Annotated in this window: 71 protein-coding genes, 3 tRNA genes and 1 riboswitch; of the genes, 39 read left to right on the forward strand and 35 right to left on the reverse strand. The window is 45.5% G+C overall.

Annotated features, from left to right (window positions below):
* Nucleotides 1–362: 362 nt before the first annotated feature.
* The 9 genes from ACTHQF_RS15045 (at nucleotide 363) to ACTHQF_RS15085 (ending at nucleotide 17,492) form a co-directional block, all read left to right on the forward strand.
* On the forward strand, nucleotides 363–2,651 hold the full coding sequence (locus ACTHQF_RS15045) for an NADP-dependent malic enzyme (protein ID WP_440431409.1): 2,289 nt from the start codon (nucleotides 363–365) through the stop codon (nucleotides 2,649–2,651).
* A gap of 23 nt (nucleotides 2,652–2,674) precedes the next feature.
* Nucleotides 2,675–3,259: a Holliday junction branch migration protein RuvA gene (ruvA, locus tag ACTHQF_RS15050; RefSeq protein ID WP_440431411.1), complete on the forward strand. Its 585-nt coding sequence runs from the start codon at nucleotides 2,675–2,677 to the stop codon at nucleotides 3,257–3,259.
* 49 nt (nucleotides 3,260–3,308) lie between these two features.
* Nucleotides 3,309–10,412 carry a T9SS outer membrane translocon Sov/SprA gene (gene sprA / locus ACTHQF_RS15055; RefSeq protein ID WP_440431412.1) on the forward strand — a complete coding sequence of 2,368 codons (7,104 nt, stop codon included), beginning with the start codon at nucleotides 3,309–3,311 and terminating at the stop codon, nucleotides 10,410–10,412.
* A 70-nt stretch (nucleotides 10,413–10,482) separates the two neighbouring features.
* Nucleotides 10,483–10,863 carry a glycine cleavage system protein GcvH gene (gene gcvH / locus ACTHQF_RS15060; protein WP_440431413.1) on the forward strand — a complete coding sequence of 127 codons (381 nt, stop codon included), beginning with the start codon at nucleotides 10,483–10,485 and terminating at the stop codon, nucleotides 10,861–10,863.
* 3 nt (nucleotides 10,864–10,866) lie between these two features.
* Nucleotides 10,867–11,262 carry a VanZ family protein gene (locus ACTHQF_RS15065; RefSeq protein ID WP_440431415.1) on the forward strand — a complete coding sequence of 132 codons (396 nt, stop codon included), beginning with the start codon at nucleotides 10,867–10,869 and terminating at the stop codon, nucleotides 11,260–11,262.
* Nucleotides 11,263–11,552: 290 nt separating this feature from the next.
* Nucleotides 11,553–14,363: an outer membrane beta-barrel family protein gene (locus tag ACTHQF_RS15070; protein ID WP_440431417.1), complete on the forward strand. Its 2,811-nt coding sequence runs from the start codon at nucleotides 11,553–11,555 to the stop codon at nucleotides 14,361–14,363.
* Between the two features lie 150 nt (nucleotides 14,364–14,513).
* A complete protein-coding gene (locus ACTHQF_RS15075) occupies nucleotides 14,514–14,729 on the forward strand; it encodes a FeoA family protein (protein ID WP_151154154.1) in 216 nt (71 codons plus the stop codon).
* 4 nt (nucleotides 14,730–14,733) lie between these two features.
* Complete coding sequence (feoB, locus tag ACTHQF_RS15080; protein ID WP_440431419.1) at nucleotides 14,734–16,845, forward strand: ferrous iron transport protein B; 2,112 nt, start codon at nucleotides 14,734–14,736, stop codon at nucleotides 16,843–16,845.
* Nucleotides 16,846–16,874: 29 nt separating this feature from the next.
* Nucleotides 16,875–17,492 carry a SprT-like domain-containing protein gene (locus tag ACTHQF_RS15085; protein WP_440431420.1) on the forward strand — a complete coding sequence of 206 codons (618 nt, stop codon included), beginning with the start codon at nucleotides 16,875–16,877 and terminating at the stop codon, nucleotides 17,490–17,492.
* Here the strand turns inward: ACTHQF_RS15085 and ACTHQF_RS15090 are convergent.
* The 12 genes from ACTHQF_RS15090 to pdxA form a co-directional block, all read right to left on the reverse strand.
* On the reverse strand, nucleotides 17,441–18,253 hold the full coding sequence (locus ACTHQF_RS15090; RefSeq protein ID WP_440431421.1) for a hypothetical protein: 813 nt from the start codon (nucleotides 18,251–18,253) through the stop codon (nucleotides 17,441–17,443). The genes ACTHQF_RS15085 and ACTHQF_RS15090 overlap by 52 nt on opposite strands.
* A 150-nt stretch (nucleotides 18,254–18,403) precedes the next feature.
* Nucleotides 18,404–19,789 (reverse strand): LutB/LldF family L-lactate oxidation iron-sulfur protein, encoded by a 1,386-nt coding sequence (locus tag ACTHQF_RS15095; RefSeq protein ID WP_440431423.1) that lies wholly within the window; start codon nucleotides 19,787–19,789, stop codon nucleotides 18,404–18,406.
* A 108-nt stretch (nucleotides 19,790–19,897) separates the two neighbouring features.
* A complete protein-coding gene (locus ACTHQF_RS15100; RefSeq protein WP_440431424.1) occupies nucleotides 19,898–21,520 on the reverse strand; it encodes a M28 family peptidase in 1,623 nt (540 codons plus the stop codon).
* Between the two features lie 76 nt (nucleotides 21,521–21,596).
* The gene (gene rpiB / locus ACTHQF_RS15105) at nucleotides 21,597–22,037 is read right to left on the reverse strand and encodes a ribose 5-phosphate isomerase B (RefSeq protein WP_440431426.1); all 441 of its coding nucleotides are present in this window, start codon (nucleotides 22,035–22,037) and stop codon (nucleotides 21,597–21,599) included.
* Nucleotides 22,038–22,082: 45 nt separating this feature from the next.
* Nucleotides 22,083–22,973 carry a twin-arginine translocase subunit TatC gene (gene tatC, locus ACTHQF_RS15110; RefSeq protein ID WP_440431428.1) on the reverse strand — a complete coding sequence of 297 codons (891 nt, stop codon included), beginning with the start codon at nucleotides 22,971–22,973 and terminating at the stop codon, nucleotides 22,083–22,085.
* Between the two features lie 81 nt (nucleotides 22,974–23,054).
* A complete protein-coding gene (accC, locus tag ACTHQF_RS15115; RefSeq protein ID WP_151154161.1) occupies nucleotides 23,055–24,395 on the reverse strand; it encodes an acetyl-CoA carboxylase biotin carboxylase subunit in 1,341 nt (446 codons plus the stop codon).
* Between the two features lie 37 nt (nucleotides 24,396–24,432).
* Nucleotides 24,433–24,912 (reverse strand): acetyl-CoA carboxylase biotin carboxyl carrier protein, encoded by a 480-nt coding sequence (gene accB, locus ACTHQF_RS15120; RefSeq protein ID WP_440431430.1) that lies wholly within the window; start codon nucleotides 24,910–24,912, stop codon nucleotides 24,433–24,435.
* A gap of 72 nt (nucleotides 24,913–24,984) precedes the next feature.
* Nucleotides 24,985–25,974 carry a beta-ketoacyl-ACP synthase III gene (locus ACTHQF_RS15125; RefSeq protein ID WP_440431432.1) on the reverse strand — a complete coding sequence of 330 codons (990 nt, stop codon included), beginning with the start codon at nucleotides 25,972–25,974 and terminating at the stop codon, nucleotides 24,985–24,987.
* Between the two features lie 10 nt (nucleotides 25,975–25,984).
* Nucleotides 25,985–26,923: a phosphate acyltransferase PlsX gene (plsX, locus tag ACTHQF_RS15130; RefSeq protein ID WP_440431434.1), complete on the reverse strand. Its 939-nt coding sequence runs from the start codon at nucleotides 26,921–26,923 to the stop codon at nucleotides 25,985–25,987.
* A 99-nt stretch (nucleotides 26,924–27,022) separates the two neighbouring features.
* Entirely contained in the window at nucleotides 27,023–27,214 is a 192-nt protein-coding gene (gene rpmF / locus ACTHQF_RS15135; RefSeq protein WP_073238280.1) for a 50S ribosomal protein L32, read from the reverse strand.
* 19 nt (nucleotides 27,215–27,233) lie between these two features.
* Complete coding sequence (locus tag ACTHQF_RS15140; RefSeq protein WP_440431436.1) at nucleotides 27,234–27,767, reverse strand: YceD family protein; 534 nt, start codon at nucleotides 27,765–27,767, stop codon at nucleotides 27,234–27,236.
* Nucleotides 27,768–27,862: 95 nt separating this feature from the next.
* Nucleotides 27,863–28,942 (reverse strand): 4-hydroxythreonine-4-phosphate dehydrogenase PdxA, encoded by a 1,080-nt coding sequence (pdxA, locus tag ACTHQF_RS15145; RefSeq protein ID WP_440431438.1) that lies wholly within the window; start codon nucleotides 28,940–28,942, stop codon nucleotides 27,863–27,865.
* Between the two features lie 97 nt (nucleotides 28,943–29,039).
* On the opposite strand from pdxA, the gene rsmA reads away from it, so the two are divergent.
* Entirely contained in the window at nucleotides 29,040–29,822 is a 783-nt protein-coding gene (rsmA, locus tag ACTHQF_RS15150) for a 16S rRNA (adenine(1518)-N(6)/adenine(1519)-N(6))-dimethyltransferase RsmA (protein WP_440431440.1), read from the forward strand.
* Between the two features lie 3 nt (nucleotides 29,823–29,825).
* Nucleotides 29,826–30,758: a 2-hydroxyacid dehydrogenase gene (locus ACTHQF_RS15155; protein ID WP_440431442.1), complete on the forward strand. Its 933-nt coding sequence runs from the start codon at nucleotides 29,826–29,828 to the stop codon at nucleotides 30,756–30,758.
* A 2-nt stretch (nucleotides 30,759–30,760) separates the two neighbouring features.
* Here the strand turns inward: ACTHQF_RS15155 and ACTHQF_RS15160 are convergent, their stop codons facing one another.
* Complete coding sequence (locus ACTHQF_RS15160; RefSeq protein WP_440431444.1) at nucleotides 30,761–32,638, reverse strand: M1 family metallopeptidase; 1,878 nt, start codon at nucleotides 32,636–32,638, stop codon at nucleotides 30,761–30,763.
* A gap of 249 nt (nucleotides 32,639–32,887) precedes the next feature.
* On the opposite strand from ACTHQF_RS15160, the gene ACTHQF_RS15165 reads away from it, so the two are divergent.
* From ACTHQF_RS15165 to ACTHQF_RS15175, 3 genes are all read left to right on the forward strand, one after another.
* Nucleotides 32,888–33,349: a hypothetical protein gene (locus ACTHQF_RS15165; protein ID WP_440431446.1), complete on the forward strand. Its 462-nt coding sequence runs from the start codon at nucleotides 32,888–32,890 to the stop codon at nucleotides 33,347–33,349.
* 170 nt (nucleotides 33,350–33,519) lie between these two features.
* Nucleotides 33,520–33,993, forward strand: coding sequence for a transcription elongation factor GreA (greA, locus tag ACTHQF_RS15170; protein ID WP_151154170.1), 474 nt, complete (start codon nucleotides 33,520–33,522; stop codon nucleotides 33,991–33,993).
* 10 nt (nucleotides 33,994–34,003) lie between these two features.
* The gene (locus tag ACTHQF_RS15175) at nucleotides 34,004–34,402 is read left to right on the forward strand and encodes an HIT family protein (RefSeq protein WP_151154171.1); all 399 of its coding nucleotides are present in this window, start codon (nucleotides 34,004–34,006) and stop codon (nucleotides 34,400–34,402) included.
* A 103-nt stretch (nucleotides 34,403–34,505) separates the two neighbouring features.
* Here the strand turns inward: ACTHQF_RS15175 and ACTHQF_RS15180 are convergent, their stop codons facing one another.
* The 3 genes from ACTHQF_RS15180 to rsgA are packed head-to-tail and all read right to left on the reverse strand — an operon-like array spanning nucleotide 34,506 to nucleotide 36,209.
* Nucleotides 34,506–34,832 (reverse strand): nucleotide pyrophosphohydrolase, encoded by a 327-nt coding sequence (locus tag ACTHQF_RS15180; RefSeq protein WP_440431448.1) that lies wholly within the window; start codon nucleotides 34,830–34,832, stop codon nucleotides 34,506–34,508.
* Nucleotide 34,833: 1 nt separating this feature from the next.
* Nucleotides 34,834–35,286, reverse strand: coding sequence for a D-aminoacyl-tRNA deacylase (dtd, locus tag ACTHQF_RS15185; protein ID WP_440431450.1), 453 nt, complete (start codon nucleotides 35,284–35,286; stop codon nucleotides 34,834–34,836).
* Nucleotides 35,287–35,288: 2 nt separating this feature from the next.
* Entirely contained in the window at nucleotides 35,289–36,209 is a 921-nt protein-coding gene (gene rsgA / locus ACTHQF_RS15190) for a ribosome small subunit-dependent GTPase A (protein ID WP_440431452.1), read from the reverse strand.
* Between the two features lie 302 nt (nucleotides 36,210–36,511).
* Between rsgA and thrA the strand changes: the two genes are divergently transcribed.
* The 3 genes from thrA to thrC are packed head-to-tail and all read left to right on the forward strand — an operon-like array spanning nucleotide 36,512 to nucleotide 41,220.
* Nucleotides 36,512–38,959, forward strand: coding sequence for a bifunctional aspartate kinase/homoserine dehydrogenase I (thrA, locus tag ACTHQF_RS15195; protein WP_440431454.1), 2,448 nt, complete (start codon nucleotides 36,512–36,514; stop codon nucleotides 38,957–38,959).
* Nucleotides 38,956–39,891: a homoserine kinase gene (locus ACTHQF_RS15200; RefSeq protein ID WP_440431456.1), complete on the forward strand. Its 936-nt coding sequence runs from the start codon at nucleotides 38,956–38,958 to the stop codon at nucleotides 39,889–39,891. The genes thrA and ACTHQF_RS15200 overlap by 4 nt, the downstream gene beginning before the upstream one ends.
* Before the next feature lie 12 nt (nucleotides 39,892–39,903).
* Nucleotides 39,904–41,220: a threonine synthase gene (thrC, locus tag ACTHQF_RS15205; RefSeq protein ID WP_440431458.1), complete on the forward strand. Its 1,317-nt coding sequence runs from the start codon at nucleotides 39,904–39,906 to the stop codon at nucleotides 41,218–41,220.
* On the opposite strand, the gene metF is transcribed toward thrC, so the two are convergent.
* Nucleotides 41,217–42,170: a methylenetetrahydrofolate reductase [NAD(P)H] gene (gene metF / locus ACTHQF_RS15210; protein WP_440431460.1), complete on the reverse strand. Its 954-nt coding sequence runs from the start codon at nucleotides 42,168–42,170 to the stop codon at nucleotides 41,217–41,219. The genes thrC and metF overlap by 4 nt on opposite strands.
* 19 nt (nucleotides 42,171–42,189) lie before the next feature.
* The gene (gene metH, locus ACTHQF_RS15215; RefSeq protein ID WP_440431462.1) at nucleotides 42,190–45,849 is read right to left on the reverse strand and encodes a methionine synthase; all 3,660 of its coding nucleotides are present in this window, start codon (nucleotides 45,847–45,849) and stop codon (nucleotides 42,190–42,192) included.
* A gap of 91 nt (nucleotides 45,850–45,940) precedes the next feature.
* Nucleotides 45,941–46,051: riboswitch (SAM riboswitch) on the reverse strand.
* A gap of 163 nt (nucleotides 46,052–46,214) precedes the next feature.
* Here metH and ACTHQF_RS15220 point away from each other — a divergent pair.
* Entirely contained in the window at nucleotides 46,215–46,667 is a 453-nt protein-coding gene (locus tag ACTHQF_RS15220) for a rhodanese-like domain-containing protein (protein WP_440431464.1), read from the forward strand.
* Here ACTHQF_RS15220 and ACTHQF_RS15225 read toward each other — a convergent pair whose 3' ends face one another.
* From ACTHQF_RS15225 to ACTHQF_RS15250, 6 genes are all read right to left on the reverse strand, one after another.
* Complete coding sequence (locus ACTHQF_RS15225; protein WP_440431466.1) at nucleotides 46,668–49,181, reverse strand: zinc-dependent metalloprotease; 2,514 nt, start codon at nucleotides 49,179–49,181, stop codon at nucleotides 46,668–46,670. It lies immediately after the preceding gene.
* A 181-nt stretch (nucleotides 49,182–49,362) separates the two neighbouring features.
* Complete coding sequence (locus ACTHQF_RS15230) at nucleotides 49,363–49,659, reverse strand: hypothetical protein (RefSeq protein WP_440431468.1); 297 nt, start codon at nucleotides 49,657–49,659, stop codon at nucleotides 49,363–49,365.
* Nucleotides 49,660–49,799: 140 nt separating this feature from the next.
* Nucleotides 49,800–50,387, reverse strand: coding sequence for a hypothetical protein (locus ACTHQF_RS15235; protein ID WP_440431470.1), 588 nt, complete (start codon nucleotides 50,385–50,387; stop codon nucleotides 49,800–49,802).
* Complete coding sequence (locus ACTHQF_RS15240; RefSeq protein ID WP_440431472.1) at nucleotides 50,377–50,892, reverse strand: RNA polymerase sigma factor; 516 nt, start codon at nucleotides 50,890–50,892, stop codon at nucleotides 50,377–50,379. Before ACTHQF_RS15240 ends, ACTHQF_RS15235 begins: the two co-directional genes overlap by 11 nt.
* Nucleotides 50,893–50,992: 100 nt before the next feature.
* The gene (locus tag ACTHQF_RS15245; RefSeq protein ID WP_440431474.1) at nucleotides 50,993–52,195 is read right to left on the reverse strand and encodes a GAF domain-containing sensor histidine kinase; all 1,203 of its coding nucleotides are present in this window, start codon (nucleotides 52,193–52,195) and stop codon (nucleotides 50,993–50,995) included.
* A gap of 57 nt (nucleotides 52,196–52,252) precedes the next feature.
* Nucleotides 52,253–52,615, reverse strand: a complete 363-nt coding sequence (locus tag ACTHQF_RS15250) for a response regulator transcription factor (RefSeq protein WP_440431476.1) — start codon at nucleotides 52,613–52,615, stop codon at nucleotides 52,253–52,255.
* Nucleotides 52,616–52,783: 168 nt separating this feature from the next.
* Between ACTHQF_RS15250 and bla the strand changes: the two genes are divergently transcribed.
* From bla to ACTHQF_RS15265, 3 genes are all read left to right on the forward strand, one after another.
* Nucleotides 52,784–53,530 (forward strand): subclass B1 metallo-beta-lactamase, encoded by a 747-nt coding sequence (gene bla, locus ACTHQF_RS15255; protein WP_440431478.1) that lies wholly within the window; start codon nucleotides 52,784–52,786, stop codon nucleotides 53,528–53,530.
* A gap of 201 nt (nucleotides 53,531–53,731) precedes the next feature.
* On the forward strand, nucleotides 53,732–54,025 hold the full coding sequence (locus tag ACTHQF_RS15260; RefSeq protein ID WP_440431479.1) for a DUF3861 domain-containing protein: 294 nt from the start codon (nucleotides 53,732–53,734) through the stop codon (nucleotides 54,023–54,025).
* A 79-nt stretch (nucleotides 54,026–54,104) separates the two neighbouring features.
* Nucleotides 54,105–54,794, forward strand: coding sequence for a DUF421 domain-containing protein (locus tag ACTHQF_RS15265; protein ID WP_440431480.1), 690 nt, complete (start codon nucleotides 54,105–54,107; stop codon nucleotides 54,792–54,794).
* Between the two features lie 3 nt (nucleotides 54,795–54,797).
* Here the strand turns inward: ACTHQF_RS15265 and ACTHQF_RS15270 are convergent, their stop codons facing one another.
* On the reverse strand, nucleotides 54,798–55,364 hold the full coding sequence (locus ACTHQF_RS15270; RefSeq protein WP_440431482.1) for an RNA polymerase sigma-70 factor: 567 nt from the start codon (nucleotides 55,362–55,364) through the stop codon (nucleotides 54,798–54,800).
* A 102-nt stretch (nucleotides 55,365–55,466) separates the two neighbouring features.
* Here ACTHQF_RS15270 and ACTHQF_RS15275 point away from each other — a divergent pair, with 102 nt between their 5' ends.
* From ACTHQF_RS15275 to ACTHQF_RS15290, 4 genes are all read left to right on the forward strand, one after another.
* Nucleotides 55,467–56,606 carry a FecR family protein gene (locus ACTHQF_RS15275; RefSeq protein ID WP_440431484.1) on the forward strand — a complete coding sequence of 380 codons (1,140 nt, stop codon included), beginning with the start codon at nucleotides 55,467–55,469 and terminating at the stop codon, nucleotides 56,604–56,606.
* A 66-nt stretch (nucleotides 56,607–56,672) separates the two neighbouring features.
* Nucleotides 56,673–60,002 (forward strand): TonB-dependent receptor, encoded by a 3,330-nt coding sequence (locus tag ACTHQF_RS15280; RefSeq protein WP_440431486.1) that lies wholly within the window; start codon nucleotides 56,673–56,675, stop codon nucleotides 60,000–60,002.
* Nucleotides 60,003–60,025: 23 nt separating this feature from the next.
* Nucleotides 60,026–61,543, forward strand: a complete 1,518-nt coding sequence (locus ACTHQF_RS15285) for a RagB/SusD family nutrient uptake outer membrane protein (protein WP_440431488.1) — start codon at nucleotides 60,026–60,028, stop codon at nucleotides 61,541–61,543.
* Between the two features lie 95 nt (nucleotides 61,544–61,638).
* Entirely contained in the window at nucleotides 61,639–62,502 is an 864-nt protein-coding gene (locus tag ACTHQF_RS15290; protein ID WP_440431490.1) for a PfkB family carbohydrate kinase, read from the forward strand.
* A 26-nt stretch (nucleotides 62,503–62,528) separates the two neighbouring features.
* Here the strand turns inward: ACTHQF_RS15290 and ACTHQF_RS15295 are convergent, their stop codons facing one another.
* Nucleotides 62,529–63,281, reverse strand: coding sequence for a LytR/AlgR family response regulator transcription factor (locus tag ACTHQF_RS15295; protein WP_440431492.1), 753 nt, complete (start codon nucleotides 63,279–63,281; stop codon nucleotides 62,529–62,531).
* A 52-nt stretch (nucleotides 63,282–63,333) separates the two neighbouring features.
* Entirely contained in the window at nucleotides 63,334–64,398 is a 1,065-nt protein-coding gene (locus ACTHQF_RS15300; RefSeq protein WP_440431494.1) for a sensor histidine kinase, read from the reverse strand.
* Between the two features lie 146 nt (nucleotides 64,399–64,544).
* On the opposite strand from ACTHQF_RS15300, the gene ACTHQF_RS15305 reads away from it, so the two are divergent.
* On the forward strand, nucleotides 64,545–67,124 hold the full coding sequence (locus ACTHQF_RS15305; RefSeq protein WP_440431496.1) for a TonB-dependent receptor domain-containing protein: 2,580 nt from the start codon (nucleotides 64,545–64,547) through the stop codon (nucleotides 67,122–67,124).
* Between the two features lie 19 nt (nucleotides 67,125–67,143).
* Here the strand turns inward: ACTHQF_RS15305 and ACTHQF_RS15310 are convergent, their stop codons facing one another.
* The 3 genes from ACTHQF_RS15310 to ACTHQF_RS15320 form a co-directional block, all read right to left on the reverse strand.
* Nucleotides 67,144–69,513, reverse strand: a complete 2,370-nt coding sequence (locus ACTHQF_RS15310) for an ABC transporter permease (protein WP_440431498.1) — start codon at nucleotides 69,511–69,513, stop codon at nucleotides 67,144–67,146.
* A 171-nt stretch (nucleotides 69,514–69,684) separates the two neighbouring features.
* Nucleotides 69,685–71,046, reverse strand: a complete 1,362-nt coding sequence (locus ACTHQF_RS15315) for a sensor histidine kinase (RefSeq protein WP_440431500.1) — start codon at nucleotides 71,044–71,046, stop codon at nucleotides 69,685–69,687.
* A complete protein-coding gene (locus ACTHQF_RS15320) occupies nucleotides 71,043–72,419 on the reverse strand; it encodes a sigma-54-dependent transcriptional regulator (RefSeq protein ID WP_440431502.1) in 1,377 nt (458 codons plus the stop codon). The genes ACTHQF_RS15315 and ACTHQF_RS15320 overlap by 4 nt, the downstream gene beginning before the upstream one ends.
* A 214-nt stretch (nucleotides 72,420–72,633) precedes the next feature.
* On the opposite strand from ACTHQF_RS15320, the gene ACTHQF_RS15325 reads away from it, so the two are divergent.
* The 9 genes from ACTHQF_RS15325 (at nucleotide 72,634) to ACTHQF_RS15365 (ending at nucleotide 87,944) form a co-directional block, all read left to right on the forward strand.
* The gene (locus tag ACTHQF_RS15325; RefSeq protein ID WP_440431504.1) at nucleotides 72,634–73,005 is read left to right on the forward strand and encodes a hypothetical protein; all 372 of its coding nucleotides are present in this window, start codon (nucleotides 72,634–72,636) and stop codon (nucleotides 73,003–73,005) included.
* A gap of 151 nt (nucleotides 73,006–73,156) precedes the next feature.
* Entirely contained in the window at nucleotides 73,157–74,401 is a 1,245-nt protein-coding gene (locus tag ACTHQF_RS15330; protein WP_440431506.1) for an efflux RND transporter periplasmic adaptor subunit, read from the forward strand.
* Nucleotides 74,402–74,497: 96 nt separating this feature from the next.
* Nucleotides 74,498–75,196, forward strand: a complete 699-nt coding sequence (locus ACTHQF_RS15335) for an ABC transporter ATP-binding protein (protein ID WP_440431508.1) — start codon at nucleotides 74,498–74,500, stop codon at nucleotides 75,194–75,196.
* A 1-nt stretch (nucleotide 75,197) separates the two neighbouring features.
* Nucleotides 75,198–77,567, forward strand: a complete 2,370-nt coding sequence (locus ACTHQF_RS15340; protein ID WP_440431510.1) for an ABC transporter permease — start codon at nucleotides 75,198–75,200, stop codon at nucleotides 77,565–77,567.
* A gap of 42 nt (nucleotides 77,568–77,609) precedes the next feature.
* On the forward strand, nucleotides 77,610–79,982 hold the full coding sequence (locus tag ACTHQF_RS15345) for an ABC transporter permease (RefSeq protein ID WP_440431512.1): 2,373 nt from the start codon (nucleotides 77,610–77,612) through the stop codon (nucleotides 79,980–79,982).
* A 32-nt stretch (nucleotides 79,983–80,014) separates the two neighbouring features.
* Nucleotides 80,015–82,402: an ABC transporter permease gene (locus ACTHQF_RS15350; protein ID WP_440431514.1), complete on the forward strand. Its 2,388-nt coding sequence runs from the start codon at nucleotides 80,015–80,017 to the stop codon at nucleotides 82,400–82,402.
* A 13-nt stretch (nucleotides 82,403–82,415) separates the two neighbouring features.
* Nucleotides 82,416–84,782 carry an FtsX-like permease family protein gene (locus ACTHQF_RS15355; protein ID WP_440431515.1) on the forward strand — a complete coding sequence of 789 codons (2,367 nt, stop codon included), beginning with the start codon at nucleotides 82,416–82,418 and terminating at the stop codon, nucleotides 84,780–84,782.
* A gap of 23 nt (nucleotides 84,783–84,805) precedes the next feature.
* Nucleotides 84,806–87,199: an ABC transporter permease gene (locus ACTHQF_RS15360; protein WP_440431517.1), complete on the forward strand. Its 2,394-nt coding sequence runs from the start codon at nucleotides 84,806–84,808 to the stop codon at nucleotides 87,197–87,199.
* A 61-nt stretch (nucleotides 87,200–87,260) separates the two neighbouring features.
* Nucleotides 87,261–87,944: an ABC transporter ATP-binding protein gene (locus ACTHQF_RS15365; RefSeq protein ID WP_440431519.1), complete on the forward strand. Its 684-nt coding sequence runs from the start codon at nucleotides 87,261–87,263 to the stop codon at nucleotides 87,942–87,944.
* Between the two features lie 57 nt (nucleotides 87,945–88,001).
* Here ACTHQF_RS15365 and ACTHQF_RS15370 read toward each other — a convergent pair whose 3' ends face one another.
* From ACTHQF_RS15370 to murQ, 3 genes are read right to left on the reverse strand one after another with little or no spacing between them, the layout of a single operon-like run.
* Complete coding sequence (locus ACTHQF_RS15370) at nucleotides 88,002–88,766, reverse strand: Bax inhibitor-1/YccA family protein (RefSeq protein WP_440431521.1); 765 nt, start codon at nucleotides 88,764–88,766, stop codon at nucleotides 88,002–88,004.
* 51 nt (nucleotides 88,767–88,817) lie between these two features.
* A complete protein-coding gene (locus ACTHQF_RS15375; RefSeq protein WP_440431523.1) occupies nucleotides 88,818–89,387 on the reverse strand; it encodes a hypothetical protein in 570 nt (189 codons plus the stop codon).
* A 14-nt stretch (nucleotides 89,388–89,401) separates the two neighbouring features.
* Nucleotides 89,402–90,208, reverse strand: a complete 807-nt coding sequence (gene murQ, locus ACTHQF_RS15380) for an N-acetylmuramic acid 6-phosphate etherase (RefSeq protein WP_440431524.1) — start codon at nucleotides 90,206–90,208, stop codon at nucleotides 89,402–89,404.
* Nucleotides 90,209–90,440: 232 nt separating this feature from the next.
* Between murQ and ACTHQF_RS15385 the strand changes: the two genes are divergently transcribed.
* Nucleotides 90,441–92,048 (forward strand): S41 family peptidase, encoded by a 1,608-nt coding sequence (locus ACTHQF_RS15385; protein WP_440431526.1) that lies wholly within the window; start codon nucleotides 90,441–90,443, stop codon nucleotides 92,046–92,048.
* Between the two features lie 40 nt (nucleotides 92,049–92,088).
* Here ACTHQF_RS15385 and der read toward each other — a convergent pair whose 3' ends face one another.
* Together der and era are read right to left on the reverse strand one after the other, a co-directional pair.
* Entirely contained in the window at nucleotides 92,089–93,390 is a 1,302-nt protein-coding gene (gene der, locus ACTHQF_RS15390) for a ribosome biogenesis GTPase Der (RefSeq protein WP_440431528.1), read from the reverse strand.
* Nucleotides 93,391–93,436: 46 nt separating this feature from the next.
* Nucleotides 93,437–94,315, reverse strand: coding sequence for a GTPase Era (gene era, locus ACTHQF_RS15395; RefSeq protein WP_440431530.1), 879 nt, complete (start codon nucleotides 94,313–94,315; stop codon nucleotides 93,437–93,439).
* A gap of 110 nt (nucleotides 94,316–94,425) precedes the next feature.
* Here era and ACTHQF_RS15400 point away from each other — a divergent pair.
* The 3 genes from ACTHQF_RS15400 (at nucleotide 94,426) to ACTHQF_RS15410 (ending at nucleotide 94,727) form a co-directional block, all read left to right on the forward strand.
* Nucleotides 94,426–94,501, forward strand: a tRNA-Met gene (locus tag ACTHQF_RS15400).
* A 39-nt stretch (nucleotides 94,502–94,540) separates the two neighbouring features.
* Nucleotides 94,541–94,612, forward strand: a tRNA-Glu gene (locus ACTHQF_RS15405).
* A gap of 42 nt (nucleotides 94,613–94,654) precedes the next feature.
* Nucleotides 94,655–94,727, forward strand: a tRNA-Met gene (locus tag ACTHQF_RS15410).
* The last annotated feature ends 2 nt before the right edge of the window (nucleotides 94,728–94,729 follow it).

A 94,729-nucleotide genomic window follows, 5' to 3' on the forward strand; every position in this document is an offset into this window, starting at 1 on the left:
TAACACGTGGGAGAGTAGGTCGGTGCCAAATCTTAAAGAAAGCCTGTAAGTTAAACCTTGCAGGCTTTTCTTGTTTACAGGCTTTTTAGATTTTGTTAGTCTAATTAATGAGCCGTGGATGCCTCTTATAAGTTCCATTGTTGAGTTTACAGGCAACTTTGAAGTCTTCATTGGCAACAAAATCTCTAAATTATAAGTAACGCATTTAGCCCCTCGGCGATGCTGCAGGTAAATATTATATTGTGTGCCAGCACTTCCGCATTTTAATACCTTGAATTTTATTGTGGTTGCCGGATAAAAGAATTGTAACTTTGTCCGTTCACGAAGCAAATGATTAGCATTAGTAAAAGAAGGAAAGTATAATGAGTAAAACGAATAAGAAGCAAGATGCATTAGATTATCACGCGCAGGGTAGACCGGGTAAAATCCAGGTCATCCCGACTAAACCCACCGCCTCACAAAGAGATTTGACATTAGCCTACTCTCCTGGCGTTGCTGAGCCGTGTCTGCGTATTGCTGATCACACTGAAGATGTTTACAAATATACCGCAAAGGGAAACCTTGTTGCTGTAATCAGTAATGGTACAGCGGTGCTTGGACTGGGTGATATTGGCCCCGAAGCAAGTAAACCCGTTATGGAAGGTAAAGGCCTTCTTTTTAAAATTTTTGCAGATATTGATGTGTTCGACCTGGAGTTGAACACGAAAAACATAGATGAATTTGTAAGTATTGTTAAAGCATTGGAGCCAACCTTCGGAGGTGTAAACCTGGAAGACATCAAGGCGCCGGAGTGCTTTGAAATAGAACGCCGCCTGAAAGAAGTGATGAACATCCCGGTGATGCATGACGACCAGCATGGTACGGCAATTATTTCTGCAGCGGCATTATTGAACGCCTGTGAGCTGCAAGGTAAAAACCTTGAAGAGGTAAAGATCGTGGTAAATGGTGCAGGTGCTGCAGCAATTTCCTGTACCCGCCTTTATGTTTCCTTAGGCGCGAAAAAAGAAAACGTTGTCATGCTCGACCGTTCAGGTGTGATCCGCGCTACACGCGACAACCTGGATGCTATCAAAGCTGAATTTGCTACCGCCCGTGAAATTGACACGCTGGAGCAGGCGATGGTAGATGCAGATGTGTTTATCGGTCTATCTTCTGCAGACTGTGTGTCTGTGGATATGTTGAAATCCATGGCGAAGAACCCGATCGTTTTCGCAATGGCGAATCCGAATCCGGAGATTGCTTACGACCTTGCCATCAGCTCCCGCGAGGATCTGATTATGGCTACGGGCCGTTCAGATTATCCTAACCAGGTGAACAACGTACTAGGTTTTCCATATATCTTCCGCGGTGCACTTGACGTAAGAGCAACAAGCATCAATGAGGCCATGAAGATTGCTGCAGTTCATGCAATTGCTGACCTTGCCAAGAAATCAGTACCAGAAGCCGTTAACATGGCTTACAACGCTAAGAACCTGAAGTTCGGAAGTGATTACATCATTCCTAAGCCAATGGACCTTCGTTTAATGACGAATGTTTCCTCTGCTGTTGCAAAGGCGGCGATCGAGTCTGGTGTTGCAAGGAAAGTAATTACGGACTGGGATGCCTATAAAGAAGAATTAAAAGGCCGTTTAGGTGGTGAAGACGCCATTATGCGTGCCGTAACCAGCCGTGCGAAATCTGCCGCTAAACGTGTGGTATTCGCAGAGGCCGATAACTATAAAATCCTTAAAGCTGCCCAAATTGTAAAGGAAGAACATATTGCGATTCCGATTCTTTTAGGCAATGTAGAAAGGATCAACCAGATCATCGAAGAACATGCGCTGGAACTGGAAGGTGTTCAGATCATTGATCCAATGCAGGAACCGGAACGCAGCAAGAAGTTCGCAGATGCGCTGTTCAAGAAAAGACAACGTAAAGGTTTAACGCAGCTGGATGCAGGTAAACTGATGCGCGATCGTAACTACTTTGGTGCATCTATGGTGGAGTTCGGTGAAGCTGACGCAATGATCTCTGGTTTAACCAAGAATTATGCGAGCACGATCAAACCTGCGCTGCATGTAATAGGTATTGAAGAAGGTGTAAACCGCGTTGCTGGTATGTATATGATGATGACCAAAAAAGGTCCTGTATTTTTCGGTGACACCACCGTGAATGTGGATCCTACGGTTGACGAGCTTGTGGACCTTACGCTGTTAATGAACAGTGCTGTACGCAAGTTTAACATTCAGCCAAGAATTGCATTGTTATCCTATTCTAACTTTGGTTCGAACAAGGGAACTGTTCCTGATAAAGTTAAAAAGGCCGTGAAGATCCTTCATGAAAAACACCCGGAGATTTTGGTTGACGGTGAGATGCAGGGTAACTTTGCGATCAACAATGAATTGTTAAAAGACAATTTCCCATTCAGCAGACTGGTAGATGGCCCGGCGAATACTTTGGTGTTCCCGAACCTGGAGTCTGGTAACATCGCTTACAAGCTTTTACAGGAGCTTGGTGGTGCAGAAGCGGTAGGTCCGATTTTATTGGGTACACGCAAGCCAGTACATATTGTTCAGTTAGGTAGCTCCGTGAGAGAGATCGTGAACATGGTGACCATCGCTGTAGTAGATGTACAGGTAAAGGAAGAAGAAGCAGCAGCAAAAAACAGTTAATAGAAATAAATACAACGCTTACGATGTTCGATTATATTGATGGGAAACTAACCTTTAAATGTCCGGCTTATATTGTTGTTGAAGCCGGCGGAATCGGTTACCACATTAACATATCGCTGAACACCTATAGCTTGCTGGCAGATCAGGAACGCTGTAAGGTGTATACCTGGCTGCATATCAAAGAAGATGCACATACATTATACGGTTTTGCAGATGAGGGAGAGCGCAGGCTATTCCTTCATCTGATCTCCGTGTCTGGAATTGGGCCGAATACCGGCCGGATGATGTTATCATCCATTACGCCGAATGAAATTCAGGCGGCCATTGTCAATGGCGACCTGCCCCTGATCCAACGCATAAAAGGTATAGGTGCTAAATCGGCACAACGCCTGGTGTTGGAGCTACAAGATAAACTTAAAAAAGAAGGTACGGGATCACTGATCGCCGCACCATTGAATACCACCGTCAGAGAAGAATCGCTTTCTGCATTGATGATGCTTGGCTTTGCCAAACAACCTGCAGAGAAGGCGCTCGATCAGGTGGTGAAAAATAACGGTACCGATCTTACCGTGGAACAAATGATCAAGATTGCCCTAAAAAACCTATAATTATTTAGCCTTATTGCTATTGAGAAAAACAGCTACCTTAATTTTATTTTTGGTTATTTCTTTTGGCATACAACAGGTTTCCGCTCAGGTAAGACCTGGACTGACCAAACCTGTTGATACAACGAATGCTCTCGGAATTTGGGAACGCGTGCGCCTTGGGGTAAGAGACAGTTTGCGCTTGTATACGCCGCTGCCCAGTAACTATAAACGGGAAGTAGAATACGACCCTGTTAGTAAAAGATATATCATCCGCAACCTGGTAGGTGGTCGCCTGCTGAGCAACCCACAGTATGTTACTATAGAAGAGTATCAGCGACTTATTGAGGCCGAGATCAAGGAGCAGCATTGGCGTAGCTTTTCAGATACGGAAGTCAAAGACTATAGAAGAACCGGTATTCTGGCGCCGATCACCATTAACAGTAAGGCTTTTGAGCGGGTATTTGGCGGGAATACGATTGATATACAAGCGCGGGGTGAAGCTGAACTCACCGTGCTCGGACGGATCAATAAAAACGAGAATCCACTCTTTAACGAACGTCAGCGGGTACAGTCAAACTTCGATTTCAATCAGCGCATTCAGATGAATGTCATGGGTAACATCGGTACCAACGTGAAGCTGAATATGAATTACAATACGGAATCGCAATTCGACTTTGAGAATCAGATTAAGCTTGATTTTACCGGAGGTGAGGATGACATCATCAAGAAGATAGAAGCGGGGAATGTTAGCTTGCCCTTAAATACCGCACTGATCACCGGAACACAAGCACTGTTCGGTATCAAAACACAGCTACAGTTTGGTAAACTTACCGCAACCAGCGTTTTTTCACAACAGAAATCGCAATCCCGGGAAATTCGCATTGCGAATGGTGCGCAGCAGAACGAGTTCAGAATTAGCGGCGACAATTACGAAGCAAACAAACATTACTTCTTAGCACAATATTTCAGGAACAACTATAACAAAACACTGGCGAACCCGCCGACCATCAATTCGGTGATCAACATCACCAAGTTAGAGGTTTGGATTACCAACAAGACCGGCACCACCACCGACTCCAGGGACGTGTTGGCGTTTATGGATCTGGGAGAGAACAGTCCATATAACACCGCCTTAATTCAAGGAGGCCCTGGCTTCTCGACGGTGCCATCGGGTTTCATTGCACCTAATTTTCCACGGGCTTCAAACAATTTGTTGGAAAGATTACCTGCTGGTGCCCGTTCTACAAATTCGAATGATGTGATTTCATTTTTCCAGGCCAATGGAGCTACCGACAACTTCGCCAAACTGACCTATGCCAGGAAGCTTACCGACCGGGAATATACTTTCCATCCGCAACTGGGTTATATTTCATTAAACAATGCCTTAAATGCAGACGAAGTCCTGGCTGTGGCCTACCGGTACACGTTCAATGGTGTGGAGTATCAGGTGGGTGAGTTCTCAACAGACCTCGCCTTCAATCAGGGTACGCCAAATGTCCTTTATGCCAAGTTGCTGAAGAACGAAACCACGAAGACGAACCTGCCAACCTGGGACCTGATGATGAAAAACATTTATTCCATTGGCGGCTATCAGATATCACGGCAAAATTTCAAACTGGACATTTTCAGGATTGATGAAAACTCCGGGATTGAACGCCCAGCGATTACGGAAGGCCAGCGAACACAAAACAGGCTTTGGATCGACATTACCGGACTAGACCGGCTAAACCAGCAGGAGGAGAAAAAACCGGACGGTTTCTTTGACTTTCAAGCTGAGGAAATGCCTTTTGGCAGCAACAGCGCAACAACATCTAATGCATCACTAACGGATTTCGCATCAAACAGTCGTAAAGGGTACATTACCATAGATCCTTTAAACGGGCGCATCATCTTCCCGGTGATTGAGCCTTTTGGAACTGATCTTGCAGCGCAGTTTAGTCCTGCGGAAGCCCAGCTTGCAACACAGTACACCTTCCCAGCACTATACGATTCCACACAAGTTGTTGCACGGCAACTGTTCACCCGACAGAATAGATACATTATCAAAGGCGCTTATCAGAGTGAAGTCTCCTCTGATTTCAATCTGAATTCTATCAATGTACCTGAAGGCTCGGTAAAAGTATTTGCGGGAAATATCCCCCTGCAGGAAGGTAACGACTACACGGTAGACTATATGGCCGGTCGGGTTAAGATCTTGAACACGGCGATCTTGAATTCGGGGCAGCCGATACGGATCACCACCGAGAACAGTGAGCTTTTTGGCTTGCAGCAGCGTTCACTTTTTGGAACAAGGTTAGATTACCGTGCAAACAACAAGCTTAATCTCGGGGCAACGATCATGAACCTTTCCGAGAAGCCACTAACGGCAAAGGTGAACTTCGGCGAGGAGCCGATCAACAATACCATCTGGGGTATGGACTTCAACTACAGCAGTCCTTCGCGGTTCCTGACACGTATGGTCGATAAACTCCCCTTCATCTCCACGAAGGCACCCTCTGCGGTAACGTTTTTTGGCGAGTTTGCACAGTTGATTCCCGGACATCCGAAAGCCTTGAATGCGGATGGTAGTAAGGGAGGCACCAGCTACCTGGATGATTTTGAAGCTGCGCGCTCGGTCATTGACTTGAAAGGTGCGATTTCCTGGCAGCTATCCGGAACACCGCAGATGTTCCCGGAATCCCAACTTATAGACAATCTGACCTATGGTTATAACCGCGCTAAGATTGCATTTTATAACATCGACCCGAGCTTCTATAATCGTACTGCATCCACCTTGCCATCATACCTGAGGGCGGATCGTAACGAACTGTCAAATCATTATGTACGCGAGATCATTGAGCAGGAAGTTTTTCCCTTCAAAGAGACGGCCACAGGCCTTTCCGTAAACCTGCCGACGCTGGATGTTGCCTTCTATCCAACTTTGCGTGGGCCATATAATTATACACCGACTGGTTTTGGCGCTGATGGCAAACTAAACAATCCACGTTCGCGCTGGGGCGGTTTATTCCGGAAAATTGAAAATAATGACTTTGAATCCCTGAACATTGAATACCTGGAGTTGTGGGTGATGGATCCCAACATCTACAAGCCAAATAATCCGAATGCCGGCGACCTGTACTTTAACCTGGGCAATATCTCGGAGGATATTCTGAAGGATGGTCGGAAATCATTGGAAAATGGCCTTCCTGCAGATAATGATCCATCGAAGTTCGACGAAACGAACTGGGGCAGGGTGCCGAAGTTACAGCCCGTAGTTCAGGCTTTTGACAATAACCCTGATGTTCGACGCGCGCAGGATGTAGGTCTTGACGGTTTATCGGATCTTCAGGAGCAGCAGAAGTTTAATGCGGCATTGAACCAGATCAAGGCACAGCTAAATCCCGATGCATCTGCGGCTTTGACGGCAGATCCATCTTCGGATAACTTTTCTTTTTACCGTGGGCCAGCATTAGACCAGGCACGTGCAGGGATATTGAAACGTTACGAGAACTATAATGGTCCGGAGGGGAACTCTAAAACTGCCCAGCAATCGATGGCTGATCTGGGACTGGAGAATTCGGCTTCCACTTCCTTGCCTGATGGCGAAGACGTGAACCGGGATAATAACATGACGCAGTCTGACGAGTATTTTCAGTACAAGGTTTCCATGCGGCCCGGTGATCTTGAAGTGGGCAGGAACTATGTGACCGATAAAGTGGTTTCGCAGGTTAAACTTGCGAATGGGCAGACGCAACCCGTAACCTGGTACCAGCTTCGTATTCCGCTGGCGAACTACGATCAGAAGTACGGAAATATTCAGGACTTCAAGTCCATCCGCTTTATACGGATGTTCCTGACCGATTTTGCAGATACCACCGTATTGAGATTTGCGAAGATCCAGCTGGTGCGGGGCGACTGGCGCCAGTATAATGCGAACAACACCGGCATGGAGCTGATCGTAGATCCTGCACTTATCCCAGCGGCGCCGGATAATTCCACTGTAGAGCTGGCAACGGTGAACATTGAGGAGAATGGTAAACGGACGCCTATTCCGTACGTGGTACCCCCAGGCATTGAGCGTGAACGTGACTATAACAACTATCGCGGTGATACCCGTCAAAACGAGCAGTCGCTGTCGCTAAACGTCCGAAATCTGCGTGACGGTTATGGACGGGCAGCTTTCAAGACCGGAACCAATGATTTCAGATCTTACAAGCGGTTGGAAATGTATGTGCATTTGGAAGCGCTTGGTAGCAGGGTGCTGAATGATCAGGACGTAAGCGCCTTTATACGAATTGGTACGGACAATCAGGACAACTATTACGAATATTCGCAGCCGCTATACGTAACCCAACCAAATACCAGTGACCCCAACGCGATCTGGCCCGAGCGGAACAAGCTGGATATTGAACTGGAACTATTCCAAAAAGCTAAGATTGCGAGAAACAATGCTAAGCTACCAAATGGGCAGGTATGGCCAGTGAACGTGCCGTTCGACTACACGGATGGCAACAGCACCATCACGGTAAAGGGGCAACCAGACATGAGTAAGGTGCGGCTCTATATGCTTGGCCTAAAGAATCCACTTCGCAATGTGGATCTGCGCCCCGGTGATGATGGGTTGGAAAAAGATGCACAGGTATGGTTCAATGAGCTGCGTTTAACGGAGTTCGACGAACGTGGCGGATGGGCGGCTACAGCGGGTATGTCGGCTAAACTGGCTGACTTTGGAGATATAAACATTTCCGCGAGTAAGTCGACCGTGGGTTTTGGTTCTATAGAGAAGCGGGTTTCGGAACGTAACCGCGCAGATAACACGTTTTTTGATGTGTCCTCGAACCTGGAACTCGGTAAGTTCTTTCCGAAGAAGAGCGGACTGGTAATTCCGATGTTTGTAAGCTCCTCTGCGCAGATCAGCACGCCGCAGTATGACCCAAGAACACCGGATATCGAGTTAAAGAATGCGCTGGATGTTGCATCTAAGGCGGAGAAAAAAGCAATACTGAATTACGCACAAGATTATACGACCCGCAACAGTATTAACTTCAGCAATGTTCATAAGGAGCGTACCGACCCGGATAAAAAGGTTCGGTTATGGGATATTGAAAACCTGAACCTCAGCTATGCCTACACGAAATATTTCCACCGGGATTTTATCAATGAAAATAATATTCAGCAAAGCTACCGTGCTTCACTGGAATACCGCTACGCGGCACAGGCAAAGTCCTATCAGCCCTTTGAAAAGCTGATTAAGTCGAACACACTGGCGCTGCTTAGGGACATTAACTTTAGCTTGCTGCCAAGCGCCATTAATTTCCGGATTGACTTCGATCGCTATTACTCTGAAAACAGCTTGCGGAACAATGATCCGGCGAACTCTATTCCGGTGAATACGACTTATAACAAGAACTTTTTGGTGACGCGGGTGTACGGTATTTCCTGGAATCTTACCCGGTCGCTGACGTTGGATTTCGATGCAACCAATTACTCCATTATCGATGAGCCGGAAGGCCGCATCAACGGGCTGAAGACAGACACCCTTTGGCAGAACCTGAAGCGCCTGGGTAGAACAACGGATTACAATCACGATGTGAACATCACCTACAACCTGCCGATCAACAAGATCCCTGGATTGAACTGGGTCAATGTGGCAACGAGGTATGGTACGAACTTCAACTGGCAGACTGAACCTTTGTCGACCTTAAGAGACCCAAATATCAGCCTTGGTAACACCATTCAGAATTCGAGGAACATACAGGTAAATCCGACATTAAACCTGAACACCTTATACAACAAGTTCGGCTTTATCAAACGGGCCGTTGCGGCGAAAGAAAACACGGGAACAAAGTTTTTTGTAGGACTGCTGACCAGTATCAAGACGGTGAATGCGGCGTTTACACAGACAAAGGGAACCTTCTTGCCGGGCTATTTACCGGAGGCAGATTACCTGGGTATCGACGATGTGACTGGTGCGCCGGGGCTTGGCTTCGTACTGGGAAGCCAGCGGGACCTGCGGGCAAGTGCATTGGCTAAAGGTTGGTTGACTAGGGATACGCTGCAGTCGCAATTGTATGTAAACACCTTACGGGAAGATCTGAGCCTCACTAGTACGGTAGAGCCTTTCCGGGATCTGCGGATCACCTTAACGGCGAACCGCAACCGTACCATGAACTACTCCAGTAATTTCCGTTACAGCAATGAACTTGGAGGCTTCGAAAACCTAAGCCCTTATACTACGGGTGACTTCAACATCTCTTTCATTTCCCTGAGAACCGCCTTCTCCGATAAGAACGGCAGCACAGCTTCCGGACTGTACCAAAAGTTTATGGCGAACCGGGCGGTGGTATCGCAACGTCTGGGTGCTGAAAATGTAAACTCGGCGGGACGGAATGGGGCTTTTGCCGATGGCTATAATGAGCATGCACAGGACGTGATCGTGGCATCCTTCCTGGCGGCATATACCGGAAAAGATGCATCGGGGGTGCGGCTGCATGGCTTTCCAAAGATTCCATTGCCGAACTGGCGGATCAACTACGGTGGGCTGTCAAGGCTGGCCTTCATGCAGGAGACCTTCAAATCCATCGATATCAGGCATTCTTACCGTTCCACCTATGCGGTAAACAGCTTTAACTCTTTGCAGCAATACCAGGAAAGTAATGGCTCGGTAAGCAGCAGGGATCTGAATGATAACTTCCTTCCGCAGTATCAGTACAGTCAGGTGACGATCACGGAACAGTTCGCTCCGCTGATCGGGGTAGATACACGTCTGAAGAATAACCTCACGGCAAACTTCGAGATCGGCAAAAACCGCTTGCTGGGGCTAAGTCTCGCGAACAATCAGTTGGCGCAGCTGTCGGAGAACAACATGGTATTTGGTCTGGGCTATCGTACCAATAAGTTCCGCTTCCCGTTCGGGCTGTTTCAGCAGATCCGCATGGACAACAATATGGACATTAAACTGGATGTTGCGGTTCGTGATAATAAAACGGTGATCTACCGCGCAGATGTGGATGAGGCGGAAGTATCCGCTGGAGCGAAAAACATCGCCCTGCGTCCAAGCGTGGATTACATGTTGAACCAGCGTTTTAATGTGCGCCTGTTCTATGATTCTAACATTACTAAACCCTATACTTCGCTGAGCTATAATACGGCATACAGCAACTTTGGATTTAGCCTTCGGGTGACCTTAAACTAGCATTTGCAGAATGAATTAACATTTGCAGAAAGGACCAGATTAATTACCTTTGACAAAAACAAAACACGATATGAATTTTCCAGCAGAGTTGAAATACACAAAAGACCATGAATGGGTTAAGGTTGATGGCGAACAGGCTATTATTGGAATTACGGATTTTGCACAACGTGAGCTTGGCGACATCGTCTATGTTGACATCAACACCGTTGGTGATGAAGTAACTAAGGATGATGTTTTCGGTACTGTAGAGGCTGTAAAAACTGTTTCTGACCTTTTCATGCCGGTTACCGGAACGATTTTGGAAACCAATCCTGCGTTAAACGACAATCCTGAGCTGGTAAACACTGACGCTTATGGCGAAGGCTGGATGGTAAAGGTTTCAATTTCAAACCCTTCAGAACTTGATGGTTTATTAGATGCTGAAGCATATCAGGCTTTAGTTGGCGCTTAATAAATGCAGCTGATAAAAGAATTAAAGTACCAGGCATGGGCAATTGCCTGGACTGTTCTTATTTTGATCTTCTGCTGTATGCGAACTGACGGTGCATCAAGCAGTGGCCTGTTCTTTGAAGGCTTCGATAAACTTGTACACCTCGGCTTTTTCTATGTGCTTACCGTGTTGATGTTTTATGGAAAAATAAACTATCAGCATAATTACCGCTTTCGCTCTTTAACCATCTTCAAGATCATCCTGATCACAGCAGGTATAGGTGCCGGAATCGAGTTCTTACAGGCCACATTCTTTACTTATCGCTCTGCGGAATGGTGGGATTTTGGTTGTGATATGATTGGCGTGATGATGGGCGTATTCAGTTATGTCCTTTTGCATAAAATGGATTATGAAAAATAGTATCAAAATTTTCCTGGCCTGCTGCTTATTAAGCAGTTTAACGGCCTGCAGGATTTTTAAATCCGGCTGCGATTGTCCTAAGGTGAGCAGCAGCAAAACCAAGGCACATAGCGCCCATAGCTAAACATCTTCTGTGGCAGCTATTTACTGCTGTGCTGTGAAATTCGCTTCACAGTGTTTGCGCAGCTAAGTACATTGTATTTTAAATGTTACTTATTAATTTAATCGTCTATAGTAAACCTTAAAGGGTTTGTGCAGTCCTAATGGGGTACTTTTACATTAGGTCATACATGAAAACTTTTACGAAACCCTTTACATTATTTCTCTTATTACTTATTGGCTTTTGTGCCCGTGCCCAGGACCGCAATGGTTCTGTGACCGGAAAGGTTAACAACGCTAAAGACAAGTCTGCGGTAGAATATGCGACCGTTGCGGTCAAAAGTCTCCAGGATTCCAGTGTGGTTGGAACCACGACCACCAATGCACAAGGTGTATTTACCATCAAAGGATTGGCGCCAGGGGCATACCGGTTATATGTAGCCTTCCTTGGGCTGCAAAATGTAAATAAAGATTTCAGCATCACCGCAACTTCAGCTAACGTGAATCTGGGCGAGCTATCCATGGGAGATGATGGTTTAAACCTCAATACTGTTGAAATTAAAGGGGATGCGCCGCCGGTGATTGTTAAAAAGGATACCCTGGAGTTTAATGCGGGTTCATTTAAAGTTCGTGAGAATGCCGTTGTAGAAGACGTACTGAAGAAGGTACCTGGAATGGAGGTGGATAAGGATGGCTCTGTGAAGGCGCAAGGTGAAAGGGTGACCCGGGTAAAGGTAGACGGCAAGGAGTTCTTCGGAAATGATCCGCTATTGGCCACCAAGAACCTTCCGGCAGACATGATTGATAAGATCCAGGTCATTGATCAGCTATCTGACCAGGCACAGTTTACGGGTATCGATGATGGTAACCGGGAGAAGATCATCAACATCACCACCAGAAAAGATAAAAAGAAAGGTTATTTCGGGAATTCCAGTGTGGGCTATGGCACGGATGAACGTTATGACGCAAACATCAATGTGAACAAGTTTGATGGTGATCAGCAGATGTCTGTTGTAGCCCAGTTTAACAACGTCAACAAGCAAAGCTTCGGTGGTGGTGGCGGCGGTTTCGGTGGCGGCGGTGGTCGCGGCGGCATGATGGGCGGCGGCGGCGGTACACAGCAAGGTATCACCACGACCAATGCAGCGGGTTTTAACTTTGCGGATGTTTACAACGAGGGTAAAACCCAGTTTAATGGTAGTTACTTCTTTAATAATACTTCCCTTTTTAATGAGCAAAACAGCTTCCGTCAGAACTTACTTGGAAACACGGTAACCACTTTTGATGAAGATCTTACCAGTACGACGGAGCGTCTAAATCACCGTTTGAATTTTCTTTTTGATACAAAACTTGATTCTTTAACTTCCATAAGGATTCAACCGAATTTAAGCTACACCAACACAGACCTGGTTCGTAGTAATGCTTACATCAACAACTATAATGAGTACACCACGGTAGGTACACAGAACTTTGAGAACAAGGGAACAACGCCGTCACTTTCCAACAACCTACTATTGAGAAGAAAGTTCATGCGCCCTGGAAGAACACTCTCTCTGAATGTAAATACCAGTGTAAATAACAGTGACTCTGAAAACTACAACAGCATAGAGAACAATACCACCAATGCGACCGGTACCTCCCAGGAATTTACCAACCAGTTCAATGATCAGAATGGTAAGTCTTTCGGAAATACCTCCAGATTGGTGTATACAGAGCCCTTATCTAAAACGATGAGCCTGGAGGTAAACTATGAGAACCGTTACAACTACGACAACTCGGAACGGTTTACCTACAACTTCAACGAGGTAACCTCCAGGTATGACCTGCTTGATCCAACTTATACCAACGCCTATGAAAATACAACCTTCACCAATGCGCTGGGCTTTAGCTTCAACCAGACAGCCAAGAAGTATACCTGGAACGCGGGGTTAGCGGTACAAAACACCGACAGGAAGAATGAGAACCTGAGCACTGGAAACATCATCAATCAGAACTTCTATAATCTTACGCCAAGTGCACAGTTCCGTTATACTTTCAGCAACAGCAAACGCTTAAGAATTAACTATCGCGGTAGGACTCAACAGCCTTCAATATCACAGATTCAGCCAGTGTTGGATAACTCTAATACGCAGACCATTGCTATTGGTAACCCCGAACTGAAGCCTTCTTTTACCAATAACCTCAGTATATTCTATAATAACTTTGACTTTAAGAACTATCGTTCATTGTTCATCTTTGCGAACATCAATCAGACGGTAAATGCCTTTGGTAACAACAGCTCCATCATTACCGATGAAAATGATGAGAACTTTGGTAAGATTGCCGTTCGTCCGGTTAACGTTGATGGTGTTTATCAAGGTAACTTGTTCGGTAGCTTAGGCCTCCCAATTATTCCTGGAAACAAGTTAAACCTGAACATCAATCTTGGTGGTGCTTATGCAAGAGGGGTAAACATTACCCGCGGGCTGGAGAACATCACCAATGATGTTAGTCTAACCAATGGTTATAAGTTTGTAGCAACGTTCGACAAGTTCGACTTTACTGCCGGAATCAATGGTTCCCTAAATCGTGCAACATACTCTGCACAACCTGAACAAAACACAACTTACTACACGTTGAATCCAACCTTAGATATCAGCTATGTGTTTCCAGGTAACATCCGCCTTGCGGCAGATGTGGACTACTTCCAGAATACTGGTCGAGGAGAAGCGTTTGATACGAAGTTCACCTTGCTGAACGGTTACATAAGTAAGCAGTTCTTCAAGAACAGAGGAACGTTCAAACTTGCGGTTAATGATGCCTTGAACCAGAATAAAGGGATACTGAGAACGAGCAGCGACAACACGATCACTGATTTGAATTTTAACGTACTTAAAAGATACTACATGCTTTCATTTACTTACTCGCTAAACAGAATGGGGGGTAAAGACATGCCGCCAATGGATGGTCCGGGCAGACGAGGTCCAGGTGGCCCAGGCGGCGGCGGCAGGATGCGCATGTAATCTGCCAGCGTAATATCTTGTTTAAAAAGCCACTTCATGTGGCTTTTTGCATTTATACCACTATTGTAATATTCATGGTAGATGGCTGATTACACTGGCTTTATTTGGAATTATTATAGATAAAGGCTAAATTGCCCACTAATTCACGATATGAAACTATCACAGCTAAACCCAGGACAAAGCGGTACAATAGTAGAATTTACAGACCTAGAAATGTCGGTAAAATTGATTGAAATGGGCTGCCTTCCGGGAGAAGTTGTAGAAGTTGAGCGCATCGCACCTCTTGGAGATCCTATCGCCATTCGCGTTGCAGGATATCAACTTTGTTTACGCAAAACTGAAGCTTCAGTTATAATAATCGAATAGAATCTTGACGTCCACTATTAAAATTGCCTTAGTTGGTAATCCTAATACGGGAAAATCAACGTTATTCAACATACTTACAGGTTTAAACCAGAAGATTGGAAACTTTCCTGGTATAACTGTAGATAAAAAACTAGGATATTGTAAGTTACCTGGTGGCCAACAGGCGGAAATTATTGATCTTCCAGGAACCTATAGCCTGTATCCAAAGAGCCGCGATGAGCGTATTGCTTTTCAGGTACTCGCAGACAGCCGTAATCCGAGTTATCCGGATATGGTTGTGGTCATTGCAGACGCAACCAACTTAAGACGTAATTTACTGCTGTATACCCAGGTTGCTGACCTTGGTTTACCTGTGCTGCTTGCCTTGAACATGACCGACATGGCCAAGAAAGAGGGCATAGACATCAATGTAGACAAGCTATCGGAACGTTTGGGGGTTCAGGTGGTACCCATTTCCGCAAGAAGCAATCAAGGTATTGACAAGCTGAAAGCCGCCATGGCTAACACCAGCATGGCAACCCAACTACCTGGTGCTGACATGGACCATTTGGCACCTGAAGCACTGCAACATACCCGGGAATTACTAAGTACGGATAATACCTACCTGTGCCTGCAGGTGCTGCACCAGCATGAACATTTGTCCATGTACACGGAGATTGAGCACGAGGCTTTGGAGGAAATTAAACGTACCAACGACTTTGATGCGAGTAAATTACAAGCTGCTGAAACCATTGCACGCTACCGCTACTTAAGTGGTGTACTCAGCGGGGTAGTGGTAGATACCGGTGCAACAAGGAAATTCGCTTTTAGCGATAAGATTGATGCGGTATTAACCAACAGATTCTGGGGTTTTATTATCTTTTTCCTGATCCTATTTTTCATATTCAATGCCATATTCTCCTGGTCAACTTTCCCGATGGACCTCATTGAAGGTGGATTTGGCTGGTTAACCGAGTACGGACATGAACACCTGCCGGAAGGCCTTCTAACAGATCTATTCCTTGATGGTATTCTGGCTGGATTGGGTGGTATTGTGATCTTTATTCCACAGATCGCCATTCTTTTTGCCTTTATCTCCATTTTGGAGGATACGGGATATATGGCCCGGGTGACCTTCATGATGGACAAGATCATGCGGAAGTTCGGTTTAAGTGGTAAATCCGTGGTGCCAATGATCGGTAGTTTGGCCTGTGCGGTACCATCGATCATGAGTGCCAGGAATATTGAGAATTGGAAGGACAGGATCATTACCATCATGGTTTCTCCATTGGTGAGCTGTTCTGCGCGTTTGCCCGTTTACACCTTGCTGATCTCGTTGATCATCCCGGAGAAGATGCTGTTCGGATTCATCAATCTACAGGGGCTTACCCTGATGGGGATGTACCTGATTAGTATTGTTGCTGCTATTTTAGTTGCCTGGGTGATGAAGATTATCATCAAAGCTAAAGAGAAGTCCTACTTCATCATGGAGCTCCCGGTTTACCGGATGCCGAGGTGGAAGAATGTGATCTTTACCATGTACGAGAAATCGAGGACCTTCGTGTTTGAAGCAGGTAAAGTGATTATTGCGATTTCCATCGTACTTTGGGTGCTTGCCACCTATGGTCCACCTGCACGTTTTGCGGAAATTGACCGTAAGTACGAGCAGATAGAAGCACAGAAGATAGAAACTGAAATCGCCACACTGGAACGTGACCGCTCCGCGGAAAAGCTGGAAAACTCCTATGCGGGTATTCTGGGGCATGTGCTGGAGCCGGTGATCAAACCACTGGGCTTCGACTGGAAGATCGGTATTGCGCTGGTAACCTCCTTTGCGGCGCGGGAAGCCTTTGTCGGTACGATGGCCACCATCTACAGTGTAGAAGGCGGCGAGGAGGGCTCAACCATTCGTAGTAAGATGCTTGCTGCCCGCAACCCGGATACCGGCTTACCAGTATTTACCTTTGCCACAGGCTTCTCCCTGATGTTGTTCTATGCTTTTGCCATGCAATGTATGAGCACCGTGGCGGTGGTATTCAGGGAGACGAAAACCTGGCGCTGGCCGATCATTCAGATCGTGTACATGACGGCATTAGCCTACGTAGCCAGCCTAATAGCCTACCAACTGCTGAAATAAAACCTGGAGGAACATTCAAGGTAAATCAAATGACAGACAAAGTTGAGGTATTAGCGCGTTACATGCCACCTTCGGCTGCGCCGATTATTGCGAGATGGATCGATTACTTTCAGTGCGAGTTCAAGATCTCTAAAACACGAACAACCAAACTCGGTGACTACCGGCATCCGTTCAAAGAAGCCGGACATAAGATCTCGGTGAACAATAACCTGAATGCTTATGCCTTTCTGGTTACCACGGTACATGAATTTGCGCATCTGGTTACCTGGAATGATCATAAGAACAAAGTGAAACCACACGGGTTGGAATGGAAAAGGAATTATCAAAAGATGATGAGTCCTTTTCTGGAGTCGAAGCTTTTTCCACAGGATATTGAACATGCGATAACAAACTACCTTCAGAACCCTGCAGCGTCCAGCTGTACAGACCTGAATCTTTCCAGGGCACTACGTGCCTATGATAAACCGCACAAGTATGTACGCTTGGAAGAAATCCCACAGGATACCGTATTTAGTATCAAAGACGGCAGGAAGTTTAAGAAAGGACCGCGATTAAGAAAGCGCTTCCGCTGTGTGCTGCTCAGCAATGGGCATGTTTACCTGTTCAATCCGCTGGCAGAAGTTGAAGTGCTTCCAGAAGGCACATAGATGGCCTGCATATCTTCAACTTTCCAGTTGAAGTTGATCCTGTTATTTCGAAAATGTCCAGGGTCACGTATCAGGCTGTCTACAAAGGCATCTGCATCTTGCAGCTCAACTTGCGCGGTGTAGCCATTTGGATTTACACTCTTTAAAGATATAAAACTTGCATCCGGAAAGCGGGTGATCTTGTCGAACACCAACTCAAATTCGTGCTTCTGTTGTAGTGCATCAAATAAGCGTTCAACAGAGGCTTTATAATCTTCCATCGGGCCGGTGCCCACAGGCTCAAAAGAAGCCGTGTTTAATTCAGCAGCACTATTTGCTACCTTACTTTCTCTTTTGAAGACCGTGTAGTTACGTAGATAGGTACGACTTTCTTCATAGGACTTCTCGTTACCTTCTATGTGCTCTGCACTTGTCGTAACCAGTATCAGACTATCGTTTTTGAAGTAATACCTTTTACTCGACTCCGCCATTGAGGGTAAGGCTTGTTCGTGTGCGATCAGCACCTGATCACCATGATCATTGAAGTACTGCTCTACGAAGAAGTTCTCCTGTCCGCGTTTATACACCAGGCTGGACAACTTCTTCAGGTTATTTTTACCATGTTCAATGTCTTCAGCAAATGCAATTACACCTTGTTCATCCAACGCGGTAGCAGAAGATTGGTTAATCAATCCCGCTTGCGGGTGCTTTGGCTTCTGCTGGCAGCTGCTCAGTAGCAGCATTAAGCAAATTAAGCTGTAAAGATTTGTTTTGAAGTTCATCGATAATATTTTTTATCTATATTTTAAGCATGTAGGGGTATTTTCAATACTAATGCAAGTATGCAACTTTCGCGGTAATGGAAGTGTACAATTCGGTGTGCAGGGCAACTACATCACTGAGGTTGAAATACCTTTAACCACTTGCAGATTCTACTCCTTACCCTTGTTCTGCTCGTCCCAAAGTTTTGCAAAAGACTTCGGTGCAACCTCTGGTCTGGCGCGGTGTTTACCCCATATATTACGGAACAAGTTTTTCAGAAAGAAGTTCTTGATTTTTCCGCCAACCATATCCATGCGACTTCTTTTAGACATACCTGTCTTCCAGGCTTTCCAACCCAGGTCTTCCGATTTGCTATTATCATGTTCTGCAGTAGCGTCCCTGCGGTTTAACAGTAACATCTTGTGAATGTCGATCTTTACCGGGCAAACTTCCGAACATTTACCGCAGAGGGTAGAGGCATAACTCAGGTGTTTAAACTCCTTCATGCCCTGCATATGCGGGGTAATCAAAGAACCGATCGGGCCGCTGTAGGTCGTCTCGTAGGTATGGCCACCCACGTTCTTGTACACGGGGCAGGCGTTCAAACACGCACCACAACGGATGCAGTACAAGCCCTGACGCTGGTCTTTTTGCGCCAGCAGGTTGGTCCTGCCGTTATCCAGCAGAATTACATACATCTCCTCGGGGCCATCAGTTTCATCTGCCTGGCGAGGGCCACTGATCAGACTGTTGTACACCGTCAGGTTTTGGCCAGTACCATGACTGGCAAGCAATGGCCAGAAAAGGTCCAGATCTGCCATAGAAGGAATGATCTTCTCTATCCCCGCTATAGCGATGTGAATTTTAGGAAAGGTCGTACAAAGCCTCGCATTACCTTCATTTTCTGTTAATGCTATACTTCCGGTATCCGCAACCAGAAAATTGGCTCCCGAGATACCAACGTCTGCTTTAACGTATTTTTCGCGTAGCAACTCACGGGCTTTTTGAGTGAGTTGTGCCGGTGTGGCATCAATGGGAGTGCCGAATTTGTCGTGGAAGAGTTTTGCAATTTCTTCCTTGCTTAAGTGCATGGCAGGGGTAACGATGTGATATGGTGGTTGCCCAAGCAATTGTACGATGTACTCCCCCAAATCACTTTCCAGTGACTCAATATCATTCTTCTCCAGAAAGTCGTTCAGGTGCAGCTCTTCCGTGGTCATGGATTTTGATTTGATCACCGTTTTACCGCCAGCCTTTTTGATGATGTTCAGGATCTCTCGCTGGGCTTCCGCTGCATCATTGGCCCAGATCACCTTACCACCACGCTTTTGGAAGTTTGTTTCAAATTCCGGCAGGAACTTATCCAAATTCTCCATCACACGCCACTTAATGACATGTGCTTTCTTCTTAGACTGCTCCAGGTTTTCAAACTTTGATAAACCTCTTTCTACGGCAACATTGTACTTGCCAATATTATGATTGATGGTTTTTCTGTGGTCTAAGTCAAACACCTTTTCGTCCGACTTCTCCAAAAACGCTTCAGCACTTTTCGTCATGTTCAAATATAAATATATATAAAGAGATTTGGCATTAATTAACCTGCCTGCTCTATAACAAAAAAACCTGCCTTTAGGGGCAGGTTTCTATAACGTTTTAGAATGCAATTATCGTGCAGGTGTAGTATCAGTTTTGTCTACCACGGGTCTTGTTGCTCTGTTTGCAAGTTCCCATGCAGTGTAGTAAGCCAACTGCGCACGTTTCGCCAATAACGGGAAGTTAATTTTACTTACCTCATCACTTGCCTTGTGGTAGTCCTCATGTACACCATTAAAGTAGAAAATGATTGGAATACCATGTTTAGCGAAGTTATAGTGATCAGAACGGTAGTAGATACGCTCTGTATCATTCGGATCGTCAAATTTGTAATCTAAGTGCAGCTTGGTGTATGTCTTATTAGCAGCCTCACTGATCTGACGTAGTTCGGTACTTAATTTATCAGAACCAATCACATAGATGTAGTTTGTAGAATCTGGTCTGGTTTGATATTCTGTACCTGTACGACCAATCATATCGATGTTTAAATCCGCAATGGTGTTCTTCAATGGGAAAATAGGATTTTCAGAATACCAGTCTGAACCCAAAAGACCTTTCTCTTCACCAACAACAGCTAAGAATAAGATACTTCTTTTCGGACCTTTACCCGCCTTTTTAGCTTTAGCAAACGCCTCTGCCATCATGATTACGCCGGTGGTTCCAGAACCATCATCATCCGCACCATTGAAAACTTTATCGTCGCCAGAAGTGGTCAGACCTTCGTGGTCATAATGTGCAGAAATCACAAGTACCTCAGACTTCAGTTTAGGATCAGAACCCTCAAGGAAACCAAGTACGTTATCTGCACGCAGTTTTTCCTCTTTTTTCATTGCACTAGCAGAAACATCAGCTTTGACTACTTTAGTCGCTGGTTTTCCTGCAGCGGTGATTTGCTTTTGCAAAGCATCTACCGTTAAGCCTGAAGCCTTAAGAATCTGGTTTGCAGTAGCAGTATTTACACTAACTACATTAGGCAGTTTCTGGTTCTGCATGCGTTCCACGTTTGCAGCTTTCAATAACACCATCTGACCAGCACCTTCATATCTTGCTTTCATCTCAGGGCTGATATTATCCAAAGCTGGATCGATCAGAATGATGCCTGCAGCATTGTTATCCATTAAATAGCTCAACTTAGCCTGACGCTCTGCCATTGCTTTACGCATTGCAGCACGGTCTGCCGGAGCAGCAGCATCTTTTTGGGTCGGATCGCCAGAAGCGAAGATCATCACCACTTTGCCACTTACATTTTGTCCTGCATAGTCATTGTATTCACCCTTGTTCAGGCCGTAACCTGCAAAAAGTACCTCAGCAGCATTGAATGTAAAACCTTTAAGCCCTACATAGTTTGGCTGGATAACGAAATCCTTCATAGATTCCATCGGCGTACCGTTAATGGTAAACACAGTCTGCGAAAGGCTGTATGTTGCCAATCCAACAGGCTGGAAATAGCTGCCATTTACTGGCGCGGTTAATCCTAAGCTCTTAAACTGCGTGCGGATATAATCGGCTGCCATCCAGGCACCCTTTTTACCTGTCTCCCGGCCTTCATACTCGTCTGAAGCCAATACGGATAGATGCTTATATGCATTATCCTTTGAAATGCTTTGGCTGAATTTTATTGCGTTTCTGTCCTGAGCACAAGCCCCGAAACCAAGCAATAAAGCCAAGCTGGTGTAAACAATCTGTTTTTTCATTTATCTGTTTTTGTAGTTCTTTTGATGAAGCTCTCCCGGTTTTTGAAAGTCCGGGATCAGCTGCGGGTATTTTAGTTTAACAAGCAATTTTATCAACGCGGTTCCCATGTCTGCCACCTTCAAAGGCGGTGTTTAAAAAGGTCCTCACCATGTCTTTTGCCAATTCCGGCGAAACAAACCTTGCTGGTACACAAATCACGTTTGCATTGTTGTGTTGCCTGGCCAATGCGGCAATTTCATTCTCCCAACAAATGGCTGCACGGATCTGCTGGTGTTTATTTGCGGTAATTGCAACACCATTTGCGCTACCACAAACCAGGATGCCGAAATCAGCAGCAAGGCTTTCTACGGCTTCTGCCACTGGATGTGCAAAGTCGGGATAGTCTACTGAAGCTGCGGAATGGGTGCCATAATCCTTAACCTCGTAGGCCAAGCTGGCAAGCATTTCCTTAAGCATTTCCTTGTACTCAAATCCGGCGTGATCCGCACCAATGGCAATCTTTGTTGTCGAAGACATTTTCAAATCTAATTAGAATATAACAGTTGGGTCGTAAAATATTTGTTAGACATTCGGAGTTGTCGTTCCGAAGATTTCTTTGTTCTTTTTCTTCTCAATCGCTGCGGAGATATAAATACTTAGCTCATAAAGCAGGAACAATGGCGCTGCAACAATAAGCATGGTATATGGATCTGCGGTTGGTGTTACCACTGCGGCAACGATCAGGATCAATACCGTTGCATACCTTCTGCTTGCACGCATGAAAGCAGGTGTCATCACACCCAGTTTAGAGAGGATGTAAATGATCACAGGTAACTGGAAAATCACACCTGCACCTAAGGTCAGGGTCATGACCGAAGACAAATACGAATCTATGGTGAATGTGTTTTCAATATCCGGACTCACGGTGAAGTTGGTCAGGAAGTTGATTGATAGGGGGCAGATCAGGTAGTACCCGAACATAATGCCCAGGAAGAACAAGCTGGATGCGAAGATCACAAAACCACTTGCCGACCTACGTTCATGCTCATGCAAAGCAGGTTTTACAAACAGCCAGATTTCAAACAACAGGTAGGGAATACCCAGAATAATACCGACCATCACACAGGAGTTCAGTTGTAAGGTAAACTGACCCGCCATTTGGGTGTTGATGATCTTGGCGTCTATCTTCGTAATACAAAATTCAGGGCCAAAAATGGAAGGGTAATTCTCCACCAGTTTACACATCATGCGGTAGGTCCAGAAATCTGGATTCTTCGGGCCCATGATGATCTCATTGAATATAAAGTCTGTAAAATAGAACGCACCAATTGTAAGTACTAAAACCACTGCCACAACGCGTAACAGGTGTTTTCTCAAAACATCAATGTGGTCAAAAAAAGACATTTCTGCTTCCAGCGTTTTGCCTTTCTCCTTTATAGAATCTATTAGTTTTTGCGTCTTATTTTCACTCATGTAGGTAACTTGAAAAACAAAAATACCATTCTAATCGAGATTTAGAATGGTATTTACGTTTAATTATAGTCAATAGTTTGTCTATTCAGAAAATTGAAAAGTTTCCATGAACTTGGTGGTAAAATTACCTGCACGGAAGTTCGGATCTTTCATCAATTTCAGGTGGAAAGGGATCGTTGTTTTAACCCCTTCAATCACAAATTCACTTAATGCACGCTCCATGGTGCTGATGGCTTCTTCCCTGGTCTGTGCAACACAGATCAGTTTAGCGATCATGGAATCGTAGTTCGGTGGAATCTGGTAACCTGCATATACATGTGTATCTACACGTACCCCATGCCCACCCGGAGAGTGGAAGTTGGTGATCTTACCTGGTGAAGGTCTGAAATTATTGAATGGATCTTCCGCATTAATCCTGCACTCAATAGCGTGCATATCCGGATGATAGTTTTTACCACTGATGGGAACACCAGCAGCAACCTTGATTTGCTCTTTGATTAAATCGTAGTTGATAACCTCTTCCGTAACCGGATGCTCTACCTGGATCCTGGTGTTCATCTCCATAAAATAGAAGTTACGGTGTTTGTCAACCAGAAACTCGATGGTACCTGCGCCTTCGTAACCTACCGCTACAGCACCTTTGATGGCCGCTTCACCCATTCTTTCGCGCAGCTCTGGCGTCATGAAAGGAGATGGTGCCTCTTCAACAAGCTTTTGATGGCGACGTTGAATAGAGCAGTCACGCTCAGAAAGGTGACAAGCTTTTCCATATTGATCGCCAATCACCTGGATCTCAATGTGACGTGGATCTTCGATGTATTTCTCCAGATAAAGGCCGTCATTACCGAAGGCTGCACCAGACTCTTGTCTTGCGCTATCCCAGGCATTCTCAAACTCTTCATCTTTCCATACTACACGCATTCCACGGCCACCACCACCGGCAGTTGCTTTAAGAATAACCGGGTAGCCCATTTCATTAGCAATAGCGATGCCTTCTTTAACACTTTCCAAAAGTCCTTCAGAACCTGGAATGGTTGGTACACCAGCTTTTTTCATGGTTTCTTTGGCAGAAGATTTATCTCCCATGGAGTTGATCTGCTCAGGTGTTGCACCTATAAATTTAATCCCGTAATCACGGCAAACAGAAGAGAACTTCGCATTTTCCGACAAGAAGCCATAACCAGGGTGGATTGCATCCGCATTGGTTAGTTCAGCTGCAGAAATAATATTAGGAATACTTAAGTACGAATCTTTACTTGGAGGTGGACCGATGCACACCGCTTCATCTGCGAACCTGACATGTAAGCTTTCCCTGTCCGCAGTTGAATAAACAGCAACGGTTTTAATGCCCATTTCTTTACAGGTACGGATGATACGCAAAGCGATTTCGCCCCTGTTGGCAATTAGTATTTTTTTAAACATAGAATGGTTAAGATGATAAGATTGCTGTTAAGCAAAATTACATGGGTTCAACTAAAAATAACGGTTGGTCATATTCTACTGGCGATGCATTCTCTACCAATACTTTAACAATTCTACCAGACACTTCACTTTCAATCTCGTTGAATAACTTCATTGCTTCAATAATGCAGATGATTTTTCCGCTGCTCACTTCATCACCAACATTAACGAAAGATGGTTTATCCGGGCTTGAAGAACGGTAGAACGTACCAATCATCGGAGACTTAATGGTAATGTATTTAGATGCATCTGCTGCTTCTTTAGACTCTGCTGGAGTTGTAACCGGCTGTGGTGCTGGCGCAGGTGCTGCTGGCAATACTGCCGCTGCAGGCGCTGGAGCTGGAACAGTCGTGTTGATCACCGTCGGCGTCTGATTGGTTTTAATCGTAATTTTGAAGTTTTCCTGCTCAATAGCAACTTCATTCACGCCAGAACGAGAAACAAATTTAATGAGTTCCTGAATTTGTTTGATATCCATTTTCTAGATGTTATTTTTTTGAAAAAATTATGTCTTAGAACAAACTAAGTTAAGATTTATTATGGTATTAAATTAATATGCCCACTTTAAGTAAACGGATCCCCAGGTAAAACCACCACCAAATGCAGCAAGGATCAGGGTATCACCTTTGTTAAGCTGGCTTTCCCATTCCCATAGGCACAAAGGTATCGTACCATTGGTGGTGTTGCCATACCGGTCAATGTTTACCATTACTTTTTCACTGCCTACGCCCATGCGGGAGGAGGTGGCATCGATGATTCTTTTATTTGCCTGATGCGGTACCAGCCAGGTTACATCATCAGCGGTCAGGCCATTTCTGTCCATGATCTCTGCAGCAACGTTAGCCATATTGGTCACCGCGAATTTGAATACCGCCTGACCTTCCTGGTACACCACGTGCTCATTGGCATCTACCGTTTCATGCGATGCAGGTCTTGCCGAACCACCTGCTTTTTGGTGCAGGTAAGGCATACCATTGCCATCACTTCTCAGGATGGAGTCCATCACGCCGTTACCTTCTTCGTTCGGTTCCAACAACACGGCACCACAGCCATCACCAAAGATGATGCAGGTGGTCCGGTCCTTGTAGTTTACGATAGAAGACATCTTATCACCACCAACAACCAATACTTTCTGATGTTTTCCGGCTTCGATAAATTGTGCAGCTGTAGAAAGTCCGTAGATGAATCCGGAGCAAGCGGCATTAAGGTCGTAACCCCAGGCGTTCTTCGCGCCTATCTTTGCGCCTAATATATTTGCGGATGCAGGGAAGGGCAGATCTGGTGTGGTGGTGCAGAAGATGATCAGGTCGATCTCCTCTGCAGAAATGCCTCTTTTTTCCAATAAGCCATTAACGGCATGCACCGCCATGTCGGAAACACCAAGCCCTTCACCTTTTAATATTCTTCGCTCTTTAATACCCGTTCTAGATACGATCCACTCGTCAGTTGTTTCAACGATGGATTCGAGTTCCTTATTTGTTAAAATATAATCAGGAACATAACCATGTACTGCGGTAATGGCAGCGTGAATTTTACTCATTTTAATGTTTTTATTTGAACGCGGCTTGTATTTTTTCTACCAAGCCGGTAGCAATCATATCTCTGGATTGCATGATCATGTTTTTTACAGCAAGAGGGCTGGAAATTCCATGGCCGATGATTACAGGCGCATTAACACCCAAAACAGGGCTGCCACCGTAGTTTTCATAATTAAAGCGGTCAAAAAACTCGTCCTTTATGCCTTTTTTCAAGGTAACGATATAGAAAGACTCAGCAAGCTTTAATAGTACATTCCCCGTAAATCCATCGCAAACAATAACATCTGCTTTATCATTGAATAGATCGCGTCCTTCAACATTTCCAACGAATTGGAACAGACAGGTATCTTTCATTAACGGGAAAGTCGCCAGGCTTAACATATTTCCTTTTTCATCTTCCTCGCCGATATTCATCAAAGCGACTTTAGGAATGTTGATCTGCATCACGTGTTCGGCATACAGACTTCCTAAAGCACCAAATTGAAGCAAGGTGTCTGGTTTGCAGTCCGCATTAGCACCTACGTCGAGCATTACGCCCACGCCACCACTAAGTTTTGGAACATGCGTACACAAACATGGCCGAATGATGCCAGGAACCGTTTTTACACTAAAAACAGCACCGACAAGCATAGCGCCAGAGTTACCTGCACTTGCAAATGAATCGAGTTTACCTTCTTTTAAGAGATTATAGCCGACAGCTATACTAGAATTAGGCTTTTGAAATATAGCCTTAGTGGGGTGTTCGCCCATACCAATCACTTCGTCGGTATGAACATATTCGAACTTATCCGGATCGAAGCCGGCTTCAACGATTAGGGGCTTGAACTGCGCTGTGTCACCAATCAAAACAAGTTGTTCATCCGGGGACAGTAATTCATGGGCAGCTATTGCTCCCAAAACATTTGCTTTGGGAGCATAGTCTCCACCCATTATATCGAGACCTATTTTCATAGTAAAAATCAGTATGTGTTAAGCAGCTTTATTGCGCCAATTAAAAGGGTCTAAGTTAAACTTAAAGCCTGTTAAAACACAAACTATTTTTTAAGAAAATTACCCTATAGAGGTGTTTTCAATAACCAATTTACCGTTGTAGTATAAGTTACCATCAACGTTGTATGCATGGTGAGGTACATGTATCGCACCAGTAGTTTGACAAGTAGCTAAAGAAGGCGCTACTGCTTTATAGTGGGTTCTTCTTTTGTCTCTTCTACTTTTAGAGATCTTGCGTTTTGGATGTGCCATTGCTTATTTTATTTAATTATTATTTTAATTTTTTTAAGGCTTCCCACCGTGGGTCGTCAACTGTTTTCTCTTCTTCTGCTTGATTACTTATCGAAAGCTTGTTTAACCGTTCAATCATTTCCTGGTCGCACTGCACTCCCGTACCGTTCTCTTCACAAATCTTTATATATGGAACCGAAACTGTGATGAATTCATATATCATTGTTGAAACATCAATTTCGCTTTCACTTCTATTCAGCATAATGATCTCCAGATCATCACTCTCTAATTCGTCCTCCGCAAACTTTACAATCTGGCGCTCCTTAACGTCTATTGGGGCAGCAAATTCCGATAAACACTTGTCACAATCCAATTCAATCGTTCCAAAAATATGAAACTGAAGAATCAGCATGGTCTCCTGCTTATCCATTTCAAGCGCAACCTTTAAGTTCCCTTTCTTTACTAAAGAGTACTCAAAAGCGTCAAAAAAGCTGTTATCAATTTCAAATTCAAACTGATGTTTGCCAATTTTTAAGCCTGTGAAGGGGATTGAAAATTGTTTTAGCGGTTTCAATTTTACTTAAATTTTAGCCCGCAAATGTATGAATAAGTTTGTTATTTAACAAACATGTTTGTTAATAATTAACATGATCACACTTTTTTAAAATCCTAGTTCCCATCATCTTTAATGTCCGCAGCGGTCTCAATCAGTCGGCCTCCCGGACGTAATCTGTTATCGAACAAGGCCTGTTGCTCCCGTCTGCTTTTTACAATGTGAACCGCAGCGAACAGCGCTTCTGTAAAGGATGATGGATCGGCTACATTTTTCCCGGCAATGTCGTACCCGGTGCCATGATCTGGCGAGGTGCGCACAAACTTCAGTCCTGCGGTAAAGTTTACCCCGGTTCCAAAGGCAATGGTTTTAAATGGTATTAAACCCTGATCGTGGTACATGCCCAGCACGGCGTCAAACTGCTTGTAAGTGCCATTGCCGAAGAAACCATCAGCAGGGTAGGGCCCGAAGCAGATCACGCCTTTATCAAAGGCCGCCTGAATGGCTGGTGCAATAATCTCCTGATCTTCTTTGCCCAATAAGCCATTATCGCCGGCATGTGGGTTCAAGCCCAATACAGCGATCTTTGGTTTCTCAATCCAGAAATCCTTCTTTAAGCTGTCGTTCATCATGGTCAGCTTGCGGATAATCTTTTCCGCAGTCACCTGCGAAGGTACTGCGCTTACCGGAATGTGTCCCGTAACCACACCTACACGTAGATTCTCACTTACCATAAACATAAGTACTTCCGAGCTGCCACTTTTTTGCTGCAGGTACTCCGTATGGCCTGGAAAGTTAAAGGTTTCCGATTGGATATTATGTTTGTTGATCGGTGCGGTAACCAAAGCGTCGATTTCACCATTGGTCAGGTCTTCCGTGGCTTTTTCAAGGGATAGTAAAGCATATTTTCCACCTGTTGGTGTCGACTGTCCAAGCTCAATTTTTACATCTTCTTCCCAGCAGTTGATCAGGTTCACGCGCTTCGGATTTGCCGCCGCAGCGTTTGGAATCACGTTGAAAGTCAAGTCGCCCAAACGTAAAGCCTTGCGGTGGAAGGAGGTTACCTTGGTGTGTCCATATACAATTGGAGTGCAGTAGTTCAGAATTCCAGGCTCTATAAGTGTCTTCAAAATCACTTCCAACCCAATACCATTAATATCACCTATGCTTATTCCTATTTTTACTTTCTCACTCATTGTAATGCTTTAGAATTTAGCGCAAATTACAGAATTTGGCTTAATCTTACGATGATACTGGCAAAACTTTAGTTATTTTGCGGTTTAATCAGGAGATATGAGTTTGGTAAAGGCGAAGAAACATTTAGGGCAACATTTTTTAACCGATAAAAAGATTGCCGCTAAGATTGTTGATGGCTTAATTCATACAGATCAATATCAAAAGGTCCTTGAAGTTGGTCCCGGAATGGGGATCCTATCCGATATTCTGCTGGAGAAAGAGAACTTCGAAACCTACCTGATCGACATCGACCGCGAGTCCTACCAGTTCCTGGAGGAAAAATATCCGCAGCTTGGCGAACGTCTTATCCTGGGCGATTTCCTCGCACTCGACCTTCGCACCATCTTCCCGGAAAAGTTCGCCATCATCGGGAACTTTCCTTATAACATCTCTTCACAGATTCTTTTCAAAGTGCTGGAGCACCGCGATAATGTCGTGGAGATGGTCGGCATGTTCCAAAAGGAAGTGGCAGAACGTTGTGCTTCCAAAAGCGGCACCAAAGAGTATGGCATTTTGAGTGTGCTGATCCAGGCATATTATAATATAGATTACTTGTTCACGGTGAAGCCGGGGACCTTTAATCCGCCACCCAAAGTAAACTCCGGCGTGATCCGCTTGAGCCGCAATGATGTCGCGGAACTACCATGTGACGAAAAGCTCTTCTGGAGGGTTGTAAAAGCAGGATTCAACCAACGCCGTAAAACCTTGCGCAATGCGCTTTCTGGCACCATCCCTAAAGAGAAAATGGATGATCATGCCTTCTTTGATAAAAGGGCAGAGCAACTCAGTGTTGCCGACTTCATCAGCCTCACCCAACATTTAACCATGCTAAACCAATAAATAATGAAAGGAAAGATTCTAATTGTCGACGATCTGCATCCAGTGTTCAAAGAACGCGCAACTGCTCTGGGTTTCGAAGTAGATGATCTTCCCAACATTACCCGCCAGGAAACCCTGGATGCCATAGGAAACTATACCGGCATTGCCCTGCGTACAAAGTTCAGCATCGATGCGGAGCTTTTTGATGCAGCACCAAATCTGAAGTTCGTGGCAAGAGCAGGAGCGGGTCTGGATAACATCGATGAGGCCTATGCCGCTGCACGCAACATCAGTCTGATCAATGCGCCCGAAGGTAACTGCGATGCGGTAGGGGAGCATGCCATCGGTATGCTCTTGAGCCTGGCCAATAACTTCAGGCAAGCAGATATGCAGGTGCGTACCGGTATCTGGGACCGTGAAGGCAATCGTGGCTGGGAGCTAAAAGGTAAAACCGTCGGCATCATTGGCTACGGCTTTATGGGCAGCAGCTTCGCCAGAAAGCTCTCAGGCTTCGGCGTAAAGGTGATTGCCTATGATAAATATAAAACCGGTTTCTCCGATGCGTATGCTACTGAGGTGAGCATGGAAGAGATCGTTAAACACAGCGATGTTTTAAGTTTACACATTCCTCTAACTGCAGAAACACGGCAGATGGTGGATGATGAGTACTTCTTCCACTTCAAAAAACCTATTTTCTTCATCAGCACCGCAAGGGGAGAAGTGACCAATACCAAGGCGGTATTGAACGCCATTCAAAGCGGGAAGATCATGGGGGCAGGACTGGATGTATTGGAGGTGGAGAAATTCCCTAAATTGGCCGAACAGGCCTGGTATCAGGAACTGGTGAATTCCGGTAAAGTATTGTTGACGCCACATGTGGCGGGCTGGACCTTCGAATCTTATCGGAAGATATCGGAAGTGCTGGCGGATAAGCTTGCAGCACTCCCGATACATTAATCTTATTTTTCCCAGGTATTATCTGCCGGGGTAGCATCCATAAACAAGCCGCCTTCAATGCTGATGGATTTCAGGTTTGCTGCGCCGTTTACGCTAAAGCTTGCCGCTTTCATATTTTCCTTCCAGATGGCCGGTGTTTTATGAACCACGGTTTGTTTGCCATCTTCAAAGCGTAAGATCACATCAAAGGGCACAGCAAAGCCACCAACATTCTTCAGGTTGATGTTATAACTGTTGCCTTTGATGGAGACCTTATCAATGGCAAGGTCTATATAGTTGTTGCTGAAAAACCAGTTGTTCCAATACCAGTTCAGATCCTGCCTTAAAGCATCATTGAAGCTGTTGAAGAAATCCCATGGCAATGGGTGTTTACCATTCCATCGTGCCATATACTCATGTAGCGCTTTCATGAACTGCGCTTCACCAAGCAGGTCCCTTAATCCAAGGTAGGCCAGGGAGGGTTTTACATAAGCATTATTGCCGTAACCTGAACCGGAAACTTGTGTACCCAGTGAGATGATCGGCTGATCCTGTTCTGCCGAAGGATCCAGGATCCAGCGTTTTACCCGAAACGCTTTATACAGGCTGTCCGCCGCAGCTTTGCCAAACTGGTGGGTATTGATGAAATATTCCATCGTGGTTACCCAGCCTTCATCCATAAACGGATAATTGGTCTCGTTGGTGCCCATGTAAAAAGGGAAGTAGGTATGCGCTACCTCATGGTTCAATACAAACTGGGAGAATTGCAGATCCGGCGTGGAAGTGTCGTTCACCATCATCGGGAACTCCATATCTGCATAGCCCTGAAAGGCGGTCATCTTCGAATAGGGATAAGGTACTGCTGGCATCTGGTTGGAGAAGAAATCCAGTGCCTGTTGTGTCCACTTCGCCGCATGTGGGAAATCTTTCGCTTTAGCATCATAGGCTGCCTGTACACTGGCTCTTCTTGCAGTCTTTTTATCTACAATTACACTCCCGGCATCCCAAACATAATGATTACTCAAGCCGAAAGTCACATCGGTAATGTTGTTTACCGCAAACTTCCAGGTGTTCCATTCCTGCTGTTTGGTAACCTGACCCTTTTTCATTTCCTCCGCAGATGCAATGTTCGTGATCTCATTAGAGGCATAAGAACGGGTGAGCTTGGCCGCGTACGCGGGTTGCAGCACTTCATTGGGGTTCAGCAGATCGCCGGTGCCCCATACCACATAGTTCTTCGGTACTTTCACTGCGAATTTATAGTCGTTGAAGACGTTGTAGAACTCGTTTCGGCCAAGGTGCGGTAACCAATCCCAGCCATCGGCATCATCGTAAACGGAAATACGTGGGTAGGCATAAGCCACGAAGAAGGTGGTGCTATCGATCTGACCTTCGCGACCGCTTTCCTTCGATAAAGGATAGCTCCAGCCAATGGCGAAAGTGGCAGATTGGCCAGGGAGTAATGGCTTTTTCAAGGGCACGCTGGCAACGGTACCCCAGTTTTTACCATCAACCTTGATTGTCTCTCCATCTACCGCAAAGTTGTTGATCACCAATCCGGAGGTCAGGAAGTCATTGCTGGCATAACTTGCCCGCGGTGCCTCTGTTTTATGAACGTTATTTACGAAGCGGATCATCACCCGTTTCAGCGTGTCTTTACTGTTGTTGCTGTATACAACTGTTTCTTGACCATCAACCATGCGTGTCTGCGGGGTCACTTTGATGGTCATGTCGTATTTACCACGATTTTGCCAATAGCCTTTAGCCGGACGGCCATCCAATGCTCTGGTGCCGGCCTGGTAAGCATTTTTAATGTTTCTTGGCATATAAAGCTCCTGTGCCTTCAGTTCTGTAAGTCCCAGTAAACACAAAGCTATAAGAGAGATACTTTTTAATTGCATCGAAATTCTGGTTGGTGTATAAAAATGTAAGAAGCTAACTTACATAAAATATTAAAATATCAGAATAGCAGCGCTTTCAGCCTGGCTTCGGATCAAAGGCACATGAAAGGCAGATCAAACCCAGATGAACCGCACATGAACCGCATTGCGAAAGTGTGTTTGATCTGGATCTGATGTGTTTTGCAACTGTTATTTATCCTTGTTTGTAGACAACCGGTTTTATGTAGATTTACAATTTACTTTGGTGCAATGAAAAAACTTCTAACGCTCTTCCTTTTTAGCACGATGCTGATTATAAAATTTGACAGGTTACAGGCTCAAGCCAGAAGTGGGCTGGGCCTTGGCGTCGGATTTAATACCTCGAACGAAGGGCAGGGTTATGGGGGCATTTTCTATGGCGAAATAAAGGTGGCCTCCTCCGTTTCAATTGTGCCGGCGATTGGACTCGAAATTCCGCACGGCGCTTATTTCTCGCTAAATGGTCGATACTATCCCAAACACGAAGTCTATGTAAATGCAGGCCCATTAATCCACTTGGGGAGTCTGGAAACTGGCGATAGTGGTGTAGGTGGCTCAATAGGTTTGGGTTTATCCCCTCAACTTTCTAAACATACTGCCATGGATTTTAACTTACATCTGGAATTAATACATATGAGTAATGTTTTAAGACCGGTTGTTGGATTGCGCATTGCTTTTCAGGGTATATTTTAGGGCATGTTCACCTGGACTTGCACTTCCCTTGTTTGCCGGCGCTTCACTAAAAAGATTTGCATTTGTAAATACAGGCTGTTATCTTCGTTTTCATTGAAGCAAGACTATGTAGGCGAAGAGCCGATGTAGTCTTGTTTGTTTTTTATAGGAATCATAAAATAAATTGAGCTATGACAGAGGTTACTTATTATACCCAAGATGGTTTAGATAAACTAAAGCAGGAATTACAGTATATGAAGACGAAGGGGAGGCAGATGATATCTAAGCAAATAGCTGAAGCACGAGATAAAGGTGACCTTTCCGAGAATGCGGAATACGATGCAGCCAAAGAAGCGCAAGGCTTGCATGAAGCAAAAATTGCAAAGCTGGAGGGCACGCTTGCCAATGCACGTCTGATTGATGAGTCCAAACTGGACACTTCAAAGGTGCTTGCATTATCTATCGTAAAGATTAAGAATGTAAAAAACGGCGCAACCATGACCTATCAGTTGGTAGCGGAAACCGAAGCGGATCTAAAGACCGGAAAGATCTCCGTGAAATCACCTATCGCACAGGGGCTGCTTGGTAAATCTGTAGGCGATAAGGCAGAAATTCAGGTTCCTGCAGGTAAAATGGAGTTTGAAATATTAGAAATCAGCAGGTAAACAAAGACATATGGCAACCATCTTTTCAAAAATTGTAGACGGCGAAATTCCCGCACATGTTGTTGCAGAAACGACAGAATTCTTGGCCTTCCTGGACATCAACCCTTTAACGATGGGGCATGTGCTGGTGATTCCGAAGAAAGAAATAGATTACATTTTTGATATGGACGAGGAAAGCTATTTCGGCTTAACCTTGTTTGCAAAGATTGTAGCTGGCGGTATCAAAAAGGCATTTCCTTGTATCAAGGTTGGTATGGCGGTAATTGGCCTGGAAGTGCCACATACGCATATTCACCTGATCCCAATGAATTATGTAAGTGATATGAACTTTAGCAAGCCGAAGCTTAATCCTACACAGGAGGAGCTGGAGGAAGCTGCACAAAAGATCAAAGCAGCGTTGACTTTGTAAAAGTTAGCTGTAGAAATATAAAGGAAAGCGCCTGATCATCCATTAATCAGGCGCTTTTTTATGATAGGTAACCAACAAGCTAATCAGGAATTTCTGAATAGCTTTATTTGAGCTTCGGATTGTTATGGTGCCTGTCGGCATCACGGATGCTTTTCTTTTGCATGTTCTGCTCCAGCGCTTCCGTAAGATCGATACCTGTCTGATTGGCCAGGCAAATCAGCACAAACAGTACGTCCGCCATTTCTCCACCCAGGTCTACCGCTTCATCGCTTTTCTTAAAAGACTGCTCACCATACTTCCTGGACATGATCCTGGCCACTTCACCAACTTCTTCCATTAAAATGGCGGTGTTGGTCAGCTCGTTGAAATAACGTACACCGGTTTTGTTGATCCACTGGTCAACGGCTTCTTGCGCTTCTTTAATGGTCATGTTATTCTTTGTTTTTGGTATCTATCGTGATGGTTACCGGGCCATCGTTCAGCAGCCTGATCTTCATGTCAGCACCAAACACGCCGGTTTGTACTTCTTTGTTAATCAAGGAAGACAGTTTCCTGATCATGCTTTCATACATGGGAATGGCTTTATCCGGCCGGGCAGCGCGTGTAAAACCAGGACGGTTTCCCTTCTTGGTCGCAGCAAACAGTGTAAACTGGCTAATCAGTAAAATATTGCCATCTACATCTGCCAGTGATTTGTTCATCAGTCCATTCTCATCACTAAAAATCCGCATGCCGGCAATTTTCTGTGCCAGCCATTCCAGATCTTCCTGCTCATCGGCATCTTCAACACCCAGCAGTACCAGAAAGCCTTGTGCTATGGCGCCTGTAACTTGTCCTTCTACGGTGCAGCTCGCCTCCGTAACCCTTTGTATAATTGCCCGCATGGTTAAGCTCTGGTTTCGTTTCCGTGATAAATGCTCAGGTAACTCTCGTACCTGCTTAGTTCAATTTCGCCCTCTTCTACCGCTTTGATCACCGCACAGCCGGGTTCATTTACATGCCGGCAATTGTGGAACTTGCACTGGTTCAGCAGTGCGCGCATCTCCACGAAGTAGTGGCCCAATTCTTCTGGCCGGATATCGAATATGCCCAACTCCCGGATACCTGGGGTATCGATCAGATAGCCTCCGAAAGGCAGTTCATGCATCTCCGCGAAAGTAGTGGTGTGTTGACCTTTATCGCTTGCTTCAGAGACCTCCCCGGTTTTAATGTCCAGATCCGGCATCAGTGCATTGATCAGGCTCGACTTCCCTACACCGGAATGGCCGGAAAATAGGGTTGTCTTATCTTTCAGCAAATCTTCAATGATATGGATGTTTGTGCCCTCCAGTGCAGAAACGGTATAACATGGATAGCCAATGTTCTCATAGATGGCTTTATAGTCTTCCAGTATTTCCAAACCTGCATCATTAAACAGATCGAGCTTATTAAAGATTAGCACGGCAGGGATACCGTAAGCTTCGGCTGTTGCCAGAAAGCGGTCGATAAAGCCTAGTGAAGTTCGGGGGGATGCGAGTGTAACCACCAGAAAAGCCTGATCCATATTGGCAGCGATGATCTGCGCCTGTTTGGACAAGTTGATGGATTTTCTAATGATGTAATTCTTGCGGTCATGAAGTTTATCAATAACGCCATTACCCGAGTTCGGCTCGAGTTCGAAGTTCACCTGATCGCCTACAGCTATAGGATTGGTGGTTTGTATGCCCTTGATCCGGAACTTGCCTTTGATCCGGCAATCGTAAATCTCGCCGTCCTCTGCATGTACCTGGTACCAGCTTCCTGTTGATTTGATAACTAATCCTTGCATATATAAAGTAAAGGTAAGAAAAGCATGCCTTTTTGCTCAGATTTAAACGCTGCTGCGCTAATTCAGTTTATAATTAATTGAATTTCATTTGCTAATGTAAAAAATATCACTTTACTTTATGTCAGACGACATCGTGTACAAAATACAATGAACAACTTAAGAACCATTACCAGCATTATTATTACAACCACCGGGACTAACCGGAGGGTGGTAATCTAATGTGTTCATTAAATTGATAAACAACATAGAAAGCGCCTTCCTCTAAAACGGGAAGGCGCTTTTTTTTAACCTAAAAAACGAACATGAAGATTTTAAAATTTGGAGGTACATCAGTAGGTACAGTAGACAGCATTCGGGCACTACTGCACATTCTCGAACAGGAAAAGGATCCGGAGCGGCCCGTTGTGGTACTCTCCGCATTCAGTGGAGTAACCAACCAGCTCATTGACATTGCGGAGAAAGCCAGGCAGGAACAGGATTATACGGCCGACCTGAAAAGCATTGAGAACCGCCATTTTGATATGGTTCGAGCGCTACTGCCAGTGACTGCACAGAATCCGGTGTTTAGTAAGCTGACCATTTACTTCAACCAACTGGAGGATATTCTGCAATCGGTAGCGGTGCTGAAAGAGCTGAGTCCCCAAACCCGTGATCTTATCCTCAGCTTTGGGGAACGCTGCTCCACTTTTACGATCTCGCATATTGCCAAGCAGTACTTCAGAGATGTGCTGGCAGTAGATGGTTCGGAATACATAAAAACAGATGCAGCGTTTGGGAACGCCAGGGTGAATACCGGGCTTACGGAACTGCTGATCCAGGATTTCTACCGCAGTCATAAAGCTTGTTTATTGTTCGTGACTGGTTTCATATCCAGCACTGAAGACGGCCGTATAACCACCCTAGGCCGTGGCGGAAGTGACTATACAGCTTCCATCTGGGGTTCATCGCTTGCTGCGGAAGAGATCCAGATCTGGACCGATGTAAATGGCATGCTTACTGCCGATCCGCGGATCGTAGAAAAAGCTTTCTCGCTGAAGGAGTTGAGTTACACGGAAGCCATGGAGCTTTCGTATTTCGGTGCCAAAGTGGTTTACCCGCCAACCATGACGCCGGCATTCCTGAAAAAGATCCCCATTGTCATCAAAAACACTTTCAACCCCGAATTTGAGGGTACCTATATACGGCCTATTACACAACCTTCGGATCTGCCGATCAAAGGGATTTCATCCATCAACGATGTGACTATACTAAACTTATCAGGCAGCGGTATGGTGGGCAAATCAGGTTTTAGCGGCAGGCTGTTTTCATTGCTTTCGCGCGAGCAGATCAACGTGATCCTGATCACCCAATCTTCCTCTGAGCACAGCATTACTTTTGCGGTGAAACCAGAGGATGCTTTGAAGGCACTCAAGATGATCAACAAGGAATTTGAGCTGGAGCTGCAAACCAATAAGCTGGAGTACCCGAGTCTGGAGAGTAACCTTTCGGTGATTGCTATTGTAGGCGAAAACATGCGCCACACGCCTGGCATGAGTGCAAGGTTATTCAATGCGCTAGGCCGCAACGGGGTAAATGTGCGCGCCATTGCACAGGGCTCTTCGGAGTACAACATCTCCGTGATCCTGGCAAAGGATGATCTTTCAAAAGCGGTAAATGCGGTGCATGATGCTTTCTTTTCACAGCTTAAAAAGACCTTGCACGTGTTCTGCCTGGGTACCGGAAATATTGGTAAAACATTGTTCAGCCAGCTTTACAGCCAGATGCCTTATCTGGCACAACATAATGACCTGGAGGTAAAGGTGATGGGCATCAGCAACAGCCGCAAGATGCACCTGAGCATGGAAGGGCTGGACCTTTCCGCATGGGAGTCTACACTGGAAGAATATTCCGAGAAGGCTGATCTGCCACTTTTTGTCAAGCGCATGCGCGCGATGAACCTGCCGAACTGCGTGTTCGTGGACAACACGGCCAGTGAAGAACCCGTAGCCTTTTATGAGCAGGTGCTGAAATCTAGTATCTCTGTGGTGACCTGCAATAAGATCGGAAATTCCGGTGATTACAGCCAGTACCTGGCTTTTAAAAAGGCTGCAAGGACCTTTGGGGTGGATTTCTACTATGAGACCAATGTCGGTGCCGGACTGCCGATCATCAGAACCCTGCGGGACCTGATGCTTAGCGGGGATGAGATCAGCAGGATCGAGGCTATACTTTCTGGTACGATCTCTTATATTTTTAACAACTTCAAGGGCGACCGAAAGTTCCATGACGTGGTACGGGAAGCACAGGAAAAGGGTTTTACAGAGCCCGATCCACGTGATGACTTGAATGGAAAGGACTTTATGCGTAAGATGCTGATCCTGGCACGTGATGCCGGCTACCAGATGGAAGCAGCTGATGTGAGCATTGAAAACATGCTTCCGGCTTCTTGTATGGCAGCTACGTCAGTCGCAGAATTCTATACCGAACTTGAAAGCAATGCCAGCTATTTTGAGCAGTTAAAAAATCAGGCGGAAGCGGAAGGGAAAGTGCTGCGTTATATCGGCAAGCTGGAAAACGGCAAAGTGGAAATTACCCTGCAGACTGTTGATGAAAGTCATCCTTTCTACATGATGTCGGGCAGTGATAACATCATCTCTTTCACTACCAACCGTTATGCCCAACGCCCGATGGTGGTTAAAGGCCCTGGTGCGGGTGCAGAGGTCACTGCTGCGGGTGTATTTGCGGACATTATAAACATTGGCAAAAGATGAGTGCGTCTGTAAAAGTTTTTGCGCCCGCGACCGTGGCAAATGTGGTCTGCGGTTTTGATGTCCTGGGTTTCGCGATCAACGCGCCAGGTGATGAGGTAATCATGAGGAAGGTTGCCGCGCCAGGCATACGAATCACGAAGATATCTGGTGATGAAGGGCGACTGCCTCTGGATCCCCAAAAGAATACCGTGAGTGCCAGCGTACAGCACTACCTGAATCACATAGGACAGCCCGACCTGGGGCTTGAAATTGAACTCCACAAGAAGATGCCTATTGGTAGTGGTCTGGGCTCAAGCTCTGCCAGTACGGTGGCTGGCTTATTCGCCATCAATACCTTGATGGATGGCTTGTTGAGCAATCACGACCTGATCCCTTTTGCGATGAAAGGGGAGGAACTGGCTTGTGGATACGGCCATGCGGATAATGTGGCGCCAGCCCTGCTTGGTGGCTTTGTACTGATCAGAAGTTATGAACCGCTGGATATCCTGCGGCTCCCTTTTCCGGAAGAACTTTATGCCGCGGTGGTTTACCCGGAGGTGGACGTGCCAACCAAGGACGCGCGGGAAATGATACGCAGCAAAGTGCTGCTGAAAGATGCGGTAACGCAGATGGGGAATGTCGCCGGACTGGTTTCCGGGTTATTCCTGAAAGATTACGACCTAATTGGCAGGAGTATGCAGGATGTGCTGATCGAGCCGATCCGTTCGATATTAATCCCTGACTTCTACCGCATGCGCGAACTGGCCCTGGCAAATGGGGCAATAAGCTTTGGCATCTCTGGCTCCGGCCCCTCTGTTTTTGCGCTGTGTAAAAGTCTGGAAACTGCGGAAAGTGTTACCGCGGTCTTACAATCGCAATTAAAATCCAGCGGTATAAAAAGTCTGTCCTTCGTTTCCAAAGTGAACGACGCGGGACCGCAAGTCATCTCCTAATCCACCTCAAACATGAAACTATATAGTACCAATAATCAGGACCAGCTGGTCGACTTTAAAACTGCTGTCTTCAACAGTATGCCCCTGGACAAGGGCTTGTACATGCCTGTTGACATTCCCCGTTTGGATGCAGCATTCCTTAACCGTATTGATCAGTATAGCTTGCAGGATATCGCCTTTGAAGTTGCTTCCGCCCTCATTGGTGATTCCATGCCTGCTACTGCACTGAAGTCCATCATAACAGATGCCCTATCTTTTGAAGCGCCACTGCAGCGGCTGGACAGCCACACACAGGTGCTGGAGTTATTTCATGGGCCCTCCCTTGCTTTCAAGGATTTCGGCGCACGCTTCATGAGCCGGGTGATGTCGTACTTCCTGGAGGAAGGGGAGCAGATGCTCGATGTACTTGTAGCCACTTCCGGGGATACCGGCGGTGCGGTGGCGCTGGGCTTTCTGGGCGTGCCAAACACACGGGTAACCATTCTTTTCCCCAAGGGTAAGGTGAGTGAGATCCAGGAGCTCCAGCTTTGTACCAACGGACAAAACATTCATGTGCTGGAGATTGATGGCACCTTTGATGATTGTCAGCGGCTGGTGAAGGAAGCTTTCGCGGATGCAGAATTAAATGCGCGTTTGCGCCTGACTTCTGCGAATTCAATCAACATCGCCAGGCTCATTCCACAGACGTTCTATTACTTTAACGCCTATGCTCAGCTGCGCAGGCAAGGCGTGGAGAAGATGGTGGTTGCGGTGCCTAGCGGTAATTTCGGAAACATCGCCGCGGGTTTGCTGGCGCAGCGCATGGGCCTTCCCATAACGCAGTTTATCGCCGCAACGAACATCAATGATACCGTGCCGCGCTTCTTGGAAACTGGCGTGTACGAAACACGACCTTCTGTGCAGACCTACGCCAACGCCATGGATGTCGGGGCGCCAAGCAACTGGGTGCGCATTATGGAGTTGTTTAAAGGTGATTTGAATGCGCTGAAAGCTGTTCTTAACGGGTATCGCTTTACAGATGAAGAAACGATTTCCGCGATTAAAACGCTTTGGGAGCAGCATGGCTATATCGCTTGCCCGCATACGGCGATTGCATGGCTGGCAACGCAGGCCTACCAGGCTGCACATCCTGGATCTGAGGCGGTATGTGTCTTCTTATCTACAGCACATCCCTGCAAGTTCCCGGATGCATTACCGCAGGAAGTTGCTTCCAAGATCGTAGTGCCAGAAGCGGTGAAAGGTTTAAAAAACAAACAGCGGCAAGCTACGGCCATGACCGTCGACTTCCCGCTGTTTAAGGAATATCTGCTTAATATGCCTAAAGCTTAAAATATGGCTTGTGCAATCTTTCTGGTGGGCTCCGGATTACTCATGGTGTAGAAATGCAGCACGGGTACGCCGAGCGCCATCAGTTCTTTGCATTGTGCGATCATCCACTCCACGCCAAGTTCTTTTACCGCCGCTTCATTCTTGCAATCTGATATGGCTTCGCTTAGATCTTCCGGCAGGTCGATATGGAAGATCTTCGGTAAACTGATCAGCTGCTTCGATGAGGTAATTGGCTTCAGCCCGGGGATAATGGGTACGTTAATGCCGTTTTCGCGACAACACTTTACAAACTCTACATACTTCTTGTTGTCGAAGAACATCTGTGTAACGATGAATTCTGCACCCATATCTACTTTTTGCTTTAGGTATTTGAAGTCAGTCTTCATATTTGGCGCTTCGAAGTGTTTCTCCGGATAGCCGGCAACACCTACACAGAACTCCGTCTTAAAAGCCGAGTGATCTTCGTAGAGATACTTCCCATGGTTCATCTCGATCACCTGATTCAATAGCTCTGAAGCATAAGCGTGTCCTCCCGGGGTGGGCACAAAGTGTGCATCTGCGTGGCGCGCATCGCCTCGTAGTACGAGCACATTGTCAATGCCAAGAAACTGAAGATCGATCAAAGCATTTTCAGTTTCCTCTTTGGTGAAACCACCGCAGATCAGGTGGGGTACAGCGTCAACTTTATAGCGGTTCATAATGGCCGCACAGATCGCCACCGTTCCCGGACGCTTGCGGTAGGTTAGCTTCTCCAGCAGTCCGCTGTCGTGCTGCTTGTAGATATAATCCTCCCGATGATACGTTACATCGATGAAGGGCGGGTTAAACTCCATCAAAGGGTCAATTGCATTGTAGATATCATTGATACTTTTCCCTTTGATGGGTGGAAGTAGTTCGAAAGAAAATAAAGTCTTGCCTGCGGCTTTGCTTATATGTTCGGTGATTTTCATGTACGTTTAGATGGTATGGTTAGTAGGCTAAGTTTGGTCCGAGCCAGCGTTCTGCTTCTTCCAGCGACATGCCCTTGCGGACGGCATAGTCGGCTACCTGATCTTTGTCTATTTTCCCCAGGCCGAAGTACCTGGATTGCGGATGTGAGAAATAGAAGCCGCTCACGGCTGCGGTCGGGTACATCGCATAGCTTTCGGTGATCTTCAGGCCAATCTGTTGCTCGGCATCAAGTAATTCGAACAGCGTACCCTTTTCTGTATGATCCGGACAGGCCGGATAACCTGGCGCAGGGCGGATACCCACATATTTCTCTTTGATCAGTTCTTCATTGCTGAAAGCTTCCTCGGGAGCATAACCCCAGTATTCGGTACGTACCAACTCATGCATCTTCTCTGCAAAGGCTTCGGCAAGTCTGTCTGCAAGCGCTTTCACCAGGATGCTGTTGTAATCATCATGGTTACGCTCGTATTCAGCAACCATTTCATCACAGCCGATACCTGCCGTCAAAGCAAAACCGCCGAAGTAATCTTCCACACCGGATTCCTGCGGTGCAATGAAGTCAGCTAGTGCATAGTATGGATCTCCAGCTACTTTCTCCCCTTGCTGACGTAGAGTATGGATGGTAACCGGCTGCCCGTTTACATCCAGTTGGATATCATCACCGATGGTGTTTGCCGGCCAGAAGCCGATCACCGCTTTCGCTTTCAGGCGCTTTTCAGCTACAATCTGCTCCAGCATGAGCTGCGCATCCGCGTAAAGCTTTTTTGCAACATCACCTACGTAAGAATCATCAAAGATCTTCGGAAAGCTGCCCCTTAACTCCCAGGTATGGAAGAAAGGTGTCCAGTCGATATAAGGCACCAGTTCTTCCAATGGAAAGTCGTGAATGATCTTCGTGCCCAGGAACTTTGGTTTAGGTGCGACCTTTGAAAGGTCGATCTGGTATTTATTTGCACGTGCCTCTTCAATGCTTTTGAAGCGCTTGTCGGAACGTTTATTTAAGTGTGCTATCCTTGCTTTTTCATATTCCGCACGGATGCCACTGACGTATTCGTCTTTCGATTGTGGGTTGAGCAAGGAGCTGCAAACCGTCACACTTCTGGATGCATCCAACACATGGATGGCAGGTCCGGAGTAGTGCGGTGCCACCTTTACGGCCACGTGGATCCTTGAGGTCGTTGCACCACCAATGATCAACGGAATGGTAAACCCTTCACGCTCCATCTCTTTCGCGAAATGCACCATTTCATCCAGAGAAGGAGTGATTAGTCCGCTGAGGCCAATGATGTCCGCATTGATCTCTCTGGCTTTCTTGATGATGTCCTGTGCAGGCACCATCACACCCATATCCACCACCTCGAAGTTGTTGCAGGCAAGTACTACGCCCACAATGTTTTTCCCGATATCATGAACATCCCCTTTTACGGTAGCCATAAGCACCCTGCCCGCAGAAGAACTTTGGTTCTCATCAGGGTTGTCCAGCTTCTCCTGCTCTATAAAGGGCAGTAGATAGGCAACGGCTTTCTTCATTACGCGGGCAGACTTCACCACCTGCGGCAGGAACATCTTTCCGGCGCCAAACAGGTCGCCCACGATGTTCATACCGTCCATCAAAGGTCCTTCGATAACCTGAATGGGTTTAGCATATTGCTGACGAGCTTCTTCAACATCGTCATCCAGGTATTCTATAATGCCTTTTACCAGGGCGTGAGATAGTCTTTCTTCAACCGTACCTTTGCGCCAGGCTTCATTACGCACCACTTCCTTGCCTTTACTTTTAATCGTATCTGCATATTCTACCAGGCGCTCTGTGGCATCATCGCGACGGTTGAAAAGTACATCTTCTACCAGTTCCAGTAGTACTGGAGGAATTTCTTCATACACCTCCAACATGCCCGCATTCACGATACCCATCGTCAGGCCAGCCTTGATGGCGTGGTACAAAAATGCGGAGTGCATCGCTTCACGCACGGTGTTGTTGCCGCGGAAAGAGAAAGAGATGTTGGAAACACCACCACTCACATGTGCATGCGGCAGGTTCTCCTTGATCCAACGGGTAGCGTTAATGAAGTCTACCGCATAGTTGTTGTGCTCTTCCAGGCCAGTACCCACGGTCAGAATGTTCGGGTCAAAGATGATGTCGGCGGGGTAGAAGCCCACTTCGTTCACCAGGATGTCGTAGGAACGCTGACAGATCTCAATCCTGCGTTCCAGGTTGTCTGCCTGTCCTTGTTCATCGAAGGCCATCACCACCACAGCTGCACCATACTGCATGATCTTCCTTGCACTTTCCTTAAACTTCTCTTCACCTTCCTTCAGGGAGATGGAGTTCACAATACCTTTTCCCTGGATACACTTCAAACCTGCTTCAATAACCGTCCATTTGGAGGAGTCGATCATGATGGGCAGTTTTGAAATGTCCGGTTCAGAGGCGATCAGATTAAGGAACTTGGTCATGGCAGCCTCTGAATCGATCATACCCTCATCCATGTTCACATCGATGATCTGGGCACCACCTTCCACCTGCTGGCGGGCTACGCTGAGTGCTCCCTCATAATCACCTCCAAGGATCAACTTGGAGAATTTAGGTGAACCGGTAATGTTGGTCCGTTCGCCGATGTTTACGAAGATACTCTCTGGGGTTATGGTAACAGGTTCCAGTCCGCTGAGACGCAGGTGCATGTCAATGGACGGAATCTTCCTGGGTTGTACGTTTTTCGCTTTCCCGGCAATGCACTTGATGTGATCAGGCGTGGTGCCGCAGCAACCACCCACGATATTCACAAAGCCATGCTCAATGAAATCTTCCACGAAGTGTGCGGTTTCATGTGGCTGCTCGTCGTAGGCGCCGAACTCATTTGGTAAACCTGCATTCGGATAAGCAGAAATGTAGCAGCCTGCTTTTGCGGAAAGCTCTTCAATGTGCGGCCGCATTTCTTTCGCACCCAGGGCACAGTTAAAACCAATGCTTAACGGTTTGGCATGCGCAACTGAGTTTAAGAATGCTTCTGCCGTTTGGCCAGATAGGGTCCGGCCGGAAGCATCCGTAATCGTGCCGGAGATCATGATCTCCAGTTTACGGCCTATTTCATGTTCATACTTTTTGATGGCCACAATAGCAGCCTTTGCATTCAGCGTATCAAAGATGGTTTCAATCAGAAGTACATCAGCACCGCCGTCAACCAGTCCACGTACCTGCTCGGTATAGGCGGCTTCCAGCTCGTCGAAGTAAATGGCGCGGAAGCCAGGGTCATTCACATCGGGCGACATGGAAAGCGTGCGGTTTGTCGGGCCAATGGCCCCAGCTACAAAACTCCTGCGCTCCGGGTGTTCAGCCATAAACTCCCTTACGGTTTCCTTGGCGATTCTTGCACCTTCATAGCTCAGTTCGTAAGACAGATCTTCCATCTGGTAATCGGCCATGGAGATCCGTTGTGTGCTGAAGGTATTGGTTTCTATGATATCGGCACCTGCTTTCAGGTACTCCAGATGGATCGCCTTGATGACATCAGGGCGTGTAAGGTTTAATAAATCGTTATTCCCTTTCAGGTCGCAAGGATGATCCTTGAACCTTTCTCCTCTGAAATCAGCTTCTGTAAGCTGGTAACGTTGGATCATGGTGCCCATAGCACCATCGATAATCAGTATGCGTTTTTCGAGTTCTTCTCTAATGCTCATTTCCTAGGTAATTAAGCATACCTGCTTCGCAGATCATTGCAAAGGCGTGTATACTAAAGGCTTAATCAAGATTCCGGGGTAGGATTCGAATCACTTATCTTTCTGTAGCCGCGATGAAATGGCTCCAGTAGAATGTAGCACCTTGTAAGCACAGGTTGCTAAGACTTCGCAGGGTCTGTCCCTCCATCTTTCTCTATAAGCAGCTACAAAAATGCAACAAAGAATAGTATAAAACAAGAAAAATGGATTTTAGGCCAATTAAATTGTAAACGGCGTCCAACCAGTTGCTCTGCTCCAAATATTATTCTGAACCTGGTTGCTTCCCTTTGCATAGGAGCTTCTATCTTTACCTAAAATTACCAGCTATGAAAAACCTTAAATTTCTTTGTATAAATGTCCTTGCCTGTATGCTGTTTGTGGTAACAGCTAATGCGCAGGGCCTCAGCCTGAAAAAGCAGGTCTGGCCGGATAAACATCTGATGCAAACCAAGACTTTGGTCGACATCCTTCAGAATCCAAGGGCGGCAAAGCCGAACATTTACAACATCGGATTCGTGGGAAACATCCAGGGTGCAAAGAAACTTGCTGCGGCAAGTAAAGAAGAAGGGCTGGCACAGCTTAAATCCGAACTAAAGGATAAACCGAAGACCAGCCCGATTGTCATTTATTGTGGCTGTTGCCCCTTTGAGCATTGCCCGAATGTAAAGCCCGCTTTTACTATGCTGCAAAAGCTAGGCTATACCAATGCCAAGATCCTGAACCTTCCAACCAGCATCAAAGCCGATTGGACGGATAAAGGTTATCCTATGGCAAAATAGTTACAGGTTGTTGTAACTGCATTGAGTTAAGAAGTCCATGCCAGGCATGCCGATTGGTGCGCCTGGAGGCATTTCGGTAGCTTCAGGAGTTACAAACTTGTTGGGCTCCCGTTTAAATTCATCTATTTGCGACAGCGCGAACAGGTAGGTCGACTTATCCCTTGCATCAGCATTGGGCAGTTTGTTATTCATCCAGGTTTTAAGTTCTTCAAGTTCATACAAGGCCTGGCCGCGTACAACTTCAGAAGCTCTGGTATTCGCTGCAAGCATGATCAGGTACTTCAGTACCTGGTTATTCACCACGGTCTGTAGTTCTCCTTTATAGCCCTTTTCTTTTCCAGTCTTCCAGGTTTTTTCAACTAGCCGGTCAGCAACTTCTATAAAGCTTGGGTTCTTTTTGTCTCTGGCATTATACTCGATCAAGCGGCTCGCCCGTTCAGCATCCAGCAGGTAAGACAGCGTAGTACTGGCGGCTGATTCTGCTGCAGCGATCGGGTCGAAGGTTGGTCCGGTATGTCCTTTAAACGTTTCTATGGAAGCCGGATAACCGGAAGGACGCGGTGGAATCTTTTGGATCAGCTGCTCAGGCAGCGCCAATGCATCGGGTGTAATGGTCGACATCAAGGACTCGAATGCCTGCCATTGCACTTTCGGGTCTACCATCCGTGTGGTTACTTGTCCGTCGTTCTTAACGGCGTGGGTGAAATACAAGCCACCTATGGACTTCGCTACCGCTTCAATCTGAAAGCGGTGCAGCAAATATGCCGGCACCAGAACTTCTTCCAGGGTTGACATGGGTTCACCATCACGGATTGCTTTTTCAGAAAAACGTTCCAGTACAGCCGCTCTGACGGTCATGATGTTGGTCATCTGGTCGATCGGATTTTCCCCATCATCCCACTGGTGCGAAGTCGGATGTGCATTGCCGCCAATATCCGGGATGTAAACGAAGCCCTGCGCAAGCGTTTCTTTCATGATCTGATCAAGGCCTTTCTCCTCTGCTGCGGCATCGTTGAATTGCGCATAACCCCACATGATGGCACGCTTATCCCAGCTGCCAATACCAGAAGCATAAGCGTTGGAAAGATCGACTGTACCATCTGGCCTCAGCGAGAACCTTGGATATGGGTAGTCCATTACAGAACCACGGTCTTTCGGACTGGCGGCGAAGTTGTGGTTTAAGCCTAAGGTATGCCCAATCTCGTGTGCTGACAGCTGCCTGATCCTGGCCAATGCAATTTCTTCCATTAAGCTAGGCACAGGTTTTCCAGTTTCATAAGGTTGCAGCAGTGCTTCTGCGATCAGGTAATCCTGGCGGTGGCGGTCGGAACCAAGCGTTACCACCCCTTTGATGATCTCGCCGGTACGTGGGTCGGTGTAAGAGGAACCATAAGAAAATGCCCGCGTTGGGCTGCCAGATCTTGTAATCCAGTTCACCATGTTATACCGCATGTCCATCGGATCGGCACCTACAGGCAGCTCCTCGATCTGAAAGGCGTTTAGATATCCTGCAGCTTCGAAAGCCTGATTCCACCAGGCACCTCCATCGAGTAATGCCTTTTTGATCGGCGCAGGGATACCACGGTCCACATAATAGCGGATGGGGTTAACCGCCTCGCTTTTCGCCGCTGAAGGATCTTTCTTCTGCAGGCGGTGCCGGCGGATAAATCGCTTTACAATGGGCTCCGACATTGGTGCGGAGAAATCCATATAAGAAAACTGCTGAAAAGAAGAACGGCTGTCGAACTTTCGCGGTTTATAGCCGTCATCAGGCAAGGCCACAAAAGATTGATGCATATTCACCGTTACGGCGGTGGCGTCAGGTGCAAGGCTGCTTCGTCCGCCAGCAGTGCCGCCCGTGAAGGTTAACATGGCTTCAAACTCCGTATTCTTCGGGAAGTTCTTCGTATTATCCATAAACACCACCGAGCGGTTTTCATCAAGCTTATACGAACTGCCATTTGAAACCGAGCGGCTACCGAAGGTGCCCGTTACACCCAGTCTTGCGGCAATACCTTGATTATCGCGGATGATAAAAGGAGTAAGGTCTACCAGGAATCTCCCGCCGCTGCTGGAAACAGGTGTAAAAGCGTAGGTTACGGATTTCGCGAAATTCTGTTCAACCGCTTTCACCTCATCCTTATTGTCACTAATTGCCCGGTAATTATAAACGGGCTCTACCATCAGGATCTTTGGCCCTGCTTTAATGAACTTCGCGATGGTTGAAGCAGCCTGTCCACGTTCCGGTCCGCCGTTACCTACACCAGAAGCCAGCGATCTGAAGTACAAAAACTCCTGATCCAGCTTGTCTATCTCCAGGTAAATTTTGCCTGACTTCTCCTCATGGTAAAAATTAAAGTAACCTTCGTACTTCTTAAGTTTAGATAAATCAGGCGAAACATTGCTTGAAGTTGATTTGGCGCCCGGAGCACCAGCTTTCGTGGGCGGATCTTGTGCATAGATCAGATTGCTTAGTGTAATTAGGCCGGCAAGGATTGTAAACTTTTTGGTCATAAGCGGATTTTGAAGGTTGACGGAATGAAATTTAACCTAAAATATGTTTTTTATCGACTTGTTTAATAATAGATTAGATTTTTACCGTAACGATGCCGTGATATTATTGATCAGGCATAAAAAAACCGGAACAATTAAAGTGTTCCGGTTGTAATCAACAAAAATGCACTTCAAATGGTGCTTAAATATTCAGGTTCTTTATCGTTTGCTCCTCTTTTAAAGCATCAACATTGTTTTTAGCTCCAAAATTGTCTTTCTTTTCATCAAAGTATTCCAAAATGGAACCAATGGTGTCCAAATTATCCGCAACACGCTGATGCATATCAGGAAGGTCTTGTTCAAGACGCTTATCGCCCAATTCGATATTGTCTACTTCTATTTTGCCTAGCTTTTGAATTAACGCTTGTTGTGAATTTTGCAAATCAATCAATTCATTCGCAATCTTCTGCATCAAATCAAACTTTTTAATCGTATCCATATCCTTTGGTTTAAGTGTAGAATATGAACTGTCCAATTACCAAGCCAAGAACTGCCTCATTACTAAATAATTAATATGCATAACGGTTTGCTGCAGCGAAATGCTTTGTATTGACCGCCTTTGGTGAGCCAGATGAATGTCTATAAATAGGTTTGTTCAAGCTCCTTGCTCATTTCATCCAGCCTTGCCAAACGTGCTTTCTGCTTCCTGCCATCGCGAAAGGAAACGATAAGCAGAAACAGGGTAATTACGCCCATGGCGGAGTATCTAAACACTGCAGTGCCCGGGCTTGTAATTTCCCAGATGTACATCATCACCGCTAGCCAGAGCAGTACCATATAGATCCAGATGTACTGACTGATGACCTTACGCTGCCAATTAATTTTCTTCAATTGGTACGCTACAAAGTCATTGCTGCTAATTTCCAGATTATCTTTCTTAAAATCATAGCTCCTCCAGGCGATGGCTGCAAAAACGGTCATCAACAGGCAGGTAGAAACAAGGCTTAGCTTAAAGGCCAGCCCAAATTCCGCCTCAAACTTGATATACACCGTTACAATGGCGATCGTTGCGGCAAGGAACCCGAGGGACATGCAGAGGTTGGTACGATAAAGGCTGCTCTGGTACTTGTTCCACTTGGAGCCCAGGTTTCTTTTCAATTCATTCAGCTCCATTCCGGAGTTTAAAGGCTGGGTTTGCCAGCTACTTTTTAGTTCTTCAAAGTTCATAATGCTGCGGTGTTGACATCAGTTTTAATAATCTACCTTTAATTCTGTTGATCTTGACTCCGACCAGATTTGCATTGTTCCCGGTGATTTCTGCAATATCTTTATAGCTTTTGTCTTCAAGTACCAGCGAAATAATCAGCCTGTCTGCCGGCTCAAGTTGATTAATGCAATACCTCAGGTGATCAAGCCTGACTTCAGATTCCTTTTTGTCTTCCATGGTATCCTCGTATGCTACAGGAAAAAAATCAGGGATTGGTTCATGCTGGTGGCGCTTGTTTTTCAGGTTAAAACTGATCGCGGTATTTACTGCAATCCGGTAAACCCAAGTGCTCACTTTTGCATGTCCTTTGAAATTCTTGATGCTTTTCCAGATCTGAAACAGGATCTCCTGATACAGATCATCGGCTAACGAGGCGTCATAAATGTATGCACGGCAAATGCGATAGATACTTGCGCGGTTCGATACGACTAATTTGGTAAAGGTTTCTTCGTCGGGCTTCTCCATATACGGTATTAGTAGGAGCAATCACTGCAATATTACAGGCCCTTAAGATAAATTTTTTAAATAGCATCAATGCTGCGGCGGAGGGCAGCAGCATTGATGCTTATAAACTTTGTGGAAGGACAACTTCGAATGCCGTGCCTTTGCCGGGAGCAGAGTTTACGCTGATCAGGCCATTCAAAGATTCCACCAGGTGGGATACCAGGCTCAGGCCAAAGCCATAACCTCTTTCACCTCCGGTGCCTATGGTCGTTTGTGCCTTTCCAGCGAGGACCTGCTGAATGACCGCTGTATCCAGACCCACGCCGGTGTCAGTTACCGTAATGGTTAATAATTTCTCCGTTGTACTCAGGCTTAAACCCAGATGAACGGAGACTTTTCCGCCTGCTGCGGTAAACTTGATGGCATTGGAAATTAGATTTCCTGCAATCTGCAACAGCTTGTTCTTTGAAAATGGGACGGACTCATGACCTGCATTCAGGCTGATTTCAAGATCAACGTTTTTGAATTTCGCCTGCGGCTGATAGAGTTTCAGGAGCTTATCTTTAAATAAAGGTAAGTTGAACTCGTTTTCTGCCAGTGTTTGTGCCTTTTCTTCGGATAGGATTTCATCTGCCAGGTCGAGCAGTGAACGTCCGCTCTTATTAATCATGTTTATATATTCCATGAATTCCGATACGTCGAACGTGGCGCCCTGTTCTGCGATCAAGTCCGACAGTCCGATAATGCCCCCAAGTGGACCTCTGATATCATGCGCCGCCTTCTTTTTGGATGCATTGGATTCGTTGAGCTTTGCACGCAAAAGTTCAAGTGCCTGAATGGACTTCAGCCGCTTTACAACCGTCTGTGCGATGATTTCCAGCAACTCAATCTTTTCCGCACTTAAGGCTTTCACCTCTTTGTCCAAAACGCAAAGTGCGCCCACATTCAGGCCCGGCGACAGTTTTAGCGGCATACCAAAGTAGTACCGTAGCCCCTCGGGACCTTTCACGTAGAACTTTGTACTAAAGCGCTCATCAAGCGTCAAATCCTGAACTTCAAAGGAAGTGTCTGACATGATCGTGTATTGGCAAACAGATTCCTCCCTGGGCATTTGCTCCAGTTCGATACCCTGGTTCGCAATGGTCCACTGCGTAAAGGAGTCGATGATGTTGATCAGGGAAATCTCCGTTCCGGTGACCTTGGTGGCTAACAGGGTAAGATCTTTGAAATTTTCTTCTAAATTGGTAAAGTCTAAATCAATATTGGAAAGAGCAATAATTCTTTCCAGTTCATTATCTGGTATAGGAAATGATTTATTTGCCATGCATAGGGATTGAACTTACCATAACGACCTTCTTGTCCTGGATATTATGTACCTGGCTTAGCTAAGATGTTCCCTGATGGTACCCAGCAGTACGTGCAGGTCAAAAGGCTTATTTAAAAAAGCATTTGCGCAAGACTCCTTACTCATGAGTTCTGCTGGTGCATGGGCCGACATTAGGATCACAGGAATTTGGCCCGTTCGGGTGTCGTTTTTGATATAAGTACATACATTAATGCCATTGCCGTCGGGCAGCATCACATCAATTAAAAACAGATCAGGGCAGCTTTTCTCAAAAGCCATATTAAAATCCGCAACGGTTGGAAACAGGGAAACATTGTAACCTTCGTCTTGCAAAAAGTAGGTTAGAACGTATCCAATATCCTCGTTGTCTTCAATGATATAAATATCACTTTTATTCATAATGAGGTAGGTTAGGGCGATTTATAGGGTACTGCAAAATATCAACTTTCAGGGAATTATTAAAGAAAATTTTAATGAAATGTTCAATGCCGATAATAAATAAGTACATATACCGTTCGCGGAAATTCCTGGATAACATGTTTATTTTTGGGTGTAAAATTTAAGCGAATGAGATTGCCTTTTAAACTGCTTGTAGCCTTTCTGCTTTTCATTGGATCTGGCAGGCCAATTCATGCACAAAGTTATAAGTCAGATATTCTGGAGATTATCCAGCTGTCGGATCATGTCTTTCAACATATTTCTTACCTGAACACGAAGGATTTTGGGAAGGTGTCCTGCAACGGCATGATCGTGGTTGATGATCATGAGGCACTGGTTTTTGATACACCAGCGGAAGATCAGGCTACGCTGGAGCTGATCAACTGGATCAAAACGAACCTGAGCAGCGAAGTAAAAGCAGTAGTTGCCACGCATTTTCACGCAGACTGCCTGGGCGGCCTTGATACTTTTCATGCTGCTGGCATTCCTTCTTATGCACAGGTGCAAACACTTGAATTTGCAAAACAAAAGCACTTTCCGGTTCCAAAACATGGATTTAAGAGCTCGCAGGTACTTAGCGTGGGTGGCACATCCGTCCAGGTCGGGTATTTTGGTGCCGGGCACACCCGGGATAATGTGGTCGCCTATGTGCCTTCAGAGAAGATCATGTTTGGCGGCTGCCTGATCAAGGAGATCGGCGCCAGCAAAGGTAACCTGGAAGATGCGGACGAAAGCGCCTGGCCCTCAACGGTACAGAAAGTCAAGGCCAGATATCCGGCAGCAAAGCTGATCATTCCGGGACATGGGAAAGTTGGTGGTGCGGAATTACTGGATTATACCAGCAGCCTGTTTGAAAAGAAAGCAACAGCTAAATAATTGACAGCAGACGGCGCATTGCTTCAGCTTTCAGCCGGGGTTGACAGGCCCTTGATCCGGCTCGGGGCGAGTCAACCCCGGTTCGAGGGCGTATCAAGGCCGGGTTGAGGGCGAGTCAACCTACAGCCTATCTTGTCCTTGTCTTCTGTTCTACACCCTCATAAATGCACAATATGCTTTTCTTGTCTTAAAATAAATGCCATGGAAAAAAGAAACAATAAATATCACCTTACACTGGAGTTGAAACATTATGCAAATGGGGAGACTGAACCAGCTAAATCAATGGAAATTGATTTCAGCAATCACGATGAAGTGTTTGCGATTATCGAAAGAATACGGGAAAAAGATCCTTTTAAAGATCAGGAGCAGGCCACTGAATTTGCACTGGGTTTGAAGCTGTTCTCTGAAGTGATGATCAAGAACCGGAATAATCCACTTTTCGAGGAGCTTAAAGAGGCTTTCCCGCTGTTTATGAAACGCCTGAAAAGTTTATAGTCAGGCCTGCTGGATATCGGAATTCCTGTTCAAAACAAATTAGCAGGTATTTACCTTATGGTAGATACAAAGCAATAGTATGGACTTCGACTGGCATCGGATTTTCTTTAGCGATCAGGAATACACCTTCTTCTGGGAGATACTTTTCCGGACTCCAATCATGTTTCTGGCGGTTGTAATCGTGCTCCGGTTTACTGGCAAACGTGGTGTACAGCAGCTGTCGATCTTTGAGATGGTAATGATCATCACCCTGGGCTCTGCTGCGGGAGATTCCATGTTCTATGATGATGTAGGGATGTTGCATGCCCTGGCGGTCTTCGCGCTGGTATTGGCCGTTTACCGGCTTATCATCTGGCTCATCACTAAATTTGAATGGTTTGAATTCCTGATGGAAGGTAAGCCCATTTACATCATCCGCGAAGGCAAGATGTGCCTGGATGAGCTGAACTCCAAAGAGCTTGGATCGGATGAATTTCTAGGTGCACTTCGTGGGCAACATGTCGATCAGATGGGGCAGGTAAAATATGCGGTGCTGGAAGATACCGGCAGCTTGAGTGTGTTTTATTTTCCCGATGAGGAGGTGCTTCCAGGTTTGCCGATCCTGCCGGATGAATTTGAAAGCAAGAGCACAAAGATCTCAAAATCTGGTTTATATGCCTGTTCCAAATGTGCCCGGACCTATCATCTGGAGCCCGCGGTAGACGTGCCTTGTGAAACTTGTAAAAATATGGAATGGGTGGAAGCGGTTTACCGGAAAAGGGTAAGCTGATCCTCAGGTTTGAAAAGGAAAATACTTCAATGCATTGCGCAGATACTGCAAGGCCGTTGTGAGCTGGTTTTCCACGGTCCGTTTAGAGATGCTTAACTTTTCTGCAATCTCGTCATTAGAGAGCTGATTCGTCCTGCTGAGTGTGAATATCTCGCGGCAACGCTTTGGAAGTTTATCCAGCGAGCCTTGTAATGCAGTTTCCAGTTCCGCCGTATTGATGTTCTCGTCGCCCATGTTCTGACTCTGTCGGCCGTCGTTAAGTTCTGTATAGTCCTCCACATACACCAGGTTACTGGCTTTTCTGGTCTTCAAGGCCTTGAAAACATGGTACCTTGCAGCTGTGCTAAGGTAGGCGCTGAACTGCATGATTTCATATTCATGCCGTTTACGCCAAAGGTTCAAAAAGATGTCGTGTACAATCTGGGAGGAAGCATCCTCTTCTTTGAGGTAGGCGAATGCGGTGTTATAGATCAATGTCCAGTAGCGTTCAAACAGCGCATCAAAGGCCTTTTTGTCATCGAGACAAATGGCACTCCATAATTCTGCGTCTGTACGTTCGTTCAGGGGCATAAGGTTATAATTGGTCGAATAAACGTAAATAAAATATTTTAATAATCTATGTGTGTGCTGCGCTAAAAAAGGATCTGATAGTATATAACCAAATGTAATATCATGACTCCAGAGGAGCTTTTTAGATTGCAGGAGAAGTATCTCGCCGGCTTATGTAGCGAAGAGGAAATTGCGTTGCTCAAGCAGCATGAGCATGACTTTCAATTGCTTGAACATCCCTGGCAACCTGAACAAGGCAATCAGGAACAGATAAAAAGCCGGATCCTGCAAAGTCTCCACCAGGAGATGGAGCAAAGCCCATCCAGGGCTAAAACATTCCGATATTACTATGCAGCAGCGGCAGTACTGCTTATCGGACTGTTCGCTGTTTTCTTCGCTCTGCAGCCAAAACCACAGGTGGATCTTCTAGCGAAACAATCTAAAGCTGGCCCGGCTGCAATTGTAAAACCAGGATCAACAAAAGCGACCTTAACTTTATCTAATGGTACGGTGATAAACCTTGACGACGTTCAAAATGGCGTCATTTCTGAACAAGGAAATGTTACGGTTGGTAAAACGGCGGAGGGTAAACTCATCTATCAGGTGAAGCCAGCTACAGGCCAGGCGCTGGTTTACAACACCATCAGTACACCCCGTGGCGGCGAGTACCAGGTGGTACTTCCAGACGGCACCCATGTTTGGCTAAATGCCGCATCTACACTGCGCTTCCCATCGGTTTTTTCGGCTGCGGAAAGAAAAGTAGAGCTAAAAGGAGAGGCTTATTTCGAAGTCGCCAGGAACAAACAAAAACCATTTAAAGTAACCGTTAATAATATGGGCATTGAAGTGCTGGGTACGCATTTCAATGTCAATGCCTATGACGATGAAGCGCAGATCAAAACCACTTTGCTGGAAGGCTCTGTGCGTCTGAGTGCCGGCAATAATCATCAAATGCTTAAACCCGGTCAACAAGCACGCTTAGGTAAACAGTCGGACTTCAGCATTGCCGAAGTAAACGTAGAGGAAGCGATTGCCTGGAAGAAGGGCTATTTCATTTTCGATAACGAGAACATTGAGAGTATTATGCGAAAGGTTTCCCGCTGGTATGACGTGGACGTTACTTATCAGGGCAAAATGGATCAGGGTCGCTACGGCGGTACTGTTTCCCGCTTTGACAGCGTAGAAGGCGTGTTGAAATCTTTGGAGCTAACTGGATCCGTTCATTTCAGAATGGAAGGAAGGAGGATTGTCGTGATGCCATAAGTACAAGACAAACCAAACGCTCATGCAATTCGCATAAAATAACAACCAAATATTAAACTCAATATAATGAATAAGGATAGAAAATCTTTAAAGTACCTGATGGTGATGAAACTTTTACTTGTATTTGTTTTGTCGACCATCTTTCAGGTTAACGCTGCCACCTATGGCCAGAATGTGACCTTAAATATTAAAAATGCCTCACTAAAGGAGGTGCTTGACGTGCTTCGTAAACAAACGGGTTACCACTTCCTTTATAGGACGGAAATGCTGAACCAGACCCGTCAGCTGAGCATTAACGTTACCAATGAACCATTAACCAAAGTTTTAGAGCTTTGCTTCGAAGGTCAGCCATTGACCTATTCCATCAACGAGAAAACGATTGTTTTACGTGAAAGACCTGTTTCTCCAATCAAGAGCGTGCAACAAGCCAGGATCACAGGAACCGTGACTGATGCTACAGGCTTAGCCATGCCGGGCGTAGGTATCAAAGTAAAAGGTACGAGCACGACCTCGGTAACCGATACGGAGGGTAAGTATGTAGTGAATGCCGGTGGAAACATTACCCTTGTATTTTCTTATGTGGGTTATGAAACCCAGGAAGTAGCGGCAAACGGGCGTACAACCATCAATATCACCCTTGCTGAAAGTCAGGCAGAGCTGAGCGAAGTTGTGGTGATCGGTTATGGTACGGTTCGCCGCAAGGATCTTACCGGTTCTGTAGCATCTGTGAAAGGTGCGGACATCAAAGCCCAGGGCGTTAGTGATGTTACCCGTTCTCTGCAGGGCAGAATGCCGGGTGTATCGATCGAGTCTGCGGGTGGTGATCCAGGTGCTGGAACAAGGATACTGATCCGTGGGGTAGGTTCATTGAATAATGCTACACCACTGTACATTGTGGATGGGGTGCAGGTAGCGAACATCAATAACTTGAACCAGACCGACATCGAGTCTGTAGACGTGTTAAAAGACGCTTCCGCAGCCGCGATCTATGGATCAAGAGCTGCAAACGGTGTGGTACTGGTGACTACGAAATCCGGTAAAAGTGGTGCACCGGTTGTGCAGTTGACGGCCAACGTTGGTGTACAAAGTAAAGCCAGCAATATTGATGTGCTGAATGCACAGGAATGGGCTACCGTGCACAATCAGGCACATGCGAACGCAGGTTTAACACCGCTGGAGCTGGCGGCTAATCCAGCAGCCTTAGGCGTTGGAACTGACTGGCAAGATGCCATCTTCCGCGCTGCACCTATTCAGCAGTATAACCTCTTGGTTAGTGGTGGTAGTGAGGCCAGCAAGTACAGTGTGTCTGGTGGTTATAATGACCAGCAGGGTATCGTAGATGTAACCGGCTATAAACGTTATAACCTTCGTGTGAAAACAGAAACCACCAAGGGTCGTCTGAAGTTTGGGGAAACGGTATTGTTATCCAGGGAAAAATTCGTGAACATGCCAGCTGGCTGGGGTGGACAAGGTGGTAACCCGGTGGGATCTGCCATCAAAATGATTCCTGCTTTTAAAATCTATAATCCTGAACTGATCGGTGGCTATGACGGTGCATTTGGTTCTGTAGTAAACATCGCCAACCCCGTAGCACAGCTGAATCTGGAAGATATCACCCGTGAAAATACGAGCATTCTGGCAAATGCCTTCGGGGAGCTTACCATCATCGAAGGTTTAAAGTACCGTTTGAATCTTGGTTATACCAATGTTTTTAACAGCAACTATGATTATCACAGACGCTATCAGGTAGGCGCATTGTTTACCCACCCAACCAACGACATCAGCTTAAGCAAAGACCAGAATGTGCTATTGTTGTTGGAGAATACGTTGAACTACGACAAGGTATTCGGAAAACACAGCATTCAGGCATTGGCAGGATATACCTACCAAAGCAACAACTATAACTACACCAGTACAGCACGTACGGACCTGCCAGATGGTATTGATCAGATTGATGCAGGTGCCGGTATCGCAACCAACTCCGGTAACCGACTTGAAAACAACTTGATCTCGCTGCTGGGACGTGTGATCTATTCTTATGATGATCGCTATCTTTTAACGGCAAGTTTCAGACGTGATGGTTCCTCAAGATTCGGTGCAAACAACCGTTATGGTAATTTCCCTTCAGTGGCTTTGGGCTGGAACATCATGAATGAAAGCTTCTTTGAACCGCTGGAGAAAACCTTCTCAAACCTGAAACTAAGAGCCAGTTATGGTGTATTGGGTAACCAGGAGATCGGTGATTACCAGTACAACGCTGCGGTGGCATCCAACGTTAACTATGTTGTCGGTAACGCGCAGCAAAGATGGTTCGGTTCCATTCAAACCGCTTTTGCTTCTCCAAACATCAAATGGGAAACTACAAAAACCATGAATATTGGTGTTGACGCGGGTTTCTTTGGCAACAAACTGAATTTAACGGCCGACTATTTCGTTAAGAAAACTACTGACGTGCTGTTGAACGTACCGATCCCGGGATCTGCAGGTTCTGTTTCGAACCCGGTTGTAAATGCCGGTACGCTTCGTAACAATGGTGTGGAACTTGGGCTGAACTATGGAAATACGGTAGGCAAATTGAACTACAACGTATTCGGAACGATCAGTGCGGTGCGCAACAAAGTGATTGAACTTGGAACAGGTTCGCAGCAAATCTTCGGCGGTCAGCCAAACCACCACGGTGCTACAAGTACCTTAACGGAAGCTGGTGGCTCTATCGGTTCCTTCTACCTGATCCAGGCGCTGGGTATCTTCAATTCACAGGAAGAGGTGAATGCTTATGCTAAAGACGGACAGCTGATCCAGCCCAATGCGGCGCCAGGTGACGTAAAGTTCTTTGATAAAAACGGCGACGGACAGATCAATAACCTTGACCGTGTAAACCTTGGTAGCCCCTTCCCAGATTTTGAGTATGGTTTAGGTTTTAATGCGAACATGCACAACTTTGACCTTGCTGTTTTCTTCCAGGGATCACAAGGCAACAAGATCTACAATGGTCTGGCACAGGATCTACAGAGTACAAACCTGCAGATGAACTATGCAAAATCTACCCTAAACGCATGGACACCGACCAATCAGTCGAACATTCCGAGAGTAGTAGCGAATGACCCGAACTTAAACAGTCAGACTTCTTCGCGCTTTTTAGAAGATGGCTCTTATTTCCGGATGAAAACGGTACAGCTGGGTTATACCTTGAAAGATGATTTCGCAAAGAAATTAAAGATCAGTTCTTTCCGTACTTATGTGAGTGCAGATAACCTTTTCACCATCACCAATTACAGCGGTTTTAACCCGGATCTGGGTAGAACAGGTTCTATTTTCGATAGGGGTGTGGATTATGGTCACGTAGCTTATCCTTTGGCAAGAACCATTTCCTTAGGCATTCAGTTAACCTTGTAAAATCAACCTTAAATTTAAAGATCATGAAGAAAATATATATAGCTTTTTGTTTCGCCGCGCTGCTTGGCGGATGTAAGAAAAGTGAACTGGAGTTAATTAACCCGAATCAGATCGTTTCGGAAACCTACTGGAAAACGGAAACCGATGTACATAGTGCATTCGCGGCAACCTATGGCTTGTTGCGAAATGTAGATGGCGGTTTCTGGGGTGTGCGTGGAATAGAACTGGGTAACGGTCGTGGTGATGACTTCTTTATCCGGAACGACGTTGCGGATCTTTATCGCTTATCAACCTTCACCAATAATGCAGATAATGGTACAGCAAATTCACTCTGGAACTACGCTTACCGTGGTATTTTCCGCGCCAACCAAATTCTGGAGAATGTAGGCAGGGTGCCATTGGATGACGCCAAGATGAAGGCCTATATTGCCGAGGCGAAGTTCCTGAGGGGATTGAACTACTTTATCCTGGCGATCAACTTCGGTGATGTGCCTTTGATCTTGTCTGTTCCTAAAGATGAAACGGAGTACGCCAGGCCGAAAGCTGCTGAAGCAGATGTCTGGAAACAGATCATTGCCGACTTTACGGAAGCGGGGGTGGATCTACCAACATCTTACGGAGCGGAATGGGTTGGCCGTGCTACCAAAGGTGCTGCACTCGGCTATCTGGGTAAAGCATACCTGTTTACGAAGGATTATGCGAATGCGGAAACCACCTTGCGCCAGGTAACTGGTATGGGCTATTCCTTGATGCCGAACTATGAAGACAATTTTCTGGTAACGAAAGAAAACAATGCGGAGTCATTGTTTGAGATTCAGCTTGGTGATGTTGGTGGAACCAACGCCTGGGGTGGCGAGAATGCAAGTGGTGCTCTAGGCGTTACGACGGCACAAGAGTTTGCACCTTCGGAAGTTGGGGGCTGGTTTGAGGCCGGGCCAACAGACAAATTGTTCAACGAGTTCCAAAAGGAACGGACCACTGATGGTGAGTTGGATCCAAGGATGTACGCGACATTGATCTGGGACTATCCGGGTGCGACGTTCTACAGAAAGCCATTCAGCGATTTCAAGCTGCCATTCGGTTTCAAATCTCTGTTTAAGAAGTATCAGAACTATACCCAGGCGAATGAACTTGCGGGCGCCAGCGGTGCGTCTAACTATACTTCCAGCAATAACGAAAGAGCACTGCGTTATGCAGATGTACTGTTGATGCTTGCTGAGGCGGTAACAATGCAAGGCAGGCCAGCGGATGCTTACCAGTATGTGAATCAGATCCGTACCCGTGCGAAGCTTGCTGCACTACCTGCTGGTTATGATCAGGCGCAGATGATGAATGAGATTGTACACCAGCGTATGATCGAGTTTGCACGTGAAAATCACCGTTTCTATGATCTTAAACGTTGGGGATTACTACAGCAGGAGATCAGCAACAGCGACAAGGTTGGTAAGCAGTTCTTTGTTCCAGGGAAACATGATTACTTCCCGGTTCCGCAGAACGAGATCAACACTAACCCATTGATGACACAGAACAGCAACTGGTAATTCTTCCAGGCTGGTATTTCAAAAGGCTTTCAGGTAACTGGAAGCCTTTTGTTTTAAATCAGCAAAAACTTGTACATTAAGCTTTATTTTTGCGTATGGTTGATATTTGTTGCGTAGGACACATTACGTCTGATAAAGTAGTTACCTCAAACTCCACGATGTATATGCCGGGTGGCACTGCTTATTACTTTTCCTTCCCCTTTGCAAATCTTGATGTAAAGTATTTGTTGGTCACTGCACTGGCACAAGCGGATTTACGCTATGTGGAAACGCTTCAGGAGCAGGGCATTGAGGTGCAGGTACAGGAAAGTAAGCATACCGTGTGTTTCGAGAATGTTTACGAAGAGAATACCGATTTCAGAACGCAGTTTGTTTCTCAGAAAGCAGATGCATTTACGGAAGAAGCGTTGCTTGAGGTTGAGGCGAAGATCTTTCACCTTGGACCCTTATTGGCAGGTGACATATCCGTTTCGCTGATCAAAGCGCTGGCGGCGAAAGGACGGGTAAGCATGGATGTTCAGGGCTATTTGCGATTGGTAAAAGACGGTAGGGTTTATGGCACAGACTGGCCTGAAAAGCAACAAGCATTGGCTTATGTTGACATTCTGAAGGCAGATGAAACGGAGTTAAGAACACTGACAGGTGTTGAAGATATTCGAGAAGCAGCCGCTTTGGTGACTTCCTGGGGCGTTAAAGAAGTGGTGATTACAAATGGCAGTCAGGGGTCGATGATCTACAGCGCCGGTGAGTTTTACCCTGTTCCCGCATTTCCACCAGCAAATCTGGTTGATGCCACAGGCTGCGGGGATACGTATATGGCCGGTTATCTCTATCAGCGTATTAAAGGTGCAGATGAGTTGCAGGCCGGGTGTTTTGCTGCGGCATTGGCAACAAGGAAGTTGGAATCAGCAGGACCATTTAAAGGGGTTATTGAAGACGTGCTTGCCTTATTGGATTAATTGTTTGAAGATAAATAAACGTGATATTACAACCAGTTTTTTAGTAGGTCGGCAAATCCTTCTTTGTACTGTTCCGTAACGGGGATTATCGTTTGTCCAATTTGTACAGAATTCTTGGTTAGCGACTTAATGTGTTCAACACCGACAATGAAGGAACGGTGAATCCTCAGGAAAGCAGGTGTAGCAAGCTTTTCTTCCAGGCTTTTCAGACTGGTTAAGGTGAGTAGGGGCTTCTCTTCTCCTTTTATATAAAGCTTCACATAATCTTTTAATCCTTCGATGTACAGGATATCTGCCGTGTCAACCTTCTGAAGTTGATAATCTACCTTCAGGTATAAGTATTTCTTTTCGGAAACCGCTAGCGGCAGGTTTGCAGGTGCCAGACTTAAGCTATGCTCCAGCAAGATGAAATAATCGTATGCCTTGGTGGCAGCTCTCGAAAAATCAACGAAACTGAATGGCTTAAGCAGGTAATCCAAGGCGTCGACTTTGAAGCCTTCCAATGCGTATTGATCGTAAGCTGTTGTAAATACAATTCTTAAATGCTTCTTTCTGCCCGTTTGTTCAACAATACGGGCGAGCTCGATCCCGCTCAGATCCGCCATACGGATATCCAGAAAGATCAGCTGTATATCTGGGTTTTCGTGTATCGCCTTTAATCCCTCGACACCATTGCTGTACGCGGCTACCAGGTTTAAAAAAGGGGTTTTTTCCACATAGGAGCTGATCAGGCTTAAGGCAAATGGCTCATCGTCTACAGCGATACAATTAATTTTCATCTTTTAGGAATGATGTTATTTGATCAGGATCTTCCCTTATGCAAAGGATCGTTTAACTGAAATCCAAAGTTAGCATAACGGTGTATTCTTTGGTGCTGGTATTGTTGTCAACCGCTAAAGTATGTTTCCCTGGGTAAAGCAGATCCAGCCTTCTTTTGGTATTGATCAGGCCGATGCCATTGCTTTCTTCCAGGTGTTCACGTGCCTCAAAGGTAGAGTTCTTAATTTCTATTTTAACGGTATTGTTCAACTGCCGGATGTCTATGTAGACATAACTCGGATGGAGACTGCTGATACCATGTTTAAAAGCATTTTCAATGAAAGGTAGCAACAACATTGGAGCAACCTCGTAGTTCTTCATATTGGCTTGCTTTTCAAAGATCACCTGCACCTCACCGGATAGCCGCAGCTTCATTAGCTTAATATAATCTTCCACAAACTTAACTTCGTTTTCCAGGCTGGTAAGGTCATTTTTAGTATCGTAGATCACGTAGCGCATCATGTGCGACAGGGTATAGATCGCATCTTTGGCGGCGTTGGTATTACTATCCGTTAAGGCGTAGATGGTGTGTAAGGTGTTGAAAAAGAAGTGTGGATTGATCTGCGACTTCAGAAAGGATAGTTCGGAATTGATCTTATCTTTTTCTGTCGCCTGAAAGGCAAGCTGATCATGCTGCATTTTCTTCGAGAGTGCAATAACGGTACTTACGCCATAGATCACCATGGCCATAATGATGGTGATGTAGGTCGCTGAATGATCCTGCTTTTCCGCAGACTTGTGCATCTTCGGGCCGAAGATCTTCTCCATGGCCTCGGGAACACCTAAAAAGCTGTCCAGCCAATGGTTCAGGAATACGGTAGCGAACAAAGTTGCGATAACAAGAATGACGAAAATCCCTGTACGGTGATTGTAAAGCAGCCGCGGGGTGAAGATGAAATAGTTAGCATAGAACAGTCCTGCCCACATCAGGTTGATCAGCACTTGTTTGATCCAGAATTCAATCGGTAAACGGATGGGCCAGGTAAGTGGAAAGAAGATCAGCACCAGCAATGCCGCCACAATGAAATAGTGGACGGAGGGGAGTTTTTTGCTGATACCAGTAAACGCTGTTGTCATGATAACAAAGATGAAAGATTATCATCAGATATGGTTCAGCGCTCGTCGATCCAAATGGCCGCTCTGTCTATTTTTTATGCCTAACCATCTATAAGGCAATTTAGCATAGCGGTAAATTGCTTGTTTTGCGGTAAATCATAATGATTATGAAGATGAATGCTTACAAACTTTCGAAGTTCCTAAGGGCAAGTTCCAGAAGCGGACTTGTTCTGCTTATATTATTTTTTGCGGTTAGTTGGGCCGGCTCGGTTCAGGCCCAGGTGCCTGGAGCGGGCCAGCCGGCTGCAGCAGCGGCAGGTGGCAGCGTAAGTGGTACGGTGATCGACTCCATCAGTAAGAAACCAGTGGATTATGCCACCGTGAGTTTGTTTAAAGCTGGTTCGACAACACCATTCAGCGGCGGTATCAGCGATGATAAAGGCGCGTTTAAAATCGGCAATGTACCTGCGGGTACCTACCGCGTTCAGGTAAACTATATCGGCTATAATGTGAAGAACATTTCCGGGGTGGTTCTAGCGCCAGGAAAGCAGGATAGAAACCTTGGGCGTATCGTTATTGCACCAAGCGCCAACCTACTGGAAGCGGTACAGATTACCGGTCAGGCGGCCTTAATCGAGAACAAGATTGATAAACTTGTTTTTAACGCCGAGAAAGATGTGACCAGCACCGGCGGCAATGCTTCGGATATCTTGCGTAAGGTACCCATGGTTTCGGTGGATATGGACGGCAACGTTGCACTTCGCGGCAGCCAGAATGTGAGGATCCTGATCAATGGTAAACCATCCGGTGCATTAACCACGAATGCTGCGGATGTACTGCGCTCCATGCCTTCTGACCAGATCAAGAATGTAGAGGTGATCACCTCGCCTTCGGCGAAATATGATGCAGAAGGTTCGGCGGGGATCATCAACATCATCACCAAGAAAAAAGAGGTTTCAGGTGTGAGTGGCTCGGTGAATGCCGGCATTGGCACGCGTCAGAACAACCAAAATGCCAACATTAACTTCAACAAGAACAAGTTGAGCATCACAGCCAATGTAGGTTATAATACCGGCTGGCCACAGACCACCTATTCATCATTTGAAAGTGCAAACAGCTTGTTGAACACCGAATCTTCGTCCAATGGAGAGAGCACTTCCAACCGTCACTTTTTAAGCGGTTCGGCTTCCCTGGGCTATGAGTTTAACGATAATAACAGCTTTTCTTCATCCTTCAGCAGACGTGGCGGTGCGTTCAAGAATGATGGTTCTTCGGTTAACAGTAACTTTTCTCCGGCACAAGGTCTGATCAATTATACTGCGCAAACCAGAAATGAAAATGCCTTTTCTAACTTCGACTGGAACAATGATTTCACCCATAAATTCAAGCGTGAAGGTGAGGAGATCAGTATTGCAGCCCAGTGGACCCATGGTACCTCAGATGTGGATTACGCTACAGAGTATTCTGCTTTTACGCAAAATCAACAGGCCTTAAATGCTGGAAAGAACAATGAGTACACCGTGCAGCTGGACTATGTAGTGCCCATAAACAAGATGTTTAAATTGGAAGCCGGTGCAAAGACCATCATTCGTGAGATAACGAGCGACTACGACTTCTTTAATCCAAATGAAGCAGGACAATATGTCCTTAATCCAATCACTTCCAATGCTTATGACTATGGTCAGGATGTTTACTCCGGCTATGGATTGTTGACGACGAGTCTTAGCAGCGGGTACACCATCATGGCAGGTGCGCGTGTAGAAAATACAAGCATTGACGGCCGGTCTGGAAATACATCCAATGGGTTACAGCCTTTTCAGAACGACTACCTGAACTTTGTGCCCAGCCTGATTATTTCGAAGGCCTTAACGCCGACACAAACGGTGAAGCTGAGCTATAGTAAGCGTATTCAACGCCCAAGTTTACAGTTCCTGAACCCCTTCCGCAATACCAGTGATCCTTTAAATCAGAGTCAGGGTAACCCGGAGCTTTCTCCGGAGATCGGGCAGACCATAGAATTCAACTATTCTACCTTCGTGAAATCGTCTGTGATTAATGCTTCTGTGTATTACCGCAAAACTGAAGACATCATTGAAAGTGTGGTGAGCACTGTTCCGTTTACAACAGTGGACAATGCCGGGAATGAAGTTACCCGTGATATCTCATTAACAAGCTTTCAGAATGTTGGAAATAACAATTCCATCGGATCAAGTCTGTTCGGTTCAGTACAACTTTGGAAAGCACTTACACTTAGAGGGAATATCAATGCGTTTACGTACAAGCCGCAGATCATCAATAGCTTGCAGCAAGGTGAACAGTCGACCTACATCCAGTACAATGCCTTTGTAAGTGCAACGGTAAAGATAAAGCCTACCCTTAGTGCAGAAACCTTCCTGATGCAGAACTCGGCACGAAGGACCTTTCAGGGTACGAATCCGGCGTTCAACCTTTGGGTGATCGGAATTAAGCAGGAAGTCATGAATAAGCGTGGTACTATTGGTTTAAACATCACGCAGCCAACTAAGGATTACAAAGATTTTGAATCTAAGATCAATAGTGGACCTTTAACGCAGCGCAGCAAGTTCTCGGTGCCATTCCGCTCATTCGGAATTAACTTTGCATACAACTTCGGAAAGATGAATTTCGGTGCTCAGCCGCCAAGAAAGAAACGTGGCGTAACCAATGATGACCTTTTACAGGGTGACGCAAACGGACAAGCTGGTGCTGCATCAGGCGGACAAAGATAACTTGAATTGATGCGCTGACTTACTCGTACTTCAGCGCATCAACTGGGTTAGCTTTTGCCGTCTTGTACGCTTGTACACTCAAGGTCAGCAGGGCAATGGTTAAGGTGCCCAAAGCCGAGAGTGGTATAATCCACCAGCTAAAATCGGTGCGGAACTCATAACGGTGCAGCCAATTGTTCATCACATAATAACTGATTGGCACGGCGATAAAAATGGCCACCACAATCAGCTTCAAAAAAGATACAGACAGCAACTGCATCAAGTTGCCTACCGACGCACCAAGGACCTTTCTTACTCCAAACTCCTTGCTGCGTTGTTCTGCACTAAAGGTCACTAAGCCAAAGAGTCCGATGCAGGATACAAAGATGGCCAGGCCCCCAAAAAGGTTGGAAAGAATGCCCAGGGTTTTCTCCTTTTGAAGCAGCTTTTCAAACGATGAACTTACAAAATTCAGCTCTACGGGGTATGCCGGATTAATCTCTTTCGTAATTCTTTCGATTGTTTTTACACTCTCCTGCAGGTTCTTTTCTGGATTCAGACGCATGGTGATATGCTCCGCATAATTGCTGAAAAACACGATCATCGGATTGTTGGAGTTATATGGCGAATCCCAGGCATAGTCTTCAAAGACGCCAATTACATTCGCCTTTCGATTATTTAGCTTCAGCGTTGTGCCAAGCGGCTCATCCAGGTTCATTATCTTCGCTGCGGAGCTGCTGATGAGTACAGCAGCGGTGTCTGAGGCATACTTCTCCGTGAAATCACGGCCTTGCAGGAGCTTTAAACCTGAAGTTTTTGTGAAATCGTAGCTGGTCCCCACACCGTTAAACATAATCCCACTTTCTGCAGGTGCCATGCCAGGCCATTCCAGGTTGTTGAAATTCTGCCCGTGGTGGATCAGGCCTGTTGTGGTTTTTGCAACCGAACTTACCGCGCCCGAGTTCAGCAGCTGTGTTTTCAGCAAATCAAAACGACTCGCCATAGCACCTTCAAAGGGCATTTCTACCAGTGCGTCTATATCAATGCCGACAGGTTTGTTCTTGATGAACTGAATTTGCTTATAAATGACCAGTGTGGACACAATCAGCATCACTGCAAAACAAAATTGTCCGACGATAAGCACCTGCCTCAGGCTAAAGGAAAAGTACTGCCTGCTTTGTATCTTCCTTTTGAAGATCTGAATGGGGTTGAAGGAGGAGAGGTATAATGCTGGATAACTACCGGCGATAAGACCTGTAAACAACACCATGCCGGCAATGATAATCCAGGTTTGATGGTTGAAAAAGGAAACCTCAAATTGTATATTAAGCAGATTCCCGAATGCCGGAAGAAAAGCCTCTACCAGTGCAACGGCAATGAACACGCTGATGAAAGTAAGTACGATGGACTCGGTAAGGAATTGCGCCACAAGTGAAGCTCTTGTAGCACCAATGGTCTTTTTTATGCCTACTTCTTTGGCGCGCTTCTCCGACTTTGCTGTCGCCATATTCATGAAGTTAATACAGGCGATCAGCAGGATGCCAAACGCCAATCCGGTGAAGAGCCAGATCTGGCTGATGTCACCACCCACACTTTTGCCGTTAACAAACTTGCCATAGAGGTGCAGTCGCTCCAGTGGATAGAAAAAGAAAGGGGATTTTTTCCAGTCCGTTTGTTTAAGAATCAAGGTATTCAATTTCTCGTTTACCTGGCTCAGATCGGCATCAGCCGCGAGCCTTACCAGCGTGACAAAGCTGTAATTATCCCAGTTCAGGTTGTCAGAAGAAGGGTCTACCAACTTGTAATCTTTCCAGGGTAGCAGGTAGTCGAAGCGATGTGAGCTGTTGCCAGGCAGATCTTTGATGATGCCGGTAACTTTAAATGATACCTGATCCTGTAAACGTACAGGCTGATTTAGCACTTCCGTACTGCCGAACAAGGTTTTCGCCATGGATGCAGTAAGGATGATGGAACCTGGATTTTTCAAGGCTGTCTTAGGATCCCCTTGTAGAAAGTGATAGTCATAGATGTTCAGGATTTCTGGATCGCCGAACTTGGCGGTCGCTTTAAAGCTGTTTTCGCCATTGGCGATCAGCAGCTCGCGGTCGTAACTTATGCGAGCAACATGTTTAACTTCAGGGATGCCCGCGGCGATCGTTGAAGCCAGGGCAGTGGGGGTGCCGTCGAAAGTGGCGATATCTTTTCCAAGATCATCGGTAATATGTGTCATTGCCACATGTACTTCAGTGGAGTACTTCGAATGCTTATCAAAGTTCCATTCGTAGTTTACATAAATTAGCAACATCAAACATGCGGCAAGCCCGATGGCTAAACCGATAATGTTGATGAAAGAAGTTGTCTTGCTTCTCCAGATGTTACGCAGGGCGATTTTGAAGTTTAAGATTGACATGGGTATTGCCGTTAAAGGTTGGATTGCCAATCACTAAGCCTGTGCCAGTGTCTTGATTAAAGATAACTAATTGTTTTTCAGTTTTTTAGCTTTGTTGTAAAATGATAGACGTTCGTTATCGAACAGTTCAATGTCCGGCAATGGACAATTTAATAATGATAACCGATTGGCTTACTGGTATTTGAACACCAGGGAGAATACCGTTTTCTCAAAGGGTTGCGATTGGATCTCCACACTGCCGTGATGCATTTTCATGATGTTCCTGGTAATGGTTAATCCAATGCCGGAGCCGTTCTTTCGTGTGGTGAAAAATGGAATGAAAACCTTCTTGGCGAGTTCATTATCTACGCCCTTTCCATTATCAATCACATCAATGTACAAACGGCTATTTTCAAGCCTGTAGCCAATCTCAATGAAGGGATCTTCCATGTTCTCTACCGCGTAAATGCTGTTGGTCACCAGGTTGATCAAGGCCTGCTCGATCAGCTTGATATCCAGACGCAGGCTAATTTTAGAGGATGTTTGTACGACCCTTAAGTCGATGTTCTTGCCAGAGGCAAATGGCTGCATCAGGATCTTGATGTGTTGCAAGATCTCGCCGATGGTATGATCCTGGAGTACAGGCGTGGGCAGTTCGGCCATGAGCCGGTAGTCTTTCACAAAGTCGAGCAATCCTTCAGAACGGCGTTTGATGGTTAGCAAAGCTGGTTTTAAATCCTCCAGATCTTCTTTATCCAGGTGATCTTTTCCGTCAACCATGGAACTTACCGTATCTGAGAGCGAGCTGATTGGTGTAATGCTGTTGAGGATCTCATGGGAAATTACCCCGATCAATCTGTTCCAGGCCTCCGATTCTTTCTGTTCGATTTCGTCTTTAATGTTCTGGAAAGAGATAATGATGTGATCGGTATTGTGCAGGTTTAAGGGAATCAGTTCAGTGGATAGCTGGGTAAGTTTGTCCTGAATTTTAAGTTCAATGAACTTTTTTCCGCCTTCCGTGATATCGCTTATCTGGTTCGCGAACTCCGGCCGATGGCTTTTCAGCCGATGCCAGTATTTGTATGCCGGCACCTGCAAGAGGTTGCTTGCAGCCATGTTGAAAAACACGATCTCTGCCTTTTCAACATCTTTCTCCAGGGGTTTTAACACAATAACCCCTACAGGGACCTGTTCGAGGATGGTTTTGATCAGCTGGAACATGGATTCCTTTTCCAGTTGAATCCGTTTATGCACCTGGATGATATCATCGAAGGAGCGATAAAGTTCCGGGAAGCTGCTTTTATGGCTTTTAGATTTAAAGTTAATGGTGCTATCCTGGGTTTTCACCGCCAGCATAAAGCGGTTGATGTCTTCCTTCATGCGGTCTATGTAATGGTAGAGCGAAAACAACGCTGCCAGCAGGATCACACCCACGCCAAAGATGGTAAACCACAGTTCGGTATTTTGGATGAGGTAAACAAATAATGCGACCAGCAGATTGATGATGAACAATCGGAAGAGCAAGCGAAAGGTGAAGCTGCTGAAGAACTTCATAGATCAAATTTTTCTATGCGTCTGTACAAGGCTGCGCGTGTTAGACCAAGCTCGGAAGCTGCCCGTGAAATGTTGCCTTTATGTTTTTCAATAGCACGTTGCACCATCAGTTTTTCCATGTCCTCCAGGGCCATGTCGTCCTGGACGGATGGTGTTGTTGTACCCCCAAATTTCTGCGGATTAAGCTGTAGATCTTCCTCGCAGATCTGCAAGCCATCGGTCATGATCACGGCACGTTCAATAACATGTTGCAGTTCGCGCACATTGCCGGGCCATTGATAGTGCAACAATAAAGCTTCTGCCTTGTTGTCGAAAGCTCTGATGTTTCTGTGGTACTTGGTGTTGAAGCTTTGCAGGAAGTAATTGGCCAATAGCAGGATATCGCTTCCCCGCTTACACAATTGAGGTAAAAGCAGTTCTACGGTGTTGATCCGGAATAGCAGATCCTGGCGGAAGGTGCCTTTGCTCACCATCTCTGCCAAAGGCATATTGGTGGCGGTGATCAAACGAACGTTGATCTTCCGCGCTTTGCTTTCTCCGAGGCGGTTTACGGTGCGGTTCTGAATAACACTGAGCAGCTTTGCCTGCAGTGGAGGGCTTAGATTCCCGATCTCGTCCAGGAATATCGTTCCACCTTCAGCCATCTCAAAACGGCCAGGTTTATCCTCCTTGGCATCGGTAAAAGCACCTTTGGCATAACCGAAGAGTTCACTTTCAAACAAGTTTTCCGTTAGGGAACCTAAATCCACATGCATGAATACGCCATTTTTACGTTGCGAGTGCTTATGGATCTCATAGGCAAATACTTGTTTTCCCGTGCCGTTCTCGCCCAGGATCAGAATGTTTGCATCGGTGGGCGCAACTTTCAATAAAACACTTTGCAGCTTCTGGATGGGTTCAGATTCACCCACAATATGTTCAAAGCGCCGGGCCATATCTTTCTGCAGCGAGGTATGAAGCTTCTCCAGTTTATTAACTTTCTTATTTGAATGTCTGAGTTTTGCTGCTGCAGAAAGTGTTGCAAAGAGCTTTTCATTCTCCCAGGGCTTTAATATGAAATCTGTAGCACCTTTCTTTATGGCTTGAACGGCGAGTTCAACGTTTCCATAGGCCGTCATGAGGATCACCACGTAATCTTTATCTATGGAAAGGATGTGCTCCAGCCAGTATAAACCTTCGCGCCCATCACTTGAACCCTTCTGGTAATTCATATCCAACAAGATGATGTCTACTTCATTCCTGCTCAGGAGCACATTAATTTCCCTGGGCGACTTGCAGGTCACCACTTGGCGGAAATGCTGCTTCAATAAGAGCTTGGCACTAAGTAAAATATCGTCATCATCATCAATTACCAGAACGGTTGCGTCAATCATGTTAATAGCTTTTATCAAAAGTAGTAAAACTGTTCAATGACGTACAAGTAAGTGTCCGATAACGAACGCTTTTTTTGGTGATCATTTGCTAAATTGCTGTTATATAAGTGTTTAAGCCTGTTTTGTGGGGCTGGCATGTGCTTCGTAATTAGGTGTGCAGAAACCAGTTAAAGTATGGTGCTGGTGGTTTCAAAGGAATAAAAGAAGTAAAAAAATGAAACGAGTTCTATGTGCATTGATGATTGCTGCTGTTTCAGCAGGATGTACCATCACACACGACTGGCAAGGCACCAGTCATGCAAGTAAAAGTGAGGCAAGCTTTTCAAAATTCTCCGGCAAGCAGACGTTCAAGTTAGTTCCACATCCGGATGCTGTGACTACACGGATCAAATATGGTATCAAACTTAGCGCCGGAGAGCTGCGCCTGATTATCAGGTCGCTGAAAAAAGAAATAGTCAATATCAATACATCCGGAATGCTTGAGCGATCCCTGGAGATTAAGAATCTGGCAGGATCAGGTTTGGACGTGTCACTGATCGGGAAAAATGCCCGTGGATCTTACCATGTGGAACTGGAGCAGCAGTAGCGCGGCAGTGTTCGCTCATGGACAACAACTGTTCGGTAATGAACAGTGTTAATTTTATAAAATCAATTAAAAAGCTCATAGATAAGGCCTTAAGGGGATTTTGGTCATCTGGCATGTGCTTCGCAACATGGCAAACAAGAATAAACAGGTAATGGATAAAGTAATAGAGAAAAAGCGGTTTAGTAAAAAGAATATACTGATGTTCGCAGGTATTCTGATCGTGGTTTGCCTTGCAGGTTATGGCTATAGCCTTTCCCTTAACAAGGTATACAAAGCAGATGCAGATAAGCTTACGGTGAGTAAAGTGGCCTTCGGAGATTTCGAAGACGTGGTGCTGTTGAATGCTACTGTTGTACCACTAACGTCAGTGATTGTAAGTTCCTCTGAGGGTGGAACCGTAGCGGAGATCTTTACTGAAAATGGCGCGTCGGTTGTTAAAGGCACACCACTATTGAGAATCGCTAATCCGAATGCGCTCTCGGCGTATACCAGCAGTGAAACCAGCATCATTGAGCAGATCAATCAGCTTCGGAAGCTAAGGCTCGATCTGGAACAAAATCAACGGGTCATGAAGCAGGATATGATGGTCATCGAAAATAGCTTGCGTACAGCTTCTCGCAAGTACAAGATTGATAGTACCCTCTTCGCGAAAAAGGTTATCACGAGGGAGGAGTTTAATACTTCTAACCAGGATTACGAATATTATAAAGATAGAAGAGCAATCCTGAAACAAGCCATGGATCAGGAGAGTCAAAGCAGGAAGATGCAGTTAAATCAGATCGACTTCTCCATTGGAAGGATGGATGAAAGCCTGGAGTCCATCCGTCAGAACATTGAAAACATGACCATCAAAGCTCCGGTATCCGGCCGGTTATCCTCCTATGATCCAGTAATTGGAAAATCCTATGGAGCGAATGAAATGCTCGGAAAGATCGACGTGATGCAAGGATATAAGCTGCAGGCGGGGGTAGACGAGTATTATATTAACCGGGTAAAGGAAGGGCAGCGTGCCAACTGCGAGATTAATGGTAAGAACTATCAGCTGTTGGTGCGAAAGGTGATCCCGGAGGTTACCTCAGGACAGTTCCAGATTGAGCTGGTGTTCGATGGCAAGTCGGCGGATGAATTAAGACGTGGTTTATCGCTGCAAACCAAATTAACCCTGTCTGACAACAGTAAGTCACTAATGCTGCCACAGGGGCAGTTCTTCCAAAGTACTGGTGGTAATTGGGTGTATGTGGTTAAGGATGGCCAGGCTAAAAAGCGCAATATTAAGGTTGGACGTAAAAACTACCTCTACTATGAAATTATGGAAGGTTTGCAGAAAGATGAGGAGGTCATCACTTCATCGTACGATCAGTTCAACCAATACGATATCATACAGATCAGCAAATAATCGATGGGCTGGCGCGACCCTGTAGTGCGTGCAGGAACGTCAGTCCTTCTTCGATCTTAAGCATCGGAATATATTAACGAGATAAAAAGTACAGCAATGATAAAAATTGAGAACCTGGAAAAAGTTTATAAAACTGAAGAAATAGAAACCACAGCATTAAACGGCATTAACCTTCATGTAAAAGAAGGGGAGTTCGTGTCGATCATGGGGCCCTCGGGTTGCGGCAAATCGACATTGCTCAACGTGATGGGCTTATTGGATAAACCTGAAAGCGGTAGCTACAGATTTATGGACACGGAACTGCTAAAGCTTAACGATCGTGAACGTTCCAATTTCCGGAAGGCCAACATGGGTTTCGTGTTCCAGAACTTCAACCTGATCGATGAACTTACGGTATTCGAAAACATAGAGCTTCCATTGATCTATAACAAGGTGCCTGCGGCGACACGAAAAGCCATGGTAAACGAGATCATTCAACGGATGAATATCGTGAATCGTAGTGGCCACTTTCCACAGCAGCTTTCTGGTGGGCAGCAGCAGCGTGTTGCCGTTGCAAGGGCACTAGTAACCAAGCCAAAGCTGGTACTTGCCGATGAGCCTACTGGAAACCTGGACAGCTCACACGGTAACGAGGTCATGGAACTGCTATGCGAATTGAACGAGCAGGGTACAACCATCGTCATGGTTACGCACTCTTCACACGATGCAGGTTTTTCCAACCGGATTATCAATTTGAAAGACGGCCACGTCATCTCCGAAAAAGTTAATAAAGGCATTACTGAAGAATTGATCTAAGATGTTTAAGCTGAACTTAAAAATCGCACTACGTACGCTTTGGAAGAGTAAGGGGTACACTTTGATAAACGTTGGCGGGCTGGCTATCGGCCTGGCAAGCTGTATGCTATTGCTGCTCTATGTGGCCTATGAATGGGGCTATGACAAGCAATTCAGCGATTACGAAAAAACCTATGTCGTATATAATAACCAGGCCGCAAGTGGTAAGATATTTAGTTTTGATGCAACGCCCGGTGTGCTGGCAGCTGAGGTAAAAACAAAGATTCCGGGTGTGAAAACAGTGGCCAGAATGTTTTATGAACAAGAGCGTCTGATCTCCCTTAAGGATAACAATTTCAAGAGACTCTGCAACTTTGCTGATCCTGCATTCTTTCAGATATTTGATTACAAGGTACTAAAAGGGAATCCGGCCAGCTTCTTAAAAAGCCCGCAATCGGTCGTATTAACAGAGACGTTGGCTAAAGCATTGTTTGGTGATGAAGATCCAATGGGCAAAAGCCTGAAATTCGATAACGCGGAAGAGCTAAAGGTCGAGGGTGTAATCGTGGACCCGCCAAAGAACAGCAGTAATCAATTTGAATACCTGATGTCATGGACCTTGTTTGAAAAATTAAATCCCTGGGCAAAAGATCATTCCTGGGGCGGGAATTACTGTCACACCTTTATTCAACTGGAAGATAACCGCTTCTTTGAGCAGGCCAATACGCAACTTCAAGGCATGATCAAGGCGAATAACAAAGACAGCAATGGTGAACCATTCATGCATCCTTTATCAAAATACCACCTTTACGATAACTTCGAAGGAGGCAAGTCGGTGGGCGGCAAAATTGATCAACTGCAGATCTTTGTGTTGCTTGCTTTCTGCATTCTGATTATTGCATGTGTAAACTTCATGAATCTTTCTACAGCCAGATCTGAAAAAAGGGCTAAGGAAGTTGGCGTTCGGAAATCGATTGGCTCATCCAGGAAAGACCTGATCGGCCAGTTTATGATGGAGTCGGTATTAATCTCTATGCTGAGCATGGTGGTTGCTTTCATGCTGATTGAGGTTGCCCTGCCATACTTTAACCGTCTATTAGGTATCGAACTAGATATAGATTATACCTATTGGCTATTCTGGACCACGCTGATGGGATTAACCTTGATCACAGGCGTCATTGCAGGAAGTTATCCGGCTTTCTACCTGTCTTCCTTTGATCCGATCAAAGTGCTAAAAGGCTTTACCAGTACCGGCGCGGGGGGCTCATCTTTGTCCGTACGGAAGTTCCTGGTGGTGTTTCAGTTTGTGTTTGCGGCCTGCCTGATTATTTGTACAGCTGTGATCTATCAGCAGTTGAACTATATCGTGAACAAGCCAATTGGTTATAACATCAATAACCTGGTAGAAGTTCCCGTGCAGGGGGCATTGCGAGAACCAGGGAAATTTCAGGTCATTAAAGATCAACTGTTGAAAACAGGTATGGTAAGTGCCGTAACCAATTACTCAACCAAATTTACTGATGGAGGCAATAACGGATATAGCGTAAGCTGGCCAGGTAGTAATCCTGACGAAAATGTATTGGTGAACTTCCGCTGGACAAACTACGATTTCTCAAAAACCACCGGCATCCAATTATTGCAGGGCCGGGATTTCGATCCGCAATTTGCAGACTCCAGTAATGTGATCATCAATGAAGCACTGGCAAAAGTCATGGACTTAAAACAACCTTTAGGCGCTGTAATAAACTTTGGAGATGCTCCTGTGACCATCATCGGCATTATCAAAGACTATGTTGTAGAATCCCCGTATATGCCGGCAACGCCGATGATCATTGGCTTCACCAAAGATGCAAATGAGGTAATCTTAGTTCGTGTGGCAGATCATGCCAACTTAACTGCGAGTTTGCATGCTATTGACCAGCAATTTGAAGCGTTAAATCCCGGTTTCCCGGTTGACCGCCGGTTTATTGATGACAACTTTCAAAAAAAGTTCAGGAACGAAAAACTGCTTGGTACCCTCGCCAACTGGTTTGGTGGCTTTGCCATCTTCATCAGCTGTTTAGGGCTGCTTGGTCTGGCGCTTTACATGGCCGAACAACGTAAAAAGGAGATTAGTATCCGCAAGGTGCTTGGTGCAAACTCCGCTAACATCCTGGTGCTGCTTAATAAAGACTTCATCAAGCTGGTGCTAATCGCAAATATGATTGCTTTTCCATTGGGCTATGTCATTGTTAGTAAATGGCTATCGCACTTTGAGTTCAGGATTTCCATCTCTGTGCTTCCATTTGCACTTGCCCTGTTGCTATCGTTGGTTATCGCAATCCTGACCGTGAGTCTGCAATCTTTCAAGGTTGCAAAAGCAAATCCAATTGATGCTTTAAAGTACGAGTAGGCTTACCAATTATCCAAGTGTAACCCATTTAAACCAGATCCAATGTTTAAGCTTCACCTGAAAATCGCATTCCGCAACCTTTGGATGCATGCAACATCATCCATAATTAACGTCATCGGGCTGGCTATAGGACTTGCATCCTGCCTGATGCTGATGTTGTATGTTTCTTACGAGTGGAACTACGATAAGCAATTTAAAGGATGGGAAAATGTGTATCAGGTGATGACTAATTTTGAAGGTGAAAATAGTCAGATCACCAGCACGGGAGAACATACAGGCAACATGATTGCTCCAACAATCAAGACTGAAATTCCTGAGGTTGAAGCAGTAGCACGTATCGGATATGGTGGGCAGGCACTGATTGCAAATGGCCAGAAGAGTTTCAAAAGGGAAGCCAAATTTGCCGATCCTGACCTGTTGAAAATCTACAATTATGAGTTTGTTGCCGGCAATGGGGAGATGGCACTTAGTACACCGAATTCAATTATCATTACGGAAAGTACTGCGCGCTTGTTATTCCCTAATGGTGATGGGTTGAACAAACCGGTTCGTTATAATGATGCATGGGATTTCAGCGTGAGTGGAATAATTAAAGACCTACCACAGAATAGTTCAAATGCTTTTGGCATCCTAATGCCATGGTCTTTTTACGAAACATTAAACACCTGGGTAAAGGAGCCAACCTGGGGTAATTTCAACTGGCAAACCTTAGTGCGCCTCAAAGAAAATTCTGATATCGCTTTTGTAAATCGAAAAATGGCTGGAATGATGAGGAAAAAGGAGCGTTTTACTACTGCCGAATCCTTCCTCTTCCAACTATCGGAGAAGCATTTATATGGCAAGTTTGTAAATGGGCAAAGTGTCGGAGGTGAAATCGAACGTATTTACTTGTTTGTGGCTTTGGCCGCCGGTATTCTTCTAATAGCCTGTGTTAACTTCATGAACCTTGCTACTGCGAAGTCTGAGCGGAGAGCTAAGGAAGTTGCAGTGAAGAAAACCATAGGTGCTAGTAGAGGTTCATTGATTGCCCAGTTCATCACCGAATCAATGTTACTTACGATGGTTAGTGTTGTCATTGCTGTAGCACTGGTAGAAATTCTATTGCCATCATTCAATAATCTGCTTCATATAGATCTCCAAATTACATATAGTAATGCATGGTCTTGGATTGGCGTCGTCGCAGTTATCTTATCAACTGGTCTGATCGCCGGAAGCTACCCAGCTTTGTATTTATCATCCTTCAACCCAATTACAACATTGAAGAAAAAAGCCGGGCACTCTGGACGATTGCCCATCAGCTTGAGACAGGTGCTCGTTGTAGGACAGTTCTGTTTTGCCATAATACTGATTATCGCTACACTGGTCATTTACAATCAAGTTCAATATATCAAACAGCGTCCTTTAGGCTACGATGTTAGCCTACTTGCTGAAATGCAACAGGAGGGCATGCTGGAGTCCAAGTATGAATTACTGAAGTCTGAGCTGTTGAGATCTGGTGCCGTCCTTAGCATGTGCCAAAGCTCTGCAACGATAGCACATGATGGCGCCAGCTTTTGGGGATTTCAATGGCCTGGTATGGCAGAAAAGGACAAGCTGGTCTCGTTTGATTTAATTGCTACCACATATGACTTCATCAATACCAACGGAATTCAACTTCTTGCAGGGCGGGATTTCTCAGCATCTTATGCTTCCGACACCTCAGGGCTATTGCTTAGTAGTGCTGCCGTAAAAGTCATGGGCCTTAAAGATCCAGTTGGGACACGAGTAAAGTATCAGGGGGAAGACGCTACCATTGTAGGCGTCTTTAAAGATTTCATTTGGGGTTCTCCATATCAATCAAATAAACCAATGGTCGTGGCTTTTAACAGAGCGTGGACAGGCAACATCACCATGCGCCTAAACCCTGATCGCAGCTTATCTGAAAATATCGATGTCATTACCCGGATCACGAAGAAAATCAACCCAGCTTACCCTGTAGAAATCAAGTTCGTAAACGATCTGTACGCACAAAAACTGCTGGCAGAAAGAACTCTTGGTATACTGGCAAATCTCTTTGGTGGCCTTGCCATTTTCATCTCCTGCCTTGGTCTTTTCGGATTGGCAGCCTATAGCGCGGAGCAGCGCAGCAAAGAATTTGGCGTTCGTAAGGTGCTCGGCGCTTCAATCGGCAACATTATGCAACTGCTTTCCATGTCTTTCATGAAGATGATACTTATCGCAGTGCTGATCGGTGTTCCAATCGCCTATTACCTCATGAACAACTGGCTTAGCCATTTTGAGTTCCGAACCACAATATCCTGGTGGATCATCGTGACAGCAGTTTGTGGAACATTCCTGATTGCCATGCTGACAATTAGTTATCAAGCTTTTAAAACGGCGACTTCAAATCTTGTCGATGCTTTAAAATACGAGTAAAATAAACTACCTAAATCTTAACGCCTGATCATATGTTCAAACTCAATCTTAAAATAGCGCTGCGCAATATTTGGAAAAATAAGGTTTACGCCTTTATCTGCATCGCTGGACTAACCGTTGCATTGGCGGTTTTTATTCTAGCAATGCTATATGCAAGTTATGAAAAGCGTTATGATACTTGGAATGCTGGTTATGAGCAGATCTATCGTGTAAACTATAGCGCTCCAGATGAAAATGTTGCACTAAGCACCGGCAACATGGCCACGTTGAGTAAGCAACAAATTCCAGCTGTGGACGCTGCAACCAGAATCCAGGATTACTGGTGGGGTGATCTGCTCGTTAAGACCAAGAATAAAAGCTTGTACCTAAAGGATATTTTAATGGTGGATAGCACTTTTTTTGAAGTGTTCAACTACCCGGCAGTCTATGGAAATCTCTCTAAAGCACTAAAGAGCCCGCAATCTATAATTATAAGTAGAGAAACAAGTGAACTCATCTTTGGTAAGGATATTAATCCGGTGGGAGAGACGCTTAAGCTGGATAATAAAGAAGGCTTTGTTGTAGATGCCGTGATAGATGCTGCAAACCACCCTGCACACTTTAAATTCAACATGCTCAAAAGATTCAAAAAAAATGTCTCCGATGAGTATTACAGTAATAATTACTATACCTATGTTAAACTGAATGCCCATGCTGATTTAAAACAAACTGAGCATCGCTTTAATAGCATGCGTAAGCAAATTCTAAATGCAGAAATGGCTAAGCTATCCCCGGAGGATCGGAAACAATTTTCTGAATACATTAACAAGATAAGGCTATATCTTCAGCCGGTCAAAGACATTCACCTGAGCAGTAAAGTGGTTGAATATGAGTTCTTGGGAAATGGCACGGGTACTTACATGTATATGATGATCGGCGTAGCTGCGCTGGTATTGATCATTGCAGCTGTAAATTTTGCGAACCTTTCACTTACTATGGCTACCGGGAGGGCGAAAGAGACGGGCGTAAGAAAAGTGTTGGGTGCACAGAAGATGCAGATCGGCATGCAATTTATCCTGGAAACGGCACTTCAGTGTATTGTTAGTCTTTTGCTCGCATTGGTGCTGGTAGAGCTGATGCTACCATCCTTTAACAATATGATTGGCCGTTCCATACCACTTTTGCAGTGGAGCGACTACAAGCCTGTTATACTACCAATTTTTGGTGTTTTAATTATGCTGACCTGTTTGGTTGGACTTTACCCCGCTTTGATGATCAGCAATATCATACCATCAAAGGTTCTTAAAGGAAATTTCGGAAGTAGTAATGCCGGTTCCTGGCTCCGGAATTTGCTAATTGTACTGCAGTTTTCCATTGCAGCGCTATTTATATCTGGTATTTGGATTATCAACAGCCAACTGAACTATATGCAGGCCAAAGATCTTGGATATAAACCGGAGCAAGTCTTTGCTGTTCAAATGCTGCAGGATGACAGTGACCAGCATTATAACAAGATCAAAAACACTTTACAAGACATTCCCGGTGTCAATAGTATTTCCAGAACCGATCATATTCCCGGAGAAGACATGGGTGGAAACAGTTATGTCAATAACGGAACCTCTATCTCTGCCAATTTCATAACGGTAGATGCAGGTTATGTTAAAACCATGGGTCTCGAGCTTCTGGAAGGCCGGGAATATATTTCCGAAAATGTGGATAGCCTCGGCACTTTGATGCTTACCGAAACTGCGGCGCGAACATTCGGCCTGAAAGATCCGGTAGGAAAGACCCTCCGGATGTCTGGTGCTGACTGCCGCATTGTAGGATTAATTAAGGACTTCAATCACTATAGTCCCGAAAAGAGTTTTCAACCCATTGTATTCCACTTCCAGAAAGGGAATCCTATGCGGTATGTGATCATAAACATTAATCCATCAAATTCGAATACCGCAATAAAACAGATCGAGCAGGCCTGGCAAAAGCTGGAACCTGAATTTCCGATTAAAGCGACATTCCTGGACAAAACTTTCCATGATCTCCTGCAGGGCCAACGTCAGCTGAAAAGTGTCATCGCATTACTCTCTGTTGTGACAATCGTGCTTGCCCTGATGGGTTTATTCGCTATTGCGGCATTTAACACGCAACGCCGTAGTAAGGAAATCAGTGTCCGCAAAATACTCGGTGCCTCTTTGTTCGATATCTTGAAACTCCTGAACAAAGGATTTGTAAAGCTCATCCTATTGGGAAATCTGGTTGCATGGCCTATTGCCTATTTGTTGCTTCAGGAATGGCTTACAGGGTTTGCTTTCCGGGTGGAGTTGACCGCGCTACCATTCTTGCTTGCCGGATTAACAACACTGCTGTTAACGATACTTATTGTGAGCCTGCAATCTTTCAGGACGGCTAATGCGAATCCGGTCGACGCCTTAAAATACGAGTAGATAAATAAACGCCATGTTTAAACTCAACCTTAAAATTGCCTTACGTAACCTGAAAAGGAACTTCTCCGTGTCCTTGATCAATATCGGTGGATTGTCCGTGGCTCTAGCTGCATTTATCCTGATTGCGCTGTATGTGAATTATGAGACCAGTTATGATAAGGATAATCCGAATTATGAGCACATCTACATCGTTGGCCGTGATCTAAAGGACCTCAAAACCAACTTCACCCCACCACCGCTTGCAGAGCTTATCGCGCAACACTGTCCGGAAGTGGAATTGGTCGGTAAGATGACGCCATCGAACCTGGACTTTGCCATAATCAGTGATGCTGGCAGAATATACTTGAAGAACACGATGGTGATGGATTATAATGCGGCGAAGATATTCAACCTGCGTCCGCAAGGCGGGTTGAAAAAACCCAAAGGAGAATTCGAGCGACTGACCTATTTGAATGAAGCTAGCATACGCACGCTGTTTCCTGGTAAAAAAGACAACATGCCTGAACTCGTCATGATGGGCAACAAGGCCTTGGGTATTACCGGAACCATACATGGCTCCATTGTCCCGAATCCCCATTCCAATATTCAGTTTGATGCCATTGCAATCGGGAACTATCTTGGTGTTTCCGAGGGTTTTGGTTTTCCAAATTACTACACCTATATACAGGTGAAACCTCGCACCGACATTAGTGCATTGCAGGTTAAGATTGACCGCCTTTTAAAAGAAGGCCTAATTAAAGCGAATGTAGATCGGGCTTCGATAGAAAACGAAACGATTTTCCTAGATCCACTGTCGAATCTCCACCTTAAACCGATTGCCGGAAATGACACGAACTACAAGGTTGTAATTGCCTTGTTCATCTTAAGTATACTTATCGTTGTAATTGCCTGTATCAACTTTACCAATCTCACCATTGCTCAAGCGAATAAAAGGGCGAAAGAAGTGGGGATCAAGAAAGTATTGGGTTCCTATCGCCAGATGCTTACCGTACAATTCTTATTCGAGATCATGGCCCAATGTCTCGTATCCTTGATTCTGGCCCTAGTTCTTGCGGAGCTCTTTATGCCGGCATTTAATAATCTTTTAGGAGTGCCACTGTCATTGTGGGAGGGGGCTGAAGCGCTGTACTGGATACTTCCACTTATTCTGGTGGTAGTGACCCTCATTGCTGCGGTTTACCCCGCATTAATTCTTTCCGGCTTTACTCCTGCAGGCGTACTTAAAGGTCACTTCCACACTGGCATACAGACCAGCTGGACCAGAAAAGGACTACTGGTTGTTCAGTTCGCCATTGCCGTAATCTTTATTGCCGGAATACTCATCGTGAGCAAACAGGTAAGCTACATCCAAACGGAAGATACCGGGTTTGAAGCAGATCAAGTCCTGCTCATTAAAAACATGACCATGTTCAACAAGCCAGAAGTCTTTGCCCCTCTGCGGGAGAAAATGCTGAAAATTGAAGGCATCAAATCTGCAACAGCGGCGAACGTTACTCCTGGAGGAACAGAAACAGGCAGTAACAGCTATGCTTTAGACGGGAAGGAAGCACTGCTCGACTTCGTGGATGTGGATTTTGACTACTTTGAAACGCTTGGCATTAAACTGAAATCTGGCCGGACTTTCTCAAATGAATATAAACGGGACACCGTAAATTCCGCGATCATCAATGAAAGTGCCGCTGCTAAATACGGAATCCTAGATCCCGTTGGCAAGACGATCCGCGGCTGTAATATAGACTACAAAATTGTCGGTGTAATCAAAGATGTCAAATCTCAGGGCTTTGAAGCTGCCGTACAGCCAACCATCTACACCATGAAGAATCCCTGCGGCAATCCACGCTTAGAAATTATGCTTAAAGTAGAAGCAGGAAAGATGGCTGCAGTCATTGCAAGCTTGAAAAAACAATGGCCAGAGATCAACAAGCTGGATGGTGAAGATTTCCGGTATGATTTCCTGGATGAACTCTACGGCCGACTGTTCAAAAAGCAGGAGCAACTGAAGTCTGTCTTTTTCACCGCTTCCATGCTTACCGTTTTCATTGCCATTCTTGGTTTGTTCGCTTTCTCTAAAATCATGACCAGCAACCGGAGCAAAGAAATTGCAGTGCGTAAGGTACTCGGTGCCTCAGATTTTCAGGTGCTCAAGCTCTTAAATTCTTTCTTCCTATGGATGCTGCTGTTGGCGAATCTAATTGCATGGCCATTTGTATACATCCTCGCAAAAACCTGGCTGGACACTTTTGCCTATCGCATTGAGATCTCCATCGTACCTTTTGCTATTGCGGGGATCATTTCAGTTGTGCTAGCCATAATTACAGTAAGCCTGCAGGCAACTAAAGCTGTTCAGGCCAATCCCGCCAAAGTGTTAAAACATGAATAAATTTATCCAGTAATCGCTGCGCCATGTTCAAGCTCAACTTAAAAATCGCTTTGCGTAACTTGTGGAAACACAAAGTTTACACCTTCATTAATGTTGCAGGTCTCTCCGTGGGCATGGCTGGCTGCATCCTGATCTTCATTTTCATCAGGTATCAGCTGAGTTATGATGATGATTTCAGCAACAAAGACCGCATCTACCGGGTGGTTAGTAACTGGACGTATAAAAGCGGTACCGACGCCTCTCAGGGGGTACCAATTCCACTTGCTGCGGCTATCCGTAACGACATCCCACAGTTGGAGAAAGTGGCAGCCATTCAGCGTACCACCGGTGTACTGGCAGCGCTTGATCAAGCAGGGCAATTGAAATTCAAAGATTACGAAGCAGCATACTTCGCCCAGCCTGAGTTCTTCGAGATCTTCAATTTTAATTGGTTGTCTGGTGATCCAAAACAGGATTTAATCGCACCGAACACCGTAGCCTTATCGGAGAAAGCTGCAATTAAGTATTTCGGCGACCGGCATAACGCGCTGGGTAAAACATTACGCTTCCAAAAGAATGAGGACTGCCGCGTCACGGCGATTTTTAAAGACCGGCCAGAAAATACAAATCTAGCCCTGGAGGTCGTATTCAGCTACGCAACATTCAGTCTTAAGGACGACAAGAACTTTGGGACCGTACGTTCGAGCTCTGAGTGTTACGTGCTACTTAAGCAAGATGTGCAACTCGCTGATGCTGAGGTAGCCCTAGCCAAATTCAACGAAACAAAATACAAGGATAATGATGAATCCGGCCAGCAATACCATACTTTCCAGGCATTGCAGGACATCCATCACAATGGCCGTTATGGCAACTTCGCTGGAAAGATCGTTGAAAAGGCTGAGATCTATAGCTTGTCGATCATCGGGCTGTTTCTGATCCTTACCGCCTGTATAAACTTTATCAATCTGGCTACGGCACAAGCAATTGGCCGTTCAAAAGAAGTCGGGATCCGTAAAGTTATGGGTGGCGAACGCCGGCAACTCATCATGCAGTTTCTCAGTGAAACCCTGGCGGTAAGTATTATGGCCATGCTGATTGCCTGCGTACTAACCGAAGCGGCACTGCCCTATATGCAGCAGCTTTTCGATGAAAAGATCTCCTTCAGCTTACTTCAATATCCGGTCATATTTGTATTCCTGCTGGGCCTGGTGGTACTGGTAAGCTTACTTGCAGGCTTCTATCCAGCATTGATTATTTCGGGTTTCAATCCCGCCCTTGCGATAAAAAATAAGATTAATGCCAACAGCAATGCGGGTTTAGGCTTACGCAGGATTTTGCTGGTACTGCAATTTACGATCACCACTGTACTGGTTATCGCCACGCTGGTGTTGCTAAAACAGATGAATTACATGCGGGAAAAACCGCTTGGGTTTGACACAGAAGCGGTGGCAATGCTAAGCTTACCTGCAGACAGCTTAAGTCTGCAGAAACATGAAAACTTTAAAGCACGACTGCTTACCATCCCAGGACTGCGACAGGTTAGCTTTTGTGATGTTCCTCCTTCTTCAAACAATGTCTCTGAGTCCGACTTCTCGCTTAATGGCACCAAGAATAAGGACTTTCAGATCAGGACCATGCATGTCGACCAACATTACTTCGAAACTTTTGGCATCAAACTGATCGCGGGTAAAGCCCTGCCAAAGAGTGATACCGCCAATGCCTTTGTTGTAAATGAAACCTTTTTGAAGCGGAACGGTATTGTGGAGCCGGAAAAAGCATTAGGTAAGCTGCTCACGATAAATGATGTGACAGCCCGAATTGTAGGCGTAAGCAAGGACTTCAATGATAAATCTTTGCACGAGCAGGTTTCGCCGATTGCTATGTCTTCCAATAAATGGGACTACTACAACATGGCCGTTAAGATGGACCGCCCTGAAGTGCCTCAGGCCATGCGAATGGTGGAGCAGCTTTGGAATGAGACCTTTCCGAATGATGTCTATGATGCCAGCTTTGTAAACGACGATTTAGATGAATACTACGACTCCGAACGCATCATGGGGGTACTCTTCAGGGTGTTTTCCCTGGTGATCATCTTCATCTCCTTTGTTGGCTTGTTCGGATTGATCTCCTTTGTAACCACACAGCGAACACGTGAGGTGGCCATAAGAAAAGTACTTGGCGCCTCAACCTTCGAAGTGGTTCGACTGCTTAATGGTTCTTTCTTGTTACTCGTGTTTTTAGCAAATTTATTTGCCTGGCCACTTGCCTACATCCTGATCAATCAATGGCTCAGCCAATACGCTTATCGCATTGATCTAAGTATCTGGCCATTCCTTGCCGCGATGTTCATATCTATGTTGATAACCCTATTAACGGTAAGCCTGCGTTCCTATAAAGTTGCTGGCACCAATCCGGTGGATGCGCTGAAGTACGAATAGCCTTTAGATTGACATTCAGGTATTTAGAACAAAATAATTAACTTAAAAAAATATACATCAGATGATCGCACTATCAAATATCGAAAAGTACTACAGCAACAAAGGCGTTAAGAACTATGTGCTGCGCCATGTGACCACACAGATCGGTCAGGGTGAATTTGTAAGTGTAATGGGACCTTCCGGTGCCGGAAAATCAACCTTGCTGAATATCCTGGGTATGCTGGAACAACCCACTTATGGTAAATACGAATTCATGGGCGAGGATGTCTCCGCATTGAAGGAAAGTAAGCGCATCGAGCTGTACCGCCATCATATTGGCTTTGTCTTCCAGGCTTACCACCTCATTGATGAGATGACTGTTGCCGAGAACATCGAAGCACCCTTGTTATACAAGAAGGTAGGCAGTGCAGAACGCAAAAGCAGGGTGGCCGATGTCCTGGATCGCTTTAATATCGTCGCTAAAAAAGATCTGTTTCCAAATCAACTATCCGGCGGACAGCAGCAGCTGGTTGGTATTGCCAGGGCATTAGTTGCGCAACCATCCATCATCCTGGCAGATGAGCCCACTGGAAACCTGCAGTCTACCCAGGCATTGCAGATCATGGATCTGTTTAAAAAGCTAAATCAGGAGGAGGGTATCACCATTATACAGGTTACCCACTCCGAACTGAATGCTACTTACGGTTCCAGAATCCTGCATTTACTAGATGGCGTAATCAAAGAAGATGAAGCCATTTTGGCTTAGTCATAAAAAAGCCGGCTGCATCAACAGACACAGCCGGCTTTAAACGATGTTTTAGAATTACCTTCTGTTACCGAAGATTCTTAACAGATAAAGGAAAATGTTAAGGAAATCCAGATAAAGGCTTAATGCGCCCATAATGGCAAGTTTCTTTGAGTCTGCAGCAGCGATCGTGTCGCCGTTTTCTTCAATACCCTGACCGATCATTTTCAATTTCTGAACATCATAAGCGGTTAATGCGGTGAAGATTGCAACACCGAAGAAGCTTAAGATGTAGTCAAACTGTGAGCTACCAAGGAACATATTGATCACGGTACAGATCACCAGACCGATAAGACCGACCATCAGGATTGATCTGAATTGCGTAAGGTCTGTATTGGTTGTGTAACCAAGGAAGGCCATAATGCCGAATATACCAGCGGCAGCTGCAAAACAGCTTACGATAGAGCCTGTGGTATAAGCCAGTAAGATGAAGCTTAAACTAACCCCGGTCAGTACTGAATACAGTACGAATACACCCAGCAGGGCGGTATAAGAAAGTCGGCTTAAGCCGGCGCTCATGAGCATTACTAAACCAAGTGGAGCAAACATTACAATATAGCCCAATGTGCTCATGCCAGCACGCATTCCGGTTTCGTCATACCTGATCAGGTAATCCATATAGCCTGGCGTGTTTGCCATAAAAAAGGCAGCAAGTGTAGATAGTCCAAGGGCTATAAACATCCAAAGAAAGACGTTTGCAAAAAACTTCTTTGCAACGGCACCTTTCTCTTCCTGTACGTATACAGGTCTTTGTGCCCATTCATAATTGTTGTTGTTATCCATTTGTGTTAAATTTTATTAATAAAGATAATCATTACCCGATAGATACAAAAGCTATGCCCCGAGCCTTTTTGTCAGGGTTTCTTCAACTTTTTTGAAAATCTGGATGGGTTTCATCGTCCGCCATGCCAAATCGTCCAGCTGGCCTCCAAAATTGATGTAGTAATCGATGTTGCTGCTGCGGAACTCTTCGATCACATGATCGTTGAAGTTGATGCCTGCAATCCATCCATCTTCCACATCCTGGAACCACTCTTCGTAATAGCTGTCTTCCGAAGCATGGAAGTTCAGTACATTCTCTCCGATGAGGATAAATTTGTTAATGCCTTCATCGATCATCAGTTCTAAAATTTCACGCTTCATGAGCATGATGTCATTGCTGATGGCATCATTCCATTCCCCGATATATTCGATGATGGCATAACCACGGTCGTAGTCTACAAAAAGTATTTTTAGATAGAGCGTGCTGGAGCCGAAATCATCCCATTGGGGGTGAATCAGGAAATTATAGAGCTGTTTATCGAAATGAAACTCGGAATATTCCGTGTTGTAAAATGGCGAACGGTCATCTTCAGCGGCGATGTAATAATCGCGCCACTGATAATATGGTTCAATCTCGTGCATGGGTGTTGTTTGATTTATTTGTGAGCAGCGTCAACAGCTTTTCGGACGCTCCCATGTTGGTTCAGGAGCTCCTCTGCACTTGCCTGATCGATGTTTAACTCTTCCATGATCATGTAAATGCCTCTGTTTATCAGCTTATGATTGGTTAACTGCATATCAACCATTTTATTGCCTTTTACCCGGCCAAGTTTTATCATTACCGTAGTGCTGAGCATGTTTAAGACCAGCTTTTGCGCTGTTCCGGATTTCATACGGGTAGATCCGGTTAGAAATTCGGGGCCAACCACAACCTCCACCGGAAAATCGCTCTCCGCTACAATCGGACCACCTTCATTACAGATGATGCAGCCGGTAAGAATGCCGTGTTGTCTGGCAGTCTTCAGTCCACCGATCACGTAAGGCGTTGTACCCGAGGCTGCCAGTCCGATCAGACAATCTTTCTCGTTGATCTGGTATTCGCTGAGGTCAATCCAGGCTTGTTCGCTGTCATCTTCGGCATTTTCAACGGCCTTTCGAATCGCTGTATCGCCACCGGCAATGATGCCAACCACATAGTCGAAGGGTACGCCGAAAGTAGGTGGGCATTCTGAAGCATCTACAACGCCTAATCTGCCGCTGGTGCCGGCACCTATATAAAACAAGCGGCCGCCTGCTTTCATCCTTTCGGTTACGGCTTCTGCAAGCTTCTCGATCTGCGGGATAACTTTTTCAACAGCAAGCGGAACCGTTTGATCTTCTTTGTTAATGCCCTGAAGGATCTCCAGAATGGACATTTGATCAATATTGTTGTAGTGGGATTCCTGCTCAGTTACGCGTATCATAGCTTAGATTTTTTGTTAAAACTCGTTAATTTCTTTTTAAACCGGAAATTGTAATCTATTTCGGCTGTATTTCGGGTCAGCATACAGGTATAATGCACCATTCCGGAGCGTATTTCATTGAATTTTCCGGCAGTTTTTTCCTGAAGAAAAAACTTGCAAAACATTATCAATTAAACGTAGTTAAGTAAGCAACTAAAACGGCAAATGCATAACTTTGTATTAGATCGTCTCCATGAATAAAAATACCCGTCAGAACCTTTACATTGCCCTAACATACTCGCTCACTCTAATAGGTGGAATGTTCCTTGGTTACAAGTTTCTGAGGGATCAGGGCTTTACTGTCGAAAAGCGTATCACCTATGCTGATAATAATGATGAAAAAGTAGACGAAATCCTCACCATCATCAACAAGAACTATGTGGACGAGGTGAACACTGAAAAGCTTCAGAAAATGCCGATTGACAGCATGCTGCATCAGCTTGACCCACACAGTGTGTATCTGCCACCGGCGAAAGCCTTTGAACAGAATGAACTACTGGAGGGGCAGTTTGAAGGCATTGGCATCGAGTATTATATTCTGAATGATTCTTTATTGGTAACCAATGTGGTTAAGGATGGTCCGGCTTATCATGCGGGTATGCGGATTGGCGACCGGATCTTGAAGGTCGACAGCACCATGGTGTCTGGAATGGGACTACCCCGGGCGAAGATGATCGGTAAGATCAAAGGCAAACGTGGTACGCCAGTAAAACTCACGGTGCTTCATGGAACCGGTTTCAAGCCCGTAGAACTTACGGTAAAGCGGGGCAAGGTGCAGGTGAGCAGTATTGACGCAGCCTACATGCTGAACAATGAAGCGGCGTATGTGCGCATCAGTAAGTTTGGAGCTAACACAGACCAGGATTTTGTGGAAGCCGTAAGGAAGCTGAAAGAAAAGGGCATGAGCAAGCTTGTGCTCGACTTAAGAGATAATGGAGGTGGTTATCTGACCGCGGCCACCGGATTGGCTAGTCAGCTTTTGCCGGAGAATGAGCTCATCGTTTATACGGAAGGCAAGCACGAGCCACGGACCGATTATATTTCAACCGGAGGCGGCGCTTTCGAACATGGCAAACTTGCTATACTGATCAATGAGCAGACGGCATCTGCAAGTGAGATCCTGGCCGGTGCAGTTCAGGACTTGGATAGGGGCCTGATCATCGGTCGCCGCTCGTTCGGAAAAGGATTGGTGCAGGAGCAATTTCCTTTCGGTGATGGTTCTGCATTGAACTTGACGATCGCAAGATATTATACGCCGCTTGGCAGAAGCATTCAGAAGTCCTATAAAAAGGGCTATAGCGCTTACCAGCATGAGGTAGATGAAAGGTTTACCAAAGGCGAGCTTACGGAAAAGGTTGATCGGCTTCGCGATTCCCTAAAAGGCGGGAGAGCTTATATAACGGCCTCTGGAAAGCGTGTGTTTGGTGGAGGGGGTATTCAGCCGGATATCTATGTAAGAATGGATACCACAGGCGTTACAAAGCTTTACACTGAATTAATCGATAAACATGTACTGTTTGATTTTGTATTTGAGGTTCTTGCAAAGCGGTACAATCCAACTTACCTGGAGCATAACCTGAACATGTTCAGCGTTAGTGAAAATGACCTGAAAGATCTTACCAGGTACATCCAACAGCGGGGGATTACCGTGGATCCGAAGCAGTTCTTAGCGTCTAAGAACAACATCAGCACTGACTTAAGGCTATTGCTATACAAATACCATCTTGGAGATGCAGGCTATTACAGAGCACTGAATCTAAACGACAAGATGGTTAAGCAGGCTTTAAGTAGTCTGCAATAACCATCTTGAAAATTCTTTTTTCCTGAAATGTATTTCTTTCCTATTTCTGTCTGAAATAGATCTGAATAGGTACGCCTTTGAAGTCGAAGTGCTCACGTAGTTTGTTCTCTACGAAGCGCTTGTAAGGCTCCTTAATGTATTGAGGAAGGTTACAGAAGAAGGCAAACATCGGAGAGCTTGCGTTGATCTGTGTGATGTATTTAATTTTGATGTATTTTCCTTTTTGGGATGGCGGCGGATAGTTTTCAATGATCGGCAGCATCACGTCATTCAGTTTTGAAGTCGGGATCTTTTTGCTTCTGTTCTTATAAACTTCAAGTGCTGTCTCCACCGCCTGGAAGATACGTTGCTTGTTAACCACAGAAGTAAAGATGATCGGGATATCTGTAAAAGGCTGAAGTTTCTGGCGGATCTGTTCTTCGAACTGTTTAACCGTTTGATTGTTCTTCTCGATCAGATCCCATTTGTTTACCAGGATCACGATACCCTTTTTGTTCTTCTCTGCAAGGTGGAAGATGTTTACGTCCTGCGACTCTAAACCTTCTACCGCGTCGATCATCAGGATCACCACATCAGCTTCTTCCAAAGCTTTAATGGTCCGCATTACAGAATAGAACTCGATGTTCTCTTTAACTTTTGTTTTCTTTCTTAAACCTGCTGTGTCGATGAACATGAACTCATGCCCGAACTGGTTATAGTGTATGTGAATGGAATCTCTGGTTGTACCTGCGATCGGGGTGACGATGTTTCTGTCTTTACCCATCAGCGCGTTGATCAGCGAAGATTTACCAACGTTAGGCCGGCCTACAATGGTAAGCTTAGGCAAAGCATTTTCTTCTTCTACAACGTCCTCAAAGTGTGTGATGACATCATCCAGTAGATCACCTGTGCCAGATCCCGTCATGGAAGAGATTGGATAGATTTCGCCTAAACCAAAGCCATAGAAAACTGCGGCATCATTTTGAAGTGCGTTGTTGTCAACTTTGTTTACGACAATGTATACAGGTTTTTTACTTCTGCGTAAAAGTTGGGCGATCTCATCATCAAGATCGGTAATGCCGGTGGTTACATCCACCATAAACAATAGAACCGTTGCTTCTTCGATTGCGATAACCACTTGTTCGCGGATCGCTGCTTCGAAAACATCTTCAGAGTTGGCTACATAACCACCTGTATCGATAACAGTAAAGTGTTTGTCAGTCCATTCAGCCACACCATAATGACGGTCACGTGTTACACCGCTAAAATCATCAACAATAGCTTTGCGACTTTCAGTTAAGCGGTTAAAAAGTGTGGATTTGCCTACGTTCGGTCTGCCGACAATTGCAATAATGTTACTCATATGTTGTGTGAATTGTATTAATTATTAAGGGGTTGCAAAGGTACGCTTAATTTTCGTACCCGAAGCTTTTTAGGTAATTCTTTTTGCTACGCCAGTCGGGTAATACCTTCACGAAAGTTTCCAGGAACACCTTCTGATCCAGGAACTTCTCAATGTCTTTACGCGCTTCTGTACCAACCTTTTTAAGCATGGAACCACCTTTACCAATAAGGATATTTTTCTGCGAGTCTCTTTCTACGATAATCTCCGCACTGATCCTGGTGATCTTTTCTTCTTCCTTGAAAGCGGTGATGACCACTTCCGTGCTATAAGGAATTTCTTTCTGGTAGTTGGTAAAGATCTTTTCCCGGATGATCTCGGATACAAAGAACCTTTGACTGCGGTCGGTAAGGTCTTCTTTATCGTAATATGGGGCATGCTCCGGCAGGTTTTCCAGTAACATGGTCATGATGCCGTCCAAGTTATACTTATGCAATGCAGAGATGGCGAAGATGTGTTTAGGGTTAAGCTTCTCCTGCCAGAAAGCAGTTTTCTCATCCACTTGATCCTGCGTCGCATTGTCGATCTTGTTGATAAGTACAATCATTGGGATGGTGGTGTTCAGGATTTTCTCCAGAACATCATTCTCATCATACTGTTCATTGATATCGGTAACGAATAAAAGCAGATCCGCATCGCTAAGCGCACCATTTACGGAGTGCATCATGGAATCTTGTAGTCCGTATTTAGGTTTGATGACCCCAGGGGTATCAGAAAAAACAATTTGATAGTCTTCTTCATTCACGATCCCTAAGATACGGTGACGTGTCGTTTGGGCCTTGGGCGTGATGATGGAGAGCTTTTCGCCGATCAGCGCGTTCATCAATGTAGACTTGCCCACATTGGGCTTCCCGATGATACTTACAAAACCTGCTTTATGTGACATAAACTTTTTTTTTAAAATAAATTTGCAATGCAAAGAAACGAAATATATCTTTGCAGTCCAATTTAAAAACAACGCAGGCTAGTTCTTTAACGTTTTAAATTGATAAATAGTGCGGGGTGGAGCAGTTGGTAGCTCGTCGGGCTCATAACCCGAAGGTCATCAGTTCGAGTCTGGTCCCCGCTACCAAGAAAAGCATAAGCAGTAATGTGAGTCGCTTTTAATTTTGGCCCGTTCGTCTAGGGGTGAGGACGCCAGATTTTCATTCTGGAAACAGGGGTTCGATTCCCCTACGGGCTACAAAAATGAAGAGGAGGGCAGGAGCCTTTCAGTAAAATACAGTGCGGGGTGGAGCAGTTGGTAGCTCGTCGGGCTCATAACCCGAAGGTCATCAGTTCGAGTCTGGTCCCCGCTACC

The sequence above is a fragment of the Pedobacter sp. SAFR-022 genome (assembly GCF_051965375.1).
GTDB lineage: Bacteria > Bacteroidota > Bacteroidia > Sphingobacteriales > Sphingobacteriaceae > Pedobacter.

Bases quoted from the DNA above. Each gene is read 5' to 3' on its own strand.
- ACTHQF_RS15340 (WP_440431510.1), top strand. From the start codon at position 75,198: ATGTTTAAGCTGAACTTAAAAATCGCACTACGTACGCTTTGGAAGAGT.
- ACTHQF_RS15095 (WP_440431423.1), bottom strand. From the start codon at position 19,789: ATGACGAAAAGTGCTGAAGCGTTTTTGGAGAAGTCGGACGAAAAGGTG.
- ACTHQF_RS15285 (WP_440431488.1), top strand. From the start codon at position 60,026: ATGAAGAAAATATATATAGCTTTTTGTTTCGCCGCGCTGCTTGGCGGA.
- ACTHQF_RS15305 (WP_440431496.1), top strand. From the start codon at position 64,545: ATGAAGATGAATGCTTACAAACTTTCGAAGTTCCTAAGGGCAAGTTCC.
- ACTHQF_RS15265 (WP_440431480.1), top strand. From the start codon at position 54,105: ATGGACTTCGACTGGCATCGGATTTTCTTTAGCGATCAGGAATACACC.
- metH (WP_440431462.1), bottom strand. From the start codon at position 45,849: ATGAGCATTAGAGAAGAACTCGAAAAACGCATACTGATTATCGATGGT.
- ACTHQF_RS15090 (WP_440431421.1), bottom strand. From the start codon at position 18,253: ATGAACTTCAAAACAAATCTTTACAGCTTAATTTGCTTAATGCTGCTA.
- ACTHQF_RS15320 (WP_440431502.1), bottom strand. From the start codon at position 72,419: ATGATTGACGCAACCGTTCTGGTAATTGATGATGATGACGATATTTTA.
- ACTHQF_RS15220 (WP_440431464.1), top strand. From the start codon at position 46,215: ATGAAAAACCTTAAATTTCTTTGTATAAATGTCCTTGCCTGTATGCTG.
- ACTHQF_RS15275 (WP_440431484.1), top strand. From the start codon at position 55,467: ATGACTCCAGAGGAGCTTTTTAGATTGCAGGAGAAGTATCTCGCCGGC.
- ACTHQF_RS15250 (WP_440431476.1), bottom strand. From the start codon at position 52,615: ATGAATAAAAGTGATATTTATATCATTGAAGACAACGAGGATATTGGA.
- ACTHQF_RS15065 (WP_440431415.1), top strand. From the start codon at position 10,867: ATGCAGCTGATAAAAGAATTAAAGTACCAGGCATGGGCAATTGCCTGG.
- rsmA (WP_440431440.1), top strand. From the start codon at position 29,040: ATGAGTTTGGTAAAGGCGAAGAAACATTTAGGGCAACATTTTTTAACC.
- ACTHQF_RS15070 (WP_440431417.1), top strand. From the start codon at position 11,553: ATGAAAACTTTTACGAAACCCTTTACATTATTTCTCTTATTACTTATT.
- ACTHQF_RS15350 (WP_440431514.1), top strand. From the start codon at position 80,015: ATGTTCAAACTCAATCTTAAAATAGCGCTGCGCAATATTTGGAAAAAT.
- rsgA (WP_440431452.1), bottom strand. From the start codon at position 36,209: ATGCAAGGATTAGTTATCAAATCAACAGGAAGCTGGTACCAGGTACAT.
- ACTHQF_RS15155 (WP_440431442.1), top strand. From the start codon at position 29,826: ATGAAAGGAAAGATTCTAATTGTCGACGATCTGCATCCAGTGTTCAAA.
- rpmF (WP_073238280.1), bottom strand. From the start codon at position 27,214: ATGGCACATCCAAAACGCAAGATCTCTAAAAGTAGAAGAGACAAAAGA.
- pdxA (WP_440431438.1), bottom strand. From the start codon at position 28,942: ATGAGTGAGAAAGTAAAAATAGGAATAAGCATAGGTGATATTAATGGT.
- ACTHQF_RS15225 (WP_440431466.1), bottom strand. From the start codon at position 49,181: ATGACCAAAAAGTTTACAATCCTTGCCGGCCTAATTACACTAAGCAAT.
- ACTHQF_RS15260 (WP_440431479.1), top strand. From the start codon at position 53,732: ATGGAAAAAAGAAACAATAAATATCACCTTACACTGGAGTTGAAACAT.
- era (WP_440431530.1), bottom strand. From the start codon at position 94,315: ATGTCACATAAAGCAGGTTTTGTAAGTATCATCGGGAAGCCCAATGTG.
- ACTHQF_RS15240 (WP_440431472.1), bottom strand. From the start codon at position 50,892: ATGGAGAAGCCCGACGAAGAAACCTTTACCAAATTAGTCGTATCGAAC.
- ACTHQF_RS15235 (WP_440431470.1), bottom strand. From the start codon at position 50,387: ATGAACTTTGAAGAACTAAAAAGTAGCTGGCAAACCCAGCCTTTAAAC.
- murQ (WP_440431524.1), bottom strand. From the start codon at position 90,208: ATGATACGCGTAACTGAGCAGGAATCCCACTACAACAATATTGATCAA.
- rpiB (WP_440431426.1), bottom strand. From the start codon at position 22,037: ATGTCTTCGACAACAAAGATTGCCATTGGTGCGGATCACGCCGGATTT.
- accC (WP_151154161.1), bottom strand. From the start codon at position 24,395: ATGTTTAAAAAAATACTAATTGCCAACAGGGGCGAAATCGCTTTGCGT.
- tatC (WP_440431428.1), bottom strand. From the start codon at position 22,973: ATGAGTGAAAATAAGACGCAAAAACTAATAGATTCTATAAAGGAGAAA.
- plsX (WP_440431434.1), bottom strand. From the start codon at position 26,923: ATGAAAATAGGTCTCGATATAATGGGTGGAGACTATGCTCCCAAAGCA.
- ACTHQF_RS15345 (WP_440431512.1), top strand. From the start codon at position 77,610: ATGTTTAAGCTTCACCTGAAAATCGCATTCCGCAACCTTTGGATGCAT.
- accB (WP_440431430.1), bottom strand. From the start codon at position 24,912: ATGGATATCAAACAAATTCAGGAACTCATTAAATTTGTTTCTCGTTCT.
- ACTHQF_RS15125 (WP_440431432.1), bottom strand. From the start codon at position 25,974: ATGAGTAAAATTCACGCTGCCATTACCGCAGTACATGGTTATGTTCCT.
- ruvA (WP_440431411.1), top strand. From the start codon at position 2,675: ATGTTCGATTATATTGATGGGAAACTAACCTTTAAATGTCCGGCTTAT.
- ACTHQF_RS15325 (WP_440431504.1), top strand. From the start codon at position 72,634: ATGAAACGAGTTCTATGTGCATTGATGATTGCTGCTGTTTCAGCAGGA.
- ACTHQF_RS15295 (WP_440431492.1), bottom strand. From the start codon at position 63,281: ATGAAAATTAATTGTATCGCTGTAGACGATGAGCCATTTGCCTTAAGC.
- ACTHQF_RS15075 (WP_151154154.1), top strand. From the start codon at position 14,514: ATGAAACTATCACAGCTAAACCCAGGACAAAGCGGTACAATAGTAGAA.
- ACTHQF_RS15085 (WP_440431420.1), top strand. From the start codon at position 16,875: ATGACAGACAAAGTTGAGGTATTAGCGCGTTACATGCCACCTTCGGCT.
- ACTHQF_RS15360 (WP_440431517.1), top strand. From the start codon at position 84,806: ATGTTCAAGCTCAACTTAAAAATCGCTTTGCGTAACTTGTGGAAACAC.
- thrA (WP_440431454.1), top strand. From the start codon at position 36,512: ATGAAGATTTTAAAATTTGGAGGTACATCAGTAGGTACAGTAGACAGC.
- ACTHQF_RS15280 (WP_440431486.1), top strand. From the start codon at position 56,673: ATGAATAAGGATAGAAAATCTTTAAAGTACCTGATGGTGATGAAACTT.
- ACTHQF_RS15290 (WP_440431490.1), top strand. From the start codon at position 61,639: ATGGTTGATATTTGTTGCGTAGGACACATTACGTCTGATAAAGTAGTT.
- ACTHQF_RS15335 (WP_440431508.1), top strand. From the start codon at position 74,498: ATGATAAAAATTGAGAACCTGGAAAAAGTTTATAAAACTGAAGAAATA.
- ACTHQF_RS15370 (WP_440431521.1), bottom strand. From the start codon at position 88,766: ATGGATAACAACAACAATTATGAATGGGCACAAAGACCTGTATACGTA.
- thrC (WP_440431458.1), top strand. From the start codon at position 39,904: ATGAAACTATATAGTACCAATAATCAGGACCAGCTGGTCGACTTTAAA.
- ACTHQF_RS15045 (WP_440431409.1), top strand. From the start codon at position 363: ATGAGTAAAACGAATAAGAAGCAAGATGCATTAGATTATCACGCGCAG.
- ACTHQF_RS15315 (WP_440431500.1), bottom strand. From the start codon at position 71,046: ATGAAGTTCTTCAGCAGCTTCACCTTTCGCTTGCTCTTCCGATTGTTC.
- ACTHQF_RS15180 (WP_440431448.1), bottom strand. From the start codon at position 34,832: ATGACCATTAAAGAAGCGCAAGAAGCCGTTGACCAGTGGATCAACAAA.
- dtd (WP_440431450.1), bottom strand. From the start codon at position 35,286: ATGCGGGCAATTATACAAAGGGTTACGGAGGCGAGCTGCACCGTAGAA.
- ACTHQF_RS15245 (WP_440431474.1), bottom strand. From the start codon at position 52,195: ATGGCAAATAAATCATTTCCTATACCAGATAATGAACTGGAAAGAATT.
- ACTHQF_RS15330 (WP_440431506.1), top strand. From the start codon at position 73,157: ATGGATAAAGTAATAGAGAAAAAGCGGTTTAGTAAAAAGAATATACTG.
- ACTHQF_RS15300 (WP_440431494.1), bottom strand. From the start codon at position 64,398: ATGACAACAGCGTTTACTGGTATCAGCAAAAAACTCCCCTCCGTCCAC.
- ACTHQF_RS15375 (WP_440431523.1), bottom strand. From the start codon at position 89,387: ATGCACGAGATTGAACCATATTATCAGTGGCGCGATTATTACATCGCC.
- bla (WP_440431478.1), top strand. From the start codon at position 52,784: ATGAGATTGCCTTTTAAACTGCTTGTAGCCTTTCTGCTTTTCATTGGA.
- ACTHQF_RS15385 (WP_440431526.1), top strand. From the start codon at position 90,441: ATGAATAAAAATACCCGTCAGAACCTTTACATTGCCCTAACATACTCG.
- ACTHQF_RS15310 (WP_440431498.1), bottom strand. From the start codon at position 69,513: ATGTCAATCTTAAACTTCAAAATCGCCCTGCGTAACATCTGGAGAAGC.
- ACTHQF_RS15355 (WP_440431515.1), top strand. From the start codon at position 82,416: ATGTTTAAACTCAACCTTAAAATTGCCTTACGTAACCTGAAAAGGAAC.
- metF (WP_440431460.1), bottom strand. From the start codon at position 42,170: ATGAAAATCACCGAACATATAAGCAAAGCCGCAGGCAAGACTTTATTT.
- ACTHQF_RS15100 (WP_440431424.1), bottom strand. From the start codon at position 21,520: ATGAAAAAACAGATTGTTTACACCAGCTTGGCTTTATTGCTTGGTTTC.
- ACTHQF_RS15200 (WP_440431456.1), top strand. From the start codon at position 38,956: ATGAGTGCGTCTGTAAAAGTTTTTGCGCCCGCGACCGTGGCAAATGTG.
- ACTHQF_RS15160 (WP_440431444.1), bottom strand. From the start codon at position 32,638: ATGCAATTAAAAAGTATCTCTCTTATAGCTTTGTGTTTACTGGGACTT.
- gcvH (WP_440431413.1), top strand. From the start codon at position 10,483: ATGAATTTTCCAGCAGAGTTGAAATACACAAAAGACCATGAATGGGTT.
- der (WP_440431528.1), bottom strand. From the start codon at position 93,390: ATGAGTAACATTATTGCAATTGTCGGCAGACCGAACGTAGGCAAATCC.
- ACTHQF_RS15365 (WP_440431519.1), top strand. From the start codon at position 87,261: ATGATCGCACTATCAAATATCGAAAAGTACTACAGCAACAAAGGCGTT.
- greA (WP_151154170.1), top strand. From the start codon at position 33,520: ATGACAGAGGTTACTTATTATACCCAAGATGGTTTAGATAAACTAAAG.
- ACTHQF_RS15270 (WP_440431482.1), bottom strand. From the start codon at position 55,364: ATGCCCCTGAACGAACGTACAGACGCAGAATTATGGAGTGCCATTTGT.
- ACTHQF_RS15165 (WP_440431446.1), top strand. From the start codon at position 32,888: ATGAAAAAACTTCTAACGCTCTTCCTTTTTAGCACGATGCTGATTATA.
- ACTHQF_RS15230 (WP_440431468.1), bottom strand. From the start codon at position 49,659: ATGGATACGATTAAAAAGTTTGATTTGATGCAGAAGATTGCGAATGAA.
- ACTHQF_RS15175 (WP_151154171.1), top strand. From the start codon at position 34,004: ATGGCAACCATCTTTTCAAAAATTGTAGACGGCGAAATTCCCGCACAT.